Origin of the sequence: Streptomyces sp. NPDC093225 (assembly GCF_044753805.1) — a bacterium.
In the GTDB taxonomy this organism is placed as follows: domain Bacteria; phylum Actinomycetota; class Actinomycetes; order Streptomycetales; family Streptomycetaceae; genus Streptomyces.
Map to the genome: position 1 here is coordinate 1 of NZ_JBIVNX010000009.1, position 114,546 is coordinate 114,546.

102 protein-coding genes and 1 riboswitch are annotated in these 114,546 nt (G+C 73.1%); of the genes, 67 read left to right on the top strand and 35 right to left on the bottom strand.

Annotation, left to right across the window (positions count from 1 at the left end):
- Positions 1-197: 197 nt before the first annotated feature.
- Positions 198-1,814, top strand: a complete 1,617-nt coding sequence (locus tag ACIQCH_RS10815) for a GMC oxidoreductase (protein ID WP_402580203.1) — start codon at positions 198-200, stop codon at positions 1,812-1,814.
- Positions 1,815-1,908: 94 nt separating this feature from the next.
- Here ACIQCH_RS10815 and ACIQCH_RS10820 read toward each other — a convergent pair whose 3' ends face one another.
- On the bottom strand, positions 1,909-3,705 hold the full coding sequence (locus tag ACIQCH_RS10820; RefSeq protein WP_402580205.1) for an AMP-dependent synthetase/ligase: 1,797 nt from the start codon (positions 3,703-3,705) through the stop codon (positions 1,909-1,911).
- 410 nt (positions 3,706-4,115) lie between these two features.
- On the opposite strand from ACIQCH_RS10820, the gene ACIQCH_RS10825 reads away from it, so the two are divergent.
- The 6 genes from ACIQCH_RS10825 (at position 4,116) to ACIQCH_RS10850 (ending at position 9,510) form a co-directional block, all read left to right on the top strand.
- The gene (locus ACIQCH_RS10825; RefSeq protein ID WP_402580208.1) at positions 4,116-4,901 is read left to right on the top strand and encodes a metallophosphoesterase; all 786 of its coding nucleotides are present in this window, start codon (positions 4,116-4,118) and stop codon (positions 4,899-4,901) included.
- Between the two features lie 125 nt (positions 4,902-5,026).
- Complete coding sequence (locus ACIQCH_RS10830) at positions 5,027-5,470, top strand: SRPBCC family protein (RefSeq protein ID WP_030203687.1); 444 nt, start codon at positions 5,027-5,029, stop codon at positions 5,468-5,470.
- Positions 5,471-5,491: 21 nt separating this feature from the next.
- Positions 5,492-6,673: an ArsA family ATPase gene (locus ACIQCH_RS10835; RefSeq protein WP_402580210.1), complete on the top strand. Its 1,182-nt coding sequence runs from the start codon at positions 5,492-5,494 to the stop codon at positions 6,671-6,673.
- Positions 6,674-7,081: 408 nt separating this feature from the next.
- Positions 7,082-7,582, top strand: coding sequence for a DUF5304 domain-containing protein (locus ACIQCH_RS10840; RefSeq protein ID WP_402580212.1), 501 nt, complete (start codon positions 7,082-7,084; stop codon positions 7,580-7,582).
- 148 nt (positions 7,583-7,730) lie between these two features.
- A complete protein-coding gene (locus ACIQCH_RS10845) occupies positions 7,731-8,672 on the top strand; it encodes an ROK family glucokinase (protein ID WP_402580214.1) in 942 nt (313 codons plus the stop codon).
- Positions 8,673-8,748: 76 nt separating this feature from the next.
- Positions 8,749-9,510 (top strand): endonuclease/exonuclease/phosphatase family protein, encoded by a 762-nt coding sequence (locus ACIQCH_RS10850; RefSeq protein WP_402580216.1) that lies wholly within the window; start codon positions 8,749-8,751, stop codon positions 9,508-9,510.
- 58 nt (positions 9,511-9,568) lie between these two features.
- On the opposite strand, the gene ACIQCH_RS10855 is transcribed toward ACIQCH_RS10850, so the two are convergent.
- Complete coding sequence (locus tag ACIQCH_RS10855; protein WP_402580218.1) at positions 9,569-10,129, bottom strand: hypothetical protein; 561 nt, start codon at positions 10,127-10,129, stop codon at positions 9,569-9,571.
- Positions 10,122-10,910, bottom strand: a complete 789-nt coding sequence (locus tag ACIQCH_RS10860) for a carboxylesterase (protein WP_030203672.1) — start codon at positions 10,908-10,910, stop codon at positions 10,122-10,124. Before ACIQCH_RS10860 ends, ACIQCH_RS10855 begins: the two co-directional genes overlap by 8 nt.
- 191 nt (positions 10,911-11,101) lie before the next feature.
- Between ACIQCH_RS10860 and ACIQCH_RS10865 the strand changes: the two genes are divergently transcribed.
- The 5 genes from ACIQCH_RS10865 (at position 11,102) to ACIQCH_RS10885 (ending at position 16,192) form a co-directional block, all read left to right on the top strand.
- Complete coding sequence (locus tag ACIQCH_RS10865) at positions 11,102-11,911, top strand: lysophospholipid acyltransferase family protein (RefSeq protein WP_402580474.1); 810 nt, start codon at positions 11,102-11,104, stop codon at positions 11,909-11,911.
- Between the two features lie 54 nt (positions 11,912-11,965).
- Positions 11,966-13,207 (top strand): MacS family sensor histidine kinase, encoded by a 1,242-nt coding sequence (macS, locus tag ACIQCH_RS10870; protein ID WP_402580221.1) that lies wholly within the window; start codon positions 11,966-11,968, stop codon positions 13,205-13,207.
- The gene (locus ACIQCH_RS10875) at positions 13,204-13,890 is read left to right on the top strand and encodes a response regulator (RefSeq protein WP_402580223.1); all 687 of its coding nucleotides are present in this window, start codon (positions 13,204-13,206) and stop codon (positions 13,888-13,890) included. Before macS ends, ACIQCH_RS10875 begins: the two co-directional genes overlap by 4 nt.
- 143 nt (positions 13,891-14,033) lie before the next feature.
- Positions 14,034-15,065, top strand: a complete 1,032-nt coding sequence (locus ACIQCH_RS10880) for a 6-phosphofructokinase (protein ID WP_402580225.1) — start codon at positions 14,034-14,036, stop codon at positions 15,063-15,065.
- A gap of 128 nt (positions 15,066-15,193) precedes the next feature.
- Positions 15,194-16,192, top strand: coding sequence for a 2-hydroxyacid dehydrogenase (locus ACIQCH_RS10885; protein ID WP_402580227.1), 999 nt, complete (start codon positions 15,194-15,196; stop codon positions 16,190-16,192).
- An 87-nt stretch (positions 16,193-16,279) separates the two neighbouring features.
- On the opposite strand, the gene ACIQCH_RS10890 is transcribed toward ACIQCH_RS10885, so the two are convergent.
- From ACIQCH_RS10890 to ACIQCH_RS10905, 4 genes are all read right to left on the bottom strand, one after another.
- Complete coding sequence (locus ACIQCH_RS10890) at positions 16,280-16,573, bottom strand: hypothetical protein (protein WP_402580229.1); 294 nt, start codon at positions 16,571-16,573, stop codon at positions 16,280-16,282.
- An 83-nt stretch (positions 16,574-16,656) separates the two neighbouring features.
- Positions 16,657-20,688 (bottom strand): SGNH/GDSL hydrolase family protein, encoded by a 4,032-nt coding sequence (locus ACIQCH_RS10895; RefSeq protein ID WP_402580231.1) that lies wholly within the window; start codon positions 20,686-20,688, stop codon positions 16,657-16,659.
- Positions 20,689-21,211: 523 nt separating this feature from the next.
- A complete protein-coding gene (locus tag ACIQCH_RS10900) occupies positions 21,212-23,098 on the bottom strand; it encodes an anthranilate synthase family protein (protein WP_402580233.1) in 1,887 nt (628 codons plus the stop codon).
- Positions 23,099-23,199: 101 nt separating this feature from the next.
- The gene (locus ACIQCH_RS10905; RefSeq protein WP_356384596.1) at positions 23,200-23,256 is read right to left on the bottom strand and encodes a trp operon leader peptide; all 57 of its coding nucleotides are present in this window, start codon (positions 23,254-23,256) and stop codon (positions 23,200-23,202) included.
- A 112-nt stretch (positions 23,257-23,368) separates the two neighbouring features.
- Here ACIQCH_RS10905 and ACIQCH_RS10910 point away from each other — a divergent pair, with 112 nt between their 5' ends.
- Positions 23,369-24,724: a class II 3-deoxy-7-phosphoheptulonate synthase gene (locus ACIQCH_RS10910; RefSeq protein ID WP_402580235.1), complete on the top strand. Its 1,356-nt coding sequence runs from the start codon at positions 23,369-23,371 to the stop codon at positions 24,722-24,724.
- Between the two features lie 169 nt (positions 24,725-24,893).
- Positions 24,894-25,235 carry a bacterioferritin-associated ferredoxin gene (locus ACIQCH_RS10915; RefSeq protein WP_402580475.1) on the top strand — a complete coding sequence of 114 codons (342 nt, stop codon included), beginning with the start codon at positions 24,894-24,896 and terminating at the stop codon, positions 25,233-25,235.
- A 35-nt stretch (positions 25,236-25,270) separates the two neighbouring features.
- Here ACIQCH_RS10915 and bfr read toward each other — a convergent pair whose 3' ends face one another.
- Positions 25,271-25,747 (bottom strand): bacterioferritin, encoded by a 477-nt coding sequence (bfr, locus tag ACIQCH_RS10920; RefSeq protein WP_030203646.1) that lies wholly within the window; start codon positions 25,745-25,747, stop codon positions 25,271-25,273.
- A 151-nt stretch (positions 25,748-25,898) separates the two neighbouring features.
- Between bfr and ACIQCH_RS10925 the strand changes: the two genes are divergently transcribed.
- The gene (locus ACIQCH_RS10925; protein WP_402580238.1) at positions 25,899-26,531 is read left to right on the top strand and encodes a sulfite oxidase-like oxidoreductase; all 633 of its coding nucleotides are present in this window, start codon (positions 25,899-25,901) and stop codon (positions 26,529-26,531) included.
- A gap of 58 nt (positions 26,532-26,589) precedes the next feature.
- Here the strand turns inward: ACIQCH_RS10925 and ACIQCH_RS10930 are convergent, their stop codons facing one another.
- From ACIQCH_RS10930 to thiO, 6 genes are all read right to left on the bottom strand, one after another.
- A complete protein-coding gene (locus ACIQCH_RS10930) occupies positions 26,590-27,084 on the bottom strand; it encodes a DUF4396 domain-containing protein (RefSeq protein ID WP_402580476.1) in 495 nt (164 codons plus the stop codon).
- A 193-nt stretch (positions 27,085-27,277) separates the two neighbouring features.
- A complete protein-coding gene (locus ACIQCH_RS10935; RefSeq protein WP_402580477.1) occupies positions 27,278-28,135 on the bottom strand; it encodes a deoxyribonuclease IV in 858 nt (285 codons plus the stop codon).
- A 68-nt stretch (positions 28,136-28,203) separates the two neighbouring features.
- Complete coding sequence (gene pknB, locus ACIQCH_RS10940; protein WP_402580240.1) at positions 28,204-30,114, bottom strand: Stk1 family PASTA domain-containing Ser/Thr kinase; 1,911 nt, start codon at positions 30,112-30,114, stop codon at positions 28,204-28,206.
- Positions 30,115-30,282: 168 nt separating this feature from the next.
- Positions 30,283-31,167 (bottom strand): thiazole synthase, encoded by an 885-nt coding sequence (locus tag ACIQCH_RS10945; RefSeq protein ID WP_402580242.1) that lies wholly within the window; start codon positions 31,165-31,167, stop codon positions 30,283-30,285.
- 5 nt (positions 31,168-31,172) lie between these two features.
- On the bottom strand, positions 31,173-31,373 hold the full coding sequence (thiS, locus tag ACIQCH_RS10950) for a sulfur carrier protein ThiS (RefSeq protein ID WP_402580244.1): 201 nt from the start codon (positions 31,371-31,373) through the stop codon (positions 31,173-31,175).
- Entirely contained in the window at positions 31,370-32,659 is a 1,290-nt protein-coding gene (thiO, locus tag ACIQCH_RS10955) for a glycine oxidase ThiO (protein ID WP_402580246.1), read from the bottom strand. Before thiO ends, thiS begins: the two co-directional genes overlap by 4 nt.
- Positions 32,657-32,769: riboswitch (TPP riboswitch) on the bottom strand. Its footprint overlaps the gene before it by 3 nt.
- 588 nt (positions 32,770-33,357) lie before the next feature.
- Here thiO and ACIQCH_RS10960 point away from each other — a divergent pair.
- The 5 genes from ACIQCH_RS10960 to ACIQCH_RS10980 all read left to right on the top strand — a co-directional run bounded on the left by ACIQCH_RS10960 (position 33,358) and on the right by ACIQCH_RS10980 (position 38,134).
- The gene (locus ACIQCH_RS10960; RefSeq protein WP_402580248.1) at positions 33,358-34,638 is read left to right on the top strand and encodes an NAD(P)/FAD-dependent oxidoreductase; all 1,281 of its coding nucleotides are present in this window, start codon (positions 33,358-33,360) and stop codon (positions 34,636-34,638) included.
- A 204-nt stretch (positions 34,639-34,842) separates the two neighbouring features.
- Positions 34,843-35,208: an Rv2175c family DNA-binding protein gene (locus ACIQCH_RS10965; RefSeq protein WP_402580250.1), complete on the top strand. Its 366-nt coding sequence runs from the start codon at positions 34,843-34,845 to the stop codon at positions 35,206-35,208.
- Positions 35,209-35,312: 104 nt separating this feature from the next.
- The gene (gene thiE / locus ACIQCH_RS10970; RefSeq protein WP_402580252.1) at positions 35,313-35,966 is read left to right on the top strand and encodes a thiamine phosphate synthase; all 654 of its coding nucleotides are present in this window, start codon (positions 35,313-35,315) and stop codon (positions 35,964-35,966) included.
- A 185-nt stretch (positions 35,967-36,151) separates the two neighbouring features.
- A complete protein-coding gene (metF, locus tag ACIQCH_RS10975; RefSeq protein WP_402580254.1) occupies positions 36,152-37,066 on the top strand; it encodes a methylenetetrahydrofolate reductase [NAD(P)H] in 915 nt (304 codons plus the stop codon).
- Positions 37,067-37,105: 39 nt separating this feature from the next.
- The gene (locus tag ACIQCH_RS10980; RefSeq protein ID WP_402580256.1) at positions 37,106-38,134 is read left to right on the top strand and encodes a hypothetical protein; all 1,029 of its coding nucleotides are present in this window, start codon (positions 37,106-37,108) and stop codon (positions 38,132-38,134) included.
- Between the two features lie 96 nt (positions 38,135-38,230).
- On the opposite strand, the gene ACIQCH_RS10985 is transcribed toward ACIQCH_RS10980, so the two are convergent.
- The 5 genes from ACIQCH_RS10985 to ACIQCH_RS11005 all read right to left on the bottom strand — a co-directional run bounded on the left by ACIQCH_RS10985 (position 38,231) and on the right by ACIQCH_RS11005 (position 42,532).
- On the bottom strand, positions 38,231-39,724 hold the full coding sequence (locus ACIQCH_RS10985; RefSeq protein ID WP_402580258.1) for a phytoene desaturase family protein: 1,494 nt from the start codon (positions 39,722-39,724) through the stop codon (positions 38,231-38,233).
- Between the two features lie 9 nt (positions 39,725-39,733).
- Positions 39,734-40,372 carry a DUF4126 domain-containing protein gene (locus tag ACIQCH_RS10990; protein ID WP_402580260.1) on the bottom strand — a complete coding sequence of 213 codons (639 nt, stop codon included), beginning with the start codon at positions 40,370-40,372 and terminating at the stop codon, positions 39,734-39,736.
- Positions 40,373-40,491: 119 nt separating this feature from the next.
- A complete protein-coding gene (locus tag ACIQCH_RS10995; protein WP_030203597.1) occupies positions 40,492-40,893 on the bottom strand; it encodes a DUF3040 domain-containing protein in 402 nt (133 codons plus the stop codon).
- Positions 40,894-41,141: 248 nt separating this feature from the next.
- On the bottom strand, positions 41,142-41,906 hold the full coding sequence (locus tag ACIQCH_RS11000; protein ID WP_402580262.1) for a methyltransferase domain-containing protein: 765 nt from the start codon (positions 41,904-41,906) through the stop codon (positions 41,142-41,144).
- A 149-nt stretch (positions 41,907-42,055) separates the two neighbouring features.
- Positions 42,056-42,532, bottom strand: coding sequence for an SAV_6107 family HEPN domain-containing protein (locus tag ACIQCH_RS11005; RefSeq protein ID WP_402580264.1), 477 nt, complete (start codon positions 42,530-42,532; stop codon positions 42,056-42,058).
- A gap of 217 nt (positions 42,533-42,749) precedes the next feature.
- Between ACIQCH_RS11005 and ACIQCH_RS11010 the strand changes: the two genes are divergently transcribed.
- From ACIQCH_RS11010 to ACIQCH_RS11020, 3 genes are read left to right on the top strand one after another with little or no spacing between them, the layout of a single operon-like run.
- Positions 42,750-43,790 carry an ATP-binding cassette domain-containing protein gene (locus ACIQCH_RS11010; protein ID WP_402580266.1) on the top strand — a complete coding sequence of 347 codons (1,041 nt, stop codon included), beginning with the start codon at positions 42,750-42,752 and terminating at the stop codon, positions 43,788-43,790.
- Entirely contained in the window at positions 43,777-45,861 is a 2,085-nt protein-coding gene (locus ACIQCH_RS11015; RefSeq protein ID WP_402580268.1) for a YhgE/Pip family protein, read from the top strand. The genes ACIQCH_RS11010 and ACIQCH_RS11015 overlap by 14 nt, the downstream gene beginning before the upstream one ends.
- Before the next feature lie 11 nt (positions 45,862-45,872).
- The gene (locus ACIQCH_RS11020) at positions 45,873-46,520 is read left to right on the top strand and encodes a TetR/AcrR family transcriptional regulator (RefSeq protein WP_402580270.1); all 648 of its coding nucleotides are present in this window, start codon (positions 45,873-45,875) and stop codon (positions 46,518-46,520) included.
- Positions 46,521-46,963: 443 nt separating this feature from the next.
- On the opposite strand, the gene ACIQCH_RS11025 is transcribed toward ACIQCH_RS11020, so the two are convergent.
- The 4 genes from ACIQCH_RS11025 to ACIQCH_RS11040 all read right to left on the bottom strand — a co-directional run bounded on the left by ACIQCH_RS11025 (position 46,964) and on the right by ACIQCH_RS11040 (position 52,495).
- Positions 46,964-49,384: a transglutaminaseTgpA domain-containing protein gene (locus ACIQCH_RS11025; protein ID WP_402580272.1), complete on the bottom strand. Its 2,421-nt coding sequence runs from the start codon at positions 49,382-49,384 to the stop codon at positions 46,964-46,966.
- A complete protein-coding gene (locus ACIQCH_RS11030) occupies positions 49,381-50,721 on the bottom strand; it encodes a DUF58 domain-containing protein (protein ID WP_402580274.1) in 1,341 nt (446 codons plus the stop codon). Before ACIQCH_RS11030 ends, ACIQCH_RS11025 begins: the two co-directional genes overlap by 4 nt.
- Positions 50,721-51,764 carry an AAA family ATPase gene (locus tag ACIQCH_RS11035; RefSeq protein WP_402580276.1) on the bottom strand — a complete coding sequence of 348 codons (1,044 nt, stop codon included), beginning with the start codon at positions 51,762-51,764 and terminating at the stop codon, positions 50,721-50,723. Before ACIQCH_RS11035 ends, ACIQCH_RS11030 begins: the two co-directional genes overlap by 1 nt.
- A gap of 185 nt (positions 51,765-51,949) precedes the next feature.
- Positions 51,950-52,495: a beta-class carbonic anhydrase gene (locus tag ACIQCH_RS11040; protein WP_402580278.1), complete on the bottom strand. Its 546-nt coding sequence runs from the start codon at positions 52,493-52,495 to the stop codon at positions 51,950-51,952.
- A gap of 323 nt (positions 52,496-52,818) precedes the next feature.
- Here ACIQCH_RS11040 and rsmH point away from each other — a divergent pair, with 323 nt between their 5' ends.
- The 16 genes from rsmH to ACIQCH_RS11120 all read left to right on the top strand — a co-directional run bounded on the left by rsmH (position 52,819) and on the right by ACIQCH_RS11120 (position 70,574).
- The gene (rsmH, locus tag ACIQCH_RS11045) at positions 52,819-53,775 is read left to right on the top strand and encodes a 16S rRNA (cytosine(1402)-N(4))-methyltransferase RsmH (RefSeq protein ID WP_402580280.1); all 957 of its coding nucleotides are present in this window, start codon (positions 52,819-52,821) and stop codon (positions 53,773-53,775) included.
- A gap of 57 nt (positions 53,776-53,832) precedes the next feature.
- The gene (locus ACIQCH_RS11050; RefSeq protein WP_402580478.1) at positions 53,833-54,330 is read left to right on the top strand and encodes a septum formation initiator family protein; all 498 of its coding nucleotides are present in this window, start codon (positions 53,833-53,835) and stop codon (positions 54,328-54,330) included.
- A 3-nt stretch (positions 54,331-54,333) separates the two neighbouring features.
- Positions 54,334-56,307: a peptidoglycan D,D-transpeptidase FtsI family protein gene (locus tag ACIQCH_RS11055; RefSeq protein WP_402580282.1), complete on the top strand. Its 1,974-nt coding sequence runs from the start codon at positions 54,334-54,336 to the stop codon at positions 56,305-56,307.
- A gap of 64 nt (positions 56,308-56,371) precedes the next feature.
- Positions 56,372-58,078: a UDP-N-acetylmuramoyl-L-alanyl-D-glutamate--2,6-diaminopimelate ligase gene (locus tag ACIQCH_RS11060; RefSeq protein WP_402580285.1), complete on the top strand. Its 1,707-nt coding sequence runs from the start codon at positions 56,372-56,374 to the stop codon at positions 58,076-58,078.
- The gene (gene murF / locus ACIQCH_RS11065) at positions 58,075-59,499 is read left to right on the top strand and encodes a UDP-N-acetylmuramoyl-tripeptide--D-alanyl-D-alanine ligase (RefSeq protein ID WP_402580287.1); all 1,425 of its coding nucleotides are present in this window, start codon (positions 58,075-58,077) and stop codon (positions 59,497-59,499) included. Before ACIQCH_RS11060 ends, murF begins: the two co-directional genes overlap by 4 nt.
- Entirely contained in the window at positions 59,496-60,566 is a 1,071-nt protein-coding gene (gene mraY / locus ACIQCH_RS11070; protein WP_402580289.1) for a phospho-N-acetylmuramoyl-pentapeptide-transferase, read from the top strand. The genes murF and mraY overlap by 4 nt, the downstream gene beginning before the upstream one ends.
- Positions 60,548-61,975 carry a UDP-N-acetylmuramoyl-L-alanine--D-glutamate ligase gene (murD, locus tag ACIQCH_RS11075; protein ID WP_402580291.1) on the top strand — a complete coding sequence of 476 codons (1,428 nt, stop codon included), beginning with the start codon at positions 60,548-60,550 and terminating at the stop codon, positions 61,973-61,975. Before mraY ends, murD begins: the two co-directional genes overlap by 19 nt.
- 59 nt (positions 61,976-62,034) lie before the next feature.
- Positions 62,035-63,411, top strand: a complete 1,377-nt coding sequence (ftsW, locus tag ACIQCH_RS11080) for a putative lipid II flippase FtsW (RefSeq protein ID WP_402580293.1) — start codon at positions 62,035-62,037, stop codon at positions 63,409-63,411.
- A 6-nt stretch (positions 63,412-63,417) separates the two neighbouring features.
- Complete coding sequence (murG, locus tag ACIQCH_RS11085; protein ID WP_030203556.1) at positions 63,418-64,512, top strand: undecaprenyldiphospho-muramoylpentapeptide beta-N-acetylglucosaminyltransferase; 1,095 nt, start codon at positions 63,418-63,420, stop codon at positions 64,510-64,512.
- 18 nt (positions 64,513-64,530) lie between these two features.
- Entirely contained in the window at positions 64,531-65,265 is a 735-nt protein-coding gene (locus tag ACIQCH_RS11090) for a cell division protein FtsQ/DivIB (RefSeq protein WP_402580296.1), read from the top strand.
- 278 nt (positions 65,266-65,543) lie between these two features.
- A complete protein-coding gene (gene ftsZ / locus ACIQCH_RS11095) occupies positions 65,544-66,755 on the top strand; it encodes a cell division protein FtsZ (RefSeq protein WP_402580298.1) in 1,212 nt (403 codons plus the stop codon).
- Positions 66,752-67,486 (top strand): peptidoglycan editing factor PgeF, encoded by a 735-nt coding sequence (pgeF, locus tag ACIQCH_RS11100; protein ID WP_402580300.1) that lies wholly within the window; start codon positions 66,752-66,754, stop codon positions 67,484-67,486. The genes ftsZ and pgeF overlap by 4 nt, the downstream gene beginning before the upstream one ends.
- On the top strand, positions 67,483-68,205 hold the full coding sequence (locus ACIQCH_RS11105; RefSeq protein ID WP_402580302.1) for a YggS family pyridoxal phosphate-dependent enzyme: 723 nt from the start codon (positions 67,483-67,485) through the stop codon (positions 68,203-68,205). The genes pgeF and ACIQCH_RS11105 overlap by 4 nt, the downstream gene beginning before the upstream one ends.
- Positions 68,206-68,344: 139 nt before the next feature.
- Positions 68,345-68,953: a cell division protein SepF gene (locus ACIQCH_RS11110; RefSeq protein ID WP_402580304.1), complete on the top strand. Its 609-nt coding sequence runs from the start codon at positions 68,345-68,347 to the stop codon at positions 68,951-68,953.
- A gap of 84 nt (positions 68,954-69,037) precedes the next feature.
- Positions 69,038-69,334 carry a YggT family protein gene (locus tag ACIQCH_RS11115; RefSeq protein WP_402580306.1) on the top strand — a complete coding sequence of 99 codons (297 nt, stop codon included), beginning with the start codon at positions 69,038-69,040 and terminating at the stop codon, positions 69,332-69,334.
- A 49-nt stretch (positions 69,335-69,383) separates the two neighbouring features.
- Positions 69,384-70,574, top strand: a complete 1,191-nt coding sequence (locus ACIQCH_RS11120; RefSeq protein ID WP_402580308.1) for a DivIVA domain-containing protein — start codon at positions 69,384-69,386, stop codon at positions 70,572-70,574.
- A 553-nt stretch (positions 70,575-71,127) separates the two neighbouring features.
- Here the strand turns inward: ACIQCH_RS11120 and ileS are convergent.
- The gene (gene ileS, locus ACIQCH_RS11125; RefSeq protein WP_402580310.1) at positions 71,128-74,274 is read right to left on the bottom strand and encodes an isoleucine--tRNA ligase; all 3,147 of its coding nucleotides are present in this window, start codon (positions 74,272-74,274) and stop codon (positions 71,128-71,130) included.
- Positions 74,275-74,826: 552 nt separating this feature from the next.
- Here ileS and ACIQCH_RS11130 point away from each other — a divergent pair.
- The 6 genes from ACIQCH_RS11130 (at position 74,827) to ACIQCH_RS11155 (ending at position 80,461) form a co-directional block, all read left to right on the top strand.
- Positions 74,827-75,930: a TraR/DksA family transcriptional regulator gene (locus ACIQCH_RS11130; RefSeq protein WP_402580312.1), complete on the top strand. Its 1,104-nt coding sequence runs from the start codon at positions 74,827-74,829 to the stop codon at positions 75,928-75,930.
- Between the two features lie 134 nt (positions 75,931-76,064).
- Complete coding sequence (lspA, locus tag ACIQCH_RS11135; protein ID WP_402580314.1) at positions 76,065-76,622, top strand: signal peptidase II; 558 nt, start codon at positions 76,065-76,067, stop codon at positions 76,620-76,622.
- Between the two features lie 52 nt (positions 76,623-76,674).
- Positions 76,675-77,616 carry an RluA family pseudouridine synthase gene (locus tag ACIQCH_RS11140; RefSeq protein ID WP_402580316.1) on the top strand — a complete coding sequence of 314 codons (942 nt, stop codon included), beginning with the start codon at positions 76,675-76,677 and terminating at the stop codon, positions 77,614-77,616.
- Positions 77,613-78,074 (top strand): GNAT family N-acetyltransferase, encoded by a 462-nt coding sequence (locus ACIQCH_RS11145; RefSeq protein ID WP_402580317.1) that lies wholly within the window; start codon positions 77,613-77,615, stop codon positions 78,072-78,074. Before ACIQCH_RS11140 ends, ACIQCH_RS11145 begins: the two co-directional genes overlap by 4 nt.
- 144 nt (positions 78,075-78,218) lie before the next feature.
- A complete protein-coding gene (locus tag ACIQCH_RS11150) occupies positions 78,219-79,808 on the top strand; it encodes a Na+/H+ antiporter (RefSeq protein WP_402580318.1) in 1,590 nt (529 codons plus the stop codon).
- An 83-nt stretch (positions 79,809-79,891) separates the two neighbouring features.
- On the top strand, positions 79,892-80,461 hold the full coding sequence (locus ACIQCH_RS11155) for a dienelactone hydrolase family protein (RefSeq protein ID WP_402580320.1): 570 nt from the start codon (positions 79,892-79,894) through the stop codon (positions 80,459-80,461).
- A 164-nt stretch (positions 80,462-80,625) separates the two neighbouring features.
- Here ACIQCH_RS11155 and ACIQCH_RS11160 read toward each other — a convergent pair whose 3' ends face one another.
- The 5 genes from ACIQCH_RS11160 to ACIQCH_RS11180 all read right to left on the bottom strand — a co-directional run bounded on the left by ACIQCH_RS11160 (position 80,626) and on the right by ACIQCH_RS11180 (position 85,609).
- On the bottom strand, positions 80,626-81,606 hold the full coding sequence (locus tag ACIQCH_RS11160; RefSeq protein WP_402580322.1) for a zinc metalloprotease: 981 nt from the start codon (positions 81,604-81,606) through the stop codon (positions 80,626-80,628).
- A 191-nt stretch (positions 81,607-81,797) separates the two neighbouring features.
- Positions 81,798-83,462, bottom strand: coding sequence for an alkaline phosphatase D family protein (locus tag ACIQCH_RS11165; protein ID WP_402580324.1), 1,665 nt, complete (start codon positions 83,460-83,462; stop codon positions 81,798-81,800).
- 112 nt (positions 83,463-83,574) lie between these two features.
- Positions 83,575-84,369 carry a thioredoxin domain-containing protein gene (locus tag ACIQCH_RS11170; RefSeq protein WP_402580326.1) on the bottom strand — a complete coding sequence of 265 codons (795 nt, stop codon included), beginning with the start codon at positions 84,367-84,369 and terminating at the stop codon, positions 83,575-83,577.
- A 48-nt stretch (positions 84,370-84,417) separates the two neighbouring features.
- Positions 84,418-85,104: a hypothetical protein gene (locus ACIQCH_RS11175; RefSeq protein ID WP_402580328.1), complete on the bottom strand. Its 687-nt coding sequence runs from the start codon at positions 85,102-85,104 to the stop codon at positions 84,418-84,420.
- Between the two features lie 43 nt (positions 85,105-85,147).
- On the bottom strand, positions 85,148-85,609 hold the full coding sequence (locus ACIQCH_RS11180; protein WP_402580479.1) for a MarR family transcriptional regulator: 462 nt from the start codon (positions 85,607-85,609) through the stop codon (positions 85,148-85,150).
- Positions 85,610-85,802: 193 nt separating this feature from the next.
- Here ACIQCH_RS11180 and ACIQCH_RS11185 point away from each other — a divergent pair, with 193 nt between their 5' ends.
- Positions 85,803-86,654 carry an alpha/beta fold hydrolase gene (locus ACIQCH_RS11185; protein WP_402580330.1) on the top strand — a complete coding sequence of 284 codons (852 nt, stop codon included), beginning with the start codon at positions 85,803-85,805 and terminating at the stop codon, positions 86,652-86,654.
- A gap of 94 nt (positions 86,655-86,748) precedes the next feature.
- On the opposite strand, the gene ACIQCH_RS11190 is transcribed toward ACIQCH_RS11185, so the two are convergent.
- Positions 86,749-88,074: a DUF2252 domain-containing protein gene (locus tag ACIQCH_RS11190; RefSeq protein ID WP_402580332.1), complete on the bottom strand. Its 1,326-nt coding sequence runs from the start codon at positions 88,072-88,074 to the stop codon at positions 86,749-86,751.
- 273 nt (positions 88,075-88,347) lie between these two features.
- Here ACIQCH_RS11190 and dnaE point away from each other — a divergent pair, with 273 nt between their 5' ends.
- Together dnaE and ACIQCH_RS11200 are read left to right on the top strand one after the other, a co-directional pair.
- Entirely contained in the window at positions 88,348-91,887 is a 3,540-nt protein-coding gene (dnaE, locus tag ACIQCH_RS11195; protein WP_402580334.1) for a DNA polymerase III subunit alpha, read from the top strand.
- 275 nt (positions 91,888-92,162) lie between these two features.
- A complete protein-coding gene (locus tag ACIQCH_RS11200) occupies positions 92,163-93,368 on the top strand; it encodes a hypothetical protein (RefSeq protein WP_402580336.1) in 1,206 nt (401 codons plus the stop codon).
- A gap of 119 nt (positions 93,369-93,487) precedes the next feature.
- Here ACIQCH_RS11200 and ACIQCH_RS11205 read toward each other — a convergent pair whose 3' ends face one another.
- Positions 93,488-93,652: a hypothetical protein gene (locus tag ACIQCH_RS11205; protein WP_402580338.1), complete on the bottom strand. Its 165-nt coding sequence runs from the start codon at positions 93,650-93,652 to the stop codon at positions 93,488-93,490.
- 234 nt (positions 93,653-93,886) lie between these two features.
- Between ACIQCH_RS11205 and ACIQCH_RS11210 the strand changes: the two genes are divergently transcribed.
- From ACIQCH_RS11210 to ACIQCH_RS11225, 4 genes are all read left to right on the top strand, one after another.
- Positions 93,887-95,416: an NYN domain-containing protein gene (locus ACIQCH_RS11210; protein WP_402580340.1), complete on the top strand. Its 1,530-nt coding sequence runs from the start codon at positions 93,887-93,889 to the stop codon at positions 95,414-95,416.
- Positions 95,417-95,724: 308 nt separating this feature from the next.
- Complete coding sequence (locus ACIQCH_RS11215; RefSeq protein WP_402580342.1) at positions 95,725-96,771, top strand: ABC transporter ATP-binding protein; 1,047 nt, start codon at positions 95,725-95,727, stop codon at positions 96,769-96,771.
- Entirely contained in the window at positions 96,768-97,565 is a 798-nt protein-coding gene (locus tag ACIQCH_RS11220) for an ABC transporter permease (RefSeq protein ID WP_402580344.1), read from the top strand. The genes ACIQCH_RS11215 and ACIQCH_RS11220 overlap by 4 nt, the downstream gene beginning before the upstream one ends.
- A gap of 222 nt (positions 97,566-97,787) precedes the next feature.
- Positions 97,788-98,489, top strand: a complete 702-nt coding sequence (locus ACIQCH_RS11225) for a hypothetical protein (protein ID WP_402580346.1) — start codon at positions 97,788-97,790, stop codon at positions 98,487-98,489.
- Positions 98,490-98,880: 391 nt separating this feature from the next.
- On the opposite strand, the gene ybaK is transcribed toward ACIQCH_RS11225, so the two are convergent.
- The 3 genes from ybaK to ACIQCH_RS11240 form a co-directional block, all read right to left on the bottom strand.
- Positions 98,881-99,387 carry a Cys-tRNA(Pro) deacylase gene (gene ybaK, locus ACIQCH_RS11230; protein WP_402580348.1) on the bottom strand — a complete coding sequence of 169 codons (507 nt, stop codon included), beginning with the start codon at positions 99,385-99,387 and terminating at the stop codon, positions 98,881-98,883.
- Between the two features lie 11 nt (positions 99,388-99,398).
- Positions 99,399-100,139 (bottom strand): LON peptidase substrate-binding domain-containing protein, encoded by a 741-nt coding sequence (locus ACIQCH_RS11235; protein WP_402580350.1) that lies wholly within the window; start codon positions 100,137-100,139, stop codon positions 99,399-99,401.
- Positions 100,140-100,271: 132 nt separating this feature from the next.
- Entirely contained in the window at positions 100,272-101,801 is a 1,530-nt protein-coding gene (locus ACIQCH_RS11240; RefSeq protein WP_402580480.1) for an oxidoreductase, read from the bottom strand.
- Positions 101,802-102,230: 429 nt separating this feature from the next.
- Here ACIQCH_RS11240 and hisD point away from each other — a divergent pair, with 429 nt between their 5' ends.
- Genes hisD through hisF form a run of 8 tightly spaced genes read left to right on the top strand, consistent with a single transcriptional unit; the run spans position 102,231 to position 107,992 of the window.
- Positions 102,231-103,553 carry a histidinol dehydrogenase gene (hisD, locus tag ACIQCH_RS11245; protein ID WP_402580352.1) on the top strand — a complete coding sequence of 441 codons (1,323 nt, stop codon included), beginning with the start codon at positions 102,231-102,233 and terminating at the stop codon, positions 103,551-103,553.
- The gene (locus ACIQCH_RS11250; RefSeq protein ID WP_402580354.1) at positions 103,550-104,671 is read left to right on the top strand and encodes a histidinol-phosphate transaminase; all 1,122 of its coding nucleotides are present in this window, start codon (positions 103,550-103,552) and stop codon (positions 104,669-104,671) included. Before hisD ends, ACIQCH_RS11250 begins: the two co-directional genes overlap by 4 nt.
- On the top strand, positions 104,668-105,261 hold the full coding sequence (hisB, locus tag ACIQCH_RS11255) for an imidazoleglycerol-phosphate dehydratase HisB (protein ID WP_402580356.1): 594 nt from the start codon (positions 104,668-104,670) through the stop codon (positions 105,259-105,261). The genes ACIQCH_RS11250 and hisB overlap by 4 nt, the downstream gene beginning before the upstream one ends.
- Before the next feature lie 11 nt (positions 105,262-105,272).
- On the top strand, positions 105,273-105,431 hold the full coding sequence (locus ACIQCH_RS11260) for a hypothetical protein (RefSeq protein ID WP_199922821.1): 159 nt from the start codon (positions 105,273-105,275) through the stop codon (positions 105,429-105,431).
- Positions 105,428-106,078, top strand: a complete 651-nt coding sequence (gene hisH, locus ACIQCH_RS11265; RefSeq protein WP_402580358.1) for an imidazole glycerol phosphate synthase subunit HisH — start codon at positions 105,428-105,430, stop codon at positions 106,076-106,078. Before ACIQCH_RS11260 ends, hisH begins: the two co-directional genes overlap by 4 nt.
- Positions 106,079-106,101: 23 nt before the next feature.
- Positions 106,102-106,839 carry a bifunctional 1-(5-phosphoribosyl)-5-((5-phosphoribosylamino)methylideneamino)imidazole-4-carboxamide isomerase/phosphoribosylanthranilate isomerase PriA gene (gene priA / locus ACIQCH_RS11270; RefSeq protein ID WP_402580481.1) on the top strand — a complete coding sequence of 246 codons (738 nt, stop codon included), beginning with the start codon at positions 106,102-106,104 and terminating at the stop codon, positions 106,837-106,839.
- Entirely contained in the window at positions 106,836-107,240 is a 405-nt protein-coding gene (locus ACIQCH_RS11275) for a RidA family protein (RefSeq protein ID WP_402580360.1), read from the top strand. The genes priA and ACIQCH_RS11275 overlap by 4 nt, the downstream gene beginning before the upstream one ends.
- A complete protein-coding gene (gene hisF, locus ACIQCH_RS11280; protein ID WP_402580362.1) occupies positions 107,237-107,992 on the top strand; it encodes an imidazole glycerol phosphate synthase subunit HisF in 756 nt (251 codons plus the stop codon). Before ACIQCH_RS11275 ends, hisF begins: the two co-directional genes overlap by 4 nt.
- A gap of 390 nt (positions 107,993-108,382) precedes the next feature.
- Here hisF and ACIQCH_RS11285 read toward each other — a convergent pair whose 3' ends face one another.
- Positions 108,383-109,015, bottom strand: a complete 633-nt coding sequence (locus tag ACIQCH_RS11285; protein WP_402580364.1) for a TIGR03085 family metal-binding protein — start codon at positions 109,013-109,015, stop codon at positions 108,383-108,385.
- A gap of 440 nt (positions 109,016-109,455) precedes the next feature.
- On the opposite strand from ACIQCH_RS11285, the gene hisI reads away from it, so the two are divergent.
- From hisI to trpM, 7 genes are all read left to right on the top strand, one after another.
- Positions 109,456-109,830: a phosphoribosyl-AMP cyclohydrolase gene (gene hisI / locus ACIQCH_RS11290; RefSeq protein WP_030209379.1), complete on the top strand. Its 375-nt coding sequence runs from the start codon at positions 109,456-109,458 to the stop codon at positions 109,828-109,830.
- Between the two features lie 15 nt (positions 109,831-109,845).
- The gene (locus tag ACIQCH_RS11295) at positions 109,846-111,330 is read left to right on the top strand and encodes an anthranilate synthase component I (RefSeq protein ID WP_402580367.1); all 1,485 of its coding nucleotides are present in this window, start codon (positions 109,846-109,848) and stop codon (positions 111,328-111,330) included.
- 157 nt (positions 111,331-111,487) lie between these two features.
- Positions 111,488-112,129, top strand: coding sequence for a TIGR02234 family membrane protein (locus tag ACIQCH_RS11300; RefSeq protein WP_402580369.1), 642 nt, complete (start codon positions 111,488-111,490; stop codon positions 112,127-112,129).
- A gap of 421 nt (positions 112,130-112,550) precedes the next feature.
- On the top strand, positions 112,551-112,781 hold the full coding sequence (locus tag ACIQCH_RS11305) for an HGxxPAAW family protein (RefSeq protein WP_402580371.1): 231 nt from the start codon (positions 112,551-112,553) through the stop codon (positions 112,779-112,781).
- Between the two features lie 98 nt (positions 112,782-112,879).
- On the top strand, positions 112,880-113,365 hold the full coding sequence (locus ACIQCH_RS11310; RefSeq protein ID WP_402580373.1) for a DUF2752 domain-containing protein: 486 nt from the start codon (positions 112,880-112,882) through the stop codon (positions 113,363-113,365).
- 133 nt (positions 113,366-113,498) lie between these two features.
- Complete coding sequence (trpC, locus tag ACIQCH_RS11315) at positions 113,499-114,308, top strand: indole-3-glycerol phosphate synthase TrpC (RefSeq protein ID WP_402580375.1); 810 nt, start codon at positions 113,499-113,501, stop codon at positions 114,306-114,308.
- A gap of 62 nt (positions 114,309-114,370) precedes the next feature.
- The gene (gene trpM, locus ACIQCH_RS11320; protein ID WP_037889997.1) at positions 114,371-114,541 is read left to right on the top strand and encodes a tryptophan biosynthesis modulator TrpM; all 171 of its coding nucleotides are present in this window, start codon (positions 114,371-114,373) and stop codon (positions 114,539-114,541) included.
- Positions 114,542-114,546 lie beyond the last annotated feature (5 nt).

Sequence of the window (114,546 nt, forward strand, 5' to 3'; positions counted from 1 at the left end):
CGGAGGCCCCTTGCCCCAGGGGTGGGCCTGCCGCAGGGCCTGCAGGCCATGACGGGTCAAGAGGCGAGGGGACCCACACACCACGGGACGGCCCCCCGAAGCGCCCCCAAGCCCGCACCCCACCCACCTGACTGTCACTCAGATCTCTGTCAACACCGCGTCTGGGCGGACGGCCGAATTCCGCCCATGATGCGGCCATGACACCTCATCTGACGCGCCGTCACCTCTTGGGTCTCGGCGCCCTCCAGACCGCGGCCGCCCTCGGCTTCACCAGGGTCGGCCTGTCCGCCGCGGCCGCCGCCGAGCCGCCCGCCGTCGACTACGCCCCCGCCGTGGTGGTCGGCTCCGGCTACGGCGCCGCCGTCGCCGCGCTGCGCCTGGGTCAGGCCGGCGTGCGCACCGTCGTCGTCGAGATGGGCCGGCTCTGGGACACCGCCGGCTCCGACGGCAGGATCTTCCCCGCCACCACCGCCCCCGACCAGCGGGCCATGTGGTTCCGCAACCGCACCGAGGCGCCGCTCGCCACCTTCCTGTGGCTGGACGTCGTCAACCGCAACATCAGCCCGTACCCCGGCGTCCTCGACCGGGTCAACTACGGCGACATGTCCGTCTACGTCGGCCGGGGCGTCGGCGGCGGCTCGCTCGTCAACGGCGGCATGTCGCCCACGCCCCGGCGCTCGTACTTCTCCGAGGTGCTCCCCACCGTCGACGCCGACGAGATGTACGGCACCTACTTCCCGCGCGCCCGCCAGATGCTCGGGGTGAACGACATCGACCCGGGCTGGTTCGAGTCGACGGAGTGGTACCGCTTCGCCCGCGTCTCGCGCAAGCACGCCCAGAACACCGGCCTGCGGACCGTCTTCGTCCCCAACGTCTACGACTTCGGCTACATGCAGCGCGAGGCCGCCGGCCAGGTCCCGAGGTCGGCACTGGCCGCCGAGGTCATCTACGGCAACAACCACGGCAAGAAGAGCGTCGACAAGACCTACCTCGCCGCCGCCCTCGGCACCGGCAACGTCACCATCGAGACCCTCCAGCGCGTGGTCGCCGTACGCCGCGAACCCGACGGCCGGTACGTCCTGACCATCCGCCGCATCGACGTCACCGGCAAGGTCGTCGAGACCCGCGAACTGGCCTGCAGGCAGCTCTTCCTGGGCGCCGGCAGCCTCGGCACCACCGAGATCCTGCTGCGCGCCCGCGAGACCGGCGCCCTGCCCGCCCTCAGCGCCGCCGTCGGTACCGGGTGGGGCACCAACGGCAACGTCATGACCGCCCGCGCCAACCACCTGTGGGACACCGTCGGCGCCAACCAGGCCACCATGCCCGCCCTGGGCATCGACGACTGGGACAACGCCGCCAACCCCGTGTTCGCCGAGATCGCCCCGCTCCCCATGGGCATCGAGCACTGGGTCAGCATGTACCTGGCCATCACCAAGAACCCCGAGCGCGGCACCTTCACGTACGACGCCGCCACCGACTCGGCCCGGCTGAACTGGCACATCAGCCAGAACCAGCCCTCGGTCGCCGCCGCCAAGCGCCTCTTCGACCGCGTCAACCGCGCGAACTTCACCATCTACCGCTACGACCTCTTCGGCGACAACAAGGCCTTCGCGGACACCTTCACGTACCACCCGCTGGGCGGCTGCGTGCTGGGCCGGGCCACCGACGACTACGGCCGCGCCAAGGGCTACTCCGGCCTGTACGTCGTCGACGGCTCGCTCGTCCCCGGCTCGCTCGGGGTCAACCCGTTCGTCACCATCACCGCGCTCGCCGAACGCAACATGGCCCGGATCCTGGCCGAGGACCCGCGCTAGCGGGACCCCGGACCGGACACCGGGCCACGAGGGGCGCACACCGGGGGACAGCCCCGGCGGACCGGGGGACCAGCCCCCGGGGACACCTGGGCGCTCAGCCCCGGTAGATCGCCTCGATCTCGTCGGCGAAGTCCTTCGCCACGACGTTGCGCTTGAGCTTCAGCGAGGGCGTGATGTGCCCCGACTCCTCCGTGAACTGGGAGGGCAGAATGCGGAATTTCCGCACCGATTCCGCCTTGGACACCGCCGCGTTGCCGTCGTCGACGGCCTTCTGCACCGCCGCCATCAGGTCCGCGTCCTCGCGCAGCGAGGCCGCCGTCGAGCCGGCCGGCTTGCCGTGCTCCTGCGCCCACCGGCCCAGGAACTCCTCGTCGATCGTGACCAGCGCGCCCACGAACGGCCGGCCGTCGCCGACCACCATGCACTCCGCGACCAGGGCGTGCGCCCGGATGCGGTCCTCGATCACCGCGGGCGCCACGTTCTTGCCGCCCGCGGTGACGATGAGCTCCTTCTTGCGGCCGGTGATCGCGAGGTAGCCGTCCTCGTCGAGGGTGCCCACGTCGCCGGTGTGGAACCAGCCGTCGGTCAGAGCCTCGGCCGTGGCCGTCTCGTTCTTCCAGTACTCGCGGAAGATGTGCTCGCCGTGCAGCAGCACCTCGCCGTCGTCGGCGATGCGCACCACCGAGCCCGGCAGCGGCTGGCCGACCGTACCGATCTTCTGCCGGTCCCACGGGTTGAAGGCGGTGGCCGCGCAGGACTCGGTGAGGCCGTAGCCCTCCAGCACGTTGAAGCCGATGCCGCGGAAGAAGTGCCCGAGCCGCTCGCCCAGCGGCGCGCCGCCCGAGATCGCGTACTCGCCGCGGCCGCCCAGCACCGCGTGCAGCTTGCTGTAGACCAGCTTGCTGAAGATCTTGTGCTTCAGCCGCAGCCCGAAGGACGGGCCGCCCGGCGCGTCGAGCGCCCGGCTGTAGGCGATCGCCGTCTCCGCCGCCTTGTCGAAGATCTTGCCCTTGCCGTCGGCCTGCGCCTTGGCCCGGGCGGAGTTGTAGACCTTCTCGAAGACCCGCGGCACGCCCAGGATCAGCGTCGGACGGAAGCTCGCCAGCTCGTCCGTGAGGTTCTTGATGTCCGGTACGCAGCCCAGCCGGATCGGCGCCAGCACCGAGGCGATCTCCACCAGGCGGCCGAAGACGTGGGCCGCCGGCAGGAACAGCAGCACCGAGCACTCGCCGGTGCGGAACAGCGGCTTGAGGCGCTCGACGATGTTGCCGCACTCCGCGAAGAAGCTGCGGTGCGTGAGCACGCAGCCCTTCGGGCGGCCGGTGGTGCCCGAGGTGTAGACGATGGTGGCGATGTCGTCGGCGTTCGCGAGCGAGGTGCGCTCGTCGACCAGCTCGTCCGTCACCTGCGCACCCGAGGTGCGCAGCTCCTCGACGCCGCCCGCCTCGATCTCCCACACGTGGGCCAGCTCCGGCAGCCGGTCGCGGATGCCCGCCAGCGCCTCGCGGTGCGCGGGGGACTCGATGACCGCCGCACGGGCGCCCGAGTCGCCGAGGATCCACTGGATCTGCTCCGGCGAGCTGGTCTCGTAGACGGGGACGGTGATCGCGCCCGCGGTCCAGATCGCGAAGTCGATCAGCACCCACTCGTAGCGGGTGCGGGAGACGAGGGCGACCCGGTCGCCCGGCTCGACGCCGGCGGCGATCAGGCCCTTGGCGACCGAGCGGACCTCGGCCAGGAACTCGGTCGCGGTCACGTCCTGCCAGACGCCGTCGACCTTGCGGCTCATGACGGCGGTGTCGGGATGCTGAGCGGCGTTGCGGCGGATGAGATCCGTCAGATTCCCGTCCGACGGGACCTCGTACAGGGCCGGAAGGCTGAACTCGCGCAAGACTGCTGCTCCTCTGGGGCGCCATCGCCACGATGTGGACCGACCGGACGTTACCCATCGGTAGTGGGTTCCCGATAGGGGGTCCCGGCCAGATGTTCCGTGCGTCACACGACGCAGCCATACCCGGCCGACAGTAGTCCACCCGATTTGCGACTCGGAAGTAACCGCAGGTCCGGTGCCCTCTACCCGCCCACAGGGAGCCCGGCCTAGGGTGATCCGACGGACACCGCACACCCGGTCCGGGGGTGCGGATCCGGCCGGATCCGGCCGATCCGCTTTGCCACAGGGACGGCCACGGGCGCCACTGGATCACCACGGGGGCACCACCACGAACACCGGCACCGGCAGCCCGCCGGTCCGGCCACGGAGGCGACCGCGAGGAAGCCCCGCACGCACACAGGAGGGGGAGCGTGAACGCGAAGAGGAAGACCCGGGTCCATGTCGTGAGCGACGTCCACGGCAACGCGGAGGCCCTGGCCCGGGCCGGGGACGGCGCCGACGCCCTCCTCTGCCTCGGCGACCTGGTCCTCTTCCTCGACTACGCCGACCACTCCCGCGGCATCTTCCCCGACCTCTTCGGCACCGAGAACGCCGACCGCATCGTCGCACTGCGCACCGCCCGCCGCTTCGCCGAGGCCAGTGCCCTCGGCCGGCAGCTGTGGGCCGGCATCGACGGCGACCGCGAGGCCGTCATCGAGGAGGCGGTGCGCCGCCAGTACGCCGAGATGTTCGCGGCCTTCGCCACGCCGACCTACGCCACGTACGGCAACGTCGACATCCCCAAGCTGTGGCCCGAGTACGCCCGCCCCGGCACCACCGTCCTGGACGGCGAGCGGGTCGAGATCGGCGGCCGGGTCTTCGGCTTCGTCGGCGGCGGCCTGCCCTCGCCGATGCGCACCCCCTACGAGGTCGACGTCGACGAGTACGCCGCCAAGGTCGAAGCCCTCGGCGAGGTAGACGTGCTCTGCTCGCACATCCCCCCGGAGCTCCCCGAACTCTGCTACGACACCGTCGCCCGCCGCTTCGAGCGCGGCAGCGCCGCCCTGCTGGCGGCGATCCACCGCACCAAGCCGCGGTACGCCCTCTTCGGCCACGTCCACCAGCCGCTCGCCCGCCGGATGCGCGTCGGGTCGACGGAGTGCGTGAACGTCGGGCACTTCGCGGCGACCGGACGGCCGTGGGCCCTGGAGTGGTGACCACGGGCTGCGCCGGGGGCACGCGCGGTGACGGTTCGCCAGCGCGGTAGCCTTCACGCGTCGCCCCACGGCGCACCACGTCACCAACCCCAGCCCCTGGCCCAGCACCTGGAGGAGCCGCAGCGATGGCGGAACACACCAGCTCCAGCATCACGATCGACGCGGCCCCGGCGGCCGTCATGGCCGTGATCGCCGACTTCGCCCGCTACCCGGAGTGGACCGGCGAGGTCAAGGAGGCCGAGGTGCTGGCCACCGACGCCGCCGGCCGCGCCGAGAAGGTCCGGCTGCTGCTCGACGCCGGCGCCATCAAGGACGACCACACCCTGGCCTACACCTGGACCGGGGACCACGAGGTCGCCTGGACCCTGGTGAAGTCCCAGATGCTGCGCGTCCTGGACGGCTCGTACCGGCTCGCCCCGATCGCCGGCGGCAAGCAGACCGAGGTCACCTACCAGCTGACCGTCGACGTCAAGATCCCGATGCTCGGCATGATCAAGCGCAAGGCCGAGAAGGTCATCATCGACCGGGCGCTCGCGGGCCTGAAGAAGCGCGTCGAATCCGGCGTCTGAACCCCTAGGGCACTCCCGAGCATGCGCACCCTCCTCATCACCGGCCCCGGCGGGGCCGGTCGCACCACCGTGGCCGCCGCCACGGCCCGGGCGGCCGCCCTCCGCACGCCCGGCCGCCGCGTCCTGCTGGTCACCGAAGCCCCGGCCGAGGCCGTCGACGCGCTGCTGGGCGACGGCCTCCCCGAGGGCCTGTCGCTCGCCCACCTCGACCCGGACGCCACCTTCCGCGAGGAGCTCGGCGCCCTCCAGGAACGCGGTACCACCGTCCTGAACATGCTGGGCGCCCGCCCGCTGCAGGCCGAGGAGCTCACCGCCCTGCCCGGCGCCGAGCAGTTCGCCCTGCTGCGGGCCCTGCGCCGGGCCGCCGAGAGCGGCGCGTACGACCTCGCCGTCGTCGACCTGCCCCCGCTGCACCGGGCGGTGGCCCTGCTCGCCCTCCCCGAGCAGCTGCGCCGCTACCTGCGCCGGCTGCTGCCGCCCGAGCGGCAGGCGGCGCGCGCCCTGCGGCCCGTACTGGCCCAGCTGGCCGGCGTACCGATGCCCGCGCAGTGGCTGTACGAGACCGCCGCCCGCTGGGACGAGGAGCTGGCGGCGGTGCAGGCCGTCGTGGAGGCCCCCGGCACGGCCGTACGGATCGTCGCCGAGCCGGGTCCGGCCGCCGCCGACGCGGTGCGCGCCGGGCTGCTCGGACTCGCCCTGCACCAGGTCCCGGTCGACGCGGTCCTCGCCAACCGGGTCCTGCCCCGCGGCTCCGCCGACACCTGGCTCGCGGCCCTCGCCGCCCAGCAGGACAAGTGCCTCGCCGAATGGACCGCCGAGCGCGGCCCCGGCCACCGGGTGCACGAGCTGCCGCACCTGGGCCAGGACCCGCGCGGTGCCGCCGACCTCGACCGGCTCGCGCCGCCGGAGGCCGCGGAGGCCACGGCGGGTGTGGCGGGCGCGGTGCGGCCCGAGTGGCCCGTCGAGGACCGCCGGGGCGAGACCGGCGTGCTGGTGTGGCGCATCCCGCTGCCCGGCGCGACCAAGGACGGCCTGGACCTGGTCCGGCGCGGGGACGAGCTGCTGCTGACCGCGGGACCGTTCCGAAGGATCGTTCCCCTCCCCTCCGCGCTGCGCCGCTGCACGGTGTCCGGCGCGGCCCTGCTCGACGGCGAACTGGCCGTCCGCTTCACGCCCGATCCGGCGCTCTGGCCTCGGGGCTGACGGGGGGCGTAGGGCGTCGGGCGTAGGGGCGTCGGGGCGCGTCGGGGCTTGCTCTGGCTTCGTGGGGCCGTCCCGTGGTGTGTGGGTCCCCTCGCCTCTTGACCCGTCATGGCCTGCAGGCCCTGCGGCAGGCCCACCCCTGGGGCTTCGGGGCCTTCGGCCCTGGCCTGCGGCCACCCCAGGCCCGGGCCTGCCTCCGGACCAGCCTGCCATGACGCCTCAAGAGGCTTCCCCACACACCACGGGACGGCCACTCCCCCGAGGCGTGGACCCGGGTCCGGGGGATGGCGTGCCGTACGGCGTCGACGGCCGCCCGTACGGGATTCGGGGCCGCCCGCCCCCGTAACCGGATGCCCCCGTTCGGGTAACGTCGGAGGTGTCAGCCCGCAGCAGCAGCAGGAGTCCGCCATGAGCGAGGCCACCCACCACCCCACGGACGACGACGCCTGGGCCGAGGCCTGCGCCGAGGACCTCGCCGCCGAGAAGGCCCGCATCCGGGCCGAGCAGGGAGCCGGTGACGGAGCTCCCGGCAGCGCGGCCGAGGAACTGCTCAAGCTGGTCGGGGCGGTCGCCGACAAGGTCGCGGGACTCGGGCACCCGCTGATGGGCCCCGCCGCCCAGGGCGCCGTACGCCAGTTCGTCAACCAGGCCAAGTCCGCCGTCGAGCCGGTCATCGAGCGCAACCCCGACGTCTTCGACCACCTCGCCGCCGCCGGGACCGAACTGCTGGCCGCCTACCGCTCCGCCGTAGAGGGCCACGAGAGCCGCTGGACCCGCACCACGGGCCCCGGCCGCCCGCCCGGCCCCCGTGACGGGGGCCCCGCCGCCGACGGGGGCCGCCCCGGCCGGGACGGCGAGGGCCCCGAGGACGACGGCCCGGGCCCGTCGCACCGCATCGACCTCGACTGAGGCCCGCGTACGACCCCGGCCCGCGCGCATGATCGACCGCGACCGGGGCACGCGAGGGGTGCCGCGGGGTGTCCCGGTGACGCCGGTGCGGCCCCCCGGCTCGGGTACGGTTGGCCGTGGCGGGGTTTGACCGGAAACCGAGGGACTAATGGGACTCACCATCGGCGTCGACATCGGCGGCACGAAGATCGCGGCCGGAGTGGTCGACGAAGAGGGCACCATCCTTGAGACGTACAAGGTGCCCACCCCGCCGACCGCGGACGGCGTGACCGACGCGATCTGCTCCGCCGTGGCCGAGGTCAGCAGCGGGCACTCCATCGAGGCCGTCGGCATCGGCGCCGCCGGCTACGTGGACGACAAGCGCGCCACCGTGCTCTTCGCCCCCAACATCAACTGGCGGCACGAGCCGCTCAAGGACAAGGTCGAGCAGCGCATCGGCCTCCCCGTCGTCGTCGAGAACGACGCGAACTGCGCCGCCTGGGGCGAGTACCGCTTCGGCGCCGGCCAGGGCCACGAGGACGTCATCTGCATCACGCTCGGCACGGGCCTGGGCGGCGGCATCATCATCGGCAACAAGCTGCGCCGCGGCCGCTTCGGCGTCGCCGCGGAGTTCGGCCACATCCGGGTCGTGCCCGACGGCCTGCTGTGCGGCTGCGGCAGCCAGGGCTGCTGGGAGCAGTACGCCTCCGGCCGCGCCCTCGTCCGGTACGCCAAGCAGCGCGCCCACGCCACCCCCGAGGCCGCCCGGATCCTGCTGGACCTGGGCGACGGCAGCGTCGAGGGCATCGAGGGCAAGCACATCAGCGAGGCCGCCCGACAGGGCTGCCCGGTGGCCGTCGACTCCTTCCGCGAGCTGGCCCGCTGGGCCGGCGCGGGCCTGGCCGACCTCGCCTCGCTCTTCGACCCGTCCGCCTTCATCGTCGGCGGCGGCGTCTCCGACGAGGGCGAACTGGTCCTGGAGCCGATCCGCAAGTCGTTCCGCCGCTGGCTGATCGGCGGCGAGTTCCGTCCGCACGCCCAGGTCCTCGCCGCCCAGCTCGGCGGCAAGGCCGGCCTGGTGGGCGCGGCGGACCTGGCCCGCCAGGGCTGACGCCCGCGGCCCCGTTGCGTACGGTCGCCCGTCGCGCCCCCTGTGGCCGCGGCGGGCGACTGCCTATGTTGGCCCCATGGCGACTGGCGAACTCGACGTGGACCTCCCCGAATCCCGGACCGAGGCGGACGGCTCCGCCGTCGTCCGGGTGCTCTCCTACAACATCCGCTCGCTGCGCGACGACGAGGAGGCGCTGGCCCGGGTGATCCGGGCCTGCGCCCCCGACCTGGTGTTCGTCCAGGAGGCGCCGCGGTTCTTCCGCTGGCGCAAGCACGCGGCCCGGCTGGCCGCGAAGACGGACCTGGTGGTCCTCGGCGGCGGGGCCACCGCCGCCGGCCCCCTGCTGCTGTGCTCGCTGCGGGCCTTCGTGGAACGCACCGAGGACGTGCTGCTCCCGCTGACCCCCGGACAGCACCGGCGCGGCTTCGCGACCGCCGTCGTCCGCTTCGGCGGGGCCCGGGTGGGCGTCGTCTCCGCCCACCTCTCGCTCGCGCGGGACGAGCGCCGGGCGCAGGCGGGGCTGCTGCTGGCGAAGCTGCGCGAGCTGGACGTGCCGTACGCGATCGCCGCGGCGGACGTCAACGAAGGACCCGAGGGTCCCGCCTTCGGGCTGCTCGGCGCGGAGCTCCAGGACTGCTGGACCGTCCGCCCGTGGGGGTCGGGTCCCACCTTCCCGGCCGCCCGGCCGGACCGCCGCATCGACGCCGTGTTCGCCTCACCGGCCGTCGAGGTCCTCGGCTGCGGCGTGCCCACCGCCCTGCCGGGCGTCTCCTCGGCGGACCTCCTGTCCGCCACCGACCACCTCCCGGTCCTGGCGGCCCTGCGCCTGCCCGCCTGACGCGAACGCCGGCGGGGCTGCAAGGGCAGTCCCGCCGGCGTTCGCGGTGGAGCCGGGGTCAGACGACCGCGCCCCGGCCGGGGTCGTCGTCGCCGTCCTCGTCGTCGCCGCCCATCCGGGCGACGAGCGTGGCGAAGCCGCCGAGGAAGCCGCCCACGCCCAGCGTGGTGAGCCACCAGGTCATGTCCCACTGCAGCAGCACCGCGAGCAGCAGCAGCACCGGCCCGCCCACCACCGCCAGCCACGCGAACTTCGCCGTGGTGTCGGCCTCCGGCAGTGCCGGATCGGGCTGCACGAAGTGGGACCCGTCGTCGTCCGCATCGTCCGCGTCGTCGTCGGAGGGCTCGGCCAGCGCGTGGTCGCGCGGCCCCGCCCCGACGCCGGGTGCGAACACGATCGAGCTGCCCAGCGGCGGCTTCGGCTCCTGCGCGGGCTTCGGAGCCTCCGGCTCCTCGTCCGGCGGCTCCGGCAGCAGCAGGTCCTCGATCGGCTTGAACGGCTTGGCGCCCGGCGGGTCCGGCGGCTCCGCGCCGTACCCCGCGACGATCGCGGCCCATGCCGCTTCCTCGTCCAGCGGCTCGCCGCCGCCGTTCGAGATCTTGCCGTCCTGCTCAGCCACCGGTGGCCGTCCCCTCCTTGCCGAGCGCGCCGGCCTTCGGAGCGAGCCGGGCGACGAATTCGAACGAATCCTGGAAGATGCGATCCGCGTCATGGTCCAACGTCGCCACGTGGTAGCTCTGTTCCAGCAGCGTCTCGGTCACGTCCGACGACGAGATCCGGCTCAGCACCCGGGCCGAGTCCGCCGGCGGCACCACGTGGTCCTGCGGGCTGTGCAGCAGCAGCACCGGCTGCGTGACCTGCGGCAGCTCCGCGTCCACCAGCTTCAGGAACTCGCGCAGCGAGTGCGCGGCCCGGGTCGGCACCCGGTCGTAGCCGACCTCCTCCGAGCCCGGCTTCGCGATGTCGCTCGCGATGCCCGGCGCGGAGCGCACGACGTGCTTGACCACCGGCAGCAGCACCGCGAGCTTGTCGTGCACCTTGTTGGCCGGGTTCACCAGCACGATGCCGCTGACCGCGTCCCCGTGCCGGGCCGCGAGCCGCAGCGTCAGCGCGCCGCCCATCGACAGGCCCATGACGAACACCTGCTCGCAGCGGTCCAGCAGCTCGCGCAGGGCCCGGTCCACCTCGGCGTACCAGTCCTGCCAGCCGGTGAGCTGCATGTCCTGCCAGCGCGTGCCGTGACCGGGCAGCAGGGGCAGGGAGACCGTCAGTCCGCGGGCGGCCAGGAACTCGGCCCAGGGGCGCAGGGACTGGGGCGAACCGGTGAAGCCGTGGCAGAGGAGTACGCCGACCTCTCCGCCCTCGTGGCGGAACGGCTCGGCTCCAGGGAGGACGGGCACCAGGATCTCCTGTTCAGGGGGTCGAAGGGGGAACGAAAAGGGGTGCGCTGTGTGTCCCTCACGGTACGCGACCGGGATGACACCGACCAGGGTCGGCGACGTTGCAGACCCTGCGGGCGCGAGCCCAGGCCCCGCAGGGGTTATGGTCTGTCCGACGACACAGGAAGGCTTACGAGTTGATCTACGGCGCAATGAAGTTCTCCATCGGGGGATCCCTGAAGCTCGCCTTCAGGCCCTGGGTGGAGGGCCTCGAGAACATTCCCGCCGAAGGCCCGGCGATCCTCGCGAGCAACCACCTCTCCTTCTCGGACTCGTTCTTCCTCCCCGCGGTCCTCGACCGCAAGGTCACCTTCATCGCGAAGGCCGAGTACTTCACCTCCCCGGGCCTCAAGGGCAAGCTGACGGCCGCCTTCTTCAAGGGCGTCGGCCAGCTCCCCGTCGACCGCTCGGGCGCCCGCGGCGCCGGCGAGGCCGCCATCAAGAGCGGCATCGAGGTCATCGAGCGCGGTGAGCTCTTCGGCATCTACCCCGAGGGCACCCGGTCGCCCGACGGCCGGCTCTACCGCGGCAAGCCCGGCGGCCTGGCGCGCGTCGCGCTGGCCACCGGCGCGCCCGTGATCCCGGTCGCGATGATCGACACCGAGAAGATCCAGCCCCCCGGCAAGGTCGTCCCGAAGCTGATGCGCCCCGGCATCCGGATCGGCAAGCCGCTGGACTTCAGCCGCTACCAGGGCATGGACGGCGACCGCTTCATCCTGCGCTCGGTGACCGACGAGGTCATGTACGAGATCATGAAGCTGTCCGGCCAGGAGTACGTCGACATCTACGCGACCGCGGCCAAGCGCCAGATGGCCGATGCCGAGAAGGCCGCCAAGGAAGCCGCCAAGCACGCCGCGGCCGAGGCCAGGGAAGCCAGGTCCGCCGAGACGGAGCCCGCGGCGCCCGAGGGCGACGCGGCCGCCGGCGCGCCCGACGCCGACGGCACGGGCGCGGCGCACTGACCCGGGTCCGGCCGGCCCGCAGCCGCGCCGGACCCGCGTGACCTGGGGGTGGGGATGGCCAAGCGCGAACGTGGTGTGCGTGTCGTGCGCATGTCCGTGGAGCAGCCGCTGTGGCGGGCCCTGACCGCGTACCGGCCGCTGACGGCGCTGTACGCGGTGGGGCTCTTCGTCGCCGACCACCACCACTTCCCCCGGCCCGGGGTGGCCGCCGGCTACCTCGCCGTCCTCGTCGTGTGGACCCTGGCCACCCTGCGCCAGGTCTCGGGCGCGGCCCGCTGCTCGCGCTGGTTCCTGGGCGCCGACCTGGGCCTGGCCCTGACCGGCATCCTGCTCACCCCCGTCGCGGACTCCGCCACCCGGATCGCCGCCGGCGGCCCGACGCTGCCGTCGATATGGACCGCGGGCTCGGTCCTCGCCTTCGCCCTCAAGGGCGGCTGGCGCTGGGCCGGCTTCGCCTCCACCCTCGTGGCCGTCGCCAACGTCGTCGAGCGCGGCGCCCCCACCCGCGACACCCTCCACAACGTGCTGCTGGTCTGGGTCGCCTCGATCGCCATCGGGTACGTCGTCCAGGTCGCCCGGGCCAGCGAGGAGACCCTCGCCCGCGCCCTGGAGATCGAGGCGGCCACCCGCGAGCGGGAGCGGCTGGCCCGGGACATCCACGACGGCGTCCTCCAGGTCCTGGCCATGGTCCAGCGGCGCGGGACCGCCCTCGGCGGGGAGGCCGCGGAGCTCGGCCGGATGGCCGGGGAGCAGGAGGTCGCGCTGCGCACCCTCGTCTCCACCGGAGTGCTGCCCGCCGCCCGGGTCTCGCGCGACGAGGCCCGCGGCGCGCTGGTCAGCACCGTGGACGAGGCGGAGGGGGCCGGTGGGGCCGACCCGGACGAGGACCCGGCGGCCGCGGTGGACGTGCGTACCCTGCTCGCGCCGCACGCCGGCTCCCGCGTCTCGTTCGCCGAACCGGGCGCGCCGGTGCTGCTCCCCGGGCCGGCGGCCCGCGAGCTGGCGGCGGCGGCGGGTGCCGCGCTGGACAACGTCCGCCGGCACGCGGGGGAGCAGGCGCGGGCGTGGATCCTGGTCGAGGACGAGCCGGACGAGGTGATCGTCACCGTCCGCGACGACGGGCCGGGCATTCCCGAGGGCCGGCTGGTGCAGGCGGAGGGCGAGGGCCGGATGGGGGTGGCCCTGTCGATCCGGGGCCGGCTGCGCGACCTGGGCGGCACGGCCGAGCTGTACTCCGTACCCGGGCAGGGTACGGAGGTCGAACTGAGGGTTCCAAAGAACGGGGCGGGACGATGAGCGAACAGCACGCGGCGGACGCGATCCGGGTGATGGTCGTGGACGACCACCCGATGTGGCGCGACGCCGTCGCCCGCGACCTCGCGGCGGCCGGCTGCGCGGTGGTGGCCACCGCCGGGGACGGCCCCCAGGCCGTGCGCCGGGCCAAGGCGGTCGCCCCGCAGGTCCTGGTGCTCGACCTCAACCTGCCCGGCATGCCCGGGGTACAGGTCTGCAAGGAGCTCGTCGCCGCCGACCCGTCCCTGCGCGTGCTCGTGCTGTCCGCCAGCGGCGAGCACGCCGACGTGCTCGAGGCCGTGAAGTCGGGGGCCACCGGCTACCTGCTGAAGTCCGCCGGCGCCGACGAGCTGATCGACGCCGTGCGCCGCACCGCCGCCGGCGACCCGGTCTTCACCCCCGGCCTGGCCGGCCTCGTGCTCGGCGAGTACCGGCGGCTGGCCGCCGGCGGTCCGGCGGGCCCCGCCGAGCCGGACGGCCCCGAGACGCCCCGGCTCACCGACCGCGAGACCGAGGTGCTGCGGCTCGTCGCCAAGGGCCTGTCGTACAAGCAGATCGCCGAGCGCCTGGTCATCTCGCACCGCACCGTCCAGAACCACGTCCAGAACACCCTCGGCAAGCTCCAGCTGCACAACCGCGTCGAGCTCGTCCGGTACGCGATCGAGCGTGGACTCGACGACGCGTAGGTCCCCGTACGGGTGAAAGCGCCTACGCAAGTACCCGTACATCGACCGGACATGACGCTCCGTGGCCGTTCGGGGTGCCCTCCGTCACCACTAGCGTGACCGTCATGCGGGCCAGCGGGCCCTGATGGCGAAGGGAAGGTTCCATGAAGGTCGGAGTGCTCACCGGTGGCGGCGACTGCCCCGGTCTGAACGCGGTCATCCGCGGGGTCGTGCGCAAGGGCGTCCAGGAGTACGGGTACCGGTTCGTCGGCTTCAAGGACGGCTGGCGCGGGCCCCTGGACGGCGACACGGTCCGCCTCGACATCCCCGCCGTACGCGGCATCCTGCCGCGCGGCGGCACCATCCTCGGCTCCTCGCGCACCAACCCCTTCAAGGTCGCGGACGGCGTCCGGCGCATCAAGGACAACCTCGCCAAGTACGAGGTCGAGGCCCTGGTCGCGATCGGCGGCGAGGACACCCTGGGCGTGGCGGCGCGGCTGTACGAGGAGTTCGGCGTGCCGTGCGTGGGCGTGCCGAAGACCATCGACAACGACCTGTCGGCCACCGACTACACCTTCGGCTTCGACACCGCGGTCGGCATCGCGACGGAGGCGATCGACCGGCTGCACACCACCGCCGAGTCCCACATGCGCGTCCTGGTGGTGGAGGTGATGGGCCGGCACGCCGGCTGGATCGCCCTGCACTCGGGCCTGGCCGGCGGCGCGAACGTGATCCTCATCCCCGAGCAGCGCTTCGACGTGGACCAGGTGTGCGCCTGGGTCACCTCCCGCTTCAAGGCCAGTTACGCCCCCATCGTGGTGGTCGCCGAGGGCGCCATGCCCAAGGACGGGGACCTGGTCCTCAAGGACGCCGTCTCCCGCGACTCCTTCGGCCACGTCCGGCTCTCGGGCGTGGGGGAGTGGCTGGCCAAGGAGATCGAGGAGCGCACCGGCAAGGAGGCCCGGACCACCGTGCTCGGCCACGTGCAGCGGGGCGGCACGCCCAGTGCGTACGACCGGTGGCTGGCCACCCGGTTCGGGCTGCACGCCGTCGAGGCCGTACGTGACGGGGACTTCGGCAAGATGGTCGCGCTGCGCGGCACGGACGTGGTGCGGGTGCCGATCGCCGAGGCCACGGCCAAGCTGAAGACCGTGGACCCGGAGCTGTACCGCGAGGTCGGGGTCTTCTTCGGCTGACCGGCCGCCGGCCTGCCCTGCGGGCCCACGCGGACCATGGGTCGTATATTCGGCACATCCGGCCGATTCCGGGCACGCCGTGCCGTCCACCGGAAGCGGCCCATGGTCCCTCGCCCCGGGAGCAGCACGTGGAAATCCTGGCCTTCGGCGTCACGGCCGACGAGAAGCCGCTGCTGGAGCGGGCGTTCGCCGGCCGGTGCGAGGTGCGCTGCGTCGACGTCGTCCTGAACGAGGACACCGCGCCGATGGCGACCGGCTACGAGGTGGTCTGCTCCAGCGTCAACGCCGATCTCGGGCGCCGGGTGCTGCACGTCCTGTCGGCGGGCGGGACGAGGATGATCGCCCAGCGCTCCACCGGCTTCAACAACATCGACCTGGACGTGGCCCGGTCCCTCGGCATGACGGTCAGCCGGGTCTCCTCCTACTCGCCGTACGCGGTGGCCGAGTTCGCCTGGACCCTGGCGATGGCGGTGAACCGGCGGATCGTACGGGCCTCCAACCGCACCCGCGACTTCGACTTCCGTCTCAACGGCCTGCTGGGCCGGGACGTCCACGGCCGCACGGCCGGCGTGCTCGGCACCGGCAGGATCGGCGAGGCCTTCACGCGGATCGCGCACGGCTTCGGCATGAACCTGCTCGGCTGGGACGCGGTGCCGAACCCGGCCTGCGTCGAGCTGGGCATGACGTACGTCGACAAGGACGAGCTGTTCGCCGCGGCGGACCTGATCAGCCTGCACGTGCCGCTGCTGGAGGCCACCCGGCACCTCGTGGACGCCGCCGCCCTGGCGGCGATGAAGGACGACGCGATCCTGATCAACTCCAGTCGCGGGGGCCTGGTCGACACCGAGGCCCTGGTCGCCGAGCTGCGGGCGGGCCGGTTCACGGGGGTCGGCCTGGACGTGTACGAGGCCGAGGCCGGTGTCTTCTTCCTCGACAAGTCGCTGGAGGCGGTCCCGGACGACATCCTCGCCCGGCTGATCACCTTCCCGAACGTCCTCGTCACCTCGCACCAGGCGTACTACACCCACGAGGCGGTGCACCAGATCATCGACGCCACGGTCCGCAACGTCACCGACTACCTGGCCGGCCGCCGCTCGGAGAACACCCTGGTCCCCGCCGCGGACTAGGTCCCCGCGCCGGAGGGCCGCCGGCCGGACGCGCGAGAGCCCCGGGTCCGAGGACCCGGGGCTCTCTCCGGCGGAAGGGACGCGGCCCTACAGGGCGACGAAGGCCAGCAGGGCGAGACCGGTCACCACGAGGTGGGTGACGCTCGTCCGGTGGAAGCGGAACAGCGCGGCCACCGCGCCGCCCGCGCCGGCGAACACGGCGGTGACCACCACGACGGTGTGGCGGTAGACCTCCGTGTCGTGCAGCTCGCGTGCGTCCGGCGCGCCGATGGTCAGCCCGGACAGTACGTACGCGGTCGCCAGCATCGCCACGACCACCAGGTCGACGATGCCCACGGCGACGGCCGTCGGCCCGTCGGCCGGACGCGGTTCTCGCTTCATGTCTCCGATTGTCCTGTCTCGGGAGGACCGGGGGCCTGAGTAGCGGTACTCAGCTGCGCGGGCCCCCGGCCGGTCGCTTCCGGTCAGCCCTTGCCCTGGAGCGTGTGCTCCAGGCTGTCGGCGTACCGCCGGGCGCCCGCGGGCTTGGGGTGGAAGGAGGCCATGCCGACTTCGAGGACCCCGGTGTTGTCCGCCTTGGACAGGCCGGTCTTCACGATGTTGTGCACGGTCTCCGGGTCGCCGCAGATGGTGTCGTTCCCGAACTCGTCACGAGGGTCCGAGAAGACGGCCCAGGTGCCGGCGTCCTGCGTGGCGCCCTTCATCTCCGCCGCGAGGGTGTCGGCCACCTTGGTGAGCCATTCCCCTTCCGACTTCTCCATGTTGAGGACGCAGGTGCCGGGGTACGTCTGACCCTTCTCCGTCGACAGCAGGCGCGGGTAGCCCATGAGGACCACCTTCGCGTGCTCCGCCTTGGCGTGGATGGCGTTCAGGACCTTGACGATCTGCGGGCGCACGCCGTCGTGCAGCCACTTCGGGGCCCAGTCCTGCATCGGCCCGGTCTCGCCCGGCAGGGACTTGCCGTTGGTCGGGTCGATGTTGCCGATCGAGTTGGCGTTGCAGTTCGTGAGGGTCGGCATGACGCACTTCGTGACGATGTCGGTGAAGCGGGCGTCGTTGCCGCCGACGCTGATGGTGACCAGGGTGGTGTTGTTGTCGAGGTAGCCGGCTTCGACCTGCGCCACCTCGCTGTTCTGCCCGTTGCCCGTGACGTTGTACGTCCGCGCTCCGGAGCAGGCCACGAAGTGGTAGTCCATCTTCGCGTCGAAGTTGTCGGCCAGGGTGCCCACCGGCGCGGTCTGACCGGGCAGGGTGGCCTGCCGCGACCAGGCGATCTTGGAGCGGTGGCAGGAGTTCCAGGCCTTGTCGTTCACCTTGTCGTAGAAGTCGGTCTCCGGGAAGAAGTCCTTGCCGCCGGGCGCGCTGGAGCCCTCTCCGGAGGAGTACGAGTCGCCCATGGCCACGACGACGTCCTGCGGCTTGGCCGCCAGCGGCTGGAAGGCCACGGCGCCCCAGGCGATGTCCTCGTCGGCGGTGCCGTCCTTGCTCGTGTTCGACAACACGACCTCGGGGGTGCCGGTGAACTTGAACACGCCCAGGCTCGCCCAGCCGCCGGCGCGCTGGAGCACGACCCGGCTCTTGCTCGTGCTGTCGTTCCCGGTGACCGTGTAGGTCGCCTGGCGGGTGTGGGCCCCCGTGTCGGGCAGGTGGACCAGCACGCGGGCCCAGCCCAGCTTCTTGGGAAGGGTCCAGGTGCCGTTGATGGTCATGCGGCCGCCGGGGCCACCGAGGTGCGCCGCGTCACGCGTGTGGGCGTACCAGAAGTGGCCGCCGTACCCGCCGCCGACCTGGTGCAGGTCGGCCTTCGCCTCGTAGCGGCCCGCGGTGTCGGCGTTGAAGCCGAACCGGAAGGAGCCGGCCGATTTGGCTTGGCCGCACTTGCCCCACGTCTCGGTCCCGCTCGGTACGGAGAGGACGACGTCGGAGCCGGCCGGAGCGCCGTCGCAGACCGGTGTGCCGTTCTGCAGCCGGGTGCCGTTCCCCGGCTCCGCGACGAGCGTCTGGTACTTGATGCTCTCGTGGCCGCAGTCGACGGCGCAGGCCGACTTCCAGGTCGCGTTGGGCTGGTTCCACCAGTACTGCGCGTAGCACTCGGCGTCAGGGCAGTTCGGCGGGGTGTCCGGGTTGCAGTTGTTGGCCTTGTTGCAGAAGACGTCCAGCTTCGGCGAGACGTTGGTGCGCTGCGCCGCGCTCGTCCACCAGGCGGGCCGGAAGCCGGCCGAGGAGAAGCCGGTCTCGCCGGGCCAGTCCTGGCGGCCGTCGGTGGAGTACGAGAAGCCGGTGTCGATGGACCAGGCGGCCCAGCCCATCACCTTCATCTCGTACGGCCAGTCCTGCGGGTGGGCGGCGTGCCGGATCGCCTCGGCACCACCCGCGGTGGTGTCCATGAAGGGGTGGCCCCAGCCCTTCTTGTACAGCGGGTTGGCCGGGTTGTTGTACCAGCCCAGGCCCCAGTGGCCGCCGTGCTTCGAGGCGTCCGACGGGGGGTTGAAGCCGAGGTTGTAGTTCCACACGGCGGTGAACCAGTTCTCCACCATGGACGGGTCGTCGTTGTTGACGGTGATCTTCTGCCCGTCCTTGTGGACCTCGTTCCACTTGTCCGCGAGGATCTTCATCGAGGCGGCGATGTTCGTCGCGTAGTCGACCGCGATGATCTTCTGCAGGGACGGGGACAGGCCGGTCTCCTTGGCGCCGGTCGCCGGATCCACCTTCTCGTGGCCAGCGAGGCGCATGCCGTCGGTGACCTGGCCCACGCCGTAACCGCAGTCGGACTTGTCCCAGTTGATCCGCCAGTAGGCGTCCGGGTCACCGGCCACGGTCTTGTGGCCGTAGTAGCCGTCCACGGCGGCGAGGGGGCTGCCCATCTGACCGGGGATCGACCCCCGCTCGGCCTGCCACAGGTTCGACTCCTGGGCCATGATGCCCAGCAGCACGTTGGCGGGGATCTTCCCGCCGCCGTTCAGCGTCGGCGGGGGGAAGAGGCCCTGCGGGTCGATGGAGCCCAGGCGGGCCTGGTTGCGGTAGCCGCCCTGGCGGAGCCACTTGCCCCGCAGTTCGCCGCGCACGGCCATGTCGACGGCCCACTCGACCTGGTTGGGCGTCGGCTGCAGCGCCTGGGCGTCGACGTCGTTGCGGGACACCGAGCACCAGCGGTCGCCGTCGACCGGGTCGTTCGACGCGGCGGCAGCGGCGAACGCGGTGCCCTTGGGGCGGGTACCGGTGGTCCGGGCCGCGGCGAGGGCGGGGGAGCCGGAGGTGCCCGAGCCGTCGCCGGCGACGTGCTCGACGCGCTGGGCGAGCTTGGTGCCGGTGCTGGTCGCGGTGCTGGTGACGGTCACCGGCTCGGTGCGGCCGGCGGCCGCCTCCGGTCCGCCGGACGACTGGGCCTGCGCGGCGGGCTCGGCCTTCGTGAAGCCCTTGCCGGCGTTGCCGATGTGCGCCAGACCGGCGCGGATGCCGGGGGTGAGGACGGCGTCGACGGCCAGCTTGCCGTGGGACGACACGTCCGTGTCGGCGGGCGCGTTGATCCGGGTGACTCCGGTGCCCTGCGTGGCGGGGGCGCCCTTGGGGTGGCCGGTGAGGAACACCCGGCCCCCCTCGCCCTGGGTGAGGCCCAGGTCGCCGAGCTTGCCCGAGGCGAGCAGCACCGGCTTGCCGCGGCCGGGGAGCACCTTCGCCTGCACGGTGGACGTGCCCTTGCGGTCGGCGAAGGCGATCCGCCCGTCGGCGCCGGGGCGGATGTCGAACGGCGTGCTCTCCGCGACGGCCAGGTTGCTCACCGCTCCGGAGGGGGCCAGGCGCACCAGGTTCCGGCCGCGGCCGGCGACCACGCCGCCGGGTACGGGGACGGCACTGGTGAGCTCGCCGCGTGCGGTGGCCCGGTCGAGGGTGCGGCCGGAGGTGTTCACGGTCACCACGCGCGTCTGCGTGAGGTGCGGGTCGTTCATGTCGCGGAACGAGGTGAACGCGGCCGTGCGCGTCGAGGTGTTGCACGACGGGTCGAAGTACGCCAGCGACGCGGTGAACGGCAGCTTCGTCACGTGACCGGTCGCCAGGTTCACCACGGCGGCGAACGCGCCGCCCTGCATCAGGTCCGGCTTGTTCGTGAAGGTCCGGGGCGCGTAGACGACGGCCGCGTGGTCGTGGTCCATCAGGCACTGGTTGCCGATCCACGAGTCCGCGGGCATGCCCGGCTCGGACAGCGTGGCGGCGACCTTCCAGGCGTACGCCTTGCCGCTGTCGGCGACCAGGATGCGCAGGCCGTCGGAGTCGGCTGCGGCGGTCACCGCACGGTCGGAACTGGTCCGCCAGTCCTTGCCGAGCTTCCGGTCCGGGTCGGCGACCCGGGCGGGCGGCGCGACCGGAACCCGGGCGTCCGGGCCGACGACGGACGTCGGTACGGCGGCGGCCGGCACGGCCTGGAGCAGTCCGCCCGAGAGGGCGGCGCTGGTCGTGACGGCGGCCAGAGATATGAGTGTTCGTCTGGTGAGACGCAAAGTGAGGAATCCCCGATTTTGTGCTCATGCCCACGCCTTGCGCGGGCATGACAAGCTCGCCGCTCCGGGGTGCGAAGTCCCCGGAGCGGACGGCCGTTGTGCGGTCGTTCGGTCGGCCCGCGGCGGCCGGATATCGGCCGACCCGGCGGTCGCCTGGTCAGGGCTGCCCCGCGCGAGAGGCGGGGTCCGGCGCTGTGCGCCGGTGCCGGGTCGTCGGCGGCCGGTGGCCGGCCGATACGGCGGAACCCGCCGCGGGTGAAAGAAGAAATCCCCCTGTGTAGCGATGTCGTACGAGATAAGCCCTGGTCAGTGGGCTTGTGGATCTTAGGCACGAAGTCGCCCAGGGCACCAGTCGGTTGACCGCGACCCCGGCAGCGCACGGTCGAGCCCGACCGCGCACGAACGCGGCCGAGCCCGACCGCGCACGAACGCGCACGAACGCGGCCGAGCCCGACCGCGCACGAACGCGCACGACCGCGGCCGAGCCCGGCCGCGGTCGTGCGCGGAGGTCGTACGGCGGCGGCTACGCCGGGCGGGCCGCGGCCGTCAGGGAGCGGACGAGGTCGCCGAGGAGGGCCGCGCCGCGCAGGGTCAGGACGGACTCGGGGTGGAACTGGACGCCGGCGAAGCCGCGGGCGGTGCAGCGCAGGGCGTGGACCTCGTCCGTCAGCGGGTCGCGGGAGACCTCGACGCCGCGGGCGGCCAGCTCGGCCGCCGTCCCGGAGTCGCAGGCGGCGGTGTACGTGTTGTAGAAGCCGACGACCTCGGCCGCGCCGAAGAGGTCGACGGAGACCTGCGCCCCCTGCGCCGGCTCGGCCTTGCGCACCAGCGGCAGCCCCAGCTCCGCCGCGATCAGCTCGTGCCCCAGGCACACCCCGAGCAGCCCCCCGCGGTGTCCGGCCAGCAGCTCCCGCGCCAGCCCCCGCAGCAGCCGCATCTTCGGGTCGGTCGGGTCCGCCGGGTCCCCGGGGCCGGGCCCCAGCACGATCGGCCCCTCGTGCGCGAGGGCCGCCTCCCGCAGCCCCGGCTCGTCGTAGCGGCGTACGGTCACCGACAGCCCCGCGGCCCGCAGCACGTGTGCCAGCATCGCCGTGAACGTGTCCTCGCCGTCCACCACCAGCGCGTGCCCGGCCACCGGAGCCACCGGCTCCTGCATCCGCAGCCAGAACGGCGCGAGGTCGCCGCGGCGCGCCGCCAGCGCCGCCACCACGCGCGGGTCGTCGGCCAGCCGCGCCACCGGGCCGGCCGGCCGCGGGGCCGCCGCCGGCCGCACGCCCAGTGCGGCCAGTACCCCGGCCGCCTTCGCGTGCGTCTCGGCCACCTCGCCCGCCGGGTCGGAGTGCCGTACCAGCGTGGCCCCCACCGGCACCCGCAGCGTGCCGTCGGCGGCGATGTCCGCGGTCCGGATCAGGATCGGCGAGTCCAGGGTCTGCGATCCGTTGTCGTCCAGGCCCAGCAGGGCGAGCGCGCCCGCGTAGTACCCGCGGCCCCCGGCCTCGTACCGCTCGATCACCCGGCAGGCGTTCTGCACCGGCGAGCCGGTCACGGTGGCCGCGAACATCGTCTCCCGCAGCACCTCCCGCACGTCCAGGGAGGAGCGGCCGCGCAGCTCGTACTCGGTGTGCGCGAGGTGGGCCATCTCCTTCAGGCGCGGGCCGACCACCACCCCGCCCATGTCGCCGACCGTGCACATCATCTTGAGCTCCTCGTCGACGACCATCGAGAGCTCCTCGGTCTCCTTGCGGTCGCCCAGGAAGGCCAGCAGCGACTCGACGGTCGGGCCCCCGGCCGGGTAGCGGTACGTCCCGCTGATCGGGTTCATGACCACCGTGCCGCCCGCCATCCGGACGTGGACCTCGGGCGAGGCGCCGACCAGCGTGCGGTCGCCGGTGTGCACGACGTACGTCCAGTACGCCCCGCGCTCGCCCGCCAGCAGCCGCCGGAACAGGGCGAGCGCGTCGGCCCGCGAGAACCCGGGGATCTCGCCGGTGAAGGTGCGCCGGACGACGAAGTTCGCGCCCTCGCCGCGGCCGATCTCGTCCTCGATCACGCGCCGGACCGTCTCCGCGTACTCGGCGTCGGGTACGTCGAAGGCGCCGCCCTCGACCCGTACCGCGTGGTCCGGCAGGGCGGCGAGCACCTCCGCGAGCGGCAGCTCGTGCGCCTCCTCGGCGGCCAGGACGCTCAGCGGCGTGCCGTCGTCGCGTACGTCGAAACCGCGCTCGCGGATCTGCCGGAACGGCACCAGCGCGAGGGTGGGCAGCTCCCGCACCGGCAGGTCGGCCAGGGCCGCGGCCTCGTGGACCGGACCGAGCAGCAGCTCGACGGTGTCGTGGTCGCGGCCCGGCGTGCGGCGGCGGAGCAGGGCGAAGGGCGGGCAGTGCGGGTCCAGCAGCCTGCTGAGGTCCATCGGGGGTTCCTTCCGGCATCGGATCGGTGGAGAGGAACGGCCCCGGAAACGGAAGAAGGCCGCCCCTCGGGCGGCCTTCGCGTGGTTTCTGGTACGCGCAGTCAGTGGGCCGCCGGATGAGCGGTCCACCACCAGTTCAGGTTGGAGTGCGCGAACATGCCCCGCACCCTACACCCCGGCACCTCCCGGGTGCGGCCGGAAGGGGAGACGGCCGTCTCATCCTTTGGTCGATGGAGTGGACTGCGCGCCGCACGACGTAATGTTTACGAGGTGACCGTGAACGCTGAAACCCACGCAGTCGCCGCAAAGGCGACCTGGCGAGACCTGCCCGCGGCGCAGCAGCCTGAGTACCCCGATGCCGAGGCTCTGCGCGCAGTCGTCGCGGACCTCGCCTCGTATCCCCCGCTGGTCTTCGCCGGCGAATGTGACCAGCTGCGCGCCCGCATGGGAGCCGTCGCCCGTGGCGAGGCGTTCCTGCTGCAGGGCGGCGACTGTGCCGAGGCCTTCGACGCCGTCTCGGCCGACCACATCCGCGCCAAGCTCAAGACCCTGCTCCAGATGAGCGCCGTCCTGACGTACGCGGCCTCCGTGCCCGTCGTGAAGGTCGGCCGCATCGCGGGCCAGTACTCCAAGCCGCGCTCGAAGGACACCGAGACCCGCGACGGGGTGACCCTGCCGACCTACCGCGGCGACTCCGTCAACGGCTTCCCCTTCACGGAGGAGGCCCGCGTCCCGGACCCCGAGCGCCTGAAGCGGATGTACAACGCCTCCGCCTCGACGCTGAACCTGGTCCGCGCCTTCACCACCGGTGGCTACGCCGACCTGCGCCAGGTGCACGCCTGGAACCAGGACTTCGTGAAGTCGTCCCCGTCCGGCCAGCGCTACGAGCAGCTCGCCCGCGAGATCGACAACGCCCTGAACTTCATGAAGGCCTGCGGCACCGACCCGGCCGAGTTCAAGGCGGTGGAGTTCTACTCCTCGCACGAGGCGCTGCTGCTCGACTACGAGGGCGCCCTCACCCGTACGGACTCCCGCACCGGCAAGCTGTACGACACCTCCGGCCACATGGTCTGGATCGGTGAGCGCACCCGCCAGCTGGACCACGCCCACATCGAGTTCGCCTCGCAGATCGCGAACCCGATCGGCATCAAGCTGGGCCCGACCACCACGGTGGACGACGCGCTCACCTACATCGACCGCCTCGACCCGGAGCGCGAGCCGGGCCGGCTGACCTTCATCGTCCGCATGGGCGCCGACAAGGTCCGCGACAAGCTCCCCGAGCTGGTCGAGAAGGTCACCGCCTCCGGCGCGACCGTCGCCTGGGTCACCGACCCGATGCACGGCAACACCTTCGAGGCGGCCTCCGGCCACAAGACGCGCCGCTTCGACGACGTGCTCGACGAGGTCAAGGGCTTCTTCGAGGTCCACAAGGCGCTGGGCACCCACCCGGGCGGCATCCACGTCGAGCTCACCGGTGACGACGTCACCGAGTGCGTGGGCGGCGGCGACGAGATCTTCGTCGACGACCTGCACCAGCGCTACGAGACGGCCTGCGACCCGCGCCTGAACCGGAGCCAGTCGCTGGACCTGGCGTTCCTGGTGGCGGAGATGTACCGCGACCAGTGAGGTCGCGATCAGTAGGTAGCTTCCTATGAGAGTGGGGCGCGGATCGATGTGATCCGCGCCCCACTGTCGTCGACAGGACTTTTACGGGTCCGGGCCCGCGGGTAAGGTTAGGTAAACCTCACCGAAGATCGGCGAGGGTTTCCGCACATCCTGTCGGGAGGTGAACCGCGTGTACGTCTGCTCTTGCTTCGGCATCACCGACCAGCAGGTCAAGGACCACGCGGCGAACGGCGCCTGCACCCCCCGCCAGATAGCCTCGGCCACCAAGGCCGGAACCGACTGCGGCAACTGCGTCCGGGCCATCCAGGGCATCCTGGGCCGCGGCGCGTGCCCGCGCCGCCAGCTGCTGGACAAGGGCGAGAAGACGGCCGTCCTGGCCACCGACCCGGCGCTCGGGACTCCGGCGGCGGCGATGGCGCCCGTGGGCCCGGCGCCCGTGGCTCCGGCCCCCCTGGCTCCGACCCCGCTGGCACCGGCACCCCTGGCTCCGCCGCTCGTCGAAGCGGCCTGAGCCGGCTCGGCCGCTCGACCGGCCGGGCGGCCCGATCAGCTCGGCTGCTCGATGAGCTGGGCGATGTACAACGCCTCGCCGAGGGACTCGATGAGCTCCAGCTGTGTGTCGAGGTAGTCGATGTGGTGCTCCTCGTCCGCCAGGATCTCCTCGAAGAGCCGCGCCGAGGTGATGTCGCCCTTCCCGCGCATGACCTCGATGCCCCGCTTGAGGCGGTCGATGGCCTCGACCTCCACCTGGCGGTCGGCCTGGAACATCTCGGTGATCGTCTGGCCGACGCGGACGTGGAAGAGCCGCTGGTAGTTCGGCAGCCCGTCCAGCATCAGGATGCGCTCGGTCAGCTTGTCCGCGTGCTTCATCTCGTCGATGGACTCTTCACGCGTGTACTTGGCGAGCTTCGTCCAACCCTTGTTGTCCTGGATGCGGTAGTGCAGCCAGTACTGGTTGATGGCGGTCAGCTCGCCGGTCAGCTGCTCGTTGAGGAACTCGAGGACCTCGGGGTCGCCCTGCATCGCAGAGGCTCCTTCCAGGCGTCACTGGGCAATTGCGCGCATCCTTGCACCGCCACAGGGGGCCGTCCAGTAAGTGCCTCCTTAGTAGGAGTTGCCCGAATACGTGCTCGGCTGGTCATGACCACCCCGCCGGGTCTGTCACCATGGACTCATGGGTCAGCCGGAAAGCCGGGAATCTCCGGGAGCAGAACAGCTGGAGCTTCCTCCGGGGCAGCGGTTGCAGCGCGGCTGGCCGGTCACGCACTACGGACCCGTCCCCAAGTTCAAGCCGGACCGCTGGGAATTCAGGGTCTTCGGCGCCACCGCGGACGGTGACAAGCACTGCTGGAACCACGAGGAGTTCGCGGCCCTGCCCTTCTCCTCGGTCGTGGCGGACCTGCACTGCGTCACGAAGTTCAGCATGGTGGGGGCCGAATGGGGCGGTGTCCTCGCCCGCGAGGTCCTCGAACTGGCACCGCCGGCGCCCCACGTCACCCACGTCATGGTCTGGGCCGAGTACGGCTTCAGCTCGAACATGCGCCTGGCGGACTTCGCTTCCGAGCGGACCGTCTTCGCCACGCACCAGGGCGGCGAGCCGCTGACCGCCGAGCACGGGTTCCCGCTGCGGCTGGTGGTGCCGCACCTGTACGCGTGGAAGGGCCCCAAGTGGGTGCGCGGCGTGGAGTACATGACCGCCGACCGCCGCGGCTTCTGGGAGGAGCGCGGCTACCACAACATCGGTGACCCGTGGCGCGAGCAGCGGTACTCCTACCAGGAGGAGCCGGGCGACGGCCCGGACCTGTAGGGGTCGTCCGGGCCGTCGCACGGCTCCTGCGGGGTGACGGGCGCGGCCCGCGCGCCGTTCAGTGGTGGTACTGGTGGACCACCGCGTGGCCCTTGCCGCGGCCGATCATCCAGCGGTTGACCGGGGTCGTGACCAGGAAGGCCAGCACCAGCGAGGCCGCCAGCGCGATCCAGAAGAGCGCGTCGTCGAGGTGGGCGTCCATCGCGTCCGGCCAGAGCGCGATCACTCCGTTGTCGATCAGCTCCATGACGGCGATCGAGAGGGTGTCGGCCGCCAGCGCCACCTTGAAGCCGGTGCGGAAGTCGACGCCGGCCTTCAGGACGCCGCGCAGGGTGAGCGCGTAGCCGAAGAAGAACGCCAGGGCGATGGCCAGGACCATCGTCGGGAGGTTCCCCCAGCCGAACGCGGTGCCGATCACCATGCCCAGGACCTCGCCGACGGCGCACCCGGTGAGGCAGTGCAGCGTGGCCTGCGCGGCCGTGGCCCAGCTGACGCGGCCGCCGGCGGTGTGGTGGGCGTGGCCCGCATGTCCCGCGTGGTCCACGTGGTCCATGTGGCTCCCATGGTCGGTGTGGTCTACGTGGCCGCTGTGGCCCGCGTGGTGCTGAGCGTGGCCCGCGTGCTCGGCGTCGTGGTGCGTCTGCTCCGTGTGGTGCTGCGCATGCTCCATGAGAACCCCCAAAGCCAGGTATACGGTCCTGCCGATATGCAGAACCGTATACCCCCCAGGGGTATTCCTCAACGGTTCAGTGGATCTCCCGCAGCTCCTTCAGCCGGGCCACGTCCGCCGCGTGCCCCTCCTTGCCGCCCGGGGTCTCGATGACCAGCGGCACCCCGGCCGTCTCGGGGTGCGAGAACAGCTCCCGGAAGGCGTCCTCGCCGATGTGGCCGGCGCCGATGTTGGCGTGCCGGTCCTTGTGGGCGCCCACGCCCTCCTTCGAGTCGTTGGCGTGGATCAGCTTGAGCCGCCCCGGGCCGACCGTGTCCACCAGCAGGTCGAGGGTCTGCTTCGTGCCGCCCGGCGCCGCCAGGTCGTGCCCGGCCGCGAAGATGTGGCAGGTGTCCAGGCAGATCCCCAGCTTGGGGTGCGCGTCGAGGGCCTCGAAGTAGGGCCCGAAGTCCCAGGTGCGCGAGCACAGCGACGAGCCCTGCCCCGCCGTGGACTCCAACAGCAGGAACGGGTCGTCGTCGTGCGTCAGCTCGTCGAGCAGCGGCAGCATGTGCTCCCTGACCTGCGCGAACGCCTCCTCGCGCGGCCGCCCGCCGGTGGCCGAGCCGGTGTGCACCACCACCCCGAGCGCACCGATCCGGCGCGCGCGGCGCAGCGAGTGCCGCAGCGACTCCACCGACCGCTCCACCGTCGCCTCGGTGTGCGAGCCGAAGTTGATCAGGTACGGGGCGTGGACGTACGCCGGGATGCCCGCGGCCGCGCAGCCGGCCCGGAAGGCCTCGTCCTGGTCCGGATACCCCGTGGGGGTGGCCCAGCCCCGCGGATTGGCCACGAAGACCTGCACCGCCTCGGCGCCCATCTCGCGGGCGTACGCGAGGCCCGTCGTGGCCAGCCCGCCCGCGACCGGCACGTGCCCGCCGACGGGGTTGCGCACGGCCGCCGGGTCGCGCGGAACCCGGACGGATACCCCCACGGGGTGTCCCGGGTTCGTGGTCTCGCTGCTCACAGTGCCTTGATCCTGATCGTGATGGTGCTGCCCTCGGGCGCGTTCTCCCCGCCCTTCACCGACTGCTCGGCCACCTCGTGGCTGAAGGAGATCAGCGGTCGGTCCACCTTCACCTTGAAGCCGGCCGCCTCCAGCGTCCGCTTCGCGTCGTCCTGGTCCTGGCCGACGACGTTCGGCACCGGGACCATCCGCGGTCCCTTGGAGACGGTCAGCACGATGGTGTCCCCGGTGCCCGCCTGGGTCCCGGCCGCCACCGACTGGTTGGCCACCGCGCCCGCCGGCTGCGGGGAATTGGTCTGCTCCGGGGCGATCTGCACCACCAGCCCGAGCGCCTCCAGCGTCGTACGGGCCCGGTCGAGGGGCTCGCCCACCACCGTCGGCACCGGCACCGGGGCGCCCTTGCTGACCACGATCGCGACGGCCGTGTCGGGGGACCGCTGCTCGCCGGCGCCGGGATCGGTGCTGATCGCCGCGCCCCTGGCGACGTCGTGGCTGAACTCCTGCGTGACCACGCCCGGCGCCAGCCCCGCCTTGACCAGGGCCTTCCTGGCCTCCGCCAGCGGCATCCCCTTGACCGTCGGCACCGTCACGACCTTCGGGCCGCGGGAGACCGTGAGCACCACGGACCCGTTGCCGCGGATCCGCGCCCCGCCCGCCGGGTCGGTGGCCATCACGGTGCCGCGCTCGTACGAGTCGCTGAACTCGCGCCGGACGCCCTCGACGTCCAGACCGGCCGCGGCCAGCCGCTGCTGCGCGTCCGCCTGGGTCTTGCCCAGCAGGTTCGGCACCCGGGTGAACTGGCCCGAGCTCACGTACCAGACACCGGTGCCGAGCAGGACGACCAGCAGCGCTCCGAGCGCGGCGAACAGCGGCCCGCGCGGGCGCGGCCGGCGCCGCGGCGCCGGGGCGGGGTCCGGGTCCGCCACCGGCGGGTGCTCGAACCGGGCCGTGTGGTTCACGGACTCCTGCCCGCCCACCGGCCGCGGCACGACGCTGGTCCGGTCCTCCGACGCACTGCGCTCACCGGCCCGCGCCTGCGGCGGCACGGCGTCCAGCTGCGCGTCGGTGAGCGCCGCGCGGGCCTCCCGTACGAGCTGCAGCAGGGCGACCGCGTCGTACGGGCGCAGGTCCGCGGAGCGCGCGGTGGCACTCGCGACCGCCTCGTCCAGCGCGGCCGGCAGGCCCGGGACCGCGGCGGAGGGCGGCGGCACGTCCTCGTTCAGGTGCCGGTAGAGCACCTGGGCGGGGGTGTCGCCGGAGTGCGGCTTGCCGCCGGTCAGCATCTCGTAGAGCACCACACCGCAGGCGTAGACGTCCACGCGCGGGTCGGTGGTGCCGTTCTCGATCTGCTCGGGAGCGAGGTAGGAGACGGTGCCGAGGACGGCGCCGGTGGTGTTGGTGGCCGAGCCGACCGCCCGGACCAGGCCGAAGTCGGCGACCTTGACCCGGCCGTCGTCGCCGATCAGCACGTTCTCGGGCTTCATGTCCCGGTGCACGAACCCGGCCCGGTGCGCGGCGCCCAGCGCGGCCAGCACGGGTTCCAGGATGTCGAGCGCGGCCCGCGGCTGCAGCGCGCCGCGCTCGCGCAGGACGTCGCGCAGGGTGCAGCCGGGGACGTACTCCATGGCGAGGAACACGTACGGGCCGTCGGTGCCCTGGTCGAAGACGGCGACGACGTTCGGGTGCGCGAGCCGGGCCACGGACTTGGCCTCGCGGATGAAGCGGTCCACGAACGCGGCGTCGGCGGCGAGGTCCGGGTGCATCACCTTGAGCGCGAGCACGCGGTCGAGGCGGGTGTCGAGGGCCCGGTAGACCGTCGCCATGCCGCCGACCGCGATGCGGGCGTCGATGCGGTAGCGGTCGTCGAGGCTCCGCCCGACGAGCGGGTCATCCAGGGTCGTATCCACCCGCGAATTCTACGAGGGCCCGCCCCCGCCCCACCCTGCCCGTCCCCGCTTGCCACCGTCTTGTGACGCCACCGCCCCCGGACCCCCGCCCCTCGAGCTCCCCCACCACCGCTGGGAGGTGCCCCCGGGCGGGGCCGGACGCGTCGGCGCCCGAGGGCGGCCCCGGGGTCAGAAGGCCGGGCGCTCCGGGTCGAGGGCGGCGAGGCCTTCGGAGGGCGAGGAGGCCTCTGCGAAGTGACGCCGTGGGATCCGACCGGCCCGGTGGGCGAGCCGCCCCGCCGAGACCGCGTCCCGCATGGCCGCAGCCATGAGCACCGGCTCCTGCGCCCGCGTCACCGCGGACGCGAGCATCACCGCCGCGCACCCCAGCTCCATCGCCAGCGCGGCGTCGGACGCGGTCCCGGCCCCCGCGTCCAGGATCACCGGCACCGCGGCCCGCTCCGCGATCAGCTGGAAGTTGTGCGGGTTGCGGATCCCGAGCCCCGACCCGATCGGTGACCCGAGCGGCATGATCGCCGCGCACCCCACGTCCTCCAGCTTGCGCGCCAGCACCGGGTCGTCGTTCGTGTACGGCAGGACCGTGAACCCGTCGTCCACCAGCGTCTCGGCGGCGTCGAGCAGTTCGACCCCGTCGGGCAGCAGCGTCCGCTCGTCGGCCACGACCTCCAGCTTGATCCAGTCCGTACCCAGCGCCTCCCGGGCCAGCCGGGCGGTGAGCACCGCCTCGCCCGCGGTGTAGCAGCCGGCGGTGTTCGGCAGCACCTGGATCTTCAGCCGGTCGAGCACCGACAGCACCGAGCCCTGCACCGAGGGGTCCAGCCGTCGCATCGCGACGGTCGTGAGCTGCGTACCGGAGGCCAGCAACGCCCGCTCCAGGACGTCCAGGCTCGGTGCGCCCCCGGTGCCCATGATCAGGCGCGAGGAGAACTCCCGCCCGCCGAGCACGAACGGGTCGGACGGAACGGAGGCCTCGACGGCGTCGACGGGATCCGGCGGAACGGAAGGGCCCGAGGATCCGGCGGCGGCGGAGAACCCGGAAGGATCGAAGGACATCGCGCTCACCCTCCCTGCACCGCGGTCAGCACCTCGACACGGTCGCCCTCGCCGAGCGCGGTCGCCGGCCACTGCCCCCGCGGCACGACGGTTTCGTTGACGGCGGCGGCCACCCCGGAGTGCGCCGAGGTCAGGGTGGCGACCAGGACGTCCAGCGTGGTCCCCGCCGCGACCTCGCGCGGCTCGCCGTTGACGGACACGGTCATGCGAAGGACTCCTGACGTGCGGTGGGTGCGGCGCTCGGCGCCACGGGTGCTTCGGGCCCGGCCGACCGGGCCGGACCGGCGGCCGGCGGAACCGCCGACGCGGCCGTACCGGGGCCGGCGAACCGGCGCGGACTGAACGGCCGGGCCGCCTCCGGCAGTTCGCCGGTGGTCAGCAGCTCCGCCATCACGTCACCGGTGACCGGCGTCAGCAGGACGCCGTTGCGGTAGTGCCCCGTGGCCAGGTGCAGCCCGGGCAGCGCGGTGGGCCCCAGCAGCGGGGCGTTGTCGGGGGAGCCCGGGCGCAGTCCCGCCCGGGTCTCGATCAGGGGGAGTTCGGTCAGGCCGGGCACCAGCTCGTGGGCGTCCCGCAGGAGTTCGTACACCCCGCCCGCGGTGACGGTCGTGTCCCAGCCGAGCTCCTCGGTGGTGGCGCCGATGACCAGCTCGCCGTTCTCGCGCGGGACGAGGTAGACGTGGCTGCCGCGGACGACCGCCCGTACGGTCCGGGTCAGGAAGGGCGCGTACGCCGGCGGCACGCGCAGCCGCAGCACCTGCCCCTTCACCGGCCGGACCGGCGGCACGACCTCCGGGGGCAGCCCGGCCAGTCGGCCGCTGAGACTGCCGGCCGCCAGGACCACCTGGCCGGCCGTGACGTCCGTACCGTCGTCGAGCAGCGCGCCGGCGGCCCGGTCGCCGGTGACGGTGAGCCGCTCGGCCGTCGTGCGGTGGAAGACCACCCCGGCCCGGTCGCAGGCGGCGACGAGGGCGGCCGCCAGCCGGCGCGGGTCGACCTGGTGGTCGCCGTCCACGCGCAGGCCGCCGCGGACACCGGGGGCCAGCATCGGCTCCAGGCGGCGGCACTCGCGCCCGGTGAGCCACTCGGACTCCAGGCCGCAGCGCCGCTGCAGGGCGTGGAGTTCGCGCAGGTGGGCGCGGTCGTCGGCGTCGAGCGCGACGGCGAGGGTGCCGCAGGCCCGGAAGCCGATGTCCATGCCACCGCTGTCCTCGGCCAGTTCGGCCGCGAAGTCCGGGTAGCGGCGGGCGGAGGCGAGGTTGAGCCCCAGCAGGGTCTCCTCGCCGTAGTGCAGTTCGGTGACGGCGGCCAACATGCCGGCCGCGACCTGGGCCGCCCCGCCACCGGGCGAGGGGTCGACGAGTGCGGTGCGCAGGCCGCGCCGGGCGGCCCGCCAGGCGGTGACGAGCCCGATGATCCCGCCGCCGATGACGAGGACGTCGACCCCCGCCCCGGCCGAGTCCGTCGTGTCAGCGCGCGTGGGTGCGTGCATGGGCTTCCAGCCCCTCCCTTCGCCGGCATGACCCGGATCAGGTTCGGACGGTCGGAGGCCGGCCAGCCTCCCTCTCAGCCCGGTGCGCCCGGGCTCCCGCGATAGGTACGGCCGTCAGACTAACCCCCGCCCAGGAGGACGGGTAAGGCCGCCCGGTCGCGCGGCCGCCCCCGGTGCGCCCCCCGTTACCCCGATGCGGGAGCCGTCCCGGACCCCGCACACCCGGGGTAACCGACCCAGAGAGTGCCGCCCCGTGGTGTGTGGGGAAGGCGCTTGACAGGGGGGCAGGCTGGACCGGAGGCAGGCCCGGGCCTGGGGTGGCCGCAGGCCAGGGCCGAAGGCCCCGAAGCCCCAGGGGTGGGCCTGCCGCAGGGCCTGCAGGCCACCCCCGTCAAGCGCCGAGGGGACCCACACACCACGGGGCGGCCCCATGCAGGCGCGCCGAACCCAGGCCTCCACCCACCCGCCTCACCACCCACCCGCCTCACCCACGCACAACTCACTCACCCACCCACCCCGGCACCAGAGGATCCTCCAGCCCGGCCGCAGAGCACCCGCACCAAAACCGGAGGATCGACCGAACCCGGCCGGACAGGCACCGGACGGGCGCCGGACACGCACCGGATCTGCGCCGGACCAGGTCGGGAAGCCCCCATAGCAGGGTTACTGACGAACAGTCAGGTGGTTAGGGTGGAGGTGTGAGCGATCAGAGCAACCAGACGCGGGAGACGACGTACGGCGTCGTCATCGTCGGAGCGGGCATGGCCGGAGTGCAGACGGCGGTCGCCCTGCGCGAGCAGGGCTGGACCGCCCCGGTCACCCTCCTCGGCGCGGAGCCCCACCAGCCCTACGACCGCCCCCCGCTCTCCAAGGCCGTCCTCCTCGGCAAGGCCGAGGACTCCGCCTTCGAGATCGACTTCGAGGCCCTGCGCATCGACCTGCGCCTCGGCGTGGCCGTCACCGGTCTGCGCGCCGGCGACCGCGAGGTCGACACCGAGGCGGGCCCGGTCCCGTACGACGTCCTGGTCGTCGCCACCGGTGCCGAGCCGGTCACCCTGCCCGGCAGCGCCGGCGTCCCCGGCGTCCACCTGCTGCGCACCCTCGACGACGCCGCCCGCCTGAAGCCCGTGCTCGCCGAGCAGCACGACATCGTCGTGGTCGGGGCGGGCTGGATCGGGGCCGAGTTCGCCACCGCCGCCCGCGAGGCCGGCTGCGCCGTCACCGTCGTCGAGGCCGCCGACCGCCCGCTGGCCGGTGCGCTGCCGGCCGAGGTGGCCGCCCCGATGGCCGCCTGGTACGAGCAGATCGGCGTCCGGCTGCTCACCGGCTCCCGCGTCGAGAAGATCGAGCCCGCCGAGCCCGCCCGCCCGGGGGAGCCCCGTGCTGCCGGCGGCCCCGGCGCGGTCCTGCTCGCCGACGGCACCCGGCTGCCCGCCGGCGCGGTCGTCGTCGGCATCGGCGCCCGGCCCGCCACCGCCTGGCTGGCCGGCTCCGGTGTCGAACTCGGCCCGGACGGCTCCGTCACCACCGACGCCCGCCTGGCCACCTCGGTGCCCGGGGTGTTCGCGGTGGGGGACTGCGCCTCGTTCCCCTCGGCCCGCTACGGCGAGCGGCTGCTCGTCCACCACTGGGACAACGCCCTGCAGGGTCCCCGGACGCTGGCCGCGAACGTCCTCGCCGGCCCGGGTGGGGACGGGCCCGTCTACGACCCGGTGCCGTACTTCTGGTCGGAGCAGTTCGGGCGCTTCGTCCAGTACGCCGGCCACCACTCCGACAGCGACACACTGGTGTGGCGCGGCGATCCGGCCGAGGACGCGTGGGCGGTCGTGTGGCTGCGCGGCGACGTACCGGCCGCCGTGCTCTCCGTCGGACGGCCGCGGGACCTGGCCCAGGGGCGCAAGCTCATCGAGGCCGGCACCCGACTGGATCCGGCCAAGGTCGCGGACCCCGCCGTCGCGCTGAAGTCCGCCGCGGTCTGACGGCACCCGACGCCCGCACCCCACCCGACCCGACACCCACACCCCACCCGTCACCCGTCACGCGGCACCCGGCATCCCACCCCGAGATCCCGGGTGCCGGGTCCGTCGCCCGTCACCCGCATCCGTCACCCCGTACCCCTCGCCCAAGCCCCCGTCCGGACGGCCCGGGTACCGACTGTCGGTCCGGGATGGCAGGCTTGTCCCGTGACCGAGATTGACACGAAGATCGATGCTCTCGTCCCCGAGTGGCTCTACCTCCCCGACATCGCCGAAATGCTGGACGTGGAGGTGACCCGGGTCCGCCAGCTCGTCAAGGACGGTCAGCTGATCGCCGTCCGCCGCGGCGAGAACCGCGCCCTCCAGGTGCCGGCCGCCTTCATCGACGGCGACAAGGTGGTGAAGGGCCTCGCCGGCACCCTCACCCTGCTGCGGGACGACGGCTTCACCGACGAGGAGATGCTCGAGTGGCTCTTCACGCCGGACGAGACCCTGCCGGGCACCCCGGCGCAGGCCCTGAGCGAGAATCGCGGCACGGAGGTCAAGCGCCGCGCCCAGGCGCTCGCCGTCTGACCTGCCGACCAGCCGACCAGCTGACCAGCTGAACACCTGATCCGCCACGCGGTGCGCAGGACCCGTCCGGGCCCTGCGCACCGCTCACCACGGGGGGTACCTCCATGCCTGTCGACGCCCGCGCAGCCCTCGCCGACGCCCGGCTCTACCTCTGCACGGACGCGCGCAAGCGCCAGGGCGACCTGCCCGAGTTCCTCGACGCCGTCCTCGCCGCCGGGGTCGACATCGTGCAGCTGCGCGACAAGGGCATGGAGGCCGCCGAGGAGCTGGAGCACCTCCAGGTGTTCGCCGAGGCCGCACGCCGGCACGGCAGGCTCGTCGCCGTCAACGACCGGGCCGACGTCGCGCACGCCATCGGTTCCGACGTCCTCCACCTGGGCCAGGGCGACATCCCGGTGCCGGCCGCCCGCGCGATCCTCGGCGAAGGGGTGCTGATCGGCCGCTCCTGCCACGCCGAGGGCGAGGTGGCCGCGGCCGCCGCCGAGCCGGGCGTCGACTACTTCTGCACCGGCCCCTGCTGGCCCACCCCCACCAAGCCCGGCCGCTACGCCCCCGGCCTCGACCTCGTGCGCTACGCCGCCTCCCTCGGCCAGGACCGGCCCTGGTTCGCCATCGGCGGCATCGACGCCGGGAACCTGGACGAGGTGCTCGACGCCGGCGCCTCCCGCGTGGTCGTCGTACGGGCGATCACCGAGGCGGACGACCCCGGTGCCGCCGCCGCCGACCTCGCGAAGCGGGTCCGCGCCCGCCTCGCCTGACACGGCTCACGCGCCTCTCGCGTCTCACGCGCCTCACGTACCTCGCGATGCGTCACGTGTCTGATGTGACGACAGGAGGCCCGTGTGCTCCTTGTGGCCGCAGGGACCGACACAAGGTGTCCAAAAACGTGTCCGGGATATGGACGGTCCTTGGGCCCTCCCTGGACCTTGTCTAATCTGCCGTTATGGCCCTTGGCACCGCTTCCACCAGGTCGGACCGTGCACGCACCGTCCGCGACATGCTCGCGTCCGGCACCTCGTACTCGTTCGAGTTCTGGGCGCCGAAGACCGAGAAGGGCGAGCGGAACCTGTGGAACGCGCTGCGCCGCATCGAGGCCGTGTCCCCCAGCTTCGTCTCCGTGACGTACGGGGCCGGCGGCTCGACCCGCGGCGGCACGGTCAAGGCCACCCAGGACATCGCGGCCGACACGACGCTGACCCCGGTCGCCCACCTGACCGCGGTCGACCACTCGATCGCCGAGCTGCGCCACGTCATCGGGCAGTTCGCGGACGCGGGCATCCGCAACATGCTGGCCCTGCGCGGTGACCCGCCGGGCGACCCGATGGGCGAGTGGGTGGCGCACCCCGAGGGCGTCCACTATGCGGCCGACCTCGTCCGCCTGCTGAAGGAGTCCGGCGATTTCTGCGTCGGCGTCGCGGCCTTCCCCGAGCTGCACCCCCGCTCCGACGACTGGGACACGGACATCCGGCACTTCGTGGACAAGTGCCGCGCAGGTGCCGATTATGCGATCACGCAGATGTTTTTCGATCCGGAGAGTTACCTGCGGTTGCGGGACCGGGTCGAGAAGGCCGGTTGCGACACCCCGATCATCCCCGAGTGCATGCCAGTTGTGGGCATCAAGCAGCTCGACCGGCTGCCCCAGCTGAGCAACGCGGTCTTCCCCGCGGACGTGAAAGAGCGCATGCTCGCCGTCAAGGACGATCCGGCCGCTGTACGCTCCATTGGCATCGAGTTCGCCACGGAGTTCTGCGCGCGGCTGCTGGCCGAGGGTGTCCCCGGACTGCACTTCATCACGCTCAACAACTCCACGGCGACCCTCGAGATCTACGAGAATCTGGGCCTGCACCAGCGGCCCTGACCGGCCGTACCCGCGCGGCCGTACCGAGAGGGGCCATGCATGGGCTGGACGGTCCTCTACATCGCGTTCGGCATTGTCGCGCTGTGGCTGCTGGCGGAGGTGCTGCTCCAGTACAAGGCGCGCCTGCGCTGGCGCGTGCTCGCGTTCGCCGGGTTCCTGGGCGTGGTCGTCGGCGTCCTGCTGGGTTCGGTCGTCGTCATCGCCGTGGGCGCCACCGCGTTCGCGGTCGGCCAGACCCTGGTCACGCTCTCCTTCCGGCGCGGCTTCGTCGCGGGCTGGGCGCTGGGCACCAAGCGGGACGCCGAACCCGAGGTCGAGCAGGGCCGCCGCGGCCGGCGCCGCGGTGGGGCGGGCGCCCGACGTACGGAGCCGGTGCTGGAGGTCTCCGACCTCGAGTACGGGTCGGCGTACGGCCCCGACGGCGACGTGCAGGACGCCGGGACGGCCTTGATGGACGCCCTGGACCCGGCCGACGACCCCGTCGAGGCCTCCGACGCCTCCGTCTTCGAGCCCCGTACGGACGACCCGGCCGGCGCCTACGACCCGGCGGGCTCCGGCTACGGCACCACCGCGGACGGCTACGCCCCCACGGGCTACGAGACCGCCCCGGGCTACGAGGCCGGCCCGGGCTACGACGGCTCCGGCTACCCCGGTGCCGACTACTCCGACCCGAACTACTACGCCCCCCAGGCCCCCGCCGCCCCGGACCCGTACGGCCAGGCCGCCGCCTACCAGGACCCCGGCTACGCGACCGGCTACGGCTACGGCGCCGGCGAGCAGCAGACGTACGCCGCCTACTCCGACCCCTACATCGGCACCGGCGCGCTGTCGGCCCAGCCCGACCCCGGGGCCTACGCGGCGTACGACTACGGCTACGGCACGGGCCAGGACGCCTACCCGGCCTACGCGGACCCGTACACCGGGCAGCACCAGTACGCGCCGGAGGCCCCGTCCGGCGGGTCGTGGGTCCCGCAGCAGCGCGACGTCGCCCAGCCGTACCCCGAGGACCAGCCGCAGGCGTACCCGTACCAGGCGCCGAACGGCGAGTACGAGCAGTACCGCTACTGAACCGACCTCCCGCACCCCGACGGACGGCCGCCGCCGCTCCGCCCTCTTGCCGCGCCCGGACCCACCACGCCCGCGCCGGGGCCCACCGCGCCCGGCCTACTGGGACCCGCGGAAGGCGGAGCCCTCGGTGACCAGCCCGGCCACCAGCGCGCCGGACATGCCCGCATGGGCCAGTCCGCCGCCGGGGTGGGTCCAGCCCCCGGCGAGGTGCAGGCCGGCCACGGCGGTGGTGTTCGCCGGGTACAGCAGCTCCGTGGCCCCGGCCAGTGCGGGCGCGGGCACGCCGCCCCCGACCGCGCCGGTGTCGCCCGCCACGTCCAGCGGCGTCCGGGCCCCGTGCCACAGCAGCCGGGACCGCAGCCCCGGGACGGCCCGTTCCACGGCCTCCAGCACCCGTTCCGCGTACCGGGCCACCAGATCCGCGTCCGTCCAGTCCAGGACGCCCTGAGGGGCCACCACGGCCGTCGCGGTCACCGCCTCGTGGTCCGCGTCGGGCCGGGTCGTGGCGTCGTCCGGACGCAGCACCGTCACCGTGGGCCGGCCGGTGTGCTCGCCCCGGAACGCGTCCGCCTCGGCGGCCGGGTCGGGGGAGTGCACGACGGTCCGGTGGACGGTGTCCGCGGGACGCTCCCCGCGCAGGGCGAGCAGCAGGGTGAAGCGGCTGGGCGCCCCCGTCCGCGGTTCCTTGGCTCCGACGGGCCACGGGGCGGCGTCCGGCAGGAGCCACTCCAGCGTCCGCGGGTCCGCTCCGCAGACCACCTCGTCGGCCTCGGCGACCGTGCCGTCGGCCAGCTCGACGCCCGCCGCCCGGCCGTCCCGCACCGGGACGCCCGTGACCTCGGCGCCGAAGACGAACCCGACCCGCCGCTCCAGGCACCGCTCGTACACCGCCGTCGCGAGGGCCCGCAGGCCCCCGCGCACGTACCAGCCGCCGAAGGTCTGCTCCATGTACGGCAGTACAGTCGCGGCCGCCGGCGCGGTGCGCGGGTCGAGCCCGTGCTCCAGCACGCGGCTGGTCAGCAGTGCGGCGGCCGGTCCGCCGAGCTCGCGGTCGGCCACCTCGGCCAGCGTCGGCGGGCGGCGGCGCAGCAGGCCGCTCTTGCGCAGGGCCGGGTAGGGGTCGCGGCCCAGCACCTGCCAGTCGGCGCGCAGCGGCTCCTCCAGCAGCGGGCGCCGGGTGGCGTCCCAGGCGTCCCGGGCCCGGTTGAGCAGGGCCGCCCAGCGCTCGCCCGCGCCCGGGCCGAAGGCGTCGTCGAGGGCCGCGGCCACGCCGCCGCGCGAGACGGCCGGCAGCGTGAGCGTGCGGCCGTCGGCCAGGACGTGGCGGACCGCGGGGTCCACCTGGGCCATGTCGACGCAGCTTTCCAGGGGCCGCTTGCCGGTCTTGACGAAGAGGTCGCGGTAGACGGCGGGCAGCAGGAGGAGTCCCGGGCCGGTGTCGAAGGCGAAGCCGTCGCGCTCGTGGCGCCCGAGGGAGCCGCCGTACGTCTCCCCGCGTTCGTACACCGTCACCCGGTGGCCCGCCACGGCCAGTCGGGCGGCCGCCGCCATGGCGCCCATCCCGGCGCCGATCACCGCAATCCTTGCCATGGCCCGACCCTATCGGCCCTGGTGGCGGGCCCCGTCCGGCGGGCCGCCGGCCGAGAGGGCGGCCAGCCGTTTCTCCTCGCGGTGCTGCGCCCGACGGCGCAGGAAGCGGCGGATCCTGGTCCAGAGGTAGACCAGCACGACCAGGCCGGACAGCAGGAGCACGGCGGCGACCACCGCGGCCGCCTGCGGGTTGAACATCGCGAAGGTGACGATCGCGGCGACGCCCAGGTCCTCGGCGGTGCTGATGACGATGTTGCTGACCGGCTCGGGGGAGGTGTTGACCGCCATTCTCGTGCCGGCCTTGACGAAATGGCTGGCCAGCGCGGTGGTGCCGCCCACGGCTCCGGCCGCGAGGTCCGTCAGGGAGCCGCTCTGCCCGGCCAGCAGCGCGCCCACCACGCCGCCGGCGACCGGCCGGATCACGGTGTGCACCGCGTCCCAGGCCGAGTCCACGTACGGGATCTTGTCGGCGACCGCCTCGCAGAGGAAGAGCACCCCGGCCACGACCAGGACGTCGGTGCGCTGGAGCGAGGCGGGCACGTCATCGGTCAGCCCGGCCCGGCCGAAGACACCGAGCAGGAGGATCACGGCGTAGGCGTTGATCCCGCTGGCCCAGCCGCTGGTGAAGACCAGAGGGAGCACACTCATCCGGTCATCATGCCGCAGCGGCTCCGCGCCGACCGGAAAACCGGGACGACGAGGGGGTGCCGCCCGCCCGGGCGGCACCCCCTCGTGCACGTCTGCTCACGGGGCCGTGGCCCCTGGGCTCAGTGGCCCTGCTCGTCGCGGCGCTTCTGCCAGCGCTGTTCGATGCGGTCCATGACCGACCGCTTCTGTCGGTTGTGGCCCCGGGCGTGGCCACCGGCGGCGCCGGGTGCGGCCTGCTCGCCGGGTTTGGGTGCCTTGCGCCAGCCGGTGATCGCGAGCACCGCGCAGCCCAGCATGACGAGGAACCCCACCACACTGACCCACAGCAGGCTCTGCTCGACCATTCCGGTCATGAGGAGCGCGATACCCACCAGAAAGCCTGCGACTGCCTGGTAGACCCGTCGTCGGGTGTACGTGCGCAGCCCGCTTCCCTCAAGCGCCGACGCGAACTTGGGATCTTCGGCGTACAGCGCTCGCTCCATCTGCTCGAGCATTCTCTGCTCGTGCTCCGAGAGCGGCACGGGAGTCCTCCTCATCCGTCGGTCGCGGGGGTGGCGACCGGGGGTCCCCTTCAGGATAAGCAGGGAATTGCCCCCGTGAAACCCGCCCCTCTGCGCCAGGTTCGACAAACCGTACCGTCGCCCGGGCGGTCGTTGTGGCGCTTATTCCCCAACGCCCGGCCGGCCATGCCGGACGGTGTATCCCGATCATACGGTGACGGCGGCCGGAACGGAGGGGCTGCGGCCCACCCGGTCCGACCCGCCGCAGATCAGGCCGCGTCGGGCTTCCGGCCGAGCACGTGGAGCTGGGTGGCCACGGCGTGGAACGCGGGCAGCTCCGCCGCGGCCTCCTCGAGCCGCAGCAGGGCCTCGACCGCGCCCGGCTCGGTGTCCACGAGCACGCCGGGGACCAGGTCGGCGAAGACCCGCACGCCGTGCACCGGGCCCACCTCCAGGCCCGCGCCCCCGACCAGCTCGGTGAGCTGGTCGGCGGTGAAGCGGCGGGGCACCGGGTCGCCCGCGCCCCACCGGCCGGCCGGGTCGGTCAGGGCGGTGCGGGCCTCCGTGAAGTGCCCGGCCAGGGCGCGCGCGAGCACCGCTCCGCCCAGGCCCGCGGCGAGCAGGCTGAGCGTGCCGCCCGGGCGCAGCGCGGCGACGGCGTTGGACACGCCCTCGGCCGGGTCGTCCACGTACTCGAGCGCCCCGTGGCAGAGCACCACGTCGTACGCCCCGCGCTCGACGACGTCCAGCAGGCCCTGGGCGTCGCCCTGCACGCCGGTCACCAGGTGGGCGACGCCCTCCTCGGTGACCCGCCGCTCCAGCCCGAAGAGGGCGTTCGGGCTGGGATCGACCACGGTGACCCGGTGGCCGAGCCGGGCGACGGGCACGGCGAACTTGCCCGTGCCGCCGCCCGTGTCGAGCACGTCCAGGACGTCCCGCCCGGTGGCCTTGGCGCGGTGGTCCAGAACCTCCTTGAGGACCTCCCACACCACGGCGGTGCGGAGGGAGGCGCGGGGGCGGGTGGTGTCCGACACGGCTGATGACTCCTCGGCGCGGAACCGCCGCGGGCGGCGGGCTGGCAATGGTCAGGTGCGTGATCCACCCTATTGCCTCCCGGAGCCGGGCAGCCCAATCCCGCGTCCGCTCGTTCCGGGCGCGGTCTCCGTCCCGGCTCCACCGACCCTCAGTCGAGGGGCTCCGGTCGGGGTGGCGGCAGCACCGGCGGAAGGGCCAGCAGCCGCTCCACGATGCGCAGGAACATGGCGACCTCGCGCAGCAGGTCGTCCGCCTGCCGTCCGGTGGCCGCCCCCTGTATGCCGGCCTCGGCGCGGGCGCGCCTGGCCGCCCCCGAGGCGAACAGGGCGCTCCACTCGGTCAGCTCGGGCGCGATCTGGGGCAGCAGTTCCCAGGCGCTGCGGATCCGGGGCCGGCGCCGGGCGCTCGGTGGCTCCGGACGGGCCCGGGCGGCGAGCACGGCGGCCGCGGCGCGCAGTGCGGCGAGGTGGGCGGTGGCATAGCGCTCGTTCGGTACGGCGAGGCCGGCGGCCTCGGTCAGGCCCGCGCGGGCCTTGTCGAGCAGCTCGACGGCCGCGGGCGGCGCGGCCGTGCGGCGGAGGACGGGGTGGACATCGGCGGCTGGCGTGGCGGCTGGTGTGGCCATGACGAACCTCCTGTCTACGCGGTTCGCGGGCCCCCTTCCGGCGGGGAGCTCCGCACGGATCCATCGTGACGTCCGCCACTGACAATCCACCTGACCTGCGGTTTTGCCGGGGGTCTGGGCGTGCGCCGGGGGGAAGGCGGGCCGCCCGCGGTGGGGCTTCCACGAAGCGTGATAGTTTTTGAACTGACTGGTCAGTTCAAAAAGAGGGGGGACGGGCGTGGACAGCCCGCACGGCGCGGCCGTCAAGGCCGCGGACTTCGGGATGAAGGGCCCGCGAGGCTGGGTCTTCCGGGGCGTGGACGTCGATGCCGCACCGGGCTCGCTGATCGCCGTCGAGGGCCCGTCCGGCTCCGGGCGCACCTGCCTGCTGCTCGCCCTGACCGGCCGGATGAAGCCCACCGCCGGCCACGCCGAGGTCGACGGCCACCGACTGCCGAAGAAGATGGGCGCGGTCCGCCGGCTCAGCGCGCTGGGCCCGGTGCCCGGGGTCACCGACCTCGACCCGTCCCTGACCGTGGCCGAGCAGCTGCGCGAGCGCGCGCTGCTCCAGCGCCGCTACGACGGCCCGGTACGCGCCCTGCTCCGCCCGCGCGGCGAGCGCGTCGCGGGCACCGCCCGGCGGATCGACGAGGCCCTCGCCGCGGTCGGCCTGGACGTGGCGGCGCTGCCCAAGGGTGCCCGCACCTCGGTCCGCGACCTGGAGCGCCTGGAGCAACTGCGGCTCTCGCTGGCCCTGGCGCTGATGTCGCAGCCCCGGCTCGTGGCCGTGGACGACACCGACCTCAAGCTCTCCGACGCCGAGCGGGCCGAGGCCTGGGCCCTGCTGCGCTCCCTCGCCGACCGCGGTACGACCGTGCTCGCCGTCTGCAGCGAGGCCCCCGAGGGTGCGGTCGTCGTCCGCACCGCCGCCGCGCCCGACTCCACCGCCCGGCCCGAGCCCTCCGCCGCGCCTGAGGCTGCGGCCGAGCCGGAGCCGGAGCCCGAGCCCGAGCCCGAGCCGGAGCCGGAGCCCGAGGCCGAGCCGCAGCCCAAGACGGAGCGCGAGCCGGATCCCGAGCCCGAGCCCGAGCCGGATTCCGAGACGGAGCCCGAGCCCGAGGTCGAGCCGGAGCCGGAGTCGAACACCGAGCCCGACTCCGCCCCCGACCCCCAGCCCGCGACCGCGGCGCGGCCCGGGGAGGCCTCCCCCACCGAGGGCGACCGCAAGTCCAAGACCCGTACCACCGCCCGGAAGGGGACGTCCGATGCGCTCGCCTAGGCTCGCCGCGCTTGAGCTCAAGCGCTTCGGCAGGGGGAAGCTGCCGCGCGCCGCCCTGGTGGCCCTGCTCCTGCTCCCGCTGCTGTACGGCGCCCTGTACCTGTGCTCGTTCTGGGACCCGTACAGCCGTCTCGACAAGCTCCCGGTCGCCCTCGTGAACGCCGACAAGGGCGCGACGGTCGACGGCAAGGAGCTCGCGGCCGGCGACGAGATCGCCCGCAAGCTGCACGAGAGCCGGATCTTCGACTGGCGCGACGTGAGCGCCTCCGAGGCGGCCAAGGGCGTCGAGGACGGCACGTACTACCTCTCGCTGACCATGCCCGCCGACTTCAGCACCCGGCTGGCCTCCAGCGCCGGCGACAACCCGGAGACCGGCGCGCTCCAGGTGCGTACCAACGACGCGAACAACTACATCGTCGGCTCGATCTCCAAGACGGTCTTCTCCGAGGTGCGCGCCTCGGCCTCGCGCAGCACCTCGCGCGGCTTCCTCGACAAGATCTTCATCTCGTTCTCCGACATGCACGACCAGACCCTGAAGGCCGCCGAGGGCGCCGACACGCTCAAGAGCGGCATCGGCAAGGCCAAGCAGGGCGCGTCCGACCTCGCCGACGGGCTCACCACCGCCAAGGACGGCAGCAGCGACCTCGCCTCGGGCCTGCGCAAGCTCGACGGGGCCGCCGGCCAGTTGGAGACCGGCGCCCGGCAGATCGCCAGCGGCACCCAGACCCTGGCCGGCAAGGTGAACACCACGGCCGACAAGGCCCGCCCGTTCCTGCGCAACAACATCAAGACGATCGCCGACGCGGCCGAACTGACCGCCGACACGGCCAAGGTGGTCCGCAACCACCTGGACACGTTCGCCGAGCACGCCCCCGGCGCCGCCCGCGCCAGCAAGCGCGTGTCCGACGGCCTCGCCGACTACTACCGCGACCACTGCTCCGGCGGCGACACGACCGTCACCGGCTGCGACCGGGTCAAGAAGCTCCGCGACGACGCCGCCGAGGCCGCCGAGCTCTCCGGTGACGTCAACGACCTCGTGCAGGACAGCGGCGGCGACCTGAAGAAGCTCGACGCCCAGCTGAAGGAGCTGGAGAAGCAGGCCCGCCGCCTGGAGAGCGGCGCCCCCAACCTGGCCAACGACCTCGACGCGGCCGTCGAGAAGGTCAACGCGCTCAACTCCGGCGCCCACAAGGTCGCCTCCGGCCTGGGCAAGCTCCACACGGGCCTGGCCTCCGCCCACTCCGGCTCGAACGTCCTCGACGCGGGCGTCGGCAAGCTCAAGAGCGGCGCCCACCGCCTCGACAGCGGCATGTACAAGCTGGTGGACGGCTCCGGCGAACTCGCCGGCGGCCTCCACAAGGGTGCGGACCAGATCCCCGACTACGACGAGCAGGAGCGCGACCAGCGCACCGAGGTCATGGCCGACCCGGTCCAGCTCGCGGCCAAGTCCCTGCACAAGGCGCCGAACTACGGCACCGGCTTCGCCCCGTACTTCATCCCGCTCTCCCTCTGGGTCGGCGCCATGGTGGCGTACATGCTCATCCAGCCGATGAACCGGCGCGCCCTCGCGGCCGGCGCCTCCGCCTGGCGGATCGCGCTCGCCGGCTGGCTGCCGGTGGCGGCCCTCGGCGTCCTGCAGGTGGCCGCGCTGATGTCCGTACTGCACTGGGCCCTGGGTCTGGAGATGGCCCGGGCGGCCGGCACGATCGGCTTCCTGGTCCTGGTCACCGGCTGCTTCGCCGCCATCGTGCAGTGGCTCAACGCCCGCTTCGGGGCGGCCGGCCGGATCCTGGTCCTCGCGGTGCTGATGCTCCAGCTGACCTCGGCGGGCGGCACGTACCCCGTCCAGACCAGCCCCGGCTTCTTCAACGCCATCCACCCCTACCTGCCGATGTCGTACATCGTCGACGCGCTGCGCCGGCTCATCACCGGCGGTCCGCTGGACCCGGTCTGGCAGGCGTGCGCGGTCCTGGTGGCCTTCACCGCCGGAGCCCTCGCGCTCACCGCCCTCGCCGCGCGCGGCAAGCAGGTGTGGACCCTCGACCGTCTGCACCCGGACCTGAGCCTGTGAGAATCACCGCCATGGAAAGCAGCAGCACGGACACCGGCGGCACCTCCCGCCGCCAGGCGACGCGGCAGAAGCTCTACGAGGCCGCCGTCACGCTCATCGCCGAACAGGGCTTCTCCGCCACCACGGTGGACGAGATCGCCGAGCGGGCGGGAGTGGCGAAGGGCACCGTCTACTACAACTTCGCCAGCAAGACCGTCCTCTTCGAGGAGCTGCTGCGGCACGGCGTCGGCCTGCTGACCGCCTCGCTGCGGTCCGCGGCCGAGGAGGTCCGCCGGCGCGGCGGCGGCAGCGTCGAGGCGCTGGACGAGATGATCCGGGCCGGCCTGGTCTTCATCGACGCCTACCCGGCCTTCACGCAGCTGTACGTCGCCGAGCTCTGGCGCACGAACCGCACCTGGCAGCCGACCCTGATGGTGGTCCGGGGCGAGGCCGTGGCCGTCGTCGAGTCGGTGCTCCGCGAGGGCGTCGAACGGGGCGAGCTGAGCGCGGAGATCGACGTGCAGCTGACCGCGGCCGCGCTGGTCGGCATGGTGCTGGTGGCGGCTCTCGACTGGCAGTCCTTCCAGCGCGAACGGTCGCTGGACGACGTGCACTCGGCCCTGTCGCTGCTGCTGCGCGGCCGGGTCTCGGGCACCGGCAGCCCGGCGTCGGGAGCGTAGGGGCCACGCCCCAGGAAGCGGACCAAAACGTTCCGAATGGACCCGGTCGGCGGTCGTTCCGGCCGGGTCCGGGCACGTAGAACTGAGTATCCGTACCTAGACGCACAGATGAGTAGGTACGCGGATGGGCCCGCACCCGGATGGACGGGAGAGTGGACCCAGCGGAAGGGGAGCCCGAACCGCGCCGCCGACACGGGGCGGCGGAGCGGATCGGGCCCTCGAATGCGTCCCGGAGAGCGCCGACCACGCCTCCGGGAGGGGGAAACGGTCCGTAGGACCGGAAGAACGCCGGTGCGGTGGGGCTCGGGGGGATCGAGCCTCACCGCACCGGCGTTCTTCGCGTTCCAGAGCCGGGCGACTCCAGGTCCGGGCCACCTCCGGTCCGGGCTGCTCCCGGCCCGGTCGGCGACCGGACCCTCAGCGCCCGGTCGGCGACCGGACCCTCAGCGCCCGGTCAGCGACCGCACCCGCTCCGGCAGCCGCGCCCGCAGCCGGGCCCGTACCGCGCCCCACCGGACCTGCGCCGCCCACAGCACCCGCACCGCCGACCGCGGCGCCAGCCGGGCCCGCAGCCGCGTGCGTCCGCCGACGCCGACCAGCAGCGCCGCGGCGGCCGCCGACACGTCCGCCGCCAGGTCCGCTCCCGCGGCGGTGGCCGGCCGGGCCAGTGTCGCCGTACCGCCGCCGGGCGCACCGCCGCCGGGTGCCGGAGCCGGCGCGTACAGCGTCCGCTCCACCGCCCCGGCCACCCGGTGCACGCTCTCCGCCGCGACCACGTCCAGCCCGCCGAGCCGCACGATCCGCCGCGCCGCACCCCGCGGCGACAGCGCCTCGTCCGGTTCGATCCCCACGTCCCAGGCCGCGTCGCCCAGCTCCCGCCAGGCCTCCAGCGGATCCGCCGAGGCCAGCCGCCGGGCCCGTACCCGCGAACGCCACAGCATCGGCAGCAGCGGCAGCCCCGCCACCACCAGCACTGCCAGCACCACCAGCACGACCGACAGCAACGACGGACCGTCCTCGCCCCGGTCCGCGGCCACGCCCGCCGTGGCCCCGCCGCACTCGCCCAACCGCCGCAGCTGGTCCGGGCACTGATCGGCCTTCGACGGTGCCGGCGCCGGGGCGTCCGTCCGCCCCGGAACCTCCGCCGCCGGGTCCGACGGCTGCGCGGAGGGCAGGTCGGGCCGGGTGTACGCGGGGGTGCTGCCGCGCGACGGCGTGGGCTCGAACCGGGTCCAGCCCACCCCCTCGAAGTACAGCTCGGGCCAGGCGTGCGCGTCCCGCAGCCCCACCGACCAACTGCCGTCAGCCCGCTGCGAGCCCGCCGTGAAGCCCACCGCCACCCGCGCCGGGATGCGCAGCGTGCGCGCCATCGCGGCCATCGAGAAGGAGAAGTGCACGCAGAAGCCCTGCTTGTCCTTCAGGAAGCGGGCGATCGCCGCCGTCCCGGACCCCGAACTGCCGCGGGTGGTGTACGTGAACCCGCCGTTCTCGGCGAACCAGTCCTGCAGCCGCACCGCCCGCTCGTAGTCGGTCCGGGCGCCCTTGGTGACCTCCAGCGCCGTCCGCTCCACCGACTCCGGCAGGCTCTCCGGCACCTGGGTGTACTCGGCCAGCAGCTCCGCCGGCGGCCGCGGCGCCCCGGCCAGCTGCTGCGCCGTCGGCTGCAGCTGCAGGCTGCGCACCGTGTACTGCGCCCCCCGCGTGCTCTGCCCGCGGTCGCCCACCAGCGTCCGGCCCACCGGCTCGAACCGCCACTTGCCCTTCACGTCCACCTGCGTGGCCGGGTACGGCATCGGCAGGTACGTCTGCGCGTACCAGCCGGCCGCCGACACGCTGGTGCGCACCTCGCGCGTGGGCGTGGACGGGCTCAGCCCCGGCGGGTTCGGCAGCCGGTCCGGCACCGCCGTGATCTCCCGCTCCGAGGTCTTCCACGACTGCCCGTCGAACTCGTCGAGCGCCACGATCCGCAGGTACTGCTCGGTGGTCCGGCCGCTGTCGGTGCGGTAGCGCAGCACCTCCTTGTCCTCGGGCACGTTCAGGCTGCTCTGCAGCGACACCAGCGGGTTGACCGCCGAGATCGTCCCGCCGCCCAGCCCGTCGCCGTCCCCCGGACCCGTGCCGCCCAGCAGACCGCCCTCCAGCGCCGGCAGGCCGGCCGGCACCAGCAGCGCGACGCCCAGCGCCAGCGCGCCCAGCCGCCGCCCCGTCCGTACGGGCGCCACCGCGCCCCCGCCCGCGGTCAGCCCGGCGTTGCTGCGGCCCTTCGGGGCGCCCCCGAAGACCCGGCCCCACTGCGAGAGCCGGTCCCGGCCCTCGGCCAGGAGCAGCAGCAGGTACCCGGCCCCGGCCAGCAGGAACCACAGCCAGTCCGCCCCGCCCTGCGAGAGCCCGGCGGCCACCGAGTACAGCGCCAGCAGCGGCAGGCCGGCCGCCGCCGCCGTGCGGAACGTGACCGCCAGCACGTCCACCAGCAGCCCGATCACCAGCACGCCGGTCAGCAGCATCAGCCGGATGCCGTCCGTGAGCGGGGCGGGCATCGCGAAGTGCCCGATGTCCGTGGCGCCCTGCTCGTACAGGTCGGCGAAGTCCCGCACCGCGGCCGGTCCGGGCAGCACGCCGAACAGCGCGTGCTCGCCGACGAACAGCAGCGTCAGCAGCAGCAGCGACACCAGCACCTGCGCCACCAGGGTCAGCGACCGGGCCAGCGGCACCCGCCGCGCACCCATCCCCACCCCGGCCTGGATCGCGACCAGCACCACGGCCTGCGGGAACCAGGTCGCCGGATGCACCAGCGGCAGCAGCGAACCGGCCGTCAGCAGTGTGGCCGCCAGCGCGCACAGCGTCAGTCTCGCCCGGCTGCTCATGCCCAACCCCCCGAAGTACCGCGGCCCGCGGGGGCGTTCCCCGCCTGCCGCCACAGGTCCGCGAACGGCGCGCCGGGCAGCGCGGCGACCGCCGTCCAGCCCGTCTCGCGCAGCCGCTGCAGCCGTCCCTCCACCGCGCCCGCGCTCCTGCCGGGTCCCTCGCCCGCCCAGGCCGCCGGGTCCAGCACGAAGGCCACCGCCGCGCCGGTGCGCGGACGCAGCTTCGCCGCCAGTTCCACCTGCGCGTCGTCCAGGTCGCCGAGGAAGGCCAGCAGCAGCCCCTCCTCGCCGCCCCGCAGCGCGTCGTGCGCGCGCGAGAGCCCGGCCCCGTCGGAGTGCCCGACCACGGCCAGCATGTCCATCATCATCCCGGCCGCCGCGGCCGACTCCTGGCCGCCGGCGGAGAAGCTGCCCGCGCCCTCGCCGCCCACCGCGTCGCCGGTGTCCGTCAGCAGCCGCACCGAGAAGCCGCGCTCCAGCAGGTGCAGCAGTACCGAGGCGGCGCCCGACACGGCCCACTCGAAGGCCGAGTCCGGGCCCGCGCCCTGGTAGGCGATGCGCCGGGTGTCCAGCAGCACGGTGGCCCGGGCCCGCTGCGGCTGCTCCTCGCGGCGCACCATCAGTTCGCCGTAGCGGGCGGTGGAGCGCCAGTGCACCCGGCGCAGGTCGTCGCCGTGCCGGTAGCCGCGCGGGATGACGTCGTCGTCGCCGGCCAGCGCCAGGGAGCGCTGCCGGCCGTCGCCGTACCCGGAGGCCTCGCCGGCCAGCCGCACCGCGGGCAGCGGCTCGGTGCGCGGTATGACCGTCAGGGTGTCGTACGCCGTGAACGAGCGGGTGAGCTCCACCAGCCCGAAGGGGTCCGTCAGCCGCAGCTGGAGCGGCCCCAGCGGGTAGCGGCCGCGCAGGTCCGAGCGCACCCGGTACGAGACCTCCCGGCGGCCGCCGCCCTCGACCCGGTCCAGCACGAAGCGGGGCCGGGGCCCGAGCACGTACGGCACCCGGTCCTGCAGCATCAGCAGACCGGTGGGCAGCCGCGAGACGTTGTTCATGCGCAGCTGCACCCGGGCCTCGGCGCCCGCCGGCACCCGGCCCGGGCTGAGCACGCGGGTCGAGGCCACCCGGTGCTTGGTGCGGTGCAGCGCGACCGCGCACAGCAGCGGCAGCGCGGCGAGCAGCAGCCCGACCCGCAGCAGGTCGGGCTGGCCCAGCACGTACGCGCACACCCCGGCCGCCACGCCGGCCGCCAGGAAGGAGCGGCCCCGCGTGGTCAGGCCGGACAGCGCGGCCCGCAGCCCGTCCCGGCCGGACCCGTCGGACGGACGCGTTCCGTTCGCCATCAGTAGCCCCGGCCGCCCGGGGACCGCTCGCCGAACGCCTGCTCCTGGAACCGGGGCGCGGTGGCCTGGCTGCGCACGGCGGCGTTGGGCACGGGGGTGCGCTGGAGGACGTCGGCGACGACCTGCTCGGCGGTGCGCCGGTTCAGCTGGGCCTGCGCGGTGGGCAGCAGACGGTGCGCGAGCACCGGGGCGGCCAGGGCCTGCACGTCGTCGGGGAGCACGTAGTCGCGGCCGGCGAGGGCGGCGGAGGCCTTGACCGCGCGCAGCAGGTGCAGCGTGGCGCGGGGGGAGGCGCCCAGGCGCAGGTCGGGGTGGTTGCGGGTGGCGGCGACGAGGTCGACGACGTAGCGCCGTACCGGCTCGGCGACGTACACCTCCCGCACCGCCTCTATGAGCTTGACGATGTCGTGCGCGTGCGCCACCGGCTGCAGGTCCTCCAGCGGGGAGACCGAGCCGTGCACGTCGAGCATCCGCAGCTCGGCCTCGGGGCTGGGGTAGCCGACCGAGACGCGGGCCATGAAGCGGTCGCGCTGGGCCTCGGGGAGCGGGTAGGTGCCCTCCATCTCCACCGGGTTCTGGGTGGCGACCACCATGAACGGGCTGGGCAGCGGGTACGTCTCGCCGTCGATGGTGACCTGGCGCTCCTCGAGCGATTCGAGCAGCGCGGACTGGGTCTTGGGCGAGGCGCGGTTGATCTCGTCGCCGATCACGATCTGCGAGAAGATCGCGCCGGGCTTGAACTCGAACTCGCGGCGCTGCTGGTCCCAGATGCTGACGCCCGTGATGTCGGACGGCAGCAGGTCCGGGGTGAACTGGATGCGCTGCACCGAGCAGTCGATGGACCGCGCCAGCGCCTTGGCCAGCATGGTCTTGCCGACGCCCGGCACGTCCTCGATGAGCAGGTGCCCCTCGGCGAGCAGCACCACCAGCGAAAGCCGCACGACCTCGGGCTTGCCCTCGATCACCCGCTCCACCGACCCGCGCACCCGCTCGGCGGTGCTGGTCAGATCAGCGAGGCTCGCTCGATCGTCAAAGGTCGTCACCCGGCCCTCCTCGGCCCTTTCACGGGCCGAACGCCCATTTGCGCATCACCGGCCCACCGCGAACTCACGGACGTCCGCCGGAAGGGGTTCCGGGCAGGCGTCACCCCGCATTCTTGACGGCGCGACGCCCTGCTGTCACGTGCCCGGGGTTTCCCCTCCCGGGCGGGGGAGGGGGGACCGGCCCCTCAGGCAGCCGGGTCGATCTCCCGCAGGAGGCCGGTGTGCACGTCGAAGACGAAGCCGCGGACGTCGTCGGTGTGCAGGAGGAAGGGGTTGGTGCGGACCCGCTGCATGGACTGGCGGACGTCCTGGTCGACGTCGCGGAAGGCCTCGACGGCCCAGGCCGGGCGCTGGCCGACCTCCTCCTCCAGGTCGTGGCGGAAGTCCTCGGTCAGGCTCTCCAGACCGCAGCCGGTGTGGTGGACGAGTATCACCGAGCGGGTACCCAGGGCGCGCTGGCTGATGGTGAGCGAGCGGATCACGTCGTCGGTGACCACGCCGCCCGCGTTGCGGATCGTGTGGCAGTCGCCGAGCTGGAGGCCGAGCGCCTTGTGCAGGTCGAGTCGGGCATCCATGCACGCCACGACGGCCACGTGCAGGACAGGCTTGGCGTCCATGCCGGGGTCGGTGAAGCCCTCGGCGTACGTCCGGTTCGCCTCGACGAGGCGGTTGATGACGGTGCCGGGCGTCGAGGGTGCGGACTCTGTCGGCAGGGATGCGGATGTCGTCATGCCTACGACGTTAGTGCTCACGCTCGAGCGCAGCAGGTGTGAGGGTGGACAAAGCCGGTCAACGAACCTTGTTGTGAGGTAACCCACAGGGACGGCCCGACCTGGCCCGTTCGAGTGGTGCGGGGCATGTGTCGGGTTGGCTGCACCGGGGCGCACGACGCGCGGGCCGGTGCCCCGATCCCGCGCACCCGTGGACTAAAGTGACGCGAACCGGCCGGTACCCCGGGCCCCGCCCGCGGCACCGGCCGCACGAGTAATCCCCCCGCGTGCGCGGCGCGTACGGCCATGTACCCGCAGGCCGCGCCGTTACCTGAGAGGGTGCATTGAGCGAGACCCGCCACGTCCCGGTGATGCTCCAGCGGTGCCTGGACCTGTTGGCCCCGGCCCTGGAACGACCCGGGGCGGTGGTCGTCGACTGCACCCTGGGCCTGGGCGGCCACAGCGAGGCCCTGCTCACGCAGTTCCCCGGGGTCCACCTCGTCGCCCTGGACCGCGACAAGGAGGCGCTGCGGCTCTCGGGCGAGCGCCTCGCGCCGTTCGGCGACCGCGCCACCCTCGTCCACGCCGTGTACGACGAGCTGCCCGAGGTGCTGGAGCGGCTCGGCATCCCGCGCGTCGACGGCGTCCTGTTCGACCTCGGCGTCTCCTCCATGCAGCTCGACGAGGCCGACCGGGGCTTCGCGTACGCCCAGGACGCCCCGCTCGACATGCGCATGGACCAGAGCACCGGCATGAGCGCCGCCGAGGTCCTCAACACGTACCCGGCCGGCGAGTTGGTCCGCATCCTGCGCGCCTACGGCGAGGAGAAGCAGGCCAAGCGGATCGTCTCGGCGATCGTCCGCGAGCGCGAGAAGGAACCCTTCAGCAACAGCGCCCGGCTCGTCGAGCTGATCCGCGACGCCCTCCCGCAGGCCGCCAAGCGCACCGGCGGCAACCCGGCCAAGCGCACCTTCCAGGCGCTGCGCATCGAGGTCAACCGGGAGCTGGCGGTCCTGGAGCGGGCGATCCCGGCCGCGGTGGCGGCCCTGGCCGTGGGCGGCCGGATCGCCGTGCTGTCGTACCACTCCCTCGAGGACCGCCTGGTCAAGACCGTCTTCGCGGCCGGCGCCGCGAGCACCGCGCCGCCCGGACTGCCGGTCGTACCGGAGAAGTACCAGCCCAAGCTGAAGCTGCTGACCCGCGGTGCGGAGCTGCCGACCGAGGAGGAGGTCGCGCAGAACCGGCGGGCCGCCCCCGCCCGGCTGCGCGGCGCCCAGCGCATCCGCGAGGAGAACCTGTGAGGCCCGGACCGCGTCCGCGACGTCCCGGGAGGCGCGTGTGACCGGGAGGCGCGTGTGGTGATCAGGCGGAGCGGCCCGGCGACCCGGCCGGGCCGGAAGGGGCAGGGCGCCGGCGCTGCCAAGGGCGCGGCCGCCCAGGCCGCCCGCACCCCGTTCGTCCTGCTGGTCGTGGCCCTGCTCGGCGGCGGCCTGATCACCCTGCTGCTGCTGAACTCCGCCCTGAACGAGGGCTCCTTCCAGCTCAGCCGGCTCAAGAAGGAGACCACCTCCCTCACCGACGAGCAGCAGGCCCTGCAGCGCGACGTCGACTCCTACTCGGCCCCCGACGCCCTCGAACGCCAGGCCCGCCGGCTCGGCCTGGTCGCGGGCGGCAGCCCCGTCTTCCTCGGCCCGGACGGCAAGGTCGGCGGCGTCCCGAGCCCCGCCGCGCGGCCCACCGCCCCCGCCACCCAGGCCGACCCGGCCGCGCAGGCCGTCCCGCCCGCCCCGCCGTCCCAGGCCCCCGCCACCGATCCGAGCCCCGTCACGAAGCCCGCACCGACTCCCGGCAGGTGACCCGTGAGCCCCAAGGAACCCCCGCGGCGGCGCGTGCCCGGCCCCGCCCGCCCCCGGCCCGGGGAGCGCCGCCCCTCCGCCCGCCCCACGGCGCGCCGGCCCCGCCCGGCCGCCCCCGACCGCGCCCCGCACACGATCCGGCTGGGCAGCCCCCGGCCCCGGCTCCGGCTGGTCAGCCTGGGCCTGACGCTGGTGATGGCCGCGTTCGTCGTACGACTGCTCCAGGTCCAGGCGGTCGACGCCGCCGAGTACTCCGCGCAGGCCGAGAAGAACCGCTACGCCAGCTACACCATCGCCGCCGAGCGCGGCAGGATCACCGACCGCCGCGGCATCGCGCTCGCCACCAGCGTGGACGCCTACGACATCACCGCGGACCCCTCGATGTTCACGCCGAAGGGCAGCGGCGCCCCCGACGCCCCCGCCCAGGCGGCCGCCCTGCTCGCCCCCATGCTCGGCAAGGACGCCGGCGACCTGGCCGCCCGCCTGAAGACCCCCAAGTCCCGGTACGTGGTCCTGGCCCGTCGCCAGACCCCCCAGGTCTGGAACCAGATCAAGGACCTCAAGCGCGTCTTCGCCGACAAGGCGCAGACCGACAAGCGGGCCGGCGGCCCCGGCGCGAACGTCCTCGCGGGCGTGTTCCAGGAGCCCAGCAGCAAGCGCGTGTACCCCAACGGGGACCTGGCCGCCGGGATACTGGGCTACGTCAACGCCGAGGGCAAGGGCGCCGGCGGCCTGGAGTCCCAGCTCGACGAGCGGCTCGCGGGCAAGGACGGCGAACTGCGCTACGCCCAGTCCGGCGGCCGCCGCGTGCCCACCGCCGGCTCGCGCGAGAAGCCCGCGGTGCCCGGCTCCGACATCGAGCTGACCATCGACCGTGACATCCAGTGGGCCGCCCAGGACGCGATCACCGAGCAGGTACGGGCGTCCGGGGCCGACCGCGGGTACGTCGTCGTCCAGGACACGCAGACCGGCGAGGTGCTGGCGATGGCCAACGCCCCCGGCTTCGATCCCAACGACCTCAGCAAGGCGCGGTCCGCCGCCATGGGCAACGCGGCCCTGCAGGACGCGTACGAGCCCGGCTCCACCGCCAAGGTCTTGTCCATGGCCGCCGTGCTGGAGGAGAAGGTCGCCGGCCCGCTCACCCAGGTCACCGTCCCCAACCGGCTGCACCGCGGCGACCGGCTCTTCAAGGACGACATCGACCACCCGACCTGGTTCCTGACCCTGAACGGCGTCCTGGCCAAGTCCAGCAACATCGGCACCATCCTGGCCACCGGGCAGCTCGGCAAGACCCAGGCCGACGTGAACGAGACCCTGTACGGCTACCTGACCCGCTTCGGCCTCGGGCAGCCCACCGGCCTGGAGTTCCCCGGCGAGACCCGCGGCATCCTGGCCCGGCCCTCCGAGTGGTCCACCTCGCAGCAGTTCACGATCCCTTTCGGCCAAGGCCTCTCCCTCAGCGCCATGCAGGCCGCGTCCGTGTACTCGACCGTGGCCAACGGCGGCGTCCGCATCCAGCCCACCCTCGTACGCGGCTACAAGGGCCCCGACGGCCGCTTCACCGCGGCCCCCGCGCCCCAGAAGACCCGCGTGATCAGCGAGGAGACCGCCAAGACGCTGGCCACCATGCTGGAGTCCGTGGTCGACGACCGGGAGGGCACCGGCACCAAGGCCCGCATCCCCGGCTACCGCGTCGGCGGCAAGACCGGCACGGCCAACCGGGTGGATCCGGCCACCGGCCGCTACAACGGCTACACGGCGTCCTTCGCCGGCTTCGCCCCCGCCGACAAGCCCCGGATCACGGTCTACTGCGCCATCCAGAACCCCACGCGGGGCAGCCACTTCGGCGGCCAGATCTGCGGCCCCATCTACAAGAAGGTCATGGAGTTCGCCCTCAAGAGCCTCCAGATCGCCCCCACCGGCACCGCTCCCGCGAACCTGCCGACCACCTTCACCCCCGGCCGCCCGAGCCGGTGAGACCCGGCCGGCCGGACCGCCCGGCCGGCGACGAGAAGCGGACCAGAAGCGCGAGGCACCACCAGTGACGACCATCACCCCGGACCCGGGGAACCACGGCGCCCCAGGCACCTCGATTCCCGGCGGGCCCGCAGCGCCCGGTACGCTCACCGCCGTGCCCCACGCTGATCAGCCCAGAACCGCCCAGAAAGCCGCCCCGGCAGCGCCGCCGGGACCGCCCCGGCCCGCACACGCCCGCCCGACACCCCTGGGCGCGCTCGCGGAGCTGCTGGGTCTCGGAGCCCCCGGCGCCCCGGCCGACGCCGTGCAGATCACCGGCATCACGCACGACTCCCGTGCCGTGCGCCCCGGTGACGTGTACGCCGCCCTCCCGGGCGCGAACGTGCACGGTGCCGACTTCGCCGCGCAGGCCGCCGCGCTGGGCGCCGCCGCGGTCCTGACCGACCCGGCGGGCGCCGACCGCGCCGCCGCCACCGGACTGCCGGTCCTCGCCGTCGAGGACCCGCGCGGCCGGATGGGCGAGCTCGCCGCCGAGATCTACGGCCGCCCCGGCACCGGGCTCCTGCAGATCGGCATCACCGGTACGTCCGGCAAGACCACCACGGCGTACCTCGTCGAGGGCGGCCTGCGCGGCGCCGGCCGCCGCACCGGGCTCATCGGCACCGTCGAGATGCGCATCGGCGACGAGCGCGTGAAGTCCGAGCGCACCACGCCGGAAGCCACCGACCTCCAGGCCCTGTTCGCCGCCATGCGCGAGCGCGGGGTCGAGGCGGTCGCGATGGAGGTCTCCAGCCACGCCCTCGTGCTCGGCCGGGTCGACGGCTGCGTCTTCGACGTCGCCGTCTTCAACAACCTGAGCCCGGAGCACATGGAGTTCCACTCCGACATGGAGGACTACTTCCAGGCCAAGGCGCAGCTGTTCACCGAGCGGCGCGCCAAGCTCGGCGTGGTCAACGTCGACGACGAGTACGGCCGCCGGCTCGCGAAGGAGTCGGCGATCCCGGTTGTCACGTTCTCCGTGGCGGGCGACCCGGGCGCCGACTGGCGTGCCGAGGACGTCCGTTCCGGCCCGGTCGACTCCGCCCTCACGATCGTGGGCCCGGGCGGCGTGCGGGTCAGCGCCACCGCGCCGCTGCCCGGCCCGTTCAACGTGGCCAACACCCTGGCCGCCGTGGTCACCCTGGCCGCCGCCGGCATCGACCCGCAGACCGCCGCCGACGGCGTGGCCGCCGTACCCGGCGTCCCGGGCCGGCTGGAGCGGGTCGACGCGGGGCAGCCGTACCTCGCCGTGGTCGACTACGCGCACAAGACGGACGCCGTCGAGTCGGTCCTGCGCGCCCTGCGCGAGGTCACCGAGGGCAAGCTCCACGTGGTCATCGGCTGCGGCGGCGACCGCGACAGGACGAAGCGCGCCCCGATGGGCGCCGCCGCCGCGCGCCTGGCCGACACGGCCGTACTGACCTCCGACAACCCGCGCTCCGAGGACCCGCTCGCGATCCTCGCCGCGATGTTCGAGGGCGCCGTCTCCGTCCCCGCCGCCGAGCGCGGCGAGGTCCTCGTCGACGCCGACCGGGCCTCCGCCATCGCCGCGGCCGTGGCCCGCGCACGGGCGGGCGACACCGTGCTCGTCGCCGGCAAGGGCCACGAGCAGGGCCAGGACACCGCCGGCGTGGTCCGCCCCTTCGACGACCGCCAGGTGCTGCGGGCCGCGATCGAGCGGGCCCGCACCCAGTCCGACGAGCAGTCCCGACAGGCCGAGGTGAAACAGTGATCGCCCTCTCCCTCGCCGAGATCGCCGACCTCACCGGCGGGCGTACGCACGACATACCGGATCCGTCGGTCACGGTGACCGGTCCCGTCGTCATCGATTCCCGCGAGGTCGAAGCCGGCGGTCTGTTCGCCGCGTTCGCGGGTGAACACGTCGACGGCCACGACTACGCCGAGCGCGCGATCGCCGCCGGGGCCGCCGCCGTACTGGCCGCCCGGCCCGTCGGCGTTCCCGCCGTCGTCGTCCCCGACGTCGAGGTCGCCCTCGGTGCCCTCGCCCGTGCCGTGGTCGCCCGGCTGGGCACCGACGTGGTCGCCCTCACCGGCTCGGCCGGCAAGACCTCCACCAAGGACCTCATCGCCCAGGTCCTGCAGCACCACGCGCCGACCGTGTGGACCCCCGGCTCGCTCAACAACGAGATCGGACTGCCCCTCACCGCGCTCAAGGCCACTGCGGAAACCCGCCACCTGGTCCTGGAGATGGGTGCCCGCGGCATCGGCCACATCAAGTACCTCACCGGCCTGACCCCGCCCCGGATCGGCCTCGTCCTGAACGTGGGCACCGCCCACATCGGCGAGTTCGGCGGCCGCGAGCAGATCGCCCAGGCCAAGGGCGAACTGGTCGAGGCCCTGCCGACCGCCGCCGACGGCGGCGTCGCCGTGCTCAACGCCGACGACGGGCTCGTCCGCGCCATGAGCTCCCGGACGCAGGCCCGTACCGTCTTCTTCGGGGAGGCCGACGACGCCGACGTACGCGCCAGCGAAGTCCGGCTGACGCCCGACGGACGGCCCTCCTTCACGCTCCACACACCCACCGGGTGCAGCGACGTGACCTTGCGGCTGTACGGTGAGCACCACGTGTCGAACGCGCTCGCCGCGGCCGCCGTCGCCCACGTGCTGGGCATGTCCGTCGACGAGATCGCCACCGCGCTCTCCGGTGCGGGCACGCTCTCCCGTTGGCGGATGGAGGTCACCGAGCGCGCCGACGGCGTGACGGTCGTCAACGACGCCTACAACGCGAACCCCGAGTCCATGCGGGCCGCGCTGCGCGCGCTGGCCGCGATGGGCGGCGCCGCCAGGGCGAAGGGGGGTCGTACGTGGGCGGTGCTCGGTCGAATGGCCGAGCTCGGTGACGAGTCGCTCGCCGAGCACGACGCGGTCGGACGGCTCGCCGTCCGGCTCAACGTGGGCAAGCTCGTCGCAGTCGGGGGCAGGGAAGCGTCCTGGCTTCAACTGGGCGCATATAACGAGGGTTCGTGGGGTGAGGAGTCGGTGCTCGTGTCCGACGCGCAGGCGGCGGTCGACCTGTTGCGCAGTGAACTGCGCCCGGGAGACGTCGTGCTGGTGAAGGCTTCCAGGTCGGTCGGTCTGGAGCGGGTGGCGCTGGCGCTGCTCCAGGGCGAGGGCGAGGTCGCCGGCCGATGAGGCAGATCCTGTTCGCCGGTGTCATCGGCATGTTCCTCACCATCATCGGCACCCCGCTGCTCATCAAGCTGCTGGCCCGCAAGGGCTACGGCCAGTTCATCCGGGACGACGGCCCGCGCGGCCACGCCGGCAAGAAGGGCACGCCCACCATGGGCGGCATCTCCTTCATCCTGGCCACGCTCGCCGCGTACGGCCTGACGAAGGTGATCACGGGCAGCCAGCCGACCTTCTCCGGTCTGCTGGTGCTCTTCCTGATGGCCGGCATGGGCCTGGTCGGCTTCCTCGACGACTACATCAAGATCGTCAAGCAGCGCTCGCTGGGTCTGCGGGCCAAGGCCAAGATGGCCGGCCAGCTGATCGTCGGCATCGCCTTCGCGGTGCTCGCCCTGCAGTTCAAGGACGCCCGCGGGCTGGCCCCGGCCTCCACCAAGCTGTCCTGGGTCTCCGACTTCGGCTGGGCCGTCGGACCGGTGCTGTTCGTGGTCTGGGCGCTGTTCATGATCCTGGCCATGTCCAACGGCGTGAACCTGACCGACGGCCTCGACGGCCTGGCCACCGGTGCGTCCGTGATGGTCTTCGGCGCTTACACGTTCATCGGCGTCTGGCAGTACCAGGAGTCCTGCGCGAACGCGGAGACCCTGACCAACCCGGCCGCCTGCTTTGAGGTGCGCGACCCGTTGGACCTCGCGATCGTCGCCTCCGCCCTCATGGGTGCCTGCTTCGGCTTCCTGTGGTGGAACACCTCGCCCGCCAAGATCTTCATGGGCGACACCGGCTCGCTGGCCCTCGGCGGCGCGCTGGCCGGCCTGGCCATCTGCTCGCGCACCGAGCTGCTGCTCGCGCTGCTGGGCGGCCTGTTCGTCCTCATCACCCTGTCGGTGGTCATCCAGGTCGGCTCGTTCCGCCTCACCGGCAAGCGCGTCTTCCGGATGGCACCGCTCCAGCACCACTTCGAACTCAAGGGCTGGTCGGAAGTCCTCGTCGTGGTCCGCTTCTGGATCATCCAGGGCATGTGCGTCATCGTGGGCCTGGGCCTCTTCTACGCGGGATGGGCAGCCGACAAGTGACCTCCTGGCAGGGCATGAACATCACCGTGGCCGGCCTCGGCGTGAGCGGCATCAGTGCCGCCCGCGCCCTGGCCGGCCTCGGCGCACGCGTCACCGTGGTCGACGGCGGCGACAGCGAGGCGCACCGCACCCGCGCCTCCGAGCTCGGGTCCACCGGCATCGCGGTACGCCTCGGGGACGCCGACAGCCTCCCCGAAGGCACCGACCTCGTGGTCACCTCGCCCGGCTGGAAGCCCTCCAGCCCGCTGTTCGAGGCCGCCGCGGCGGCCGGGGTCGAGGTCATCGGCGACGTCGAGGTCGCCTGGCGGCTGCGTGGCCCGGACGCGGCCCCGTGGCTGGCGATCACCGGCACCAACGGCAAGACCACCACCACCCAGATGCTGGCCTCGATCCTGCGCGCCGCCGGCCTGCGCACCGCCGCGGTCGGCAACATCGGCACCCCGATCATCGACGTGGTGCAGGGGCAGGAGCGGTACGACGTCCTGGCCGTCGAGCTCTCCAGCTACCAGCTGCACTGGGCGCCCAGCGTGCGCGCCCACTCCGCGGCGGTGCTCAACCTCGCGCCCGACCACCTCGACTGGCACGGCTCCATGGAGGCGTACGCCGCCGACAAGGGCCGCATCTACGAGGGCAACACGGTCGCCTGCGTCTACAACGTCGCCGACAAGGCCACCGAGCACCTCGTCGAGGAGGCGGACGTCGTCGACGGCTGCCGCGCCATCGGCTTCACCCTCGGCGCCCCCGGCCCCTCGATGCTCGGCGTCGTGGACGGGATCCTCGTCGACCGCGCCTTCGTCGAGAACCGGCAGAAGCACGCCCAGGAGCTCGCCGAGGTCGCGGACGTCAACCCGCCGGCCCCGCACAACGTCGCCAACGCCCTGGCCGCCGCCGCGCTCGCCCGCGCCTTCGGAGTCGAGCCGCGCGCCGTCCGCGACGGGCTGCGCGACTTCCGCCCCGACGCGCACCGGATCGCGCACGTGGCGGAGGTCGCCGGGGTCACGTACATCGACGACTCCAAGGCCACCAACACCCACGCCGCCGAGGCCTCCCTGGCGGCCTACGAGTCCATCGTGTGGATCGCCGGCGGTCTCGCCAAGGGCGCGACCTTCGACGAGCTCGTGGCGGGCTCCGCCGGGCGGCTGCGCGGCGCGGTGCTCATCGGCGCCGACCGGGAGCTGATCCGGGGAGCCCTCGCGCGACACGCGCCCGAGGTCCCGGTGGTCGACCTCGACCGGACCGACACTGGGGCGATGCTTGCCGCGGTCCGGGAAGCGGCCCGGCTCGCGGAGCCCGGCGACACGGTCCTGCTGGCCCCGGCCTGCGCGTCGATGGACATGTTCGCGAACTACGGCACCCGCGGCGACGCGTTCGCCGACGCCGTGCGCGAACTGGCCGCCGAAACCGCGTAGGGGCCCGGGCGACAGGTCTGTCCGGCCGGCTGCTCGTACGAGTGGAGGGGAACAGACACATGCAGCGCGTGGCGGTGGGCGCCGGGCGGCGCCCCTCGGCGCCCAAGGCGCCCAGGACCCTCGGCCGCAGGCGTCCGGTGCGCTCCGGGCCACCCCGGAAGCCGTCCGGGCGCGGTCCCCTCGAGCGGGTCCGCACCACCTACCGGCAGCTGCGGCGCACCTGGGACCGGCCGCTCACGGCCTATTACCTGATCTTCGGCAGCGCGCTGCTCATCACCGTCCTCGGGCTGGTGATGGTCTACTCGGCGTCGATGATCACGGCGTTGCAGAAGGGCCTGCCGGCCTCGTACTTCTTCCAGAAACAGCTCTTCGCCGCCCTGCTCGGCACCGGACTGCTGCTGGCGGCCTCCCGGATGCCGGTGAAGCTGCACCGGGCGCTCTCCTACCCGGTGCTGGCCGCGACCGTGTTCCTCATGGTGCTGGTCCAGATCCCCGGGATAGGGGTCTCGGTCGGCGGCAACCAGAACTGGATCTCGCTGGGCGGCCCGTTCATGCTCCAGCCCAGCGAGTTCGGCAAGCTGGCGCTGATCCTGTGGGGCGCCGACCTGCTGGCCCGCAAGGGCGACAAGGACCTGCTGACCCAGTGGAAGCACCTCCTGGTGCCGCTGATCCCGGTGGCGTTCCTGCTCCTCGGGCTGATCATGCTCGGCGGGGACATGGGCACCGCGATGATCCTCACGGCCATCCTGTTCGGCCTGCTGTGGCTGGCGGGAGCGCCGACCCGGCTCTTCGTGGGCGTGCTCGGGCTGGCCGGCCTGATCGTGGCGGTCCTCATCAAGACGAGCCCGCACCGGATGGACCGGCTCGCCTGCCTCGGTGCGACCGATCCGGGCAAGGGCGACCTGTGCTGGCAGGCCGTGCACGGACTCTACGCCCTGGCCTCCGGTGGATGGTTCGGTTCCGGTCTCGGCGCCAGTGTGGAAAAATGGGGACAACTGCCCGAAGCCCACACCGACTTCATCTTCGCCATCACCGGGGAGGAACTGGGACTGGCGGGGACGCTGTCGGTGCTGGCCCTGTTCGCGGCTCTAGGCTATGCGGGTATCCGCGTGGCCGGACGCACGGAGGACTCCTTCGTGAGGTACGCCGCGGGAGGGGTGACCACCTGGGTCACGGCCCAGGCCGTGATCAACGTAGGTGCGGTGCTCGGTCTGCTGCCGATCGCCGGTGTCCCGCTCCCGCTGTTCTCCTACGGAGGGTCGGCCCTGCTGCCGACCATGTTCGCCGTCGGGTTGCTCATCGCGTTCGCGCGTGAGGAGCCGGCGGCGCGCGCGGCGCTCGCCATGCGGCAGCCGAGGTTCGGCTGGAAGCGGGCCGGGCTTGGATGGAAGTCGATGAGACGGCGCGTCAAGAAGCGTCCGTCCGGAGAGCGGTGAATTTCGGTGCATGTCGTACTTGCCGGTGGGGGGACCGCCGGCCACATCGAGCCGGCGCTCGCCCTCGCGGACGCCCTGCGCAGGCAGGACCCCACCGTGGGCATCACTGCCCTCGGCACGGAACGCGGCCTGGAGACCCGGCTCGTGCCGGAGCGCGGCTACGAGCTCGGGCTCATCCCCGCCGTGCCGCTGCCCCGCAAGCCCACCCCCGAGCTGATCACCGTCCCCGGGCGGCTGCGCGGCACCATCAAGGCCGCGGAGGAGATCCTCACGCGGACCAAGGCCGACTGCGTCGTCGGCTTCGGCGGCTACGTGGCGCTGCCCGGCTACCTGGCGGCCAAGCGCCTCGGCGTGCCGATCGTGGTCCACGAGGCCAACGCCCGGCCCGGCCTGGCCAACAAGATCGGCTCGCGCTACGCGGCCGCCGTCGCGGTCTCCACGCCCGACAGCAAGCTGCGGGGCGCGCGCTACGTGGGCATCCCGCTGCGCCGCACCATCGCCACCCTCGACCGGGCCGCGGTCCGCGCCGAGGCCCGCGCCGCCTTCGGTCTCGACCCCAACCTGCCGACCCTGCTGGTCTCCGGCGGTTCGCAGGGCGCCCGGCGCCTCAACGAGGTCGTCCAGCAGGTCGCCCCGACGCTCCAGCGCTCCGGCGTCCAGATCCTGCACGCGGTCGGCCCGAAGAACGAACTGCCGCGCGTGGACAACATGCCCGGGATGCCGCCCTACGTCCCGGTACCGTACGTGGACCGGATGGACCTCGCGTACGCCGCGGCCGACATGATGCTGTGCCGCGCGGGCGCGATGACCGTCGCCGAACTCTCCGCCGTCGGGCTCCCCGCCGCGTACGTCCCGCTGCCGATCGGCAACGGCGAGCAGCGGCTCAACGCCCAGCCGGTGGTCAAGGCCGGCGGCGGCCTCCTCGTCGACGACGCGGAACTGAGCCCCGAGTGGGTCCAGGGCCAGGTCCTGCCGGTACTGGCCGACCCGCACCGGCTCTACGAGATGTCCCGCGCGGCCGCCGAGTTCGGCCGCCGGGACGCCGACGAGCTGCTGGTCGCCATGGTGTACGAGGCGATCGCCGCGCACCGGAACCGCTGACGCAGGAGGCGAGCACGAGTGGCCGGACCCAAGACCGCGAGACGTCCCTGGTTCCGGCGCACGCCCGTGCTCCTCGGGATCGCCGCCGCCCTGCTGCTCGCGGGCGGCGGCTCCTGGGTCCTGTACGGCTCCTCCTGGCTGCGCGTCGAGAAGGTGAGCGTCTCCGGCACCGCTGTGCTCACCCCCGACCAGGTGCGCGCCGCGGCCGCCGTGCCGCTGGGCGCCCCGCTGGCGTCCGTCGACACCGACGAGATCGGGACGCGGCTGCGCGGCCAACTGCCCCGTGTCGACTCGGTCGACGTGGTCCGTGCCTGGCCGCACGGGATCGGGCTGAAAGTGACCGAGCGCAAACCGGTCCTGCTGCTCGAAAAGGGTGCCGACTTCGTGGAAGTGGACGCTTCGGGCGTCCGCTTCGCCACCGTCCGCAAGGCCCCACGGGGCGTCCCCGTCCTCGAACTGGCGGCCGCGGGCTCGCCCAGCCTGCGCCGCTTCGACGAGGAGCGGCTCCTGCTGGAGGCGGTGGGCGTGGCCGGCGACCTGCCGCGGGCCGTGGCCGCGGACACCCGGGTCGTCCGCGTGCGCTCGTACGACTCCGTCGTACTGGAGTTGGCGGGCGGGCGTACGGTCGTGTGGGGGAGCTCGGAACGGGGGGCCCTGAAGGGCCGTGCGCTGACCGCGCTCATGAAGGCCGCCCCGGGGGCCGGTCACTTCGACGTGAGCGCTCCCAGCGCCCCTGCGGTGTCCCGGAGTTGACGCGAGGTCGAACAGGGAAGCACCCTGGTTGGCCAGGGATATGGGTGATCACATAGGGTGAAAAGAAAAACGGGAGGTTCGGCGTGTTCGTTGAACGCGCGCCACTTGTCGACTTAGTGTCCTGTCCGGAAGAGTCCAAGGAACAGACACACTCCTAACCCTAAACTTAAGGGTGAGGGTTCGGGTCGGCGCGTACGGACCGTCCCATTTCGGCATCAGTCGTCGCAGCGCAGGCCCGCGGTGTGACGACACGTAACTCGAGGCGAGAGGCCTTCGACGTGGCAGCACCGCAGAACTACCTCGCAGTCATCAAGGTCATCGGTGTCGGCGGCGGTGGTGTCAATGCCATCAACCGAATGATCGAGGTCGGTCTCAAGGGCGTCGAGTTCATCGCCATCAACACCGACGCGCAGGCGCTGTTGATGAGCGACGCCGACGTCAAGCTCGACGTCGGCCGCGAACTCACCCGGGGTCTGGGCGCCGGCGCCAACCCCGAGGTCGGCCGCAAGGCCGCCGAGGACCACCGCGAGGAGATCGAGGAGGTCCTCAAGGGGGCCGACATGGTCTTCGTCACCGCGGGCGAGGGTGGCGGCACCGGCACCGGCGGCGCCCCGGTCGTCGCCAACATCGCGCGCTCGCTGGGCGCCCTGACGATCGGCGTGGTCACCCGCCCGTTCACCTTCGAGGGCCGCCGCCGCGCGAACCAGGCGGAGGACGGCATCGCCGCCCTGCGCGAAGAGGTCGACACCCTCATCGTCATCCCGAACGACCGGCTGCTGTCCATCTCGGACCGCCAGGTTTCGGTCCTGGACGCCTTCAAGTCGGCCGACCAGGTCCTGCTCTCCGGTGTCCAGGGCATCACCGACCTCATCACCACCCCCGGCCTGATCAACCTCGACTTCGCCGACGTCAAGTCCGTGATGTCCGAGGCCGGCTCGGCCCTCATGGGCATCGGCTCGGCCCGCGGCGACGACCGCGCGGTGGCCGCCGCCGAGATGGCGATCTCCTCGCCGCTGCTGGAGGCCTCCATCGACGGCGCCCGGGGCGTGCTGCTGTCCATCTCCGGCGGCTCCGACCTCGGCCTCTTCGAGATCAACGAGGCCGCCCAGCTGGTCAGCGAGGCCGCCCACCCCGAGGCGAACATCATCTTCGGCGCCGTCATCGACGACGCCCTCGGCGACGAGGTCCGGGTCACCGTCATCGCGGCCGGCTTCGACGGGGGCCAGCCCCCGGCCCGCCGGGACAACGTGATCGGCGCCGCCTCCACCAAGCGCGAGGAGCCCCCGGCCCCGGTTCGCGCGCCCGAGCCGCCCCGCCCCGCCTTCGGCGGACTGGGCACAGTCACCCCGCGCGAGGAGCCCCCGGCCCCGGTCGAGCCCGCCCCCGAGGTTCCGGTGGTCCCCACGGTCGCCGCGCCCCAGGTGCCCACGGCCCGTCCGTACCAGGACAGCCCCGCCGAAGAGCTGGACGTACCGGACTTCTTGAAGTGATAAGCGAGCAGCACCACGCGAGCGGCGCCCACTTCGCCTTCACCGACCGGTGGGGCGGGGTGAGCGCCGTTCCGTACGAAGAGCTCAACCTGGGCGGCGCGGTCGGGGACGACCCCGCCGCGGTGCGCGAGAACCGCGCCCGGGCCGCCCGGTCCCTGGGCCTCGCCCCGGAGGGCGTGGTCTGGATGAACCAGGTGCACGGCCGCGACGTGGCCGTGGTCGACGGACCCTGGGCCGACGGCCCGGTCCCGGCCGTGGACGCCGTGGTCACCACCCGCCCCGGCCTGGCACTGGCGGTCCTGACCGCCGACTGCACCCCCGTCCTGCTGGCCGACCCCGTCGCCGGGGTCGCGGCCGCCGCGCACGCCGGCCGGCCCGGCCTGGTCGCCGGGGTGGTGCCCGCCGTGGTCGAGGCGATGGCCGCGCTCGGTGCGGACCCGGTCCGCATCACCGCCCGGACCGGCCCCGCGGTCTGCGGGCGCTGCTACGAGGTGCCCGCCGACATGCGCGAGGCCGTCGCCGCCGTCGTACCGCAGGCGTACGCCGAGACGAGTTGGGGCACTCCGGCCGTGGACGTGGTCGCCGGCGTGCACGCGCAGCTCGTCGCGCTGGGCGTGCGCGACCTCGCGCGCTCCACCGTCTGCACCCTCGAATCGCCCGACCACTACTCGTACCGCCGCGACCGCACCACCGGGCGGCTCGCCGGATATGTCTGGCTGGAGTCGCGATGACCGACCGCAAGGCCGAACTGGCCGCGAACCTGGCGCGGGTGGAGGAACGCATTGCTTCCGCTTGTGCCGCAGTCGGTCGCAAGCGGGAGGAAGTGACCCTCATCGTGGTCACCAAGACCTACCCGGCGAGCGACGTGCGGCTGCTGGCGGAGCTGGGCGTCCGGCACGTGGCGGAGAACAAGGACCAGGAGGCGGCGCCGAAGGCCGCCGACTGCGCGGATCTGCCGCTCGTCTGGCACTTCGTCGGCCAGCTGCAGACGAACAAAGCCCGTTCCGTGGCCGGTTATGCGCATCTGGTGCAGTCGGTCGACCGCCCCCGACTCGTCACCGCGCTCTCGGCGGCGGCGGAGACGGCCGGGCGCGAGCTCGGCTGCCTCGTCCAGGTCGCGCTCGACGCGGAGGCCGGCGAGGAGCGGGGGGCGCGCGGCGGCGCCGCCCCCGACCGCGTCGAGGAGTTGGCCGGTCTGCTGGCCGCCGCCCCCGGACTCCGGTTCGACGGCCTGATGACGGTCGCCCCGCTCGCCGGTCCGTACGCGGGCCGCGAACAGGAGGCGTTCGCGCGGTTGGTGGAATTGTCATCCCGCCTGCGCGCCGTCCATCCGGCTGCCACGATGGTCTCGGCCGGTATGAGCGGGGACCTCGAGCAGGCCGTGGCGGCAGGGGCGACACACGTACGCGTCGGCACTGCGGTACTCGGAAGCCGACCCCGGCTCGGGTAACGTCGCGAAGAAAGTCGGACCACAGCAGAAAATATGGTCATTCCCGCAGATCGGGGACGGGCCACGTGGATCGCGGGCAGTCGAACGCAGTGCCCATCGGTGACGAGGGCGATCCACCACAGAGCGGAGGACTCAGAGAATGGCCGGCGCGATGCGCAAGATGGCGGTCTACCTCGGCCTCGTGGAGGACGATGGGTACGACGGCCCCGGGTTCGATCCCGACGACGAATTCGAGCCCGAGCCCGAACCGGAGCGGGACCGCCGGCGGCACCAGCCTCCGCACCAGGCCCCGGCCCCGGACGAACCGGTACGGGTCGCCCAGCCGCCGGCCCCCCGCGAGCCGGCCCCGCTGCCGGTGGAAAGCGGGCGTCCGGCGCGAATCGCCCCCGTGGCATCCATCACACCCGAACGCCCGAGCCTGGAGAAGAACGCACCGGTGATCATGCCCAAGGTCGTGTCCGAGCGGGAGCCCTACCGCATCACGACGCTCCACCCCCGGACCTACAACGAGGCCCGTACCATCGGGGAACACTTCCGCGAGGGCACCCCCGTGATCATGAACCTCACGGAGATGGACGACACTGATGCGAAGCGTCTCGTCGACTTCGCGGCCGGACTCGTGTTCGGTCTGCACGGCAGCATTGAACGCGTGACACAGAAGGTGTTCCTGCTCTCGCCTGCTAACGTCGATGTCACGGCGGAGGACAAGGCCCGCATCGCCGAGGGCGGGTTCTTCAACCAAAGCTAGACCGATTGAGTTGCACGCGACACCGGGACCGACCGCCCGGCCGCTCGGCCGGACAGCGAGAGCAAGGGGAGAGGGAAGCGCGAGATGGGCGTGGCCATGCAGGTGATCTACATCGCGCTGATGTGCTTCCTCGTCGTGCTCATCTTCCGGCTGGTCATGGACTACGTCTTCCAGTTCGCCCGCTCGTGGGAACCGGGCAAGGCGATGGTGGTCGTTCTGGAGGCCACCTACACTGTCACCGATCCACCGCTCAAGCTCCTGCGGCGGTTCATTCCGCCGCTGCGTCTCGGGGGCGTGGCACTCGACCTGTCCTTCTTCGTGCTGATGATCATCGTTTACATCCTGATCAGCATCGTGAGCAACGTTGCGAGAGGCCTGTGAACGAACCGGTCTTGCCGACTGCCGACGACTACGTAGAGGTGAAGAAGAGATGCCGCTGACCCCCGAGGACGTGCGGAACAAGCAGTTCACGACCGTCCGCCTCCGAGAAGGCTATGACGAGGACGAGGTCGATGCCTTCCTCGACGAGGTCGAAGCAGAGCTGACCCGTCTGCTCCGCGAGAACGAGGACCTGCGCGCCAAGCTGGCCGCCGCCACGCGTGCCGCCGCGCAGAACCAGCAGCAGCAGCGCAAGCCCGAGCCCCAGGACCAGCGCGGCCCCGGCGGCCCCGTGCCCGCCGCCATATCCGGCCCGCCGGTGCAGCAGGGCCCGCCGCAGATGGGTCCGCCGCAGCTCCCGGGTGGCGCTCCCCAGCTTCCGGGCGGCGCCCCGCAGCTTCCGGCCGGCCCCGGTGGTCCCGGTCCGATGCAGCAGGGTCCCGGTCCGATGCAGCAGGGCCCCGGCCCCATGCAGCAGGGCCCCGGTCCGATGCAGCAGGGCCCCATGGGCGGCCCGATGCAGCCCCACACCATGGGCGGCCAGAACCCGATGGGCCAGCAGATGGGCCAGCCCATGGGCCAGCCGCCGATGGGCCAGCCGCCCATGGGTCAGCCCCCGATGGGCCACCAGCCCCCGCAGCTGCCGCAGCCCGGCCAGGGCCCCGGTGGCGACAGCGCCGCCCGCGTGCTCTCGCTGGCGCAGCAGACCGCTGACCAGGCGATCGCGGAGGCCCGTTCCGAGGCCAACAAGATCGTCGGCGAGGCGCGCTCGCGCGCCGAGGGCCTGGAGCGGGACGCCCGCGCCAAGGCCGACGCGCTGGAGCGGGACGCGCAGGAGAAGCACCGCGTCGCGATGGGCTCCCTGGAGTCCGCCCGCGCCACGCTGGAGCGCAAGGTCGAGGACCTGCGCGGCTTCGAGCGCGAGTACCGTACGCGCCTGAAGTCGTACCTGGAGTCGCAGCTGCGCCAGCTGGAGTCGCAGTCGGACGACTCCCTCGCGCCGCCGCGCACCCCGGCGACCGCGTCCCTGCCGGCCACCACGACCCCGTCGATGGCCCCGGCCGGTGCCATGGGCATGGGCGGTGGCCCGTCGCCGATGGGCGCGCCGTCCTACGGTGGCCAGCAGCAGATGACCCCGGCGATGACGCAGCCGATGGCTCCGGTGCGGCCGGCCGCGCCCCAGCCGATGCAGCAGGCGCCGTCTCCCATGCGGGGCTTCCTGATCGACGAGGACGACAACTGAGGTAGCCGCCGACTGACGTCGGCGTCGGCAGTCTCTACGGGCCGGGCCCGGACCCCTTGAAGGGGATCCGGGCCCGGCCCGTTTTCGTGGTTCGGCGGGGGTGGGGGCGGGGTTGGCTCGCGTTCGGGGGCCGTCCCGTGGTGTGTGGGTCCCCTCGCCTCTTGACCCGTCATGGCCTGCAGGCCCTGCGGCAGTCCCACCCCTGGGGCTTCGGGGCCTTCGGCCCTGGCCTGCGGCCACCCCAGGCCCGGGCCTGCCTCCGGACCAGCCTGCCATGGCGCCTCAAGAGGCTGCCCCACACACCACGGGGCGGCCCGACGGGGCTTCGTTCGGGGGCGCTGCCACCCTGGGCGGAGCCGCAAGGGCGGAAGTCTGCATATCCAGCCTCGCCGGCGTTTGAGGCGCGGGGTCTGGGGCGGAGCCCCAGGAGGCCGGCGCGGAGCGGCGGGTGGGGTCCGGGGGCGGAGCCCTCGGTTTCGGGAAGGGGCGGGGTGGGGGAAAGCGAAAGCGGCGCCCCCCGCAGGGAAGGGCGCCGCTTCGGTCGGCCGGGGCCTTACGCCTTGCGCAGGCGGAAGACCAGGCCGAGGGACTCGTCGGCGAACGGGTCGCCGTAGGACGCGTCGGCCTCGCCGGCGGCGAAGTCCGTGGCGAGGACCTCGTCGGCGATCAGCGCCGCGTGGTCCGTCAGGGCCGTCGTGACCTCGGCGTCGGAGGAGGACCACCGCAGGGCGATGCGGTCCGCCACGTCGAGGCCGGAGTTCTTGCGGGCCTCCTGGATCAGCCGGATCGCGTCCCGGGCCAGGCCCGCCAGCCGCAGCTCCGGGGTGATCTCCAGGTCGAGGGCCACCGTCGCGCCGGAGTCCGAGGCCACGGACCAGCCCTCGCGCGGGGTCTCCGTGATGATGACCTCCTCGGGGGAGAGGTCCACCGGCTCGCCGTTGACCTCCACCGTCGCCGTGCCCGACCGCAGGGCCAGGGACAGCGCGGCCGCGTCGGCGGCGGCGACGGCCTTGGCGACGTCCTGCACGCCCTTGCCGAAGCGCTTGCCGAGTGCGCGGAAGTTCGCCTTGGCGGTGGTGTCCACCAGCGAGCCGCCGACCTCGGACAGGGAGGCCAGGGAGGAGACGTTCAGCTCCTCCGTGATCTGCGCCTGGAGCTCCGCCGACAGGGCGTCGAAGCCCGTGGCGCCGATCAGGGCGCGGGAGAGCGGCTGGCGGGTCTTCACGCCCGACTCGGCGCGCGTGGCGCGGCCCAGCTCGACGAGGCGGCGTACCAGCACCATCTGCTGGGACAGGGCCGGGTCCACCAGGGACGCGTCCCGCTCCGGCCAGGTCGACAGGTGCACGGACTCGGGGGCCTCCGGGGTCACCGGGACGACCATGTCCTGCCAGACCCGCTCGGTGATGAACGGCGTCAGCGGGGCCAGCAGGCGCGTGACGGTCTCCACGACCTCGTGCAGGGTCCGCAGCGCGGCCTTGTCGCCCTGCCAGAACCGGCGGCGCGAGCGGCGCACGTACCAGTTCGACAGGTCGTCGACGAACGCGGACAGCAGCTTGCCCGCGCGCTGGGTGTCGTACGCCTCCATCGCCTCGGTGACGTCACCGACCAGCGCGTTCAGCTCGGACAGCAGCCAGCGGTCGAGGACCGTGCGGTCGGCCGGCGCCGGGTCGGCGGCGGACGGCGCCCACTGCGAGGTGCGGGCGTACAGGGCCTGGAAGGCGACCGTGTTCCAGTACGTGAGGAGCGTCTTGCGGACGACCTCCTGGATGGTGCCGTGGCCGACGCGGCGGGCCGCCCACGGGGAGCCGCCGGCCGCCATGAACCAGCGCACGGCGTCGGCGCCGTGCTGGTCCATGAGCGGGATCGGCTGCAGGATGTTGCCCAGGTGCTTGGACATCTTGCGGCCGTCCTCGGCGAGGATGTGGCCCAGGCAGACCACGTTCTCGTACGAGGACTTGTCGAAGACCAGCGTGCCGACCGCCATCAGGGTGTAGAACCACCCGCGGGTCTGGTCGATCGCCTCCGAGATGAACTGCGCCGGGTAGCGCTTCTCGAAGAGCTCCTTGTTCTTGTACGGGTAGCCGTACTGTGCGAACGGCATCGAGCCCGAGTCGTACCAGGCGTCGATGACCTCGGGCACGCGGACGGCGGTGTGGTCGCAGCCCTCCGCGGTGCAGGTGAAGGTCACGTCGTCGATGAACGGGCGGTGCGGGTCCAGGCCGGAGTGGTCGGTGCCGGACAGCTCCGAGAGCTCCGCGCGCGAGCCGACGCAGGTGAGGTGGCCCTCCTCGCAGCGCCAGATCGGCAGCGGGGTGCCCCAGTAGCGGTTGCGGGAGAGCGCCCAGTCGATGTTGTTGTTCAGCCAGTCGCCGAAGCGGCCCTGCTTGACCGACTCGGGGAACCAGTTCGTCTTCTCGTTCTCCCGCAGCATCGCGTCCTTGACGGCGGTGGTGCGGATGTACCAGGACGGCTGCGCGTAGTAGAGCAGCGCGGTGTGGCAGCGCCAGCAGTGCGGGTAGCTGTGCTCGTACGCGATGTGCCTGAAGAGCAGGCCGCGGGCGTCGAGGTCGGCGGTGAGCTGCTCGTCGGCCTTCTTGAAGAAGACGCCGCCGACCAGCGGGACGTCCTCGGCGAAGGTGCCGTCGGGGCGGACCGGGTTCACGACCGGCAGGCCGTACGCGCGGCAGACCGCGAGGTCGTCGGCGCCGAAGGCCGGGGCCTGGTGGACCAGACCCGTGCCGTCCTCGGTGGTGACGTACTCGGCGTTCACGACGAAGTGGGCCGGGGCCTCGAAGGGGACCAGCTCGAACGGGCGCCGGTAGGTCCAGCGCTCCATGTCCTTGCCGGTGAAGGTCTCGCCGGTGGCCTCCCAGCCCTCGCCGAGCGCCTTCTCCAGCAGCGGCTGGGCGACGACCAGCTTCTCGGTGCCGTTCGTGGCGACGACGTAGGTGACGTCGGGGTGGGCGGCGACCGCGGTGTTGGACACCAAGGTCCACGGGGTCGTCGTCCACACCAGCAGCGCCGCCTCGCCCGCGAGCGGGCCGGAGGTCAGCGGGAAGCGCACGAAGACGGACGGGTCGACGACCGTCTCGTAGCCCTGGGCCAGCTCGTGGTCGGACAGGCCGGTGCCGCAGCGCGGGCACCAGGGGGCGACGCGGTGGTCCTGGACCAGCAGGCCCTTGTTGAAGATCTCCTTGAGCGACCACCACACGGACTCGACGTACTCGGGGTCCATGGTCCGGTAGGCGTCGTCGAGGTCGACCCAGTAGCCCATGCGGGTGGTGAGCTCGGCGAAGGCGTCGGTGTGGCGGGTCACCGACTCGCGGCACTTGGCGTTGAACTCGGCGATGCCGTAGGCCTCGATGTCCTGCTTGCCGTTGAAGCCGAGCTCCTTCTCGACGGCGAGCTCGACCGGCAGGCCGTGGCAGTCCCAGCCGGCCTTGCGGGCCACGTGGTAGCCGCGCATGGTGCGGAAGCGGGGGAAGACGTCCTTGAAGACGCGGGCCTCGATGTGGTGCGCGCCGGGCATGCCGTTCGCGGTCGGCGGGCCCTCGTAGAAGACCCACTCGGGGCGGCCCTCGGACTGGGCGAGGGTCTTGGCGAACGTCTTGTTGTCCTGCCAGAACTCCAGGACGGCGTGCTCGAGGGCGGGCAGGTCGACCTGGGCGGGTACCGGGCGGTACTGCGGCGGTGTGCTCATGAGGCTGGCTCTTCCTCCAACGGCTTGTCACTTCCGTCGGAGGGACGAGAGGCCGCCGATCCGGCGCGGCTCCCGCGGTACCACCCTCCTTGGCCGCCGGGCGCACTGCCGGTGGCCCCCTCATTAGGGGCGCGAGCCGGTTCTACTGACCCGGGCCCGGGGGCCAAGGCGTTCTTCCGGCGGCTCCGGGGTGATCCTTCACGTCGCGCTCGCCCCCGGGCTCGCACCGTCCCCGGGTCGCTCCTGGCTGCGTACGACGCTACTCGTCCCCATCCATGCCTTTCGCTGGGCCCAGTGTACGGGCCGGGGGGCGGCTCGGCAGACCGGTTTCGCGGGGGGTCCGGGGGCGGCGCCGGCATGACCCGGATGGGCCTACGCGCCGGTAGGGGGGCCGCGGGGCTGCGAAGGGCGGATTACCGGGGGCTGAGCGGGGCACAACGGATGCAGGTTGGCCTCGGAGGACGCGTGCCCCGTTGCCGTGGCGGTTTGGGGCGATTTATCGTCCCAGCACGATGCGCGCGCAAGATCACAATATGTGAAGGGGCCGCGGCCATGGTGGCGAAGAAGACGGCGTCCGCCGGCGAGAAGTCGGCGGCCACGGCTGCCGGGGCGGCGGCCGGGAAGGCCGTGCCCAAGACAGCGGACGGGGCGAAGAAGACCGCGGTGGGCGGCGGGGCCGCCGCGAAGGGCGCGGCGAGGAACGCGACCGGGAGCACGGCGAGGACCGCGGGCGCGACGAAGACCACCGCGACGAAGACCACCGCTACGAAGGCCACCGCTACGAAGAGCACGGCGAAGACCGCGACGAAGACCACCTCGAAGACCACCGCCACCAAGACCGCGACCACCAGGACCACCGCCACCACCAGGACCACCGCCACCAAGGCCACCGGGAAGGCCGCGGCCGCGGGGGCCACCACAGCGAAGAGGGCCGCCACGAAGACCACCACCGCGAAGACCACCACCGCGAAGACGGCGGTCGGGAAGGCGGCCGCGAAGCCGGCCACCAGGAAGGCGGCCGCCGACAAGGCCGCCCCCGCGACGGCGCCCACCACGAAGGCCGCCGCGAAGAAGGCGAAGCACGCCCCGGCCGGACGCGCCGGGGCCCAGGGGGCGGCCCAGGCCGCGGAAGAGACGGGAGCCGGGACAGTGGTTGCCAAGAAGACCAGCGGCAGCGGCAAGGGCAGGACCTCGACGGCCAGGGCGAGCGCCGCCGCGGCCACCAGCGGGCTCCCCAAGACCCGCGCGGTGGCGGCGCCCGGTCAGCTGGCCGTCCGCCCCGGCGAGGAGCCGTGGACCCCGGCCGAGGTCGCCGAGGCCCGCACGCTGCTGACGGACGAGGCCGACCGGCTGCGGGCCGAACTGCACCACTCGGAGGAGGCCATCACCGGCATGATGCGCGACTCCGGTGACGGGGCCGGCGACGACCAGGCCGACACGGGTGCGAAGAACATCACGCGCGAGCACGAGCTCTCCCTCGCCGCGAACGCCCGCGAGATGCTGGGGCAGACCGAGCACGCCCTCGAACGGCTCGACGACGGCACCTACGGCATCTGCGAGAACTGCGGCAACGCCATCGGCAAGGCCCGCATGCAGGCCTTCCCCCGGGCCACCCTGTGCGTGGAGTGCAAGCAGAAGCAGGAGCGCCGCCACTAGGGGAACCGCCCCCTCCGGTCGCGCCGGCGGCGCCCCGCGGCCACGGCCGCGCCGCCGGTGTGACGTACCCTCGTGTTCTGGTCGGGCGGCTCGTGGCAGGGCGCCCCCGTGGCACCTACATTCGAGGGATTCACGTGGCAGAGGCGGAGGGCGTCATCGGTACGCCAGATGTTGGTCGGGCCGAGCCGGAGGCCGCGCAGCCCAAGGGGCGGCGCCGGATCCTCGCGCTGGTCGTGGTCGCCGTGCTCGTGTACCTGCTCGACCTCGGCAGCAAGATGCTCGTGGTCGCCAAGCTGGAGCACCACGCGCCGATCGAGATCATCGGCGACCTGCTGAAGTTCGAGGCGGTGCGCAACCCGGGAGCCGCCTTCGGTTTCGGCGAGGCCTTCACGATCATCTTCACGCTCATCGCCGCGACCGTCATCGTCGTCATCGCCCGGATCTCCCGCAAGCTCTACAGCCTGCCCTGGGCGATCGCGCTGGGCGGCCTGCTCGGCGGCGCGCTGGGCAACCTCACCGACCGGATCTTCCGCTCGCCGGGCGTGTTCCGCGGCGCGGTGGTGGACTTCATCGCCCCCACCCACTTCGCGGTCTTCAACCTGGCCGACTCCGCGATCGTGTGCGGCGGCATCCTCATCGTGCTGCTGTCCTTCAGGGGCATCGACCCGGACGGCACCGTCCACAAGGACTGACCCCGGCGCCCGCGCTGTCGGGTGTGTCGGCCGCGTCCGGCATACTCGACGGGTGAGCACGATTCCCGAGATCCGTACCCTGCCCGTCCCCGATGGCCTCGAAGGCGAGCGCGTCGACGCCGCGATCGCCCGCATGTTCGGCTTCTCCCGGACCAAGGCGGCCGAGCTGGCCGCCGCCGGCAAGGTGGCGGTCGACGGCAACGTCGTCGGGAAGTCCGAGCGCGTCAGCGGCGGCGCCTGGCTCGAGGTCGAGATGCCCGCCCCGCCGCGCCCCGTCGAGATCGTCGCCGAGCCCGTCGAGGGCATGGAGATCGTCCACGACGACGACGACATCGTCGTGATCATGAAGCCGGTCGGCGTGGCCGCGCACCCCAGCCCCGGCTGGACCGGCACCACCGTCATCGGCGGCCTGGCCGCGGCCGGCTACCGGATCTCCACCTCCGGTGCCGCCGAGCGCCAGGGCATCGTGCACCGCCTCGACGTCGGCACCTCCGGCCTGATGGTCGTCGCCAAGTCCGAGCGGGCGTACACCTCCCTCAAGAACCAGTTCCGCGAGCGCGTCGTGGACAAGCGCTACCACACGCTGGTCCAGGGCCACCCGGACCCGATGAGCGGCACCATCGACGCGCCCATCGGCCGTCACCCCAGCGCCGACTACAAGTGGGCCGTGACCTCCGACGGCAAGGCCTCGGTCACCCACTACGACCTCATCGAGGCCTTCCGCGCCGCCTCGCTGCTCGACATCAAGCTCGAGACGGGCCGCACGCACCAGATCCGCGTGCACATGTCCGCCCACCGGCACCCGTGCGTCGGCGACCTCACCTACGGCGCCGACCCGACCATCGCCAAGCGGCTGAAGCTCACCCGCCAGTGGCTGCACGCCGTGCGCCTCGGCTTCGAGCACCCGGCCGACGGCCAGTGGGTGGAGTTCGCCAGCACCTACCCGGCCGACCTGCAGCACGCGCTGGACGTGATCCGCGCGGAGAGCGAGTGACCGCCCCCGTCACGGCGCCGCCCTTCCAGGTGCGGGTCGCCGTCTCGGAAGAGGACCGGGCCGCCTGCTTCGCGGTGCGCGCCGAGGTGTTCATCGCCGAGCAGGGCGTACCCGAGGAGCTCGAGTACGACGCCCTCGACGCGGACGCGGTGCACCTGCTTGCCGTCGGTCCGCAGGGCCCGCTGGGTACCGCCCGGCTGCTGACCGGCCTCGCCGACCCCGGCACGGGTACGCTCGGCCGGCTCGCGGTCGTCGGTCGGGCGCGCGGGACCGGCGCCGGGGTGGCGCTGGTCCGCGCGGTCGAGGCCGAGGCCGCCCGGCTGGGTCTCGACGCGATCGAGCTGCACGCGCAGACCCGGGCCCTCGGCTTCTACGAGCGGCTGGGGTACGCGGTGTTCGGGCCGGAGTTCGACGAGGTCGGCATCCCGCACCGGTCGATGCGGCGCCCGCTGCGCTAGGCCCGCCTTTCGGACCGTGCCGCGCTCGCGGCGGCGGCCGGCGGCGCCGACCAGCGGGCGCTCCGCCGGGCGTCGGGTCCGGCGCCCGTTGCGGGGGCGGTTCAAATGAGCCGGTTTGCCCGGAACGGCTGCGAGGCTGGGGGAGTGGACCAGCTCGCGCTCCTCTTCGTCCTGCTCCTCGGGGCGATCGTGACCGTGCCGCTCGGCGACCGGCTGGGCCTGCCGGCCCCGGTGCTGATGACCCTCGGCGGGGTCGCGCTCGCCCTCGTGCCGTTCGTGCCGAACGTCGAGGTCCAGCCCGACTACATCCTCCCCCTCGTGCTGCCGCCCCTGCTGTACGCCTCCGTGCAGCGCACCTCCTGGCGGCAGTTCGCCGCCAACGTCCGGCCCATCCTGCTGCTCGCCGTGGCCCTGGTCTTCGTCACCACCGCCGCCGTGGGGGCCGTGGCCCACAGTGTGGTGCCCGGGCTGCCGCTGGCCGCCGCCGTCGCGCTCGGCGCGCTGGTCGCCCCGCCGGACCCGGTGGCCGCCACCGCGGTCGCGGGCTCGCTGGGACTGCCGCGCCGGCTGGTGTCGATCCTCGAGGGCGAGGGGCTGTTCAACGACGTCACCGCCATCGTGCTCTACCACGTGGCGGTGGCCGCCGCGGTCAGCGGCGAATTCTCCTGGGCCGAGGCGGGCCTGGCGTTCGTGGTGTCGGCCGTCGTCGCCGTGGCCGTGGGGCTGGCCCTCGGCTGGCTCGCGCACCGGCTGATGAGCCGGCTCGGCGACGCCACCCTGCAGATCGGGCTCACGCTGCTGGTGCCGTTCGTGTCGTACGTGGTGGCGGAGGAGCTGAAGGGCTCGGGCGTACTGGCCGTCCTGAGCACCGCGCTCTTCCTGGCCGAGTACGCCACGGACGCCGACGACGTGCTCGGCCGGCTGGCCGGCCACACCTTCTGGGAGATCGTGGACACGCTCGTCACCGGCGTGGCCTTCGGCCTCATCGGACTGGAGCTGCACCAGGTGTTCGGGGTGGCGGCCGGTCGCGCGGCGGACATGGCCGGCTGGGCCGCCGCCGTGGTCGCGGTCGTGATCGGCGTACGGCTGCTGTGGCTGCTGCCGGCCGCCTGGGCGGCCAAGAAGCTGCACAACCGGCTGCGCGACTACGACGAGGAGATCCCGGTCAACTGGCGCGAGAGCGTCATCATGTGGTGGGCAGGCATGCGCGGGGTGGCCTCCGTCGCGCTGGCCCTGGCCATCCCGCTGCGGACCGACGACGGGGCGCCCTTCCCGATGCGGGACGAGATCATCTTCATCGCGTTCGCGGTCATCATGACCACCCTCGTCGTCCAAGGGCTCACGCTGCCCGCGCTGGTGCGGAAGCTGGGCGTGCAGGCCGACAGCGACGCGGCGCGGGAGTACGAGCGGACCCTCGCCGTCCGGGCCGCCAGGGCCGCCCGGCGCCGGCTCAAGGAGATCGAGGAGGTCGAGGAGCTCCCCGAGGAACTGCTGGAGCAGCTCCAGCGGCGCGCGTACGACGTGGGCGCGCGCATCAGCCCCGACATGGTCGACGAGGAGCGGCGGGAGGCCTACGCGCGGCGGGTCGAGCGGCTCCGGTCGGTGCAGCGCATCCAGCGGGAGATGATGTCCGCCGCCCGGCACGAGGTGCTGGCGGCGCGCAGCGAGCTGGGGGCGGATCCGGAGATCGTCGACCGGGTGCTGCGGCACCTGGACGTCAGGAGCCTGCGGTAGCCGGCGCATCCTGCGCGGGGCTCGTCCCCCGTGCCGCCCCGCGTCAGCGGCCCGCCGTCGGCGGCGGCTGGCACGATGTCCCCATGAACATCATGCTCTTCCACTCGACATACGGACTTCGGCCGGCCGTGCACGCGGCCGCCGAGCGGCTGCGCGCCGCGGGGCACGAGGTGGTGGTGCCCGACCTCTTCGAGGGGCGGGTCTTCGACACCGTCGAGGAGGGCATGGCCTTCAACGAGGAGCTGGGCCGGGACGAGATCCTGAAGCGGGCGATCCTGGCGGCGGCCCCGCACTCCGCGCGCGGACTGGTGTACGCGGGCTTCTCGCTGGGCGCCTCGGTGGCCCAGCAGTTGGCGCTCGGCGACGAGAAGGCCCGCGGGCTGCTGCTCCTGCACGGCACCTCGGACGTGCCCGAGGGCGCTTCCGTGGACGACCTGCCGGTCCAGCTGCACGTGGCGGACCCGGACGCGTTCGAGACCCACGACTGGCTGACGGCCTGGTACCTGCGCATGCAGCGGGCCGGCGCGGACATCGAGGTGCACCGTTACCCGGGCGCCGGCCACCTCTACACCGACCCGGAGCTGCCGGACTACGACGAGGAGGCCGCCGAGCGCACCTGGGCGACGGCGCTGGCCTTCCTGGAGAGCATCTGAGAACGCCCGGGGAGCGCATCCCTTCCGGGCGCGCTCCTTCCGGGCACGCCCTTCGCGGGCGGCCATGACGAGAGGGCCCGGACCGGCATCGTGCCGGTCCGGGCCCTCCCCCCGTTCTCAGGGCGCTACCGGATGCGGTGCATCAGCGGCGCGTCCGCGGTGCTTCAGCCGCGGTAGGACGTCCACATGCTCTTCATGCGAGACACCTGACCAGCGGTGAACTGGTACATACAGGAGTCGTAGGTGTAGTCCATGAAGTTGTGGATCGGGTCCTTGCCCGCCTTGCTGGTGCAGGAGTCCCGGTTGGTCGGGCACTCGTACGCCGCGGTCTTCTCGGCCGGGGTGTCGGAGACGTAGTCGCCGCTTCCGTTGCAGCCGCCCTGGAAGGTGTGGTAGAGGCCCAGCCAGTGGCCGACCTCGTGCGTGGCGGTGTCACCCTCGTTGTAGTTGGTGGCCGAGCCGCCCGGCAGCGAGGTGTCGAGCAGGACCACGCCGTCCATCTTGGGCGCCGAGGTGTAGTCGCTCGGGAAGGTCGCCCAGCCGAGCAGGCCGCCGCCCAGGTTGGCCGAGTACAGGTTCAGCGCGTTGGCGCCGCCCTTGCGCAGGGCGTTCTTCATGTCCTTCTCGGCCTGGGTGCCGTCGCTGACGTTGTACCAGGTGGCGTTGTCCGTGTAGTCGGTGCTGACCAGCTGGAACTGGAAGCCCGAGTCGACGTTGCCGGTGCCCTGGCCCGCGTAGGCGGCGTTCAGGACGTTGATCTGGTTCTGGATGGAGGTCGCGCTCAGCTTGCCCGTCGTACCGCTGTGGATGACGTGGAAGTAGACCGGGATCGTCGAGGTCGCCGCGGCCAGCTGCTGCTGCGTCGACTTCGAGATCTTGCTGAGCTTCGCCTTCATGTCGGCGTCCATGGCCTTGGCCTTGGCGTCCGAGACGGCGCTGGGGTCGTGGGCCTGGCCGGTCTTCGGCTTGGCGACACGGGCGTTGGCGGCCGTCGCGTCCTCGGCACACTTCTCGGCGCCGGTCTTGGGGGCGGCGGCGAGGGTCGTGGGGGCGGAAAGCGGGGAGAGAGCCAGCGCTCCGGCGAGTACGGCGGTACCCAGGATGCGTCGGCGCAGAGTGGGGGATATGCGGGCAGAAGCGCGCACGTGTGCTCCTCGCGAACAAAGTTAACGGAGGGATCTCCTCACGATGGCGTGAAGCTTACGTGTCCATGTCACCGTCTCGTCAAGGATTTCTTGTCGAAACAAAGTTGAGAGGTCCGCGTAACGCGCGGACCCCTCAACTGGCCGAAAAAATGCGACGGATCGTCAGTTCTGGCCGACGATCCTGGTGACGATCACCGCACCGGCTGGTAGACCCGCTCGACCTTCTGCGTGCCGGTCAGCGTCCGGTACGAGCGCGTCCAGGAGGCGGTCGCGTCCTGGCGGCGCTTGTCGGACAGCACGTAGTAGTCCATCTGCGACTGCTGGGCGGTGATGTCCAGCACGCCGTAGCCGTGCGAGTCCATGTCGACCCACTTCACGTGCCGGTTGGCCAACTTGACGGCGGCGGCCGCGGCCAGCGACAGGGTCTGCGGGGCCACGTGCAGCATGTCGTCGATGTTGTCCGAGGTCACCGACGTGACCACGAACTCGGTCGCGGCCGACTTCGACAGCGGGTACGTCGCGGCGGTCACCGGCACGTCGTTCGCCCAGGCCATGTGGATGTCGCCGGTCAGGAACACCGTGTTGGTGATGTTCCGCTGCGTCAGGTGGTTCAGCAGCTCCTTGCGGTCGTCCGTGTAGCCGTCCCACTGGTCCACGTTGACCGCGAGGCCGCCGCCGGGCAGGCCCAGCAGCTCGGTGAGCGGCTCCAGGAGGTGGGCGGGCAGCGAGCCGAAGGCCACCGGCGAGATCATCACCGAGGTGCCGACCAGCTTCCAGGTCGCGTCCGAGGCGGCCAGGCCGGACTTGAGCCAGTCCAGCTGGGCGCGGCCGGTGATGGTGCGCTCGGGGTCGTCGACCTTGCCGCTGCCCACCTTGACCTGCTCCGAGCGGAACGAGCGCAGGTCGAGCAGGTGCAGGTCGGCCAGCGAGCCGAAGCGCAGCCGGCGGTAGGTGGTGCCGGCGACGGAGGGGCGTACCGGCATCCACTCGAAGTAGGCCTGCTTGGCGGCCGCGACGCGGGCCGCCCAGTCGCCCTCGGTGCCCGGGGTGTGGTTCTCGGCGCCGCCGGACCAGGCGTCGTTGGCGAACTCGTGGTCGTCCCAGATCGCCACGACCGGGTGGGCGGCGTGCAGGGCCTGGAGGTCCTGGTCCGTCTTGTACCTGCCGTGCCGGGTGCGGTAGTCCGCGAGCGAGGTGATCTCGTGCTTCGGCTCGTGCTGCCGGACGACGTACTTGGCCTCGGGGTAGCCGCCGGTGGCGTACTCGTAGATGTAGTCGCCGAGGTGGAGGACCGCGTCCAGGTCGGTGCGGGCCGCCAGGTGGCGGTACGCGGAGAAGTAGCCCGACTCCCAGTTGGCGCAGGAGACGACGCCGAAGCGGATGCCGGAGGCGCGCTCGTCGTGGGCGGGCGCGGTGCGGGTGCGGCCGACCGCGGAGACCGTGCCGCCGGCCGAGAAGCGGAACCAGTACGCGGTGGCCGGGCGCAGGCCGCGGACGTCGGCCTTGACCGTGTGGTCGGAGGCGGCGCTCGCGGTGGCGGTCCCGGAGGACACGACGGAGGTGAACCCCTTGTCCTCGGCCACCTCCCAGGAGACGTCCGTGTCGGGGCCGAGACCCGAACCGGGGGCGGCGTCGGGGGTGGGGGTGACGCGGGTCCACAGCAGGACCCCGTCGGGCAGCGGGTCGCCGGAGGCGACGCCGTGCAGGAAGGCGGGGGCGGCCTCGGCCGCGCGGGCGGTCGCCGTTCCCAGGGCGGCCGTTCCCGCGAGCGGGGCGAGGGCGGCGCCGGCGGCGACGGTCTTGAGGACCGAGCGGCGGCGCGTGGCCCCGTCAGAAGAAGGGAGAAGACTGGTCACGGCCGGTCATATTACTGACTGGTATTCGACTCTGGACAGACAAAGGACGGGCGAACTCGGAGAGTTCGCCCGCCCTTTGCCCTGGCGTTTCCCGGATGTCGGGTCGCGCGGGTCAGCCCTTCAGGGCCTTGTCGATCGCCGCGTTGAAGGCCTCGACCGTCTGCGGGGTCTCGATCTTCTTGCCGTCCATCTTCAACGTGGGCGTACCGGTGACGCCGCTCTTGTCGAAGACCGCGGACATCTCCAGCGCCCAGCGGCGGAAGGTGCCGGCGTCGACGTCCTTCTTGAACGCGGCGTTGTTCTTCAGCGCCGGCACCTCGTCGGCGATCTTGATCAGGTAGTCCGTCTTGGCGAACTTGTCCTGCGTCTCCTCGGGGTGGTTCGCCTTGGAGTAGAGGGCGCCCTTGTACTCCAGGAACGCGTCCGGGCTGACGTTCAGCGCGGCGCCCAGTGCGGCCAGCGCCTCCTTCGAGCCGGAGCCGTTGAAGGAGCGGTCGAGGAACGTGGCGCCGAAGTACTGGAGCTTGTACTTGCCGGCGTCGATGTCCTTCTTGATCTGGGCGCCCGCGGTCTGCTCGAACACGGCGCAGACCGGGCAGCGGCCGTCCTCGTACAGCTCCAGGGTCTTCTTGGCGTCCTTCTTGCCGAGTACGACGGTGGTGCCGTTGGTGCCCTCGGTGTTCTTCGGGGCGACCAGCTTGGCGTCCTTCGCCGCCTCCCACGTGCCCGGCTTGTTGGCCTGCATCACGGCGAAGCCGATGCCGCCGGCGAGGGCGAGGACCGCGACGACGCCACCGGCGACGAATATCTGGCGGCGGACCTTGTCCTTCTTCGCCTGGCGCTCGCGCTCGGCGCGCATCCGCTCGCGGGCCGCGTCCTTGTTCGCCTTGCTGTTGCGGTTGCTCATGGTGGAACTCCGTGGATGGGAAAGAGTGATGGGGGGTGCCGCGTGGGATCAGGCGCCGCAGGGCGCCGTGCGGGGCGGCCCCCGCCGGCCCACGGAGTGCGCGGGGAAACGGGTACGGGCGACCGCCCGCGCCCGCCCGGCCCGGACGGTGCGCAGCGCCGGGGCCGCCACGGCCCGCGCCGCGGCGACGGCCAGCCGGAGCGGCCGGAACGCCGCCGCGGCCGTGGCCTCGACCAGGCCCGCCAGGGCCCGTTCGCCGCGGCGCAGCCAGAGCGAGGCCAGCAGGCCCACCGAGACGTGGGCGGCCAGCAGCAGCCAGGGCGTGGCCGGGGCCGGGGAGGTCAGCAGCGCCGCGGGGTCGCCCGCGGTGCCGGCGACCCGGGCCAGCGGCGCGCCCACGGGCGGGCCGCCGCACAGCACGTCGAGGCCCATGGCCTTGAGCGGGCCGGAGACCGGGCCGCCGGACGGGCCGTAGCAGACGTCCTGGCCGGTGGTCAGGACGGTGTCGGCGGCCAGCTCCAGCGGGACCAGGAGGCCCGCGATGTGCCAGAAGCCGCGTTCGCGCCCGGCGAGCGCGAACGCGATGGCGAAGACGCTGGCGTACGCGCCGCCGACGAGGGTCGGGGGCAGCGGGACGCGGGACACCAGGACGTGGGTGGCCGTCGAGAGCACGACGACGACGGCGCTGAACAGCGCCGCCCGCAGTGCCCGAAGCCGTACCCCTGAAATGTCCATCGCGCCTGAGTCTGCCATGAGTTCCTGTGTGCCGGGCCTTCGGTCAGGGGCGCAGGTTGGCCAGGCTGCCGGGCGGGAGGTGGCGGGCCAGGACCGCCAGGGCCTCGGTGACCTCGTGGAGGCGGGCGGGGTCCTCCGTGCCGAGTGCGGTGGCGAGGGCGGAGTCGATGCGGGTGGCGCGGACCCGGGCGACGCGCTCGGAGACGGCCTCGGCCACGTGCACCAGCAGGCGCCGGCCGTCGGCGGGGTCGGGGGAGGTGACCACGGAGCCGGTCTGCTTCAGGCGGGCGACCGCGGTGGAGACCTGGCTCTGCGGGAGGCCGGTGCGGCGGGAGATCTCTCCGACCGCGCTGCCGGGGTGGGCGGTGACGTCGCTGAGGGTGATGAGCACGGCGCGGGCGCCCTGCGCGGCGGGGCCCCCGGCGGGTTCCTCGGGGGCGGGGAGGGCCTCTTCGCCGATCTTCATCAGCGTCCGGCCGAGCAGGAAGAGTTCGACCGGGGTCATGGCCGCGTCCGGGTCGGCGGCGGTGCGGTCGCTCTGGTCGGTCACGGACCCCACGGTACATCGGGATGGATCCATCGCCCGTAATTCATCCATTCAGATGTATCGGCATTGATGTATCGAGATGGATGGGTTATGGTGAGGGCACCGGGTCGACGGCGGCTCGGGGACGGCTTCGCCTGGAGGGGGAATCACGATGGACGGACGCAGCGGGACGCTGGCGGTCGCGGGGGCCGAGCTGTACTACGAGGTGCGGGGGGACGGGCCGCTGTTGCTGGTGGCCCAGAGCGGGGAAGGGGGAGCGGGGCGCAGCGTCGACCTCGTCGACCGGCTGGTCCGGGACCACACGGTGGTGACCTACGACCGGCGCGGGCTGTCCCGCAGCGCCCTCGAGCCGGGACGGGGCGTGACGATGGAGCAGCACGCGGACGACGTCCACCGGCTGCTCGCCGCCCTGACCGACGAGCCCGCGCGCATGCTGGGCCTCAGCCTCGGGGCCTCCATCGGCCTGCACCTCGCGGTCCGCCACCCCGAGCAGCTCTCGGTCCTCGTGGCGCACGAACCGGTGTCACCCCGGCTGCTGCCCGAGGTCGAGCGGGAGGCCCACGAGCGGGAGCTCGAGGAGATAGCGGGGCTCTACCGCAGGGAGGGGCTCGGGGTCGCGCTCCGGGAGGTGGCGCGGGTGCTCGGCATCGACCCGGCGAGCCCGGACCGCGAGTCCGGGCTGACCCCGCAGCCCCCCATAGCCGAGCGGACGGCCGACTTCGACTTCTTCATCACCCGCGACTTCACCGCGATCGTCGAGGACACCCTCGACACGGCGGCCCTGGCGGAACTGCGGCAGAGCGGTCCCCGGATCGTGCCCGTGACCGGGCGCACCACGCCGCGCGCCGTCTTCGACTACCGCTGTGCCGAGGAGCTCGCCGTGCTCCTCGGTACGGACACGGTGGAGTTCCCGGGCGGGCACAACGGCAACCTCACGCACCCGGCGGCGTACGCGGCGCGGCTGCGCGAGGTGCTCGTGGAGACGGGGGGAGGCCGCTGGTAGGGGGCCGTTTACGGGGGGACCTCCCCGGCCGGGCCGGGGCGGCCCGGTCGGGGAGGGGCGGCCCGGTCTGGGCGCCCCGGTGGAGTCGGCCGGGTCAGCGGATGAGGCGGCCGTTGCGGAAGAGGTCCACGAAGATCTGGTGGTCGGCCCGGGCCCGGGCGCCGTACACGTGGGCGAACTCCACCAGAAGGTCCGCGAAGCCCTCCTCGTCGGCGGCGATCGCCGCGTCGATGGCCCGCTCGGTGGAGAACGGCACCAGCGACTGGCCGCTCTCGGCCTCGTCCGCAGAGGCGTGCATGGTCGCCGTGGCCCGACCCAGGTCGGCGACCACGCCCGCGATCTCCGCCGGGTCGTCGATGTCGGACCAGTCCAGGTCCACCGCGTACGGGGAGACCTCGGCCACCAGCTGTCCGGCGCCGTCCAGCTCGGTCCAGCCCAGCCACGGGTCGGCGTGCGCCTGCAGTGCGCGCTGCGAGATCACCGTGCGGTGGCCCTCGTGCTGGAAGTACTCGCGCACCGCGCGGTCCGTGACGTGCCGCGAGACCGCCGGGGTCTGGGCCTGCTTGAGGTAGATCACGACGTCGTTCTCCAGGGCGTCGCTGTGGCCCTCCAGCAGGATGTTGTACGAGGGCAGGCCCGCCGAGCCGATGCCCACGCCGCGCCGGCCCACCACGTCCTTGACGCGGTAGGAGTCGGGGCGGACCAGGCTCGCCTCGGGCAGGGTCTCCAGGTACCCGTCGAAGGCCGCCAGCACCTTGTAGCGGGTGGCGGCGTCCAGCTCGATGGCGCCGCCGCCGGAGGAGAAGCGCCGCTCGTGGTCCCGGATCTCCGTCATCGAGTCCAGCAGTGCGAACCGGGTGCGCGCGCGGGCGTCGCGCAGCGCGTCCAGCAGCGGGCCCTCGGACGTGTCGAGGGTGAACGAGGGCACCTCGTCGTGCTTCGCCCCCGCGGCCAGCCGGTGGATCCGCTCCCGGTAGGCGCCGGCGTAGATCCGCACCAGTTCGCTGATCTGCTCGTCACTGAGGGCCTTGGTGTAGCCGATCAGGGCGACCGAGGCGGCGAAGCGCTTGAGGTCCCATGTGAAAGGCCCCACATAGGCCTCGTCGAAGTCGTTGACGTTGAAGACCAGCCGGCCGTTGGCGTCCATGTAGGTGCCGAAGTTCTCGGCGTGCAGGTCGCCGTGGATCCACACGCGTCCCGTGCGCTCGTCCACGTACGGGCCGCCGTGCCGCTCGTGCTCCAGGTCGGCGTAGAAGAGGCAGGCCGTGCCCCGGTAGAAGGCGAACGCGGACGCCGCCATCTTCCGGAACTTGACCTGGAAGGCGGTGGGGTCGGCGGCGAGCAGCTCGCCGAAGGCGGTGTCGAAGACGTCGAGGATCTGCTCGGCGCGCTGCTCGGTCGTCGTCTCGGGGACCACCATGGGGATGCCTCCTGGTGCAAGGGCTGGTAGGGCTCGATCCGGCAGACGCTCGGACGTGTGTTCGTGGTTTCCAACGGTCGGCCGGACCTCCGAGTGCCCGCACCGTGCGGAGCGGGCACACCGGAGGGAGCTTCGCGCGCTCCGCCCTCCCCTGTCACCGGGTCGACGTAGACTTCATCGCTGTCCCCCCAACCCGCCCGTCACCCGACCACCCCCCGTCACCGGGGTGCCGTGCACCGCCCCTTTTGACCCGTTTCCCGGAGGTCCCGCGCCGTGACCAAGACGCCGTTCACGCACCTGCACGTCCACACCCAGTACTCGCTGCTGGACGGTGCCGCGCGGCTCAAGGACATGTTCGCGGCCTGCAATGAAATGGGCATGTCGCACATCGCCATGTCCGACCACGGCAACCTGCACGGGGCGTACGACTTCTTCCACACGGCGCAGAAGGCGGGCATCACGCCGATCATCGGCATCGAGGCGTACGTCGCCCCCGAGTCCCGGCGCAACAAGCGCCGCATCCAGTGGGGCCAGCCGCACCAGAAGCGGGACGACGTCTCCGGTTCCGGTGGTTACACCCACAAGACGATCTGGGCGGCGAACAGCACCGGCCTCCACAACCTCTTCCGGCTGTCCTCCGACGCGTACGCCGAGGGCTGGCTGACCAAGTGGCCCCGGATGGACAAGGAGACCATCGCCCAGTGGTCGGAGGGGCTGATCGCCTCCACCGGCTGCCCCTCGGGCGAGGTGCAGACCCGGCTCCGGCTCGGTCAGTTCGACGAGGCGATCAAGGCGGCCTCCGACTACAAGGACATCTTCGGGGCGGGGCGCTACTTCCTGGAGCTGATGGACCACGGCATCGAGATCGAGCGCCGGGTCCGCGACGGCCTCCTGGAGATCGGCAAGAAGCTCGACATCCCGCCGCTGGTCACCAACGACTCCCACTACACGTACGCGCACGAGGCCGGCGCCCACGACGCCCTGCTCTGCATCCAGACCGGCAAGAACCTCTCCGACCCGGACCGGTTCAAGTTCGACGGCACCGGCTACTACCTGAAGTCCACGGACGAGATGTACGCCATCGACTCCTCGGACGCCTGGCAGGAGGGCTGCGCCAACACGCGGCTGGTGGCCGAGCAGGTCGACACCGAGGGCATGTTCACGTTCCGGAACCTGATGCCGAAGTTCGACATCCCGGACGGCTACACCGAGGTCACGTGGTTCCGCGAGGAGACCATGCGGGGCATGCACCGCCGCTTCCCCGGTGGCATCCCCGAGGACCGCATGAAGCAGGTCGAGTACGAGATGGACACGATCATCTCGATGGGCTTCCCGGGCTACTTCCTCGTGGTCGCCGACTTCATCATGTGGGCCAAGAACCAGGGCATCGCGGTGGGCCCCGGCCGAGGCTCCGCGGCCGGCTCGATCGTCGCCTACGCCATGGGCATCACCGACCTCGACCCCATCCCGCACGGCCTGATCTTCGAGCGCTTCCTCAACCCCGAGCGCGTCTCCATGCCCGATGTCGACATCGACTTCGACGAGCGTCGGCGCGTCGAGGTGATCAGGTACGTCACCGAGAAGTACGGCGCCGACAAGGTCGCCATGATCGGCACCTACGGCACCATCAAGGCCAAGAACGCCATCAAGGACTCCGCGCGCGTCCTGGGCTACCCGTACGCCATGGGCGACCGCCTCACCAAGGCCATGCCCGCCGACGTCCTCGGCAAGGGCATCCCGCTCTCCGGCATCCTCGACCCGCAGCACCCCCGGTACAGCGAGGCCGGCGAGATCCGCGGGATGTACGAGAACGAGCCGGACGTGAAGAAGGTCATCGACACCGCCCGCGGCGTGGAGGGTCTGGTCCGCCAGATGGGCGTGCACGCCGCCGGCGTGATCATGTCCAGCGAGCGGATCACCGACCACGTACCGGTCTGGGTCCGGCACACCGACGGCGTGACCATCACCCAGTGGGACTACCCGAGCTGCGAGTCGCTCGGCCTGCTGAAGATGGACTTCCTCGGCCTGCGCAACCTCACGATCATGGACGACGCCGTCAAGATGGTGAAGGCCAACAAGGGGATCGACATCGACCTCCTGGCCCTCCCGCTCGACGACCCCAAGACCTTCGAGCTGCTCCAGCGCGGTGACACCCTCGGCGTCTTCCAGTTCGACGGCGGACCCATGCGGTCCCTGCTGCGCCTGATGAAGCCCGACAACTTCGAAGACATCTCCGCCGTGTCCGCCCTGTACCGGCCGGGCCCGATGGGCATGAACTCGCACACCAACTACGCGCTGCGCAAGAACAAGCAGCAGGAGATCACCCCGATCCACCCCGAGCTGGAAGCCCCGCTCGAAGAGGTGCTCGCGGTCACCTACGGCCTGATCGTCTACCAGGAGCAGGTGCAGAAGGCCGCCCAGATCATCGCCGGCTACTCGCTCGGCGAGGCCGACATCCTCCGCCGCGTCATGGGCAAGAAGAAGCCCGAGGAACTGGCTAAGAACTTCACGATCTTCCAGGCCGGCGCCCGCAACAACGGCTACAGCGACGAGGCCATCCAGGCCCTCTGGGACGTGCTGGTGCCGTTCGCCGGCTACGCGTTCAACAAGGCCCACTCGGCCGCGTACGGCCTGGTCTCCTACTGGACCGCCTACCTCAAGGCCAACCACCCCGCCGAGTACATGGCGGGCCTGCTCACCTCGGTCAAGGACGACAAGGACAAGTCCGCGGTCTACCTCAACGAGTGCCGCCGCATGGGCATCAAGGTGCTCCCGCCGAACGTGAACGAGTCCGAGTCGAACTTCGCCGCCCAGGGCGACGACGTGATCCTCTTCGGCCTCACCGCGGTGCGCAACGTCGGCCAGAACGTGGTGGACTCGATCATCAAGAGCCGCAAGGCGAAGGGGAAGTACTCCTCCTTCCCCGACTTCCTCGACAAGGTCGAGGCCGTGGTCTGCAACAAGCGCACCGTCGAGTCCCTTATCAAGGCCGGTGCCTTCGACGAGATGGGCCACACCCGCAAGGGTCTGGTCGCCCACCACGAGCCGATGATCGACAACGTGGTGGCGGTCAAGCGCAAGGAGGCCGAGGGACAGTTCGACCTCTTCGGCGGCATGGGCGACGAGGACAGCAACGAGCCCGGCTTCGGCCTGGACGTCGAGTTCTCCGACGTGGAGTGGGAGAAGGCCTACCTGCTCGCCCAGGAGCGGGAGATGCTCGGCCTGTACGTCTCCGACCACCCGCTCTTCGGTCTGGAGCACGTGCTGTCGGACAAGACCGACGCCGGCATCTCCCAGCTGACCGGCGGCGAGCACTCCGACGGCGCCGTGGTCACCATCGGCGGCATCATCTCCGGCCTCCAGCGCAAGATGACCAAGCAGGGCAACGCCTGGGCCATCGCCACCGTCGAGGACCTGGCCGGTTCCATCGAGTGCATGTTCTTCCCCGCCACCTACCAGCTCGTCTCCACCCAGCTGGTCGAGGACGCGGTCGTGTTCGTCAAGGGCCGCCTCGACAAGCGCGAGGACGTGCCCCGGCTGGTCGCCATGGAGCTGATGGTCCCGGACCTGTCCTCCGCGGGCACCAACGCCCCGGTGGTCCTCACCATCCCGGCCCTGAAGGTCACCCCGCCCATGGTCACCCGGCTCGGCGAGATCCTCAGGCACCACAAGGGCAACACCGAGGTGCGGATCAAGCTCCAGGGACCCCGCTCCACCACCGTGCTCCGGCTGGACCGGCACCGGGTGCAGCCCGACCCCGCCCTCTTCGGAGACCTGAAGGTGCTGCTGGGCCCGTCCTGCCTGGCGGGCTGAGGGGATCCCGGATGCGGCCCGGGCAGGCCGCATCCGCCGGGCCGGGCCAGAACCGCATCCACCGGGCCGGGCCGTCTCCGGAAGAGGGCGGGCCAGGGGGTGTCCGGCCTGATCCGCCGGACGCCGCCTAGCCCATCGGTATAGGTTTCGGCCGAGTTGCGCGGCTTATACGAGAAACGGCACCGACGCACCCGATAGGACGCTTTCTGTCCCCTCGGGTGCGTCCGGCTGTCCGGCAGTGCGGAGCCCCTCGGTAACGAGCAGGAGGAAACCGCATGAAGACGCGCCTCGTCCTGGCCGGCTCCGCCGTGGCGGCAGGCCTCGCCCTGTCGGCCCCGTCGGCGACCGCCGCAGCGCCGGCGACGGCCGCCGCGCCGCTGCGGCTGACCGTGCGCTGCGGCGACGTCGCCGGGCTGCGCGACGCCGTCCAGCGGGTCAACCGCCACGCGCGCGGCGGCACGATCGCCCTCGCGGAGCACTGCGCCTACCGCTTCACCCAAGCCTTCGGCACCACCGACGCCGCCCTTCCGCGCATCACCGGCGACCTCACGGTCGTGGGCCACGACGCCACCCTGATCCGCAGCGCCGGTACGGGCAACCGGTTCCGGATCCTCGACGTACGGGAGCACGGTCGCCTCACGCTCCGGAACCTCACCGTGGCCGGCGGCAGCACCGCCGGCGACGGTGGGGGCATCGCCGTGCACGGGGGCACCGTGCGCCTGGAGGACACCACGCTCGCCGGCAACCTCGGCCGCGGGCGCGGCGGCGGTCTCGCCAACCACGGCGGCAACGTCACCCTGGCCGACAGCCTCGTCCAGACGAACACCGCCGAGGACCGCAACGGCGAACCCGGCGCCGGCGGCGGCCTCTTCAACAGTTCTTCCGGCACGCTCACCCTGCTCAGGACCACCGTCTCGGGCAACGCGGCGGACGCGAACGGCGGAGGCGTACAGAACCGAGGCACCCTCGTCGTCCGGAACGGGCGCCTGGAGAACAACGCCGCCCGCGACGGCGACGGAGGGGCCGTGGACAACCTCGGCACGTTCTTCGCCGAGGACACCGAGTTCACCGAGAACTGGGCCGGCCGGGACGGCGGCGCCGTGAACAACGAGGAGCGGGGCGCCCTGCGCGTCACCCGCTCGTCCTTCACGTTCAACAAGGCGGGGCGCGACGGCGGCGCCGTCCACAACGAGGGCGAGGCCACGGTCGAGCGGAGCCGGTTCGCCAAGAACCAGGCCGGCCGGGACGGCGGCGCCCTCGACAACCGCCGGACGGAGAGCGCGGCCCGGGCCGGCGGGAACGACCGCGACACCGCCGAGCTGACGCTGCGCCACAGCTCGGTCCTGGAGAACCGCGCCGCCCGCCACGGCGGCGGCATCAACAACGGCAGGGACGGCGTCGTCCGCATCATCGGCGGCGAGATCCAGCGCAACCGGCCCACCAACTGCTCCGGCCGGGTGCCCGGCTGCTCCGAACGCTGACGCGGCGGGCCGTTCGGTCCGGCCGGGCCTTCGGTCCGGGTGATCCGAACGCCCAAGGGGCGCGCCCGGATCACCCGGACGCGCCCCTGCGCGCTACAGCACTACCGACCGTGGGGGAGTCAGTTGTGGCCGAACTTCTTCTGCTTGCCCTTGCGCGCCATGTCCATGGGGCTCGGTGCGGAGGAAGCCGGCTCCGACAGCGACTCCTGCGTGCTCCGGCCCGTATCGGACTGGGGGGAGCGGGTCTGCTTGGCCGGCTGCTTCTGGTTCTTGTTCTTGGCCATGGTGAAAGCCTCCTGTGAGGGTCTAGGGGCCAGGGCCGCCTTCACACTCACACACCACCATAACCCGCGCATTTTGGATCATTACTGCGCGTAGTCTCCGGAACGGCAGCTTCCGCCACGCCGATGATCGAGTTCCGGCCGTCAACGCCCGTATGGTCGGGCAGACTCGGGGAAAGGCCGAACCCGACACCCCCGCCCCCGAGCGGGGGACCCCCGAAAGGCGGGTGTATACGCGTGGACCGCTGCGTCGTCCTGGTGGACGCCGGCTACCTGCTGGGTGCCGCCGCGAGCCTCCTGGCGGGGGAGCCGTCCCGCTCCCGCATCACCGTCGACCATGCCGCCCTCATCCAGGGCCTGCGCGAACGGGCCGAGGCCGACACCGAGCGCCCGCTGCTGCGGATCTACTGGTTCGACGGCGCGCCCGACCGGGTTCCGCAGCCCGAGCACCGGCGACTGCGCGTGATGCCCCGCGTCACCGTCCGACTGGGCGCGCTCACCCGCAGCGACGGCCGCTGGGCGCAGAAGGGCGTCGACGCGGCCATGCACGCCGAGCTCACCGAGCTGGCCAGAAACCGCGCCTGCTCCGACGTGGTCCTGGTGACCGGCGACGGCGACCTGCTGCCCGGCCTCATGTCGGCCAAGGAGCACGGCGTGGCCGTCCACCTGTGGGCCGTTCAGGCGGCGGACGGCGACTACAACCAGTCCGAGGACCTGGTCGCCGAGGCCGACGAGCGGCGGGTGCTCGACCGGACCTGGATCACGAGGGCCGTCCGGGCGAAGGAGATGACGGGGATCTGCGCCCCGGCCCCCGCACCCCGCCCCGAGATCGCCGCGATCCTCTCCGCACCCCTCCCCGAGGCGGCCCTGGCCGAAGCCGCCCGCAACGGCACCGCGCCCGCACCGGCCGGGCCCGGCGAGCGGCTGTCCGCGGCCGCGGACCACCTCGGCGTGGCGGCCCGCGTGCCGGGGGACCGGTTGGGCGCCGGGAGGCTGGGGGCGGACCGGTTGGGTGCGGACCGGCTCGGGCCGGACCGGCTCGGTGCGGCGGACCCGGGCCCCGCGGGGCTGGGGGCCGGACGCGTCGTCGGCACGGACCCGGACGGCAACCCGGTCCACGGCCACGACCCCGACCACGACCCCGACCACGACCCCGCCCGCGGCCCCGACCGCGACGGTGGACCCGAGGGTGACGCCGGCCCCGTCCCGGCCGCCACGGGCAAGGTGCCCACGCCCAAGGACCTCGCCGGCCTGCGCGCCCCCGCCCACGGGCCCGTCCCCCAGGTCGTGCCGCCCGCCCCGGCGCCCGCCGGCGCCACCCTGCGGTGGTCCTCCGACAAAGGCTGGATCGACCGCGGCGGCCCCCTCGGTGAGCCCGCCGAGACCGCCTCCCTGCCCACGCTCGCCCAGCTCACCTCCGCCGAGCAGCGCTGGGCCGACCGGGAAGACGACATCACCACCGTCGGCGGCGACCCCTTCGAGGTGGGCCAGGTCTTCGCCCGGCGCTGGATGGACCGGCTCCCGGAGCAGGTCCACCTGCACAAGCTGTCCGGTCTCTACCCGCGCATCCCGCACCGCATCGACGGCGAGCTGCTGCGGTACGCGGCCCGGTTCGGCCTCCTCGCCCACAAGGACGACCAGATCGACGAACACGACCGGTACGCCATCCGCGCCGGCTTCTGGCGCGAGATCGACGTCCGCGCCGCCGGCCCCGTCGGCCCGACCCCGGTGCCACCCGCGCCGGTCCCCGAGGAGCACGGGTCATGACCGCGTAAAGCCTCCCGCTCCGGGCCCGACCGTCGCCCCTGCGCCCGCACCGCCGCCCGCGCCGGTTGCGCCTGCGCCGCCGGCTCCGGCCGCTGTACGCCGGTTCTCCGCCCGGGCCGCCGCCGCCCACGGCGTGGTCGACGTCCGTGAGGCCGAACCGGTGCGTCCCTGCTGCGCTTCACGGATGGCGTCGACCGGGCCTGGCACTGCGAGGACGGGGTCAAAACGGGTGGCTGCCTCCGGATGAAGAGCTGGGCGGCCTGCCCCGCGGCCGACGTCGGGGCGGGGACCCCGTAGGCTGCTCCTTCGTGAGCACGGGCACGGCACAAACGGAATCGGACATTCAGGCTTCTCCTGAGGGGACCGTCCAGCCCCTCGAGACCGTCTGCGTCGTGCGGGACCTGGTCAAGACGTACCCCGCGCTGCGGGGCGGGCGCGGTGTGCCGGCGATGCCGGCCGTACGGGCCTCCGACGGGATCTCGCTCGAGGTGCTGCGGGGCGAGGTCTTCGGGCTGCTCGGGCCCAACGGGGCCGGGAAGTCCACGCTGGTGCGCCAGCTGACCGGTCTGCTCCGGCCCGATTCCGGCAGCGTGCAGCTGCTCGGCCACGATCTCGTACGCCACCCCGAGCGCGCCGCCCGCCTGCTGGCCTACCTGGGGCAGGAGTCCACCGCCCTCGACGAGCTGACCGTCTCCCTGGCCGTGGAGACCACGGCCAGGCTGCGCGGGCTGGGCGCGCGCGAGGCGCGGGCCGAGCGGGACGCGGTGGTGGAGGAGCTCGACCTCGGCACGATCGCCGGGCGCCCCCTGAAGAAGCTGTCCGGCGGCCAGCGGCGGCTGGCCTGCTTCGGCGCGGCGCTCGCCGGTGAGCGGCCCGTGCTCGTGCTCGACGAGCCGACCACCGGCATGGACCCGGTGGCCCGACGGGCCGTGTGGTCCGCCGTGGACCGGCGTCGCGCCGAGCGCGGCACGACCGTGCTGCTGGTCACCCACAACGTCATCGAGGCAGAGACCGTCCTGGACCGGGTCGCCGTCGTCGACCGCGGCCGCGTCATCGCCTGCGACACGCCCGCCGGGCTCAAGGCGCGGGTCGCCGACGAGGTCCGGCTGGAGCTGGTCTGGCGTGACCGGCCGCCGGTCGAGGTCGCGGAGGTGGCCGCGCTGCGGCCGCTGGCCGCCGAGGCCGGGCGGCGCTGGGTCCTGCGGATGGGACCCGACGAGGCGCGGGCGGCCGTGGCCGCCGTGACCGGCGGACCGGCCTTCGCGGCGCTGGACGACTTCTCGCTGGCCACGCCGAGCCTGGAGGACGTGTACCTGGCCCTTGGCGGGCGGACGAAGGGGCTGGTGAAGTCGTGACCGACGGGACCGTGGAGGCGGTGGTGGCGGAGGCCGCGCCGCTGGCCCCCAGGGCGCGGTTGTGGCCCGCGCTCGCGGCCGTGTACCGGGCACAGCTGTCGCGGGCCCGGGTGGCGCGGATACCGCTGCTCTTCGTGGCGACGTTCCAGTCCGTCGGCATCATGGTCCTCATGCGCGGCGTGGTCGACGGCGGCGGCTCCACCGAGGCGCAGGCCGTGGTGGCCGGCTCGTCGGTGCTGGTCGTGGCCTTCGTCGCGCTCAACCTCCTCGCCCAGTACTTCGGCCAGCTGCGCGCCGGCGGTGGCCTCGACCACTACGCCACGCTGCCGGTGCCGCCCGCCTCGGTGGTGCTCGGTGCGGCCGCGGCGTACGCCTCCTTCACCGTGCCCGGAACCTTCGTCACGGCGGTCTTCGGTTGCCTGCTGTTCGGGTTGCCGATGGGCGGGCTGTGGGTCCTGCTGGCGGTCGTCCCGCTGGCCGGGGCGGCCCTGTCCGGGCTGGGCGCGGCCCTCGGGCTGCTGGCCCCGCGGCAGGAGCTGGCCACCCTCGCCGGGCAGCTGGGCATGTCGGCGGCGCTGTTGCTCGGCGTGCTGCCACCGGAGCGGATGCCGGCCGTGATCGTGTGGGCTCGGGACCTGTTGCCGTCCACGTACGGGGTCGAGGCGTTCGCCCGTACGTTCGCCCCGGATCCGGACTGGCCGGTGGTCGCCCTCGACCTGGCCGTCTGTGCCGGCGTCGGCGTCGTCTCGCTGGCCGCGGCCACCTGGGCCTACCGGCGCGCGGCGGTGCGCTGACCTGGTTCCGGCCTTGGTCGGTTGATCGGTTGATCGGTCGGCTGTCGGCTGTCGGCTGTCGGTTGGTCGGTTGGTCGGCTGGTTGGTCGGTTGTTGGTCGGCTGGTCGGTCGGTCGGTCGGTAGGGCCGGCGCTTGCTGTGCGCCGCCGGTTCCGCCTCGTTCCGCGGCCCGGGGGACACTCCGGCGGCGCGGGGCGGCGGACCACCTGGCACGATGTCTGCGTGACCGAAGCCAACACCGCTCCCGTGACCCCCGCGCCGCACGACGGGGACCCCGAGTCCTCCCTCGCCCAGGACCTCAAGGACGGCGCGGCGGTCATGCTGGCCGTCACCGTCGCGGGCGTCGTGCTGGCACTGCTGTGGGTCTGGCTCGCGCCGCGCGTGCAGTACGTCTCGAACGGCGAGGCCGTGTTCCTCTCTGACACCGAGAACGAGGGCCGGGCAGGGGCCGACGGAACCTTCTTCCTGATCTCGCTGGGGCTGGGGCTGCTGTCCGGCCTGGCCGCCTTCCTGTTCCGCAGGCGCGGCGGGGCCGCGGTGGTGGTGGGCCTGGCCTTCGGGTCCCTGCTCGCCGCGCTGCTCGGCTGGCGGCTCGGGGTGTGGCTCGGGCCGACGCGCGACGTGGTCGCGGCGGCGAGGGCGGCGGGCAAGGGCGTGCCGTTCGACGCACCGCTGCAGTTGCTGGCCTTCGGGGTGGTGCTGGTGTGGCCGATGGCAGCCGTCGCCACCCATCTGGGCTGCGTGGCCCTGTGGGGGCCCCGCGACCCGGCTCCCGAGTGGGAGGCCGGTGCGTACCCGCCGCCGCACGTCCACGCCGCTCCGTCCGACGCCGCCGCGGGTGACCGCCCGGCGCCCCGTGACCCGGCTCCCTCCGACGCGCTGCCCCGTCACGCCGTCCCCGGCGACCAGCAGCCGCCGGCCTGATCTGGGTCGGGGCGCTTCGGGGGCCCGCCCCGTGCGGCCGCCTCGTGGGGCCGCCTCGTGGGGCCGCCTCGTGGGGCCGCCCCGTGGGGCCGCCCCGTGGGGCCGCCCCGTGGTGTGTGGGTCCCCTCGGTGCTTGACGGGGTAGGGCCTGCAGGCCCTGCGGCAGGCCCACCCTGGAGGCAAGGGGCTTCGCCCTGGCCTGCGGCCACCTCCGGCCCGGGCCTGCCTCCGGACCAGCCTGCCCTACCCCGTCAAGCACCTCCCCCACACACCACGGGGCGGCACTCCCTTGAGACGGCTCAGTTCGTGGCGGCATGCCCTCCGACGTGGGGGCGCACTTCATTGGGACGGCAGAGCTCGCGGCGGTGCTCCCGTGAGTCGGCCCGGAGGGTCAGGGGCGCGCGATGGGCGCCAGCGTGGCGGCGGTGAGGGCGGCCAGGTCGGTGGGGGCCAGTTCGACCTCCAGGCCGCGGCGGCCGGCCGAGACGCAGATCGTGGCGTGGCCGGAGGCGGAGGCATCGAGGACCGTGGGGAGGCGGCGGCGCTGTCCCAGGGGGGAGATGCCGCCGCGGACGTAACCGGAGGAGCGCTCCGCCGCGGCCGGGTCGGCCATGACCGCCCGCTTCGCCCCCACCGCGGCCGCCAGGGCCTTGAGGTCGAGGGAGCCCGCGACCGGCACCACGGCGACCGTCAGGGCGCCGTCGACCTCCGCGACCAGGGTCTTGAAGACCCGGTCGGGGGACACGCCCATCGCCGCCGCGGCCTCCTCGCCGTACGAGGTCACGGCGGGGTCGTGTTCGTACGCGTGCACCGTGAACGGCACGCCCGCGCCCGTCAGGGCCACCGTGGCCGGGGTGCCGCCGGGGCCCCCGGCGTTCTGCTTCGCCTTCTTCGCCATGGCGGTACCCCTCAGTTCGGGCTCGTCGGAGCCCGCGTCAGCTCGACCGCCGGCAGCGACGGCAGGTGCCGGATCACCGCGGTCTCCGCGCGCAGCAGCTTCAGCTCCTCCGCCAGCCGCGTCGCCGTGTCCGGCGCCTGCAGCAGCCGCTGCTTCGCCGGGATGTCCAGCACGGCGGCCGCCGCGACCAGGTACGAGACCACGGAGGGTTCGTCCGGCAGCTCCGCCGCCGTCGCCAGCGACCGCTCGCGCGCCCCGGCCAGCCGCTTCTGGTACGCGCGGAACGCCCGCAGCACGCCCTCCGCCAGTGCTCCCGCGCCCTCGCCCGGGTCCTCCGGCAGCTCCTCCAGCTCCGCCGTCAGGAACGGACCGCTCGCGTCCACCGACACCAGCCGCACCCGCGTCGTGCCGGTGGCCAGCACCTCGAAGCTGCCGTCCGACCGCTCGCGGATCGTGGCCGCGTCGGCGATGCAGCCCACCCGGTGGAAGGCCTGGACGGGGTCGGGCCCGAAGCCCGCCGCCGGGCCCTTCTCGGGCAGTGCGGTCGGATCGGGCATGCCCGGCGCGGTGGGGGCCACCTCGCGGCCGTCGCGGATGGCGACGACGGCGAACCGGCGCGGCTCGTCCTCACCGTGCTTCAACAGCTCGCGCATCATGGCGCGATAGCGCTCCTCGAAGACGTTCAGGGGCAGGACGAGCCCCGGGAACAGCACCGAGTTCAGCGGGAAGAGCGGCAGGCGAACGGAGGTCACGACGGAAGCGTAATGGGCCCGGCGGCGCACCGTGCCACCCCGGTCGGAACCAGCGCCGACACCCCCGTACGCGGACCCCGCCGCCCGGCGTCCCGCCACTGCTCCCGCTTCACACCCACCCCCGCCTGCCCATCAGCCCCGCCGGAGCAGTCGTGAGGCCCCCGCCGCGACGGTCGTCGCGAGGACCCAGCCCATCAGGATCAGGGCCGCGGCCACCCACTGCCAGACGCCCTCCAGCCTCCAGTACCCGTCCTGACCCAGGTCGACCACGGGCACCAGGAGGTCGAGGGAGTACAGCACCGGGTTCCAGTCCGGGTGCTCGTCCGGCTTGATCGCGGGCGGCTGATGGCCGGAAAACGCCACTGCCCCGGCCGCCCACAGCACCAGCATCCAGACCGCGGCCCGGCCCGGCCGGTAGCCGTAGGCCACGGTCCAGTCCTGCAGCACGCCCCACGCCTTCGCGGCCAGCGGCAGGGTCTCGCGCCGCCTGCGCTGCTTGGCCAGCAGCACCTGCCGCGCGTCCGCGTCCTCCCCGCTGTTGCGCAGCACCGCGGCCAGCCGCTCGTACGGCTCCGGCGAGTACTCCGGGGTCGCCGCCTCGACCCACTCCAGGCGCCGCACCAGCGGGAAGTGACCCCGCGGGGCGAGGATCTCGTACGAGAACCCCTCCATCGCGAACCCGCCGGGACCCGGCCAGCTGAGCGAGGTGTCGACCAGCTTGACCACCTTCGCGCCCGACAGCACCACCCGGCCCTGCTCCGGCCGCTCCCCGACGAACCGCAGCTCGGGGGTCTGGATGCGGCGCAGCGAGACCTCCTGGTCGGAGGCGAGGGTGAAGCGGGCCCCGTAGAAGTCCACCGCGTCCCCGAACCGGCCGTCGTCCAGCCGCAGCCCGCCCCGGCAGTCGAAGCGCCGGACCCGCGCCCCGCGCGAGGGCGTCTGGCTGATCCCGTACGGGGGAGTGGAGCCGCTCTCGCCGTCCAGTGCGACGGCCGTGAGGTACAGGGTGCGCTCGACGGTCAGCTGCGGGGCGTTCAGCGCCCGGCGCCCGTAGGGGTTGCGCAGCTTCGCGCCGCGCAGGCTCATCGAGACGCCGATCTTCGCGCCGCGCAGGCTGACCTCCCCGTACGCCTCCAGCATCTCGGCCTGGAAGTCCTGCGCGACCGACATGCCGTCGGCGGCGATCGCCCGGCCCTTGCGGTCGCGCTGCACCACCAGCTCGCTGATCAGCAGGTCCGTGCCGATCTGGGCGTCGGTCAGCCGGATCCCGCGGGCCACCCGGCAGCGCGGCAGGTGCAGGTCGCCCTCGGTGTGCAGGCGGGCGCCCTCGATCCGCGGGATGGCGCAGCGCACCAGCCGCAGGGTCGAGAAGCGCGCCTCGGGCAGCAGCAGCTCGCTGTCGAAGCGGCAGGACTGGATCTCGACGTACGGCTCGACGGTGCCGCCGGACAGGTCCAGGCGGCCGGTCACGCGGACACCGCGCAGCTTGAGCGAGTTCACCCGGCCCGGTACCGGCGGGGGGCCGCTGAGCAGCAGCAACGCCACGACCTGGGCGCGGACGCTGCGCTCGGGGCCCCACAGCCGGTCGGAGAACGGGTCGTCCACGTCCGCCGCGCGCGCCGACAGGTCGCACACCGAGCCGGTGCGGAAGGCCCGCCACATGCGCAGCTCGGCCTCGGTGAGGTCCGGCGGCGCGCCCGCCTCCAGGTCCTCCGCCGACAGCCGGCCCGGCCCCACGTCCGGCCCCACGCCCGCCCCCGGGCCCGGATCCGGATCCGGCGCGGGTCCCGCAGGACGCGGCGCCGCAGGCGGCGGCCCGGGGGCCGGCGCAGGTGACGGCCCCGGTGCGGGGGCGGCCGGCGGCCCCCCGCCCGGGGCCCGCTGCTCCCGGGCCCGCTCCTGCTGCGGTACCCGTGGGTCCTCCTCGGCCCGTTCGGCCCTGGCGTGCTCCACGACGGCCTCCCCCTTCCCCCTCGTCCCCCGTCATCCCCCTCGCCTGCGCACCGTAGTCGCGGCCTGTGACACGCGGGGCGTGTATCAGCCAGTGATACGGACGTCCAGTGGCGGGAGCCGGTCTGAGAGAATCGGACTGTGATCTCTCGTATCGACCTGCGCGGCGACGCCCTCCCCGAGGGTGCCGCCCTGCGCGATCTGCTGCCCCGTGCCGAGTTCGACGTGGAAGCCGCCCTGGACAAGGTCCGGCCCATCTGCGAGGACGTGCATCATCGCGGCACCGCGGCGCTGATCGAGTACGCGCAGCGGTTCGACGGAGTCACGCTGGACCGCATCCGGGTCCCCGCCGAGGCCCTCCGCAAGGCCCTCGACGACCTCGACCCGGCCGTCCGCGCCGCGCTGGAGGAGTCCATCCGGCGCGCCCGCATCGTGCACGCCGAGCAGCGCCGCACCCCGCACACCACCCAGGTCGTCCCCGGCGGCACCGTCACCGAGAAGTGGGTGCCCGTCGAGCGCGTGGGCCTCTACGCGCCCGGCGGCCGGTCGGTGTACCCGTCGTCCGTGGTCATGAACGTCGTCCCGGCCCAGGAGGCGGGCGTCGAGTCCATCGCGCTCGCGTCCCCGCCCCAGGCGGAGTTCGGCGGCCTGCCGCACCCCACCATCCTGGCCGCCTGCGCGCTGCTCGGGGTCGACGAGGTGTACGCGGCCGGCGGCGCCCAGGCCGTCGCGATGTTCGCGTACGGCACGGACGAGTGCGCCCCCGCGAACATGGTCACCGGCCCCGGCAACATCTGGGTCGCGGCCGCCAAGCGGTACTTCACCGGGAAGATCGGCATCGACACCGAGGCCGGCCCGACCGAGATCGCCGTCCTCGCCGACGCCACCGCCGACCCGGTGCACGTCGCCGCCGACCTGATCAGCCAGGCCGAGCACGACCCGCTGGCCGCCGCCGTCCTGGTCACCGACTCCGAGGAGCTCGCGGCCGCCGTCGAGCGGGAGCTGGCCCCGCAGGTCGCGGCCACCAAGCACGTCGAGGACCGGATCAAGCCGGCGCTGGCCGGCCGCCAGTCCGCCGTCGTGCTGGTGCGCGACCTGGAGGACGGCCTCAAGGTCGTCGACGCCTACGGCGCCGAGCACCTCGAGATCCAGACCGCCGACGCCGCCGCCCTGGCCGCCCGGGTCCGCAACGCCGGCGCGATCTTCGTCGGCCCCTGGGCCCCGGTCTCCCTCGGCGACTACTGCGCCGGCTCCAACCACGTCCTGCCCACCGGCGGCTGCGCCTGCCACTCCTCGGGCCTGTCCGTGCAGTCGTTCCTGCGCGGCATCCACATCGTCGACTACACGCGCGACGCGCTCGCCGAGGTCACCCACCACGTGGTCACCCTGGCCGAGGCCGAGGACCTGCCCGCGCACGGCGCCGCCCTGAAGGCGCGCTTCGGATGGAAGGTTCCCGACGCATGACCTCGTACGACACGGTCGGCATCGACGACCTGCCCATCCGCGACGAGCTCCGCGGCAAGTCCCCGTACGGCGCCCCCCAGCTCGACGTCCCCGTCCAGCTGAACACCAACGAGAACCCGTACGAGCTCCCCGAGCCCCTGGTCCGCAGGATCGCCGAGCGGGTCGCCGAAGCCGCCCGCACCCTCAACCGCTACCCCGACCGGGACGCGGTCGAGCTGCGCACCGAGCTCGCGAAGTACCTCACCCGCACCGGGAAGCACCCGGTCGGCAAGGAGAACGTCTGGGCCGCCAACGGCTCCAACGAGGTGCTCCAGCAGCTCCTGCAGACCTTCGGCGGACCGGGCCGCACCGCGATCGGCTTCGAGCCCTCGTACTCGATGCACGCCCTGATCGCCCGCGGCACCGGCACCGGCTGGATCTCCGGCCCGCGCCGTGAGGACTTCACCATCGACGTGGACGCCGCCCGCGAGGCCATCGCGGCGAACGCCCCCGACGTCGTGTTCATCACCTCCCCCAACAACCCCACCGGCACCGCGGTCGAGGCCGACACCGTCCTCGCCCTCTACGAGGCGGCCCAGGCCGCCAGGCCCTCGCTGGTGGTCGTGGACGAGGCGTACGTCGAGTTCAGCCACCGGGACTCCCTGCTGCCCCTCATCGAGGGCCGCCCGAACCTGGTGGTCTCGCGCACCATGTCCAAGGCCTTCGGCGCCGCCGGCCTGCGCCTGGGCTACCTCGCGGCGCACCCCGCGGTCGTCGACGCCGTGCAGCTGGTGCGCCTGCCGTACCACCTGTCGGCCGTCACCCAGGCCACCGCACTGGCCGCCCTGGAGCACACCGACACCCTGCTCGGCTACGTCGAGCAGCTCAAGGCCGAGCGCGACCGGCTGGTCGACGAGCTCCGCGCCATCGGCTACGCGGTCACCGAGTCCGACGCGAACTTCGTGCAGTTCGGGAAGTTCGCGGACTCCCACACCGCCTGGCAACAGATCCTCGACCGGGGCGTCCTGGTCCGGGACAACGGAGTACCCGGGTGGCTGCGGGTCACCGCCGGCACCCCGGCCGAGAACGACGCGTTCCTGGAAGCGGTTCGCGCACTGAAGAAGGAGCAGCAGGCATGAGCCGCATCGGACGGGTGGAACGCACCACCAAGGAGACCTCGGTCCTGGTCGAGATAGACCTCGACGGCACCGGCAAGGTCGACGTGTCGACGGGCGTGGGCTTCTACGACCACATGCTCGACCAGCTCGGCCGCCACGGCCTGTTCGACCTCACCGTCAAGACCGACGGCGACCTGCACATCGACTCGCACCACACCATCGAGGACACCGCCCTCGCGCTCGGCGCCGCGTTCAAGCAGGCGCTCGGCGACAAGGTCGGCATCTACCGGTTCGGCAACTGCACCGTGCCCCTGGACGAGTCCCTCGCCCAGGTCACCGTCGACCTCTCCGGCCGCCCGTACCTCGTGCACACCGAGCCCGAGAAGATGGCGCCGATGATCGGCGAGTACGACACCACCATGACACGGCACATCCTGGAGTCCTTCGTGGCCCAGGCGCAGATCGCCCTGCACGTGCACGTGCCGTACGGCCGCAACGCCCACCACATCGTGGAGTGCCAGTTCAAGGCCCTCGCCCGCGCCCTGCGCTACGCCTGCGAGCGCGACCCGCGCGCGGCCGGCATCCTGCCCTCGACGAAGGGCGCCCTCTAACCGTGAACGGCTTGTCCACCGTCCTGATCCTCGTCGGCCTCTTCCTGGCCGGCGGGGTCTACTCCTTCCACAAGCAGCAGATGCCCAGGAGCGTCGTCGTGCTGCTCGCCATCGGCTCCGTGCTGGCGCTGGCCGCCGGAGTCCTGCGCATCGAGGGAATCTGGGAATGAGCGCAGCACAGACCGCCAAGAAGGTCGTCGTCTTCGACTACGGCTTCGGCAACGTCCGCTCCGCCGAGCGGGCGCTGGCCCGGGTCGGCGCCGACGTCGAGATCACCCGCGACTTCGACCGCGCCATGAACGCCGACGGACTCCTCGTCCCCGGCGTCGGCGCCTTCTCCGCCTGCATGCAGGGCCTCAAGGAGGCCCGCGGCGACTGGGTCATCGGTCGCCGGCTGTCCGGCGGCCGCCCCGTCATGGGCATCTGCGTCGGCATGCAGATCCTCTTCGAGAGGGGCATCGAGCACGGCGTGGAGACCGAGGGCCTCGACGAGTGGCCCGGTACGGTCGAACCGCTCAAGGCCCCGGTCGTGCCCCACATGGGCTGGAACACCGTCGACGCGGCCGCCGACAGCGAGCTGTTCGCCGGCCTGGACGCCGACGCCCGGTACTACTTCGTGCACTCGTACGGCGTACGCGAGTGGAACCTGGAGCTCCACAACCCCCGGATCTCGCCCCCCAAGGTCACCTGGGCCACCCACGGCGAGCCGTTCGTCGCGGCCGTGGAGAACGGCGCACTGTGGGCCACGCAGTTCCACCCCGAGAAGTCGGGCGACGCCGGAGCACAGCTCCTCACCAACTGGATCGGTACCCTCTGATGGACGAGAAGAAGGCCGCAGCCGTGAAGCAGCTCGAACTCCTCCCCGCCGTCGACGTCCGCGACGGCCAGGCCGTCCGCCTCGTCCACGGCGAGTCCGGCACGGAGACCTCGTACGGCTCCCCGCTCCAGGCGGCCCTCGCCTGGCAGGCCGCCGGCGCCGAATGGCTGCACCTCGTCGACCTCGACGCCGCCTTCGGCACCGGTGACAACCGTGACCTGGTCGCCGAGATCACCCGCGCCATGGACATCAAGGTCGAGCTCTCCGGCGGCATCCGCGACGACGCCTCCCTCGCCAAGGCCCTGGCCACCGGCTGCACCCGCGTCAACCTCGGCACCGCCGCCCTGGAGGCCCCCGAGTGGGTCGCCAAGGTCATCGCCGAGCACGGCGACAAGATCGCCGTCGGCCTCGACGTGCGCGGCACCACCCTCAAGGGCCGCGGCTGGACCAGCGACGGCGGCGACCTGTACGAGACGCTCGCCCGCCTCGACTCCGAGGGCTGCGCCCGGTACGTCGTCACCGACATCGCCAAGGACGGCACGCTCACCGGCCCCAACCTGGAGCTGCTGCGCAACGTCTGCGCCGCCACCGACAAGCCGGTGGTCGCCTCCGGCGGCGTCTCCTCGCTCGCCGACCTGCGCGCCATCGCCGAGCTCGTCCCGCTCGGCGTCGAGGGCTCCATCGTCGGAAAGGCCCTGTACGCCAAGGCCTTCACGCTCGAGGAGGCCCTCTCCGCGGTCGCGGAGGCGGTCGCCTCATGAGCGGCGTCCGGCACGTGCAGAGCGGCAGCCCCTGGGAGGAGGTCTTCGGCTTCGCGCGCGCCGTCGCGGCCGGGGACCGCGTCCTCGTCGGCGGCACCACGTCCTTCAAGGGCCCGGTGCTGCACGGCGAGGGCGACCCGTACGAGCAGGCCAAGGTCGCCTTCGGCACCGCCTTCGAGGCACTGGCCGAGTTCGGTCTCGGCCCTAAGGACGTCATCCGTACCCGTCTGTACCTGACCCACGTGCGCGACATCGACGAGGTCGGCCGGGCCCACAAGGAGCTCTTCGACTCCGTCCGGCCGGTCTGCACCCTCATGGTCGTCGAGGGCTTCGTCGACCCGCGCATCCTGGTCGAAGTAGAAGTAGAGGCCCTCCGGGGCCCCGAAGGAGCACCGTCATGACGCTGGCCGTACGGGTCATCCCCTGCCTGGACGTGGACAACGGCCGGGTCGTCAAGGGCGTCAACTTCCAGAACCTGCGCGACGCGGGCGACCCCGTCGAGATGGCCAAGCTCTACGACGCCGAGGGCGCCGACGAGCTGACCTTCCTCGACATCACCGCCTCCTCGGGCAACCGCGAGACCACCTACGACGTGGTGCGCCGCACCGCCGAGCAGGTCTTCATCCCGCTGACCGTCGGCGGCGGCGTGCGCACCGCCGAGGACGTGGACAAGCTGCTGCGCGCCGGCGCCGACAAGGTCGGCGTCAACACCGCGGCCATCGCCCGCCCCGAGCTCATCCAGGAGATCGCGGAGCGGTTCGGCCGCCAGGTGCTGGTGCTCTCGGTCGACGCCCGCCGCACCGCCACCGGCTCCTTCGAGGTCACCACGCACGGCGGCCGCCGGGGCACCGGCCTGGACGCCGTCGAGTGGGCCCACCGGGCGGCCGAGCTGGGCGCCGGCGAGATCCTGCTCAACTCGATGGACGCCGACGGCACCAAGGACGGCTACGACATCGAGATGATCGCGGCGGTGCGCAAGCACGTCACCGTCCCGGTCATCGCCTCCGGAGGCGCGGGCAAGCTGGCGGACTTCCCGCCGGCCGTCGCGGCGGGCGCCGACGCGGTCCTGGCCGCGTCCGTGTTCCACTTCGGCGACCTGCGGATCTCCCAGGTCAAGGACGCCCTGCGGACGGCCGGCCACCCGGTCCGCTGACCTTCCGCCGACGCGCAGGCCCCGGCCCCTGAGGGCCGGGGCCTCGCGCGTCTTCCGGAGCCTCCGTGCCGAGAGGGACTTCGAACCCTTCACGACCATGCTCGGACAGACCTTCGGCCGGGTTCCGGCGCTGGAGGATCCCTGGCAGAAGGTCATCGCCGTCCAGCGGGACCTCGTGGCCATCGGCCACCATCGCGGGCCTTTCGCCGACGGACATCCTCATCGCCCTCACGGCCCAGCAGCACCGGCTCACCGTGCTGCACGTGGACGACGACTTCGCCGCCATCGGGAAGGTCCGACCGGGCATTCCCATGATCAGATTGCGCCGAAGGGCGACTGAACCGGGCGGGCCCCACCGCCGCGCGCACCCCGCGTGCGGCGGTGGACCGCTCAGATGCCCAGCTGCGCCTGGGTCAGGCGGGCGACCGCGGTCTTGTCGCCGTCCAGCTCCACGTGCGCCGCCTCCTGCCGCCCGAAGCAGAACAGCGTCAGCTCGCCCGGCTCGCCGGTGACGGTGACGACCGGCGTGCCCTTGTGGGCCACCGCCGTCTGCCCGTTCGGCCGACGCAGGACCAGGCCCACCGGGGACTTCCGACCCGTCAGCCGCGCGAGCTTCTCCAGCCGCGCCCACAGCGAGTCCGAGAACACCGGGTCCAGCTCCCGCGGGCTCCAGTCGGGCTGCGCCCGCCGCACGTCCTCGGCGTGCACGTAGAACTCCACCGCGTTCGCGGCCTCGTCGATCTGCTTCACCGCGTACACCGACATCTTCGGCGGACCCGTCCTGATGAGCTGGATCAGCTCCTCGTACGGCTTCGCGGTGTACTCCGCCATCGCCTGGTCCAGCCGCGTCCTGAGCACGTTCAGCAGCAGGCCGCCCGCCGCGTCCGGGCGCCGCTCCCGCACCACCACGTGCGCGGCCAGGTCCCGGGTCCGCCAGCCCTCGCACAGGGTCGGCGCGTCCGGTCCGGCCTGCTCCAACAGATCGGCCAGCAGCAGTCGTTCACGCTTCGCATGGGTAGACATGGCGGCCAGCCTAGGCGGTCGCCCTCTTCGGCGTAGCCGCAGTGGTCCGCCCGCGCGGCCGGGCCTCATGCCGACGGCGGAGCCGTTCCGCGTCCGGCCGCGTCCGGCGGGCGGGCCTCCGTACGCTGCCCGGGGCTCCGGCCGGCCGACACAGCCATACGCCGGGCCCTTCCCGGGGCGCGACCGCGCCCACCACGACGGGGGGAGACCATCCTGCCCCTGCGCACGTCCCTGCCCGCCGCGGACGGCACGCGCCGCCCCGCCCGGTGGCGCCCGGTGGGCGGCCACGCCGGCGGTCGCCGTGCTCGCCGTCACCGCGGGCACCGCCTCCGCCGACGTCCGCCCCCTCCGGGGCCGCCCGGGCGGCGCGGCCGCTCCCGCACCTGACCACCAGTCGGACGACGGCGGGACGGCCCCCCGCCAGGCGGCAGAATGGCCCCATGAGCACCCCCCGCGTGACCAGCGACCTCGATCCGGCCATCGCCGCCCGCCTCAAGAGGTCCGCCGACGGCCTCGTCCCCGCCATCGCCCAGCAGTACGACACCGGCGAGGTGCTGATGCTCGGCTGGATGGACGACGAGGCGCTGCACCGCACCCTGACCACCGGGCGGTGCACCTACTGGTCGCGCAGCCGGAACGAGTACTGGGTCAAGGGAGACACGTCCGGCCACGTCCAGCACGTGAAGTCCGTCGCGCTCGACTGCGACGCCGACACCGTCCTGGTCAAGGTCGACCAGGTGGGCGCCGCCTGCCACACCGGGGCCCGCACCTGCTTCGACGCCGACGTGCTGCCGCTGGCCGCCCCCGCAGAGTAGACAGGACCACCCGCCATGGATCTCGAGACGTTCCGCAAGCTGGCGGCCGACCGCCGCGTCATCCCCGTCACCCGCAAGCTGCTCGTCGACGGCGACACCCCGGTCGCCCTGTACCGCAAGCTCGCCGCCGAGCGCACGGGCACGTTCCTCCTGGAGTCCGCCGAGAACGGCCGTTCCTGGTCCCGCTACTCCTTCGTCGGCGTCCGCAGCTCCGCCACCCTCAGCGCCCGTGACGGCCAGGCCCACTGGACCGGAACCGCCCCCGTCGGCGTCCCCACCGAAGGCGACCCGCTGGAGGCCCTGCGCGCCACCGTCGAGGCCCTCCACACCCCCCGCGACCTCGCGCAGGGACTCCCGCCGTTCACCGGCGGCATGGTGGGCTACCTCGGCTACGACATCGTCCGCCGCCTGGAGCGCATCGGCGAGCACGGCCGCGACGACCTCCAGCTGCCCGAGCTGACCATGCTCCTCACCTCCGACCTCGCGGTCCTCGACCACTGGGACGGCACGGTCCTGCTAATCGCCAACGCGATCAACCACAACGACCTCGACACCGGCGTGGACGAGGCGTACGCCGACGCCGTCGCCCGCCTCGACGCCATGGAGGCGGACCTCGCCCGCCCCGCCCCCTACACCCCGGCCCCGCTGCCGGCCGCCGAGCTGCCCGAGTACTCGGCGCTGTGGGGCGGCCCGGCGTACCAGGAGGCCGTCGAGGACGTGAAGGAGCGCATCCGCGCCGGCGAGGCCTTCCAGGTCGTGCCCTCGCAGCGGTTCGAGACCCCCTGCCACGCCTCCGCGCTCGACGTCTACCGGGTGCTGCGCGCCACCAACCCGTCCCCGTACATGTACCTCTTCCGCTTCGAGGGCTTCGACGTCGTCGGATCCAGCCCCGAGGCGCTGGTCAAGGTCGAGGACGGCCGCGCCATGGTCCACCCCATCGCCGGCACCCGGCACCGGGGCGCCACCCCGCAGGAGGACCAGGCCCTCGCCGAGGAGCTGCTGGCCGACCCCAAGGAGCGTGCCGAGCACCTCATGCTCGTCGACCTCGGCCGCAACGACCTGGGCCGGGTCTGCGAGCCGGGCTCCGTCGAGGTCGTCGACTTCATGTCGATCGAGCGGTACTCGCACGTCATGCACATCGTGTCCACCGTCACCGGCCAGGTGGCGGAGGGCCGGACCGCCTTCGACGTGCTCACCGCCTGCTTCCCGGCCGGCACCCTGTCCGGCGCGCCCAAGCCGCGCGCCATGCAGATCATCGAGGAGCTGGAGCCCTCGCGGCGCGGCCTGTACGGGGGCTGCGTCGGGTACCTCGACTTCGCCGGCGACTCCGACACCGCCATCGCCATCCGCACCGCCCTGCTGCGCGACGGCACGGCCTACGTCCAGGCCGGCGCGGGCGTCGTGGCCGACTCGGACCCGGTCGCCGAGGACACCGAGTGCCGCAACAAGGCCGCGGCCGTGCTGCGCGCGGTGGCCGCCGCCAACCGGCTGAGCCGCTGAGCCGCTGAGCCGCTGAGCCGCTGAGCCGCCGAGCCGCCGAGCCGCCGAGCCGTTGGTCCGGCGGGCCCGGCCGGGACACCGGACCGGGCCCGACCCGGACGCCCCGGGCCGTACGCCGGCCGAGCCCCCCGCCCGGCCGCGGGAGCGGTAGGGGATAGTGGGGTACGTGAGTGCCGTACCCCACCCCCGAACCGCCCCGCGCAGCACCCCGCCGAGCAGCCGCCGCAGCGTCGCCGTCGCCCTGCTCCTGGGTGCCCTCGGCGCCACCGTCGTCCTCCTGGCCTCCGGCCGGACCTGGGCCCGCGGCACGGCCGCGATCGGTGGCGGAACGCTTCCGCTGACCGCCGACGGCCAGACCGTCACCGGTGTCCCCGCGGCCCTGGCGATCGTGGGCCTGGCCGCCCTCGTGGCCGTGTTCGCGGTACGGGGCGCCGGCCGGGCCCTCGTCTCGGGGCTGCTGGCGCTCTCCGGAGCCGGTGCCGCGCTGGCGGCGTTCCTCGGCGCCTCCGACCGCTCCGCGCTGGACCACGAGGCCGCCCGGACCACCGCCGACACCGCCGCGACCGTCGCCGGGCTCACCCACACCGCCTGGCCCTACGTGACCGCGGCCGGCGCGGTGCTGATCCTGCTCGCCGGCCTGCTGGCGCTGCGCTACGGCCACCACTGGCCGGCCATGGGCGGCCGCTACGAGCGCGACGCCGGCCCGCGCGGCGCCCGCAAGGCCCCGGTCGTGGACCCGGACCGCCCCGAGGACCTCTGGAAGGCCCTCGACCGCGGCGAGGACCCCACCGGCGCCTGACCTGCCCGACCCCGGGTCACCACCTCAAGAGAGTGCCGCCCCGTGGTGTGTGGGGCAGCCTCTTGAGGCGCCATGGCAGGCTGGTCCGGAGGCGGGCCCGGGCCTGGGGTGGCCGTAGGCCAGGGCCGAAGGCCCCGAAGCCCCAGGGGTGGGCCTGCCGCAGGGCCTGCAGGCCATGGCGGGTCAAGAGGCGAGGGGACCCACACACCACGGGGCGGCCCCACGAAGCGGGCCCACCCCCCAACCCATGGACGGCACCACGCCCCGCACCCCGCGGACCCCACCCCCGACCGGCCCACAGCACCCCCCAACCCACCGTCAACTGATCGCCACCCCGGCGCACCGCACAGGGCCGGCGTGCGTGACAATGGCATCCGAGCGTTCGACTCAGCACGTTCGACAGAGCAACGAGGAGCAATTCATGGCGGGCAGCAGCCACGGACACACCCCGGCCGCCTGGACCGGTGTCACCATCGCCTTCATCGGTTTCTGCATCGCGTCGGTCTTCATGGTGATGGCCGAGCCGATCGGCTTCTGGGCCGGCATGGGCGTCGTCGTGCTCGGCGGTGTCGTCGGCATGGCCATGCGCGCCGCGGGCCTGGGCCAGAAGCCGAGCCCCGTCTCCGTCGCGCAGGCCCGCTCCGAGGCGTGACCGACCCGGTCGGCCGTACGCGCCCCGACGGCGTACTCCCGGAAGGCGCAGCCCCCGCGTGGGCTGCGCCTTCCGGCGTACCCGGGCACAATCACGGCGTGGACGCCTCACCGACCCCGCCGCACCCGGCCCCGCCACCCCCGCCCCCACCCGTTCCCGCTCCCGCTCCCGCGCGGGAGCCCGGGTCCCGCGCCCGCCGCGCCGCGGTACCGCTGACGCTGCTCGCGGGGGCCGCGGCCGCCTTCGCGTACGTGGGCTCCGTCGACCCGAACCAGCCCGGCCACTACCCCGTCTGCCCGCTCTTCCGGCTGACCGGCGTGCTGTGCCCCGGGTGCGGCGGGCTGCGCAGCGCGTACGCGTTCGCCCACGGCGATCTGCCGACCGCCCTCGGGGCGAACGCGATGGCCGTGGTCGGCTACTTCTGCTTCGCGGCCTACACCGCCGTCTGGCTGGTCCGCACGGTCCGGGGGAAGCCGGCCCCGCGGATCGCCCTGAAACCGGTCCACTGGTGGGCCCTGGGGGCCCTGGCCCTGGTCTTCTCCGTGATCCGGAACCTGCCCTTCGGTGCCGCGCTGGCGCCCTGAGGTGCGGATTCCGCATGTCCAGGTGGTGGGACTGCGCCTACGCCGTGCGAAGCTGCGGCCCATGGCGGGCTAGCATGGCAGTGCTGACCTTGAACAGCCCGACCAGCTTCGTACCCGGAAGGGGGCCGCTCGCGTGAGTGTGCTCGACGAGATCATCGAAGGGGTCCGCGAAGACCTTGCCGAACGGCAGGCCCGCGTGAGCCTCGACGAGCTCAAGGAGCGTGCCGCCAAGGCGCCCCAGGCCAAGGACGGCGTCGCGGCCCTGCGCGGCGACGGCGTGCGGGTCATCTGCGAGGTCAAGCGCTCCAGCCCCTCCAAGGGCGCGCTGGCCGCGATCGCCGACCCCGCGGGCCTGGCGGCCGACTACGAGGCCGGCGGCGCCGCCGTCATCTCCGTCCTCACGGAGCAGCGCCGCTTCGGCGGTTCGCTGGCCGACCTGGAGGCCGTCCGCGCCCGGGTCGACATCCCGATCCTGCGCAAGGACTTCATCGTCACCGCGTACCAGCTGTGGGAGGCCCGCGCGTACGGCGCCGACCTCGCGCTGCTCATCGTGGCGGCCCTGGAGCAGGAGGCCCTCGTCTCCCTCATCGAGCGGGCCGAGTCCATCGGCCTCACCCCGCTCGTCGAGGTGCACGACGAGGATGAGGTCGAGCGCGCGGTGGCCGCCGGCGCCAAGATCATCGGCGTGAACGCCCGCAACCTCAAGACCCTCGAGGTCGACCGCGGCACCTTCGAGCGCGTCGTCCCCGAGATCCCGGCCCACATCGTCAAGGTGGCCGAGTCCGGCATCCGCGGCCCGCACGACCTCATCGCGTACGCCAACCAGGGCGCCGACGCCGTGCTCGTCGGCGAGTCCCTGGTGACCGGCCGCGACCCCAAGTCCGCAGTGGCCGACCTCGTCGCCGCCGGCGCCCACCCCGCTCTGCGGCACGGCAGGAGCTGACCCCGACCGTGCACTCCGCCCGCCGCGCCGCCCGCCGCCCCACCCCGAGCCACCGCTCGGGGCTGGCCGGCGTGCTCGCGGCGGCCCCGGCGCGCGACCCGCACGCCCCGCTCGCCCGCGGCTGCAAGCCGCGCGGCTGCCGCGCCCCGGCCCGCCGTGTCCTCGGCCGCCGGGTCCGCTACATCCTGGGCTCGGAGCCGGGACAGGTCAACGGCATGCGATGGCGTCCCTGACGCTG

Excerpts from the sequence above, each read along its gene's own strand:
- ACIQCH_RS10815 (WP_402580203.1), top strand. The coding sequence starts at position 198 with ATGACACCTCATCTGACGCGCCGTCACCTCTTGGGTCTCGGCGCCCTC.
- ACIQCH_RS10830 (WP_030203687.1), top strand. The coding sequence starts at position 5,027 with ATGGCGGAACACACCAGCTCCAGCATCACGATCGACGCGGCCCCGGCG.
- ACIQCH_RS10835 (WP_402580210.1), top strand. The coding sequence starts at position 5,492 with ATGCGCACCCTCCTCATCACCGGCCCCGGCGGGGCCGGTCGCACCACC.
- ACIQCH_RS10840 (WP_402580212.1), top strand. The coding sequence starts at position 7,082 with ATGAGCGAGGCCACCCACCACCCCACGGACGACGACGCCTGGGCCGAG.
- ACIQCH_RS10845 (WP_402580214.1), top strand. The coding sequence starts at position 7,731 with ATGGGACTCACCATCGGCGTCGACATCGGCGGCACGAAGATCGCGGCC.
- ACIQCH_RS10850 (WP_402580216.1), top strand. The coding sequence starts at position 8,749 with ATGGCGACTGGCGAACTCGACGTGGACCTCCCCGAATCCCGGACCGAG.
- ACIQCH_RS10865 (WP_402580474.1), top strand. The coding sequence starts at position 11,102 with ATGAAGTTCTCCATCGGGGGATCCCTGAAGCTCGCCTTCAGGCCCTGG.
- macS (WP_402580221.1), top strand. The coding sequence starts at position 11,966 with ATGGCCAAGCGCGAACGTGGTGTGCGTGTCGTGCGCATGTCCGTGGAG.
- ACIQCH_RS10875 (WP_402580223.1), top strand. The coding sequence starts at position 13,204 with ATGAGCGAACAGCACGCGGCGGACGCGATCCGGGTGATGGTCGTGGAC.
- ACIQCH_RS10880 (WP_402580225.1), top strand. The coding sequence starts at position 14,034 with ATGAAGGTCGGAGTGCTCACCGGTGGCGGCGACTGCCCCGGTCTGAAC.
- ACIQCH_RS10890 (WP_402580229.1), bottom strand. The coding sequence starts at position 16,573 with ATGAAGCGAGAACCGCGTCCGGCCGACGGGCCGACGGCCGTCGCCGTG.
- ACIQCH_RS10900 (WP_402580233.1), bottom strand. The coding sequence starts at position 23,098 with ATGGACCTCAGCAGGCTGCTGGACCCGCACTGCCCGCCCTTCGCCCTG.
- bfr (WP_030203646.1), bottom strand. The coding sequence starts at position 25,747 with ATGCAGGGCGACCCCGAGGTCCTCGAGTTCCTCAACGAGCAGCTGACC.
- ACIQCH_RS10925 (WP_402580238.1), top strand. The coding sequence starts at position 25,899 with ATGGGTCAGCCGGAAAGCCGGGAATCTCCGGGAGCAGAACAGCTGGAG.
- ACIQCH_RS10930 (WP_402580476.1), bottom strand. The coding sequence starts at position 27,084 with ATGGACCACGTGGACCACGCGGGACATGCGGGCCACGCCCACCACACC.
- ACIQCH_RS10945 (WP_402580242.1), bottom strand. The coding sequence starts at position 31,167 with ATGTCCTTCGATCCTTCCGGGTTCTCCGCCGCCGCCGGATCCTCGGGC.
- thiS (WP_402580244.1), bottom strand. The coding sequence starts at position 31,373 with ATGACCGTGTCCGTCAACGGCGAGCCGCGCGAGGTCGCGGCGGGGACC.
- thiO (WP_402580246.1), bottom strand. The coding sequence starts at position 32,659 with ATGCACGCACCCACGCGCGCTGACACGACGGACTCGGCCGGGGCGGGG.
- thiE (WP_402580252.1), top strand. The coding sequence starts at position 35,313 with ATGCCTGTCGACGCCCGCGCAGCCCTCGCCGACGCCCGGCTCTACCTC.
- metF (WP_402580254.1), top strand. The coding sequence starts at position 36,152 with ATGGCCCTTGGCACCGCTTCCACCAGGTCGGACCGTGCACGCACCGTC.
- ACIQCH_RS10980 (WP_402580256.1), top strand. The coding sequence starts at position 37,106 with ATGGGCTGGACGGTCCTCTACATCGCGTTCGGCATTGTCGCGCTGTGG.
- ACIQCH_RS10985 (WP_402580258.1), bottom strand. The coding sequence starts at position 39,724 with ATGGCAAGGATTGCGGTGATCGGCGCCGGGATGGGCGCCATGGCGGCG.
- ACIQCH_RS10990 (WP_402580260.1), bottom strand. The coding sequence starts at position 40,372 with ATGAGTGTGCTCCCTCTGGTCTTCACCAGCGGCTGGGCCAGCGGGATC.
- ACIQCH_RS11005 (WP_402580264.1), bottom strand. The coding sequence starts at position 42,532 with ATGGCCACACCAGCCGCCACGCCAGCCGCCGATGTCCACCCCGTCCTC.
- ACIQCH_RS11015 (WP_402580268.1), top strand. The coding sequence starts at position 43,777 with ATGCGCTCGCCTAGGCTCGCCGCGCTTGAGCTCAAGCGCTTCGGCAGG.
- ACIQCH_RS11020 (WP_402580270.1), top strand. The coding sequence starts at position 45,873 with ATGGAAAGCAGCAGCACGGACACCGGCGGCACCTCCCGCCGCCAGGCG.
- ACIQCH_RS11025 (WP_402580272.1), bottom strand. The coding sequence starts at position 49,384 with ATGAGCAGCCGGGCGAGACTGACGCTGTGCGCGCTGGCGGCCACACTG.
- ACIQCH_RS11030 (WP_402580274.1), bottom strand. The coding sequence starts at position 50,721 with ATGGCGAACGGAACGCGTCCGTCCGACGGGTCCGGCCGGGACGGGCTG.
- ACIQCH_RS11040 (WP_402580278.1), bottom strand. The coding sequence starts at position 52,495 with ATGACGACATCCGCATCCCTGCCGACAGAGTCCGCACCCTCGACGCCC.
- mraY (WP_402580289.1), top strand. The coding sequence starts at position 59,496 with ATGAGGCAGATCCTGTTCGCCGGTGTCATCGGCATGTTCCTCACCATC.
- murD (WP_402580291.1), top strand. The coding sequence starts at position 60,548 with ATGGGCAGCCGACAAGTGACCTCCTGGCAGGGCATGAACATCACCGTG.
- ftsW (WP_402580293.1), top strand. The coding sequence starts at position 62,035 with ATGCAGCGCGTGGCGGTGGGCGCCGGGCGGCGCCCCTCGGCGCCCAAG.
- ACIQCH_RS11105 (WP_402580302.1), top strand. The coding sequence starts at position 67,483 with ATGACCGACCGCAAGGCCGAACTGGCCGCGAACCTGGCGCGGGTGGAG.
- ACIQCH_RS11110 (WP_402580304.1), top strand. The coding sequence starts at position 68,345 with ATGGCCGGCGCGATGCGCAAGATGGCGGTCTACCTCGGCCTCGTGGAG.
- ACIQCH_RS11115 (WP_402580306.1), top strand. The coding sequence starts at position 69,038 with ATGGGCGTGGCCATGCAGGTGATCTACATCGCGCTGATGTGCTTCCTC.
- ACIQCH_RS11120 (WP_402580308.1), top strand. The coding sequence starts at position 69,384 with ATGCCGCTGACCCCCGAGGACGTGCGGAACAAGCAGTTCACGACCGTC.
- ileS (WP_402580310.1), bottom strand. The coding sequence starts at position 74,274 with ATGAGCACACCGCCGCAGTACCGCCCGGTACCCGCCCAGGTCGACCTG.
- ACIQCH_RS11130 (WP_402580312.1), top strand. The coding sequence starts at position 74,827 with ATGGTGGCGAAGAAGACGGCGTCCGCCGGCGAGAAGTCGGCGGCCACG.
- ACIQCH_RS11155 (WP_402580320.1), top strand. The coding sequence starts at position 79,892 with ATGAACATCATGCTCTTCCACTCGACATACGGACTTCGGCCGGCCGTG.
- ACIQCH_RS11170 (WP_402580326.1), bottom strand. The coding sequence starts at position 84,369 with ATGAGCAACCGCAACAGCAAGGCGAACAAGGACGCGGCCCGCGAGCGG.
- ACIQCH_RS11175 (WP_402580328.1), bottom strand. The coding sequence starts at position 85,104 with ATGGACATTTCAGGGGTACGGCTTCGGGCACTGCGGGCGGCGCTGTTC.
- ACIQCH_RS11180 (WP_402580479.1), bottom strand. The coding sequence starts at position 85,609 with ATGACCCCGGTCGAACTCTTCCTGCTCGGCCGGACGCTGATGAAGATC.
- ACIQCH_RS11185 (WP_402580330.1), top strand. The coding sequence starts at position 85,803 with ATGGACGGACGCAGCGGGACGCTGGCGGTCGCGGGGGCCGAGCTGTAC.
- ACIQCH_RS11190 (WP_402580332.1), bottom strand. The coding sequence starts at position 88,074 with ATGGTGGTCCCCGAGACGACGACCGAGCAGCGCGCCGAGCAGATCCTC.
- ACIQCH_RS11200 (WP_402580336.1), top strand. The coding sequence starts at position 92,163 with ATGAAGACGCGCCTCGTCCTGGCCGGCTCCGCCGTGGCGGCAGGCCTC.
- ACIQCH_RS11205 (WP_402580338.1), bottom strand. The coding sequence starts at position 93,652 with ATGGCCAAGAACAAGAACCAGAAGCAGCCGGCCAAGCAGACCCGCTCC.
- ybaK (WP_402580348.1), bottom strand. The coding sequence starts at position 99,387 with ATGGCGAAGAAGGCGAAGCAGAACGCCGGGGGCCCCGGCGGCACCCCG.
- ACIQCH_RS11240 (WP_402580480.1), bottom strand. The coding sequence starts at position 101,801 with ATGTGGCGGGCCTTCCGCACCGGCTCGGTGTGCGACCTGTCGGCGCGC.
- ACIQCH_RS11250 (WP_402580354.1), top strand. The coding sequence starts at position 103,550 with ATGACCTCGTACGACACGGTCGGCATCGACGACCTGCCCATCCGCGAC.
- hisB (WP_402580356.1), top strand. The coding sequence starts at position 104,668 with ATGAGCCGCATCGGACGGGTGGAACGCACCACCAAGGAGACCTCGGTC.
- hisH (WP_402580358.1), top strand. The coding sequence starts at position 105,428 with ATGAGCGCAGCACAGACCGCCAAGAAGGTCGTCGTCTTCGACTACGGC.
- ACIQCH_RS11275 (WP_402580360.1), top strand. The coding sequence starts at position 106,836 with ATGAGCGGCGTCCGGCACGTGCAGAGCGGCAGCCCCTGGGAGGAGGTC.
- hisF (WP_402580362.1), top strand. The coding sequence starts at position 107,237 with ATGACGCTGGCCGTACGGGTCATCCCCTGCCTGGACGTGGACAACGGC.
- ACIQCH_RS11285 (WP_402580364.1), bottom strand. The coding sequence starts at position 109,015 with ATGTCTACCCATGCGAAGCGTGAACGACTGCTGCTGGCCGATCTGTTG.
- hisI (WP_030209379.1), top strand. The coding sequence starts at position 109,456 with ATGAGCACCCCCCGCGTGACCAGCGACCTCGATCCGGCCATCGCCGCC.
- ACIQCH_RS11295 (WP_402580367.1), top strand. The coding sequence starts at position 109,846 with ATGGATCTCGAGACGTTCCGCAAGCTGGCGGCCGACCGCCGCGTCATC.
- ACIQCH_RS11305 (WP_402580371.1), top strand. The coding sequence starts at position 112,551 with ATGGCGGGCAGCAGCCACGGACACACCCCGGCCGCCTGGACCGGTGTC.